The 115,343-nt window shown below is 65.8% G+C and carries 95 protein-coding genes, 3 tRNA genes and 1 pseudogene (1 of these 99 running past the window's edge); 41 read left to right on the forward strand and 58 right to left on the reverse strand.

The genetic code is table 11. The features are described from left to right. The 3 genes from AC1RLU_RS07230 to AC1RLU_RS07240 form a co-directional block, all read left to right on the forward strand. A protein-coding gene (locus AC1RLU_RS07230) for a sugar transferase (RefSeq protein ID WP_492794721.1) crosses the window boundary here: on the forward strand, positions 1-159 show its 3' portion. It extends 531 nt beyond the left edge of the window; only the last 159 of its 690 coding nucleotides appear in the window; the start codon falls outside the window, past its left edge; it ends in the stop codon at positions 157-159. A gap of 41 nt (positions 160-200) precedes the next feature. Further along, positions 201-1,208: an SDR family NAD(P)-dependent oxidoreductase gene (locus tag AC1RLU_RS07235; RefSeq protein WP_492794722.1), complete on the forward strand. Its 1,008-nt coding sequence runs from the start codon at positions 201-203 to the stop codon at positions 1,206-1,208. Between the two features lie 106 nt (positions 1,209-1,314). After that, positions 1,315-2,538, forward strand: a complete 1,224-nt coding sequence (locus AC1RLU_RS07240) for a polysaccharide biosynthesis/export family protein (protein ID WP_492794723.1) — start codon at positions 1,315-1,317, stop codon at positions 2,536-2,538. A gap of 212 nt (positions 2,539-2,750) precedes the next feature. On the opposite strand, the gene AC1RLU_RS07245 is transcribed toward AC1RLU_RS07240, so the two are convergent. Then, complete coding sequence (locus AC1RLU_RS07245) at positions 2,751-2,951, reverse strand: hypothetical protein (RefSeq protein ID WP_492794725.1); 201 nt, start codon at positions 2,949-2,951, stop codon at positions 2,751-2,753. A gap of 221 nt (positions 2,952-3,172) precedes the next feature. Between AC1RLU_RS07245 and AC1RLU_RS07250 the strand changes: the two genes are divergently transcribed. The 4 genes from AC1RLU_RS07250 to AC1RLU_RS07265 are packed head-to-tail and all read left to right on the forward strand — an operon-like array spanning position 3,173 to position 7,763. Further along, positions 3,173-3,436, forward strand: a complete 264-nt coding sequence (locus AC1RLU_RS07250) for a hypothetical protein (RefSeq protein WP_492794727.1) — start codon at positions 3,173-3,175, stop codon at positions 3,434-3,436. Further along, complete coding sequence (locus tag AC1RLU_RS07255; RefSeq protein ID WP_492794729.1) at positions 3,433-4,848, forward strand: O-antigen ligase family protein; 1,416 nt, start codon at positions 3,433-3,435, stop codon at positions 4,846-4,848. The genes AC1RLU_RS07250 and AC1RLU_RS07255 overlap by 4 nt, the downstream gene beginning before the upstream one ends. 10 nt (positions 4,849-4,858) lie before the next feature. Continuing rightward, the gene (locus AC1RLU_RS07260; RefSeq protein ID WP_492794730.1) at positions 4,859-6,409 is read left to right on the forward strand and encodes a lipopolysaccharide biosynthesis protein; all 1,551 of its coding nucleotides are present in this window, start codon (positions 4,859-4,861) and stop codon (positions 6,407-6,409) included. 13 nt (positions 6,410-6,422) lie between these two features. Continuing rightward, complete coding sequence (locus AC1RLU_RS07265) at positions 6,423-7,763, forward strand: phenylacetate--CoA ligase family protein (protein ID WP_492794731.1); 1,341 nt, start codon at positions 6,423-6,425, stop codon at positions 7,761-7,763. A 228-nt stretch (positions 7,764-7,991) separates the two neighbouring features. Here AC1RLU_RS07265 and asnB read toward each other — a convergent pair whose 3' ends face one another. Further along, positions 7,992-9,974, reverse strand: a complete 1,983-nt coding sequence (gene asnB / locus AC1RLU_RS07270) for an asparagine synthase (glutamine-hydrolyzing) (RefSeq protein ID WP_492794733.1) — start codon at positions 9,972-9,974, stop codon at positions 7,992-7,994. Positions 9,975-10,242: 268 nt separating this feature from the next. On the opposite strand from asnB, the gene AC1RLU_RS07275 reads away from it, so the two are divergent. From AC1RLU_RS07275 to AC1RLU_RS07300, 6 genes are all read left to right on the forward strand, one after another. After that, entirely contained in the window at positions 10,243-11,424 is a 1,182-nt protein-coding gene (locus tag AC1RLU_RS07275; protein WP_492794734.1) for a glycosyltransferase family 4 protein, read from the forward strand. Continuing rightward, positions 11,421-12,578, forward strand: coding sequence for a glycosyltransferase (locus tag AC1RLU_RS07280; RefSeq protein ID WP_492794736.1), 1,158 nt, complete (start codon positions 11,421-11,423; stop codon positions 12,576-12,578). Before AC1RLU_RS07275 ends, AC1RLU_RS07280 begins: the two co-directional genes overlap by 4 nt. A gap of 13 nt (positions 12,579-12,591) precedes the next feature. Continuing rightward, complete coding sequence (locus AC1RLU_RS07285) at positions 12,592-13,767, forward strand: glycosyltransferase (protein WP_492794737.1); 1,176 nt, start codon at positions 12,592-12,594, stop codon at positions 13,765-13,767. Beyond that, positions 13,739-14,815 carry a glycosyltransferase family 2 protein gene (locus AC1RLU_RS07290; RefSeq protein WP_492794738.1) on the forward strand — a complete coding sequence of 359 codons (1,077 nt, stop codon included), beginning with the start codon at positions 13,739-13,741 and terminating at the stop codon, positions 14,813-14,815. The genes AC1RLU_RS07285 and AC1RLU_RS07290 overlap by 29 nt, the downstream gene beginning before the upstream one ends. A 192-nt stretch (positions 14,816-15,007) precedes the next feature. Beyond that, entirely contained in the window at positions 15,008-15,655 is a 648-nt protein-coding gene (locus AC1RLU_RS07295; protein WP_492794740.1) for a helix-turn-helix domain-containing protein, read from the forward strand. A gap of 119 nt (positions 15,656-15,774) precedes the next feature. Next, the gene (locus tag AC1RLU_RS07300) at positions 15,775-16,431 is read left to right on the forward strand and encodes a LuxR C-terminal-related transcriptional regulator (RefSeq protein ID WP_091855379.1); all 657 of its coding nucleotides are present in this window, start codon (positions 15,775-15,777) and stop codon (positions 16,429-16,431) included. Between the two features lie 42 nt (positions 16,432-16,473). Here AC1RLU_RS07300 and AC1RLU_RS07305 read toward each other — a convergent pair whose 3' ends face one another. Continuing rightward, positions 16,474-17,097 carry an HWE histidine kinase domain-containing protein gene (locus AC1RLU_RS07305; RefSeq protein WP_492794741.1) on the reverse strand — a complete coding sequence of 208 codons (624 nt, stop codon included), beginning with the start codon at positions 17,095-17,097 and terminating at the stop codon, positions 16,474-16,476. 515 nt (positions 17,098-17,612) lie between these two features. Between AC1RLU_RS07305 and AC1RLU_RS07310 the strand changes: the two genes are divergently transcribed. From AC1RLU_RS07310 to AC1RLU_RS07325, 4 genes are all read left to right on the forward strand, one after another. Continuing rightward, a complete protein-coding gene (locus AC1RLU_RS07310) occupies positions 17,613-18,923 on the forward strand; it encodes a right-handed parallel beta-helix repeat-containing protein (protein WP_492794743.1) in 1,311 nt (436 codons plus the stop codon). A 752-nt stretch (positions 18,924-19,675) separates the two neighbouring features. Next, complete coding sequence (locus AC1RLU_RS07315; protein ID WP_492794744.1) at positions 19,676-20,863, forward strand: M14 family metallopeptidase; 1,188 nt, start codon at positions 19,676-19,678, stop codon at positions 20,861-20,863. 37 nt (positions 20,864-20,900) lie between these two features. Next, the gene (locus AC1RLU_RS07320) at positions 20,901-22,343 is read left to right on the forward strand and encodes a metal-dependent hydrolase family protein (RefSeq protein WP_091855384.1); all 1,443 of its coding nucleotides are present in this window, start codon (positions 20,901-20,903) and stop codon (positions 22,341-22,343) included. 261 nt (positions 22,344-22,604) lie between these two features. Beyond that, the gene (locus tag AC1RLU_RS07325) at positions 22,605-23,342 is read left to right on the forward strand and encodes an alpha/beta hydrolase (RefSeq protein ID WP_492794746.1); all 738 of its coding nucleotides are present in this window, start codon (positions 22,605-22,607) and stop codon (positions 23,340-23,342) included. Between the two features lie 48 nt (positions 23,343-23,390). On the opposite strand, the gene AC1RLU_RS07330 is transcribed toward AC1RLU_RS07325, so the two are convergent. From AC1RLU_RS07330 to AC1RLU_RS07370, 9 genes are all read right to left on the reverse strand, one after another. Further along, on the reverse strand, positions 23,391-25,094 hold the full coding sequence (locus tag AC1RLU_RS07330; protein WP_492794748.1) for an alpha/beta hydrolase: 1,704 nt from the start codon (positions 25,092-25,094) through the stop codon (positions 23,391-23,393). A 113-nt stretch (positions 25,095-25,207) separates the two neighbouring features. Then, positions 25,208-27,007, reverse strand: coding sequence for an SLC13 family permease (locus tag AC1RLU_RS07335; protein ID WP_492794749.1), 1,800 nt, complete (start codon positions 27,005-27,007; stop codon positions 25,208-25,210). Positions 27,008-27,029: 22 nt separating this feature from the next. Then, the gene (locus AC1RLU_RS07340; protein ID WP_492794750.1) at positions 27,030-28,670 is read right to left on the reverse strand and encodes a complex I subunit 5 family protein; all 1,641 of its coding nucleotides are present in this window, start codon (positions 28,668-28,670) and stop codon (positions 27,030-27,032) included. Continuing rightward, positions 28,667-30,190 (reverse strand): complex I subunit 5 family protein, encoded by a 1,524-nt coding sequence (locus tag AC1RLU_RS07345; protein WP_492794752.1) that lies wholly within the window; start codon positions 30,188-30,190, stop codon positions 28,667-28,669. Before AC1RLU_RS07345 ends, AC1RLU_RS07340 begins: the two co-directional genes overlap by 4 nt. After that, on the reverse strand, positions 30,187-30,522 hold the full coding sequence (locus AC1RLU_RS07350; RefSeq protein ID WP_492794753.1) for an NADH-quinone oxidoreductase subunit K: 336 nt from the start codon (positions 30,520-30,522) through the stop codon (positions 30,187-30,189). Before AC1RLU_RS07350 ends, AC1RLU_RS07345 begins: the two co-directional genes overlap by 4 nt. After that, the gene (locus AC1RLU_RS07355; protein WP_492794755.1) at positions 30,519-31,448 is read right to left on the reverse strand and encodes a hydrogenase subunit MbhD domain-containing protein; all 930 of its coding nucleotides are present in this window, start codon (positions 31,446-31,448) and stop codon (positions 30,519-30,521) included. The genes AC1RLU_RS07350 and AC1RLU_RS07355 overlap by 4 nt, the downstream gene beginning before the upstream one ends. Further along, complete coding sequence (locus tag AC1RLU_RS07360; protein WP_061963605.1) at positions 31,448-31,741, reverse strand: monovalent cation/H(+) antiporter subunit G; 294 nt, start codon at positions 31,739-31,741, stop codon at positions 31,448-31,450. Before AC1RLU_RS07360 ends, AC1RLU_RS07355 begins: the two co-directional genes overlap by 1 nt. Beyond that, a complete protein-coding gene (locus tag AC1RLU_RS07365) occupies positions 31,738-32,025 on the reverse strand; it encodes an MrpF/PhaF family protein (RefSeq protein ID WP_492794757.1) in 288 nt (95 codons plus the stop codon). Before AC1RLU_RS07365 ends, AC1RLU_RS07360 begins: the two co-directional genes overlap by 4 nt. Continuing rightward, a complete protein-coding gene (locus AC1RLU_RS07370; protein WP_492794758.1) occupies positions 32,018-32,569 on the reverse strand; it encodes a Na+/H+ antiporter subunit E in 552 nt (183 codons plus the stop codon). Before AC1RLU_RS07370 ends, AC1RLU_RS07365 begins: the two co-directional genes overlap by 8 nt. Before the next feature lie 109 nt (positions 32,570-32,678). On the opposite strand from AC1RLU_RS07370, the gene AC1RLU_RS07375 reads away from it, so the two are divergent. After that, a complete protein-coding gene (locus tag AC1RLU_RS07375; RefSeq protein WP_492794760.1) occupies positions 32,679-34,505 on the forward strand; it encodes a metallophosphoesterase family protein in 1,827 nt (608 codons plus the stop codon). Here the strand turns inward: AC1RLU_RS07375 and AC1RLU_RS07380 are convergent. From AC1RLU_RS07380 to AC1RLU_RS07430, 11 genes are all read right to left on the reverse strand, one after another. Beyond that, on the reverse strand, positions 34,495-35,553 hold the full coding sequence (locus tag AC1RLU_RS07380) for an AI-2E family transporter (RefSeq protein WP_492794761.1): 1,059 nt from the start codon (positions 35,551-35,553) through the stop codon (positions 34,495-34,497). The two genes, AC1RLU_RS07375 and AC1RLU_RS07380, sit on opposite strands and share 11 nt — an antisense overlap. Positions 35,554-35,618: 65 nt before the next feature. Further along, on the reverse strand, positions 35,619-36,686 hold the full coding sequence (locus AC1RLU_RS07385; protein WP_492794763.1) for a patatin-like phospholipase family protein: 1,068 nt from the start codon (positions 36,684-36,686) through the stop codon (positions 35,619-35,621). Positions 36,687-36,717: 31 nt separating this feature from the next. Then, the gene (locus AC1RLU_RS07390) at positions 36,718-38,448 is read right to left on the reverse strand and encodes a hypothetical protein (protein WP_492794764.1); all 1,731 of its coding nucleotides are present in this window, start codon (positions 38,446-38,448) and stop codon (positions 36,718-36,720) included. After that, positions 38,445-38,954, reverse strand: a complete 510-nt coding sequence (locus AC1RLU_RS07395) for a DUF1269 domain-containing protein (protein ID WP_061963617.1) — start codon at positions 38,952-38,954, stop codon at positions 38,445-38,447. Before AC1RLU_RS07395 ends, AC1RLU_RS07390 begins: the two co-directional genes overlap by 4 nt. Next, the gene (locus AC1RLU_RS07400) at positions 38,947-40,425 is read right to left on the reverse strand and encodes a M17 family peptidase N-terminal domain-containing protein (RefSeq protein ID WP_492794765.1); all 1,479 of its coding nucleotides are present in this window, start codon (positions 40,423-40,425) and stop codon (positions 38,947-38,949) included. Before AC1RLU_RS07400 ends, AC1RLU_RS07395 begins: the two co-directional genes overlap by 8 nt. A gap of 91 nt (positions 40,426-40,516) precedes the next feature. Beyond that, positions 40,517-41,656 carry an efflux RND transporter periplasmic adaptor subunit gene (locus tag AC1RLU_RS07405; RefSeq protein ID WP_492794767.1) on the reverse strand — a complete coding sequence of 380 codons (1,140 nt, stop codon included), beginning with the start codon at positions 41,654-41,656 and terminating at the stop codon, positions 40,517-40,519. After that, positions 41,653-44,736: an efflux RND transporter permease subunit gene (locus tag AC1RLU_RS07410; protein ID WP_492794769.1), complete on the reverse strand. Its 3,084-nt coding sequence runs from the start codon at positions 44,734-44,736 to the stop codon at positions 41,653-41,655. Before AC1RLU_RS07410 ends, AC1RLU_RS07405 begins: the two co-directional genes overlap by 4 nt. After that, a complete protein-coding gene (locus AC1RLU_RS07415; RefSeq protein ID WP_492794771.1) occupies positions 44,733-45,833 on the reverse strand; it encodes an efflux RND transporter periplasmic adaptor subunit in 1,101 nt (366 codons plus the stop codon). Before AC1RLU_RS07415 ends, AC1RLU_RS07410 begins: the two co-directional genes overlap by 4 nt. Before the next feature lie 243 nt (positions 45,834-46,076). Further along, positions 46,077-47,249, reverse strand: coding sequence for an MFS transporter (locus tag AC1RLU_RS07420; RefSeq protein WP_492794772.1), 1,173 nt, complete (start codon positions 47,247-47,249; stop codon positions 46,077-46,079). A gap of 80 nt (positions 47,250-47,329) precedes the next feature. After that, entirely contained in the window at positions 47,330-48,283 is a 954-nt protein-coding gene (locus tag AC1RLU_RS07425) for a helix-turn-helix transcriptional regulator (protein ID WP_492794774.1), read from the reverse strand. 236 nt (positions 48,284-48,519) lie between these two features. Further along, positions 48,520-49,695, reverse strand: coding sequence for an alpha/beta hydrolase (locus AC1RLU_RS07430; RefSeq protein ID WP_492794776.1), 1,176 nt, complete (start codon positions 49,693-49,695; stop codon positions 48,520-48,522). Positions 49,696-50,019: 324 nt separating this feature from the next. Between AC1RLU_RS07430 and AC1RLU_RS07435 the strand changes: the two genes are divergently transcribed. From AC1RLU_RS07435 to AC1RLU_RS07450, 4 genes are all read left to right on the forward strand, one after another. Continuing rightward, on the forward strand, positions 50,020-51,570 hold the full coding sequence (locus AC1RLU_RS07435; protein WP_492794777.1) for an AbgT family transporter: 1,551 nt from the start codon (positions 50,020-50,022) through the stop codon (positions 51,568-51,570). 50 nt (positions 51,571-51,620) lie between these two features. Then, a complete protein-coding gene (locus AC1RLU_RS07440) occupies positions 51,621-52,826 on the forward strand; it encodes a M20/M25/M40 family metallo-hydrolase (protein WP_492794779.1) in 1,206 nt (401 codons plus the stop codon). 50 nt (positions 52,827-52,876) lie between these two features. Continuing rightward, positions 52,877-54,706, forward strand: coding sequence for an SLC13 family permease (locus AC1RLU_RS07445; RefSeq protein WP_492794780.1), 1,830 nt, complete (start codon positions 52,877-52,879; stop codon positions 54,704-54,706). Between the two features lie 235 nt (positions 54,707-54,941). Continuing rightward, positions 54,942-55,229, forward strand: a complete 288-nt coding sequence (locus tag AC1RLU_RS07450) for a hypothetical protein (RefSeq protein ID WP_492794782.1) — start codon at positions 54,942-54,944, stop codon at positions 55,227-55,229. 578 nt (positions 55,230-55,807) lie between these two features. On the opposite strand, the gene AC1RLU_RS07455 is transcribed toward AC1RLU_RS07450, so the two are convergent. The 3 genes from AC1RLU_RS07455 to AC1RLU_RS07465 all read right to left on the reverse strand — a co-directional run bounded on the left by AC1RLU_RS07455 (position 55,808) and on the right by AC1RLU_RS07465 (position 57,357). Further along, positions 55,808-56,074, reverse strand: coding sequence for a YMGG-like glycine zipper-containing protein (locus AC1RLU_RS07455; protein ID WP_082616993.1), 267 nt, complete (start codon positions 56,072-56,074; stop codon positions 55,808-55,810). 637 nt (positions 56,075-56,711) lie between these two features. Then, positions 56,712-56,788: transfer RNA gene (locus AC1RLU_RS07460), tRNA-Asp, on the reverse strand. A gap of 119 nt (positions 56,789-56,907) precedes the next feature. Further along, positions 56,908-57,357, reverse strand: coding sequence for a hypothetical protein (locus AC1RLU_RS07465; RefSeq protein WP_139163461.1), 450 nt, complete (start codon positions 57,355-57,357; stop codon positions 56,908-56,910). A gap of 131 nt (positions 57,358-57,488) precedes the next feature. Here AC1RLU_RS07465 and AC1RLU_RS07470 point away from each other — a divergent pair. Then, a tRNA-Val gene (locus AC1RLU_RS07470) sits at positions 57,489-57,564 on the forward strand. 388 nt (positions 57,565-57,952) lie between these two features. Here the strand turns inward: AC1RLU_RS07470 and lon are convergent. From lon to AC1RLU_RS07495, 5 genes are all read right to left on the reverse strand, one after another. After that, entirely contained in the window at positions 57,953-60,379 is a 2,427-nt protein-coding gene (gene lon, locus AC1RLU_RS07475; RefSeq protein ID WP_091855403.1) for an endopeptidase La, read from the reverse strand. 345 nt (positions 60,380-60,724) lie between these two features. Then, positions 60,725-61,996 (reverse strand): ATP-dependent Clp protease ATP-binding subunit ClpX, encoded by a 1,272-nt coding sequence (gene clpX, locus AC1RLU_RS07480; protein WP_061963721.1) that lies wholly within the window; start codon positions 61,994-61,996, stop codon positions 60,725-60,727. A 267-nt stretch (positions 61,997-62,263) separates the two neighbouring features. Continuing rightward, positions 62,264-62,887, reverse strand: coding sequence for an ATP-dependent Clp protease proteolytic subunit (locus AC1RLU_RS07485; RefSeq protein WP_061963723.1), 624 nt, complete (start codon positions 62,885-62,887; stop codon positions 62,264-62,266). A 163-nt stretch (positions 62,888-63,050) separates the two neighbouring features. Beyond that, positions 63,051-64,481 (reverse strand): trigger factor, encoded by a 1,431-nt coding sequence (tig, locus tag AC1RLU_RS07490; protein ID WP_492794784.1) that lies wholly within the window; start codon positions 64,479-64,481, stop codon positions 63,051-63,053. A 90-nt stretch (positions 64,482-64,571) separates the two neighbouring features. Next, a tRNA-Leu gene (locus AC1RLU_RS07495) sits at positions 64,572-64,656 on the reverse strand. A 189-nt stretch (positions 64,657-64,845) separates the two neighbouring features. Here AC1RLU_RS07495 and AC1RLU_RS07500 point away from each other — a divergent pair. After that, positions 64,846-66,282 (forward strand): multicopper oxidase family protein, encoded by a 1,437-nt coding sequence (locus AC1RLU_RS07500; RefSeq protein WP_492794785.1) that lies wholly within the window; start codon positions 64,846-64,848, stop codon positions 66,280-66,282. Positions 66,283-66,291: 9 nt separating this feature from the next. Here AC1RLU_RS07500 and AC1RLU_RS07505 read toward each other — a convergent pair whose 3' ends face one another. From AC1RLU_RS07505 to AC1RLU_RS07515, 3 genes are all read right to left on the reverse strand, one after another. Continuing rightward, positions 66,292-66,816 (reverse strand): gluconokinase, encoded by a 525-nt coding sequence (locus AC1RLU_RS07505; protein ID WP_492794786.1) that lies wholly within the window; start codon positions 66,814-66,816, stop codon positions 66,292-66,294. A gap of 4 nt (positions 66,817-66,820) precedes the next feature. After that, positions 66,821-67,807, reverse strand: a complete 987-nt coding sequence (gnd, locus tag AC1RLU_RS07510; protein WP_492794787.1) for a phosphogluconate dehydrogenase (NAD(+)-dependent, decarboxylating) — start codon at positions 67,805-67,807, stop codon at positions 66,821-66,823. A 79-nt stretch (positions 67,808-67,886) separates the two neighbouring features. Further along, on the reverse strand, positions 67,887-68,756 hold the full coding sequence (locus AC1RLU_RS07515) for a helix-turn-helix domain-containing protein (protein WP_492794788.1): 870 nt from the start codon (positions 68,754-68,756) through the stop codon (positions 67,887-67,889). Between AC1RLU_RS07515 and AC1RLU_RS07520 the strand changes: the two genes are divergently transcribed. The 5 genes from AC1RLU_RS07520 to rpmG all read left to right on the forward strand — a co-directional run bounded on the left by AC1RLU_RS07520 (position 68,755) and on the right by rpmG (position 73,439). Then, positions 68,755-69,165: a DUF2000 family protein gene (locus AC1RLU_RS07520; RefSeq protein ID WP_492794790.1), complete on the forward strand. Its 411-nt coding sequence runs from the start codon at positions 68,755-68,757 to the stop codon at positions 69,163-69,165. The two genes, AC1RLU_RS07515 and AC1RLU_RS07520, sit on opposite strands and share 2 nt — an antisense overlap. 423 nt (positions 69,166-69,588) lie before the next feature. Continuing rightward, on the forward strand, positions 69,589-71,955 hold the full coding sequence (gene rnr / locus AC1RLU_RS07525) for a ribonuclease R (RefSeq protein WP_492794792.1): 2,367 nt from the start codon (positions 69,589-69,591) through the stop codon (positions 71,953-71,955). After that, a complete protein-coding gene (locus AC1RLU_RS07530) occupies positions 71,955-72,401 on the forward strand; it encodes a DUF983 domain-containing protein (protein ID WP_492794793.1) in 447 nt (148 codons plus the stop codon). Before rnr ends, AC1RLU_RS07530 begins: the two co-directional genes overlap by 1 nt. Further along, positions 72,398-73,132, forward strand: a complete 735-nt coding sequence (locus AC1RLU_RS07535; protein ID WP_061963740.1) for an NUDIX hydrolase — start codon at positions 72,398-72,400, stop codon at positions 73,130-73,132. The genes AC1RLU_RS07530 and AC1RLU_RS07535 overlap by 4 nt, the downstream gene beginning before the upstream one ends. Positions 73,133-73,271: 139 nt before the next feature. Then, a complete protein-coding gene (rpmG, locus tag AC1RLU_RS07540) occupies positions 73,272-73,439 on the forward strand; it encodes a 50S ribosomal protein L33 (RefSeq protein WP_038367996.1) in 168 nt (55 codons plus the stop codon). Between the two features lie 130 nt (positions 73,440-73,569). Here the strand turns inward: rpmG and AC1RLU_RS07545 are convergent, their stop codons facing one another. From AC1RLU_RS07545 to AC1RLU_RS07605, 13 genes are all read right to left on the reverse strand, one after another. Continuing rightward, positions 73,570-73,884, reverse strand: coding sequence for an I78 family peptidase inhibitor (locus tag AC1RLU_RS07545; RefSeq protein WP_061963742.1), 315 nt, complete (start codon positions 73,882-73,884; stop codon positions 73,570-73,572). An 88-nt stretch (positions 73,885-73,972) separates the two neighbouring features. Continuing rightward, entirely contained in the window at positions 73,973-74,659 is a 687-nt protein-coding gene (locus tag AC1RLU_RS07550; RefSeq protein ID WP_492794795.1) for a DUF2161 domain-containing phosphodiesterase, read from the reverse strand. A gap of 197 nt (positions 74,660-74,856) precedes the next feature. Next, positions 74,857-75,978 carry a mandelate racemase/muconate lactonizing enzyme family protein gene (locus AC1RLU_RS07555; RefSeq protein ID WP_492794797.1) on the reverse strand — a complete coding sequence of 374 codons (1,122 nt, stop codon included), beginning with the start codon at positions 75,976-75,978 and terminating at the stop codon, positions 74,857-74,859. A 30-nt stretch (positions 75,979-76,008) separates the two neighbouring features. Then, on the reverse strand, positions 76,009-76,368 hold the full coding sequence (locus tag AC1RLU_RS07560) for a RidA family protein (RefSeq protein ID WP_061963748.1): 360 nt from the start codon (positions 76,366-76,368) through the stop codon (positions 76,009-76,011). A gap of 67 nt (positions 76,369-76,435) precedes the next feature. Beyond that, the gene (locus tag AC1RLU_RS07565) at positions 76,436-77,800 is read right to left on the reverse strand and encodes an FAD-dependent oxidoreductase (RefSeq protein ID WP_492794798.1); all 1,365 of its coding nucleotides are present in this window, start codon (positions 77,798-77,800) and stop codon (positions 76,436-76,438) included. Beyond that, complete coding sequence (locus tag AC1RLU_RS07570) at positions 77,797-78,129, reverse strand: (2Fe-2S)-binding protein (RefSeq protein WP_492794800.1); 333 nt, start codon at positions 78,127-78,129, stop codon at positions 77,797-77,799. The genes AC1RLU_RS07565 and AC1RLU_RS07570 overlap by 4 nt, the downstream gene beginning before the upstream one ends. Then, positions 78,119-79,255, reverse strand: coding sequence for an NAD(P)/FAD-dependent oxidoreductase (locus AC1RLU_RS07575; RefSeq protein ID WP_492794801.1), 1,137 nt, complete (start codon positions 79,253-79,255; stop codon positions 78,119-78,121). Before AC1RLU_RS07575 ends, AC1RLU_RS07570 begins: the two co-directional genes overlap by 11 nt. 97 nt (positions 79,256-79,352) lie before the next feature. Next, a complete protein-coding gene (locus AC1RLU_RS07580; protein WP_142115850.1) occupies positions 79,353-80,147 on the reverse strand; it encodes an ABC transporter permease in 795 nt (264 codons plus the stop codon). Positions 80,148-80,158: 11 nt separating this feature from the next. Further along, a complete protein-coding gene (locus AC1RLU_RS07585; RefSeq protein ID WP_492794803.1) occupies positions 80,159-81,031 on the reverse strand; it encodes an ABC transporter permease in 873 nt (290 codons plus the stop codon). After that, on the reverse strand, positions 81,024-82,091 hold the full coding sequence (locus AC1RLU_RS07590; RefSeq protein ID WP_492794805.1) for an ABC transporter ATP-binding protein: 1,068 nt from the start codon (positions 82,089-82,091) through the stop codon (positions 81,024-81,026). The genes AC1RLU_RS07585 and AC1RLU_RS07590 overlap by 8 nt, the downstream gene beginning before the upstream one ends. A 49-nt stretch (positions 82,092-82,140) precedes the next feature. Next, entirely contained in the window at positions 82,141-83,223 is a 1,083-nt protein-coding gene (locus tag AC1RLU_RS07595; protein WP_492794807.1) for an ABC transporter substrate-binding protein, read from the reverse strand. Between the two features lie 159 nt (positions 83,224-83,382). After that, entirely contained in the window at positions 83,383-84,306 is a 924-nt protein-coding gene (locus tag AC1RLU_RS07600; protein ID WP_200959582.1) for a LysR substrate-binding domain-containing protein, read from the reverse strand. A gap of 37 nt (positions 84,307-84,343) precedes the next feature. Next, complete coding sequence (locus AC1RLU_RS07605; RefSeq protein WP_113587414.1) at positions 84,344-85,264, reverse strand: LysR substrate-binding domain-containing protein; 921 nt, start codon at positions 85,262-85,264, stop codon at positions 84,344-84,346. Between the two features lie 225 nt (positions 85,265-85,489). Between AC1RLU_RS07605 and AC1RLU_RS07610 the strand changes: the two genes are divergently transcribed. From AC1RLU_RS07610 to AC1RLU_RS07650, 9 genes and pseudogenes are all read left to right on the forward strand, one after another. Further along, positions 85,490-85,786: a (2Fe-2S)-binding protein gene (locus AC1RLU_RS07610; protein WP_061963765.1), complete on the forward strand. Its 297-nt coding sequence runs from the start codon at positions 85,490-85,492 to the stop codon at positions 85,784-85,786. Further along, complete coding sequence (locus tag AC1RLU_RS07615; protein ID WP_492794810.1) at positions 85,783-87,183, forward strand: FAD-dependent oxidoreductase; 1,401 nt, start codon at positions 85,783-85,785, stop codon at positions 87,181-87,183. The genes AC1RLU_RS07610 and AC1RLU_RS07615 overlap by 4 nt, the downstream gene beginning before the upstream one ends. After that, a complete protein-coding gene (locus AC1RLU_RS07620; RefSeq protein WP_492794812.1) occupies positions 87,180-88,310 on the forward strand; it encodes an NAD(P)/FAD-dependent oxidoreductase in 1,131 nt (376 codons plus the stop codon). The genes AC1RLU_RS07615 and AC1RLU_RS07620 overlap by 4 nt, the downstream gene beginning before the upstream one ends. Positions 88,311-88,340: 30 nt before the next feature. Further along, complete coding sequence (locus AC1RLU_RS07625) at positions 88,341-90,386, forward strand: hydantoinase/oxoprolinase family protein (protein ID WP_492794814.1); 2,046 nt, start codon at positions 88,341-88,343, stop codon at positions 90,384-90,386. A 10-nt stretch (positions 90,387-90,396) separates the two neighbouring features. Beyond that, positions 90,397-92,160 carry a hydantoinase B/oxoprolinase family protein gene (locus tag AC1RLU_RS07630; protein WP_492794815.1) on the forward strand — a complete coding sequence of 588 codons (1,764 nt, stop codon included), beginning with the start codon at positions 90,397-90,399 and terminating at the stop codon, positions 92,158-92,160. A gap of 393 nt (positions 92,161-92,553) precedes the next feature. Then, complete coding sequence (locus AC1RLU_RS07635) at positions 92,554-94,125, forward strand: ABC transporter substrate-binding protein (protein ID WP_492794816.1); 1,572 nt, start codon at positions 92,554-92,556, stop codon at positions 94,123-94,125. A 26-nt stretch (positions 94,126-94,151) separates the two neighbouring features. Continuing rightward, positions 94,152-95,105, forward strand: coding sequence for an ABC transporter permease (locus AC1RLU_RS07640; RefSeq protein ID WP_492794817.1), 954 nt, complete (start codon positions 94,152-94,154; stop codon positions 95,103-95,105). Next, positions 95,102-95,920: pseudogene (locus AC1RLU_RS07645) on the forward strand (ABC transporter permease); the annotation flags it as partial. The gene AC1RLU_RS07640 and the pseudogene AC1RLU_RS07645, both read left to right, overlap by 4 nt. A gap of 54 nt (positions 95,921-95,974) precedes the next feature. Then, complete coding sequence (locus AC1RLU_RS07650) at positions 95,975-97,855, forward strand: ABC transporter ATP-binding protein (RefSeq protein WP_492795236.1); 1,881 nt, start codon at positions 95,975-95,977, stop codon at positions 97,853-97,855. Positions 97,856-97,953: 98 nt separating this feature from the next. Here the strand turns inward: AC1RLU_RS07650 and guaA are convergent, their stop codons facing one another. From guaA to AC1RLU_RS07665, 3 genes are all read right to left on the reverse strand, one after another. Continuing rightward, positions 97,954-99,522 (reverse strand): glutamine-hydrolyzing GMP synthase, encoded by a 1,569-nt coding sequence (gene guaA / locus AC1RLU_RS07655; protein WP_492794818.1) that lies wholly within the window; start codon positions 99,520-99,522, stop codon positions 97,954-97,956. Between the two features lie 69 nt (positions 99,523-99,591). Beyond that, positions 99,592-100,278, reverse strand: a complete 687-nt coding sequence (locus AC1RLU_RS07660) for an alpha/beta hydrolase (protein WP_492794819.1) — start codon at positions 100,276-100,278, stop codon at positions 99,592-99,594. A 114-nt stretch (positions 100,279-100,392) separates the two neighbouring features. Continuing rightward, the gene (locus tag AC1RLU_RS07665; RefSeq protein WP_492794821.1) at positions 100,393-101,691 is read right to left on the reverse strand and encodes an RsmB/NOP family class I SAM-dependent RNA methyltransferase; all 1,299 of its coding nucleotides are present in this window, start codon (positions 101,689-101,691) and stop codon (positions 100,393-100,395) included. Positions 101,692-101,871: 180 nt separating this feature from the next. On the opposite strand from AC1RLU_RS07665, the gene AC1RLU_RS07670 reads away from it, so the two are divergent. Then, positions 101,872-102,009, forward strand: a complete 138-nt coding sequence (locus AC1RLU_RS07670) for a lipoprotein (RefSeq protein WP_170843263.1) — start codon at positions 101,872-101,874, stop codon at positions 102,007-102,009. Positions 102,010-102,229: 220 nt separating this feature from the next. Further along, positions 102,230-103,390 (forward strand): glycerophosphodiester phosphodiesterase, encoded by a 1,161-nt coding sequence (locus tag AC1RLU_RS07675; RefSeq protein WP_492794822.1) that lies wholly within the window; start codon positions 102,230-102,232, stop codon positions 103,388-103,390. 84 nt (positions 103,391-103,474) lie between these two features. Here AC1RLU_RS07675 and AC1RLU_RS07680 read toward each other — a convergent pair whose 3' ends face one another. The 6 genes from AC1RLU_RS07680 to AC1RLU_RS07705 form a co-directional block, all read right to left on the reverse strand. Beyond that, positions 103,475-103,756: a hypothetical protein gene (locus tag AC1RLU_RS07680; RefSeq protein ID WP_061963785.1), complete on the reverse strand. Its 282-nt coding sequence runs from the start codon at positions 103,754-103,756 to the stop codon at positions 103,475-103,477. A gap of 120 nt (positions 103,757-103,876) precedes the next feature. Beyond that, positions 103,877-104,671 carry an amino acid ABC transporter ATP-binding protein gene (locus AC1RLU_RS07685; RefSeq protein WP_492795237.1) on the reverse strand — a complete coding sequence of 265 codons (795 nt, stop codon included), beginning with the start codon at positions 104,669-104,671 and terminating at the stop codon, positions 103,877-103,879. A gap of 20 nt (positions 104,672-104,691) precedes the next feature. After that, positions 104,692-106,071 carry an amino acid ABC transporter permease gene (locus AC1RLU_RS07690; RefSeq protein ID WP_091855433.1) on the reverse strand — a complete coding sequence of 460 codons (1,380 nt, stop codon included), beginning with the start codon at positions 106,069-106,071 and terminating at the stop codon, positions 104,692-104,694. A 10-nt stretch (positions 106,072-106,081) separates the two neighbouring features. Next, on the reverse strand, positions 106,082-107,278 hold the full coding sequence (locus tag AC1RLU_RS07695) for an amino acid ABC transporter permease (RefSeq protein ID WP_492794824.1): 1,197 nt from the start codon (positions 107,276-107,278) through the stop codon (positions 106,082-106,084). A gap of 372 nt (positions 107,279-107,650) precedes the next feature. Continuing rightward, positions 107,651-108,667 carry an amino acid ABC transporter substrate-binding protein gene (locus AC1RLU_RS07700; protein ID WP_492795239.1) on the reverse strand — a complete coding sequence of 339 codons (1,017 nt, stop codon included), beginning with the start codon at positions 108,665-108,667 and terminating at the stop codon, positions 107,651-107,653. 168 nt (positions 108,668-108,835) lie between these two features. After that, positions 108,836-109,858, reverse strand: coding sequence for an amino acid ABC transporter substrate-binding protein (locus AC1RLU_RS07705; RefSeq protein WP_492794825.1), 1,023 nt, complete (start codon positions 109,856-109,858; stop codon positions 108,836-108,838). Between the two features lie 264 nt (positions 109,859-110,122). Here AC1RLU_RS07705 and metC point away from each other — a divergent pair, with 264 nt between their 5' ends. Continuing rightward, positions 110,123-111,313 (forward strand): cystathionine beta-lyase, encoded by a 1,191-nt coding sequence (gene metC, locus AC1RLU_RS07710; RefSeq protein ID WP_113587401.1) that lies wholly within the window; start codon positions 110,123-110,125, stop codon positions 111,311-111,313. Between the two features lie 238 nt (positions 111,314-111,551). Here metC and ppx read toward each other — a convergent pair whose 3' ends face one another. Both ppx and AC1RLU_RS07720 read right to left on the reverse strand, forming a co-directional pair. Then, positions 111,552-113,126: an exopolyphosphatase gene (gene ppx / locus AC1RLU_RS07715; protein ID WP_282568658.1), complete on the reverse strand. Its 1,575-nt coding sequence runs from the start codon at positions 113,124-113,126 to the stop codon at positions 111,552-111,554. After that, the gene (locus AC1RLU_RS07720; RefSeq protein ID WP_061965455.1) at positions 113,062-115,257 is read right to left on the reverse strand and encodes an RNA degradosome polyphosphate kinase; all 2,196 of its coding nucleotides are present in this window, start codon (positions 115,255-115,257) and stop codon (positions 113,062-113,064) included. The genes ppx and AC1RLU_RS07720 overlap by 65 nt, the downstream gene beginning before the upstream one ends. Between the last annotated feature and the right edge of the window lie 86 nt (positions 115,258-115,343).

A 115,343-nucleotide genomic window follows, 5' to 3' on the forward strand; every position in this document is an offset into this window, starting at 1 on the left:
ACCGTCGTGTTTCCGCTGAAGGCGCGCATCGACCTTGACTACTTCCGCAGCAGAAGCCTCGCATCGGATGTCGTGATCATGATCAGGAGCTTCCTGGCGATCTGCGGCTGGGCCTCGGTCGCGAGCGCAGGCCTCAGGCAAGTCGAACGCCGCGCCTGAGCCGGCGCAAGCCTAGAATATCCAGTCCAGGAGGTCATGCCATGTCCTATGATGGTGCAAAGGTGCTTGTGACGGGTGCCGACGGCTTCATCGGCTCGCATCTCACCGAGGCGCTCGTGAGTTGCGGCGCCAGGGTCACGGCTTTAACCCTCTACAACTCCTTCGACAGCCATGGCTGGCTGGACGAAATCCCGGAGGCGACCAAAGGCCGGCTCGATCTCGTCCGCGGCGATGTCCGCGACGCGGCCTTCATCTCGCGCGTCGTGCCGGGTCAAGACATCATCTTCCATCTCGCAGCGCTGATCGCCATCCCGCACTCCTACGCCGCCGCGCAGACTTATGTCGAAACGAATATCCTCGGAACCCTGAACGTCCTCGAAGCTGCCCGCCAGAGTGGGACGGAGCGGATCGTCCATACCTCGACGAGCGAGGTGTATGGAACGGCGTTGAAGATGCCGATCTCGGAAGAGCACCCGTTGCAGGGCCAATCTCCCTATTCGGCATCCAAGATCGGCGCCGACATGATGTCGGAAGCTTTTGCCCGGTCATTCGGTTTGCCTGTCGTGACGCTGCGTCCTTTCAATACATTTGGTCCGCGGCAGAGCGAGCGGGCGATCATTCCGACGCTCATCCGGCAGGCTCTGGATCCGAACTGCGACGTCATACGGGTCGGCGACACGACGCCGGTGCGCGACCTCACCTTCGTGGAAGACACCGTAGCTGCCTTTTTGATGGCGGGATCATCCCCGGATCTGGAGTTCGGCCGAGCTTACAATGCTGGAAGCCAGCACGGCGTGACAGTGGCCAACCTGATCGACCTGGTGCTCGAACTCTCCGGCACTTCCAAACCGGTGGTCCAAGAGGGCGTCCGGATGCGACCTGCCAACTCGGAAGTGCGTGCGCTTCTGGCGGACTGCAGCCGCTTCGCGGCGGTTACGGGCTGGCAGCCACGGACCGGCCTGCGCGAGGGCATCGGGCGCACCACCGAATGGTGGCGGACCCGCCTCGCGATGGGCCGGGTGCGCTCGCAGAGCAATTTCATGACCTGATCTCACCGCCCTGCCTGGACCGCCGCGCGGCGCCGGCTCCAGAACCGATACGAGGCTCTCGATGGGACATCCATCTGCGCGCAAGGGCTGGGCAGCGACACTGCTCATGGCCGGCATAGCTTTGCTCTGGACGCATGGAGCTTGCCGCGCTGAATATCTGCTCTCGCCCGGCGACGTGGTCGAAATCGCCGTCGCGCCAATGCCGGAGCTGCGGCAGCGTATGCCGGTGCAGCCCGACGGAACCATCATCATCCCAATGCTAGGGGCAGTGATGGCGGCAGGATCGGCCCCGCAGGTGCTGCAGGACCGGGTCGAGACAGCCTTCGCAGCAAAAATCCTCCGCCAGCGAATGCCCGACGGGCGCGAGCGGATCGTGTTGCTTCAGCCCGGCGATGTCACCACGGCAGTCGTCGAGTACCGGCCCATCTATGTGAGCGGCGACGTGCTCAACCCGGGGCAGTACGCCTACCGGCCACAGATGACGGCGCGCCATGCCATTGCTCTCTCAGGCGGCCCGAGCACAGTACGGGGCCGTCCCGGGCAGTCAGGCGTCGAGATCGCGGAGGCGGAGCGCGAATACCGAACGGCGACAAGCGCGCTGGCCAAGGAGCATGTTGTCTCCTGGCGGCTTGCCGCGGAACTCGATGGATCCGAAACGATCAAGGAACAGCCCCTCGGGTACCTGTCCATATCGGCCGCTTCGCTTGCCGACTTTCTGCGCGTCGAGACCCGTTATCTGCAGGTTCGCCTCAAGGAAACCAAGAGCGAGCGGGCCTATCTGGAGAGTATGGTGCGACAGGCCGGCGAGCAGATCGAGACTCTCACCACGCAGGTGCAGGGGGAGCAGAGCGGCCTCCAAGCCGACATGGCAGAGCTTGATCGCGTGAACAAACTCTTCGGCACTGGCAGCTTGCCGAGCCCGCGCGTCACGGACAGTCGCCGGGCCGTCCTGCTGTCGTCGACAAGGCGTCTTCAGACGATTGCCAACCTGACCCAGGTCAAGCAACAGCGGGATGAACTCCTTTGGCGCCTGGACAAGGTCGACACCCAGAGGCGCCTCGACGTGCTACGCGAAAGCAGGGAATCTCAGCTGCGCATGACCGAACTGAAAGCGCGGCTCGACGGCGCGACAGAGAAGCTTCGTGTGCTTGGGCAGATGGTCGTCCTCGAAACGGGCGCCAACGTCGCGCGGCCGGGCGTCACGATCATCCGTAAAGCTCGAACGAACTGGGATCGCATTCCCGCGTCCGAGGACACCGAGCTGATGCCGGGCGACACCGTCGAAGTCGTGTTCCGGCGTGAGGATGCTGCGACAGCAGCGGTGCAGTGAACCCACTCCGGAGACCTTTTCTTCACGCGAACCGGTGTCTGCTGCGCTCGAAAATGCTCTCGCGATGACATGGCCTCGGTCGCACTGATCCGTCGGTGCGGCAAAGCAAAGCTGGTCAGTCGCTGTGAACCGCCTCCGGGAACCCGGCGCGGTTCAGATCTCCTCTCAGAGGCGTGCTTGGCTGCCGGCCGCACGCACATGGGCGCCTGCCTTTACTGGATCGGGCGCTCCCTGGCGCGAGCCTCGTTCGCTATGTCGAGCATGGCCTCAAGCTGGGCGAGCGTCGCTGGCGAGAAGATCAAATTCATGATCTGGCCGCCGGACATCTCAAGGCTGATCATCGTTTCGCCTCGAGGGGTGGCCGCTATCGCGACCGCCTGGACATCGACGACATCAAGGTCGATCTCCGGCAACAAGATCTGCTTCTGCCCCATTAGTCCCCTACCGTCGTGGGGGCCCCACTGCGTCAGAGATGCGCTTTCCGATCTCGTGCCTTTCGGCGGTGCCGTCGGCTTCGAGTTGTGCTTCCCGACTTCCGGACACTATTGGCAGAACCTTTCAGCGAATTGATCCTCATCAAGACTGCGAAGCCCGGCCGACGTAGGGTTTCGATCGCAGCGAGAGGAGGCCGGCGATGAAAGCTGTCATCCAAGCAGGTACCCGGCCCAAGCGGCTGATGCCCATCCGCGCCAAGCCTGTGCTTGAGCTCCTGCTGCGCTGGCTACGACGATACAACGTCGACGCCATGAACCGGGAAGCGGGCAAGAGCACGCGCGTCTTTGTGGCCCGCCACCATGACTTGGCGGCTCACCTCGGCTACGTGCCCGTCGCCGTGGACATGCCCCGCCGCCGTGCACCGCGCGGAACCGGCGGGCCGCCTCGGGAGGTTACGCGGTGACGGCCCGAACGGCGCGGCAATCGCTCGTGCATGTCGCGTCCTGGGTCGGCGGAGCCGGTCTCCTGTCGCTCGTTGCCCTCGCGCTCCTGATCTTGAGGAACCCATCCATCCCCGTAATGCTCATCGGCTTGGCCGTCGTGGCGACGATCGGCCTGCTGCTGCTGCGAAACCCGCTTGCCGCGCTCCTGCTGGCCGCGTTCGTGCTGCTGCTGCCGCCAGGGGACCTTCGGGTGGAGGGGATCTACATGCTCGCCAGCAACGGCACGGTCGCGGCAGCTCTTGGGATCTGGCTCGTCCGGGCGCTGAGCGGGAGCGAGACGGTCAAATGGAACCCCACTTGCCTTCTCCTCGCGCTGTACATCGCATGGGGGCTCGTGACGCTGCTCTGGGCGCCGGATCTCGTCGAAGGTCGCCGCAAGCTGATCGCCTGGACGTTCAGCTTTATCCTGCTGTTTTTGATCTGCAACGAGGTGAGATCGCTGCCGGCAGTAGACCACTTCATGCGGATGCTGAGCTTGATGGGCTGGCTCATGATCCTTTGCGGGGTTTATACGGCCCTGTTCACCGATTTCGTGTTTGGAACCAGGCTGAAAAGTTTCAACATGAATGAGAATACCTTGGGCGTCATGCTGATCATGGCACTTCCCGGGGTCATCTGGCCGGTGATGCGAAGTGACGGGCCTCGCCGGAGGTCCATGCTCATCCTGGCAATAACCTACATGCTTTGCGCCGTGGCGTTGATCGCACTCAGCGGATCGCGAGGAGGCGCGATTTCGGTCGGCCTCCTGTTGCTGATGCTGCTGTTCTTCAAACCCGCGCGGAAATGGGCCGTCGGCGGCGTCGCGCTCATTCTCTGCCTGTTCCTCTTCGCCCCGTTCCTCTTCGACACCCTCATTCAAAGGGCTGTCGAAGGAGAGGGCGGCGAGCTCGGCGGACGGTCTGTCTTGTGGGAAGCAAGCCTTCTGTTCATGCGCGACCATCTGCTGATGGGAGCCGGGATCGGCAACGGCCCCTTCAGGCTGCACCCCTACATCGCGTCGCTGACCAGCGAGGTCAACCACCGCACGGATCTGCCCAGCCACCAGCCGTTTCTCGAGGTCGGTGTGGACACGGGTCTGGTCGGGCTGATTATCTACGTCTGCGTGATCGGATCCGCGATACGGAGTTTCGTGCGCTCCCGCTCCTGCTGGTTGCTCTCTCCATCCTGTCCGGACGGATACTACTTGACCGTGATCGGAGCCACGGCGGCGTACGGGTCCACATGGCTCAAGGCGGGAGGGTTGGAAAACCACGCCAGCCTCATCGTGATGCTCGCCCTGCTCCTGATCCCGTCCTTAGTGCAGGAGGCCGACGATCGAAGCGCACAGGAAGGCGGCCCCTGGCTGTCGAAGCGTCGTCATGACCGCGGCTAGCGAGGGGGCGATGAACGCGCACGCAGCCGCCCCGCCGCGTGACGAGGCCAGCGGGCGGTTCGTCGTCAACATCGGCAGCAGCCTCGTTTACGTCGTGCTGAACACCGGCATCATGTTCTGGTACATCCCTTTCCTGCTGAAGCATCTCGGGGTTGCAGCCTACGGGATGGTTCCCCTGTCGTCCTCCTTGGTCATGTTCGCGATGATCGTATGCGAGGGGGTGAACGGTGCGATCTACCGCAACCTGGCGATCGATCTGAACCGCGGAAATCTGCCCGCCGCGCAAAGGACGTTCAACAGTGCCGTGATGCTGACGATCGCGGTCAGTTGCTTCCTGCTGGTTCCGATGGTCCCGGCGGTTTGGCTCTTTCCCCAACTCTTCGAGGTGCCGCCGGACCTCGAGGGCGCGGCGCGGTTCTTGCTCGCGGGCTCCTTCTTCACCGCCCTGACATTCCTCGTCGGAAGCCCTTTCGACGCATCGAGCCTGATCACTCACCGGTTCGACGTCCGCAACGCCATTCGGTCCGCGGTTGCCTTGAGCAGGGTCGGGGTCGTGGCCCTGTGCTTCCTTGTCTGGCCGGCGAGCCTCCTGCATGTCGGCCTCGGCCTGATCGCCTCCGCCCTCCTCGGCCTGGGTAGTTGCGTGATCGCGTGGCGACGGCTGACCCCGCAGTTGCACCTGCATCTCGCAGATGTGAATCCCCACCACTTCCGGCCGCTGTTGAATTTCGGCGCCTGGTCGGCGGTGAACACGGCCGGAATGCTGCTGCTCATGCAGGTCGACCTCCTCATCGTGAACGCATTGTTCGGTTCAACCATGACCGGTCGTTACGGCGCATTGCTTGCTTTCGCGGTGCTCATGCACACGCTGGCCGAGGTGGTCATACCGATTTTCAGCCCGATGATCATGGCCCGCTACGCCATCGGCGATGTCACGGGTGTGCGCAGACTGCTGGAATCCGCCGTCGGCTTTCTCGCCTTCGGGCTGGCCCTGCCGGTCGGGCTCCTCTGCGGACTCGGCCGTCCACTCCTGTCCTTGTGGCTCGGGCCGGATTTCGCCGAACTCGACACGCTCCTGGCAGTCCTCGTGGCTCATCTGGCGGTGAATCTGGCGGGCCGGCCAATCGGTTACCTCCTCACCGCGCACAACAAGGTGAAGCAGCAGGGTTTGGTGACGCTGGTGCTCGGCGTCGTGAACATTGGGCTGGCAGTCGCGCTCGCCCTCTGGGCCAACTGGGGCGTGCTCGGCATCGCGGCGGCGGCCGCGATCGTTTGGACCTTGAAGAACACGCTCATCCTTCCGGTATACGCCGCACGCGTGCTCGGCTTGGACTGGTGGGCGTTCCTGCCCCGGCTCGCGGGAGGAGCTGCGGCGGTGCTTGGGATAGCGCTGGCTGGCAGGGCACTTGCCGCCGAATGGCCACCGCTCGATTGGATCAGTCTCGCGGCAATGGCCGGCGCGATATCGGCACTATACTTAATCATACTCATAGGTTTCATCATCCGCCCCGACGATCGCAAGCTGATCTCGCGGCTCATACTTCGGAGGGCACATGATTAACTGGCGCCGCCCCATGCTGAAGTTCTACGACGAGCGCGTCATGAACCGCCCGATCCCGCGATGCCGCACCTTGATCTCGGACTTTTATGCCCTGCCCCGCGAAGCGCGGCGAAACCTGCGGGATCAGCGTCTGACGCAGTTGCTCAGGCACGCAGCGCGACACGTGCCGCACTACCGAAAGTTGCTGGTCGATCGGGAGATCGCGCGTGGTGACGTCATTGATATCGCCAGCTTCGGGAAGGTGCCACCGCTAACGAGGAGCTTCCTGCAGAACTCCCCTGAGAGTTTGAAGAGCGACGACTTGAGCTCGAGACATTCGTACAAGAACAGTTCCGGGGGAAGTTCGGGAGAGCCCGTCGCCGTGATCCAGGACCAGGATTACAACGCGATGGGTATCGCCATGACCGAGACGTATCACGGCTGGGTCGGAAGGGACGACGGCGAGTCTCTGGTCAAGCTTTGGGGGTCCGATCGGGACGTGGTGTCCGGCACTCTCGGGTGGCGCAACAAGCTCAGCGGCTTCGTTCGCAATCAGAAATGGGCGAACTCGTTCAAGATGAGCGAGACGGCGATGTTGCGCTATCTGGATTGGATTCGGCAATACCGTCCCGTTCTCATCGAGGCCTACGCGGACAGCGCCTTCGAACTTGCTCGCTTCGCAAATGCCCGCGAGACCAGGGTCTCCGGCGTGAGACACGTCATTACCAGCGCGGGCACGCTGCACCCGTTCATGAGGGAGGAGATTTCGCGCGCGTTCGGCTGTCCGACGCTCAATAGATACGGGTGTCGCGAAGTTGGCGACATTGCCGGTGAGCGGACAGAGAACGGTGGCCTGGAGGTGTTTGACTACTGCAACCTCGTCGAGGTCGTGAAGCCTGACGGTCAGCCCTGCCAGGAAGGGGAAGAGGGCGAGATCCTCGTCACCAATCTCACGAATTTCGCGATGCCGCTCATCAGGTACAGACTCGGGGATCGCGCCGTGGTCGGCAAATTCTGCGACGGTCCCTTGCCGTTCGTCGAACGATTGCAGACGGTGTCGGGACGCCAGACGGACGCGTTTATCTTGAGGGATGGAACGGCCGTATCGGGAATCTTCTTCGTTTATTTTCTCACAGTCTTTCACGAGGCCGGTTGGCTTCTCAAGACGCAGATCGTCCAGCGCGACTACGACGACGTCGTCGTCAAGATGGTCGTGAAGACGGCTCCGGCGCAATCCGCTTTGGACGAGATCGCCACCTCGCTTCGGATTTTGCTGGGCCAATCGTGCAACATCAGTTTCGAGACGCTGCCGGAAATTCCCCCTCTGAAATCCGGAAAGCACAGCTACGTCGTTTCACTCGTAAAGCGACCATAGAAGGTGATCGCCCGGACAACCCAGATCATGCAGATCTGTATCTGGAGCCATTGAAAATGGCTGTCTTCGCGCGGTTCTCTTGATCCTGGTCGCGATTGGGGATCGGCCAGCTGGACACCGGTAAGAACCGACCGCTGTTTCACTCGCCCGGCCGCGGACTGGGCAGGCGGGCTCATGGAACAGCGGTCGGTTTTTGGGATGCCACAGCACAGTAACGCCCTGACGCACTTACGCGACAGCGCCCTGTAAACGGGACTGCGCTCGCCGATGCTGAGCTGGACCTGCCGCATAATGGCGGCACCAGGCTTCCAGCATCAGCAGGCGCCACAGCAGCAGGCCAAAATCCCGGCTCCGCCCCGAGCTGTGCAGATCAAGTATCCGCTCCACCCCATTCAGGTTCCAGAACCCCCGCTCTCTGCTGTCGCGGTCGAGAAGCCTTTCCCTGACCATGGCGCGGCCGGCCGGCTCGCGAAACCAATCGCCCAGAGGAACCCCGAAGCCTCGCTTCGGGCTTTGGCCAGTAACCTCCGGGAGAAATCGAGCGGCGAGAGCCCTTAGAGGCAGTTTCCCCCGGGAGTGATCCAGCAGGCATGCACGGGGCAGGCGCGCGGCCCACTCGACGATGCGGACATCGAGCAGCGGCGACCGAACTTCGATCGAATGGGCCATCGACGCCCGATCGACCTTCACCAACACATCGTCGGGGAGATAGAGGCTATAGTCGAGCTTCTGCTGGCGCGCCGTCAGCGGAGCGCCGCGGCTCATCCGCCATCTCTCCCATACCGGGCTGCTGGCGTTCCGCAAAAACGGCCGCAGATCCGGGTGAATGCAATCGTCCATCACCGGATCATCAGGCAGCTCGTCGAAAACCGCCGCCGCTCCCCAATCCGGCAAGCTGAGCTTGGAAAGCTGGTAGCGGGCGAGCGACGCCTGCGGCAAAAGCCGGCTCGCCGCACCCAGCGCGAGGCCGAAACGGCCGGCTGCCCGGATCAAACCTTCCCGGCGGGCGCTCTCGACATAGCGGCGATAGCCGCCGAACGCCTCGTCGCCGCCGTCTCCGGAGAGAAACACCGTCGCATGGCTCGCCGCCGCCTCGCAGAGCGTGAAGCTCGGCAAGGCGGACGGGTCGCCGAAGGGTTCGTCGAAGAGCCAAGCCAGCCGGTCGATATCGCTGAGCCCGCCGGCGCGTTGCGGGATCACGCGATGCTCAAGCCCGGCATGGGCCGCGGTTGTGCGGGCGAGCGCGCTTTCGTCCCAGTGCTCTTCCGCAAAGCCGACCGTCAGCGCGAGCGGGGCTTGTCCCGTCTTCGCCGCCATGGCTGCGACCAGGCCGCTATCGATTCCGCCCGACAGGAAAACACCGACGGGAACGTCGCTCCGGAGTCGAATGCGGACCGCGTCGAAGAGCAAACTCTCGAGCTCATCCAGTTCGGCGGGGCTGGCGCTTCGCCGAACCGGATCGTCGTTGAGGGTCAGGTCCCAATAGGGTGCCGGCGATGCCGCATGGGGCCGGTCGAGCGAGCCTGCGAGGACATGGCCCGGCGGCAGCTTCCGATATCCCTCGAAAATGCAGGTTTCGCCCGGCAGGTAGCCGAGCGCGAGGTACTGCGCCACGGCGGAACGGTCGATTTCACGAGGGGCATCAGGGCAAGCCAGCAAGCCCTTCAGTTCCGAGGCGAACCGCAGATGTCCCTCCTGCTCCATGTAGTAGAGGGGTTTTACGCCCAGCCGGTCACGGGCAAGCATGAAGCTCCGCCGCTTCGTGTCGACGAAGGCCAGTGCGAACATGCCGTTCAGAAGCGGCAACGCGCCCGCCCCGAGGCGCATGAGCAGCCGCAGCAGCACCTCCGTGTCGGATCCGCTCTGGAACGCCTCGCCTGCTCGCTCGAGCTCGCGGCGCAGCTCAAGATAATTGTAGATCTCGCCGTTGAACGCCAGCCAGCAGCTCCCGTCAGGGCTTCGCATCGGCTGATGCCCAAGGGGGCTGAGATCCAGGATGCTGAGGCGGCGGAAGCCGAGGCTCCAGCCGTCTCCCCCCTCGATTCCAAGGTCGTCGGGACCGCGATGTTGCAGGGGCACAGTCATTGCGGCGGTCAGCTCGGGGCCTGCCGCTTGTGCCGGTCCGAACCAGCCGCAAATGCCGCACATCGTTTCTGTTTCGCCTTGCTCGCCTGCACGCCGCCGGGATGGAAGCGCATCGACGCCAGCCATGGACCCGAGCGGGTCAGGCCTGTCTGGCGTCAACCGAGTAGGCGCTATCGGCAGCAAACTGAATATGACGCGCGTCAACTCGGCTCGGAGGTCATTCGTTTATCAACTGACCCGCGCAGATAGCCGCCTCGCAATCACGGAGCCGAGTGCTCCGATGCAGAGGACAGCGGGAGCGCATGAAGATGCAGGCTTAGGCCAGAGGGCGACTTCCCGCATGGCGCCGGGGGAAGCGGGCCCGGGTCCGGGACGTGGTCGGGAGACGTGCTCGATGCAACCTTCGCTCAAGGGGCAGAGCCTGCGGTGGTGCTTTTTCTCGCCTGGCCGCCGTTCGATCGACGTGCTCGGTGGCGATTCACGGACCTCTGGTGGGGCCGAGGCCCAGGTGGCCCATCTCGCAGCTGCGATGGCAGAGCTCGGCCATAAGGTGAGCCTGATCTACGGTGACGGAAGCCAACGTTGTCCGCCAACGGAACTTGCCTCCGTCACCTGCATCGACGCCGCGCCACGCTGGCTGAAACCTTCGAGCATCGCAGCGTTCTGGCGCGTGCTGAGGGACGCTTCGCCAGATGTGATCTATGCGCGGCTGCCGAGCGACTTTCTGGCGCTGCAAGGGCTGCTTGGCCGTTTCGACGGGCGAGCGCGCTTCATTTACGCGCTGGCTCACGACGACCACTGCCGACCTTGGCAGGCCTATTCCTACAGGCGTTGGCTGCACGCTCCGCTTTACGCCCTAGGCCTTCACAGTGCTGAGGCGATCCTGGCGCAGCATGAGGGGCAGCGAGCTCGACTTGCCCACGGTTTGCAGGGCCGGACGATTTGCGTACCGAATCTGGTGCGGTCCTTCGCCTCTGTCCCGAGAGATTTCGAGGGCACGTCGATCGACGCCATTTGGGTCGCTCAGATTCGCCCGGAGAAACGTCTCGAGAGATTCCTCGACCTTGCGGCTTCGACGCCGGATCTCTCATGCAGCGTCGTCGGCGGGTTCGATCCGACGTTGCCCGCAGCCTCCCGTGTCGAGCTCGAGCAACGGATTCAGTCGTTGAGCAACGTCACCTATTGGGGGCCGCAGCCGGCGGATGTCGTGATGTCGCTGCTCGCTCGCAGCAAGGTCCTCGTGAACACCTCGAGCGGAGAAGGCTTTCCGAATTCGATGCTGGAGGCGTGGAGTCTGGGAGTGCCAGTCGTTTCGCTTGCAGTGGATCCTGGCGGCATCATTGAGCAGCAAGATATCGGCCTTCTCAGCGGAGGCGATGTCGAACTGCGCAACGACGTGCGGTTGCTGACGCGGCGCGGGTCGCTGAATGATCGGATAGGCGTCCGCGCATTGGCCTATGTAAGGGGCCGGCACAGCCTCGAAGCTGTCTGCGCCGCTCTCTCGCCGGCGATCTTCGGGTCTCCCGTCACAGCCGGCGCCCATCGCGCTGAACATTCCAGAGAAGCCCTGTCATGATGCTGGGAAGCTTTCTCAGCGCGGCAGGCCGTCCCGGCACCGCTGCTGACGCACGCCCCGGTGCCCCGAGGGCGGTCGCAGTCCTCATCGGGCAGCTTTCGCAAGGCGGCAGCGAAAGGCAGCTCTACATGTTCCTTGTCCACTGCGACCGCACGCGCTGGACGCCGACCGTCTACGTCTCCGGACAACTGGGTTTCTGGGAAGGTCCCATCCGGGCACTGGGCATTCCCGTCGTACTGCTCGTCGGGGGGCGAATAGCCAAAATGACGCAATTGCGCGCCGCCTGCGTGGCGCAGCGCGTGACCTGCTTTTTCTCCTGGTCGTCGTACACCAACCCCTTCGGTCTCGCCCTCGCTGGGACGGGCATTCAGCGCGTCGGATCCTTCCGCAATGCGCTATTCGCCGATCTGCCGACGCGTCTCCGATCGGTCTGGGCTTGGGCCAGCCTCGCTGGCGTCTCCACGGCCATATGCAATTCGCGTGACACCTTCGAGCAGCTTTCGAGCCACAGAACCGTGTGTCCCAAAGCAGCTTACGTGCCGAACGGGGTCGAGACCCCAAGCCCGAGCGAGGTTGCTGCGTTGCGCGCGCAATGGCGGGGCCGGCTTGGCCTTCAAGAGGACACCGTCCTCATCGTTGGGGTCGGTCGGCTCGCGAGCCAGAAGCGCTTCGACCGCTTTCTCGACATCATCGACAAAGTCAAAACGGATGGTCCGGTGCAGGCTGTCATCGCCGGCGAGAATCTCGGCTGCCGTGGCGATCTCGAACGCCAGATCGAAGCTCTGGGCCTTCAGAACATCGTACGCCTCGTCGGCGCGGTGCCGGATGCCCGCGAACTGATCTGCGCCGCCGACATCTTTCTTCTCACGTCCGATTACGAGGGCACGCCGAATGTCGTCCTGGAGGCGATGGCAGCCGGAAAGCCCTGCGTGGCGACCCGCGTCAACGGAGTCGGCGAGTTGATCGAGGATGGCGCAACCGGGTTCACAGCGACACAGGATACGACGGAGCTGGCGCAGCACGTTTCCCGTCTTATCGCTGATCCGGAGCTGCGCCGACGCGTGGGTCAGGCAGCCTGCGCAGCCGTCGAGAAGGCGCGAAGTCCAGTCGAAATCGCACGCGAGCTTTGGTCATTCTGTGAGCAACCCACCTGAGACCTTGAAGCCAATGCATGTCGCCTTCTTTGTCGACCAAGTATTCTGGTGCGAGGGGCCTGTCCTCTCGACCGAGGAGTCGTTCATCCTCTTCCCGGCTAGCTTCGCTGGCTTCGTCGACCAGATCACTTTCATTGGACGCGAGGCGCCGACCCCTGGGCGCGCGCCCTATGTCCTGGACGGCTCCACCTTCTCTCTATGCGCGCTGCCGTTCTATCCCAGCCTGTACCGGCTCTGGCGGGCCGACCCCCGCATGTATCGTCGGATTCGCGAATCCGTGCGCGAGCAGTCCAAGAACTGGGATGTGCTCGTCATCTGCGGGCCCCACCCTATCGGCCAGTTCGTCGCCCGGATGTGCATCGCTCAAGACATCCCGGTTGTCCTGATGGTGCGCCAGAACCTCATCGAGCAAATGAGCGCCCACCGCGGGTTGGAGCGTCACGCCGCGATGCTCGCCGCCCACCTTCTCGAATGGGATTTCAAGCGGTTGGCCCGCGACCGGACGGTCTTTGCGGTCGGCGAGGAAATGACGAAGGTCTACAGCCGCTTCTGCAACCGCGCGCACAATCACTTTCCCTGCCTCGTCGACCGTGCGCAGTTCGAGATGTTCTCGCAGATGTCCGCGGGATCCGATCCCAGGCGCCTCATCAAGGTCTGCCGGTTGGCTCCGGAGAAGGGACATCGGTTCCTGTTCGAGGCCATGGCGCAGCTCAACCAGCGCGGCCTGCACTGTCATGTCGATCTCGTCGGCACAGGTGCGATGGATCAGGAGCTCCGGGAATTGGCTTCAAAACTCGGCGTTGCATCGCAGGTGACGTTTCACGGCTATGTTCCTTACGGTCGGCCGCTCTTCGACCTCTACGAGAAGGCGGGAGCCATGGTCCTGTCCTCCACAACCGAGGGCTTCCCACAGGTCATCAACGAGGCCTTGTCCATCGGCCTTCCAACGGTCGCGACGACAGTTGGGGGAATTCCCTCGTTTCTCACGGACGGAGAAACCGCTCTGCTGGTGCCTCCGCGGGACGTCTCTTCGTTGGCCGGGGCGATCGAGAAGATGGTGCGCGCGCCAGACCTTCGCGAGCGCCTGCGACGAAACGGACGGGCGCTGATGCAGGATAACATTCTTGAAGTGAATCGGGCCCGTGTTCTCGGGGGTGTTCATGACGAGATCGCTCGCCGCCGAGCATAACTATCGCTGCGCAATCGGTGACCACCCGAACACAGCTCCACCGTGTCGCCCGACGGTCAGCGTTATCGTGCCCGTCTACAACGAGATCGATTGCCTTGACCGGCTCGTGACGGATTTGCTCGCCCAGGATTACGAGCGGATTGTCGAATTCTGGTTCGCGGATGGTTGCTCGCAGGACGGGACCTACGAGACGCTGCTACGGCTCAGCGACGTGGATGACAGGGTCCGTGTGATCCGGAACCCGAAACGCGGACCGGCCGCCGGCATAAACCTGGCCCTCGAGCTGGCGACGGGAGACATCGTAAACCGGCTCGATGCGCATGCGCGCTATGACCCCGATGTCGTGACAAACAGCGTCGAGGCGTTGCTGGCAACGGGCGCCGGAGGCGTGGGCGCCATCGCACGCCCCTCTGCAGGCAGGACACTGATCGGCCGCGCCATCGTCGCCGCGCATAAGAGCCCGTTCGGAGTAGGCGTCGCGAAATTCCGCCGGGACGGCGCGGAAGGCTGGGCCGACGCGATTTGGAACGGCTGCTATTGGAAGCACATCGTGGATCGCGTGGGGCTGCTGCGGGAAGATCTGCATCGCGCCGAGGATAACGACTTCAACGCGCGCATTCAGGGTTTGGGGTATGGCCTCTACCTGTCGCCGGAAATACGGGCCTGGTACCTGCCGCGGCAAACTCTGGGGTCGCTCTGGAGGCAGTATTTCGCCAACGGCATCGGGGTGGTCAGAGCTGCCCGGGAGAGGCCAGATGCCGTTAGCTGGCGGCATTTCGCTCCGCTGGCGCTGGTCCTCACATTGAGCTGTGAAGCTATGATCACGATTGCGTGGTCGGAGGGGCTTCTTGGTCTGATTGCTTTGCTGGCTTACCTGGGCATTCTGGCTTTCGCCACCCTTCTCGCGGCGGCACGAGAACGCGGCGCGCATCTGCTCCTCCTCCCTGTAGCGCTGGCTACGCTTCACTTCAGTTATGGGTTTGGGTCCCTCTGGGCCCTTGTGGCGGGCCCCTTGGCCGCGCTCTTTAGGCGATCTCGCCCCGTTTAACACTGTGTTAAGATCTCACATGCATGATTCGCGATAGCGATTGGGCAGCGATCCCTTCATCGTCGCGCACTGACGAACTACGACGTTCGCCTTAGACCGAGGGCTTACGCCTCGACCGTAAGGTCTAATCCTTCTGCGTGATTGGCAGGGTTGAGAGAACGAATACCTTGGTTGCGATCAAGGGATCGCACCATGCTTCAGATCGCTACAGATTCTCATTCGCTGCTGGAGGAACGCTCGCCAAGCGCGAGGGATATCCGCCACAGAGTACTTGCTCGCAACGCCGTCCTTTTCTGGCAGGACGAACGACAGCCGCAAGCCATCGAGATTGTCGAGGGCACCGTTCGGGCGGCGCGTCTCTGGAGCGATGGCTCGCGCCAGATCCTGGCATTCTTTTGGCCTGGCGACATTATCCAGGCTGCGGCTCTGCAACGCTATACTGCGGAGGCCGTCACGCGCTGCGTGCTGAGGCCGCGCAGTCATGAGGACGTCGGCACGTTCGAGTCGTCCGGCACGGACCAGGCGCTTCAGGCGTCCATCTGCCTCCTGGCAGCCACAGGCAAGAAGAGCGCCACGAGCCGAATGGCGTGGTTTCTGCTTCAGATCTACGAACACCTCCCGCAGGATCCGAGGCGCGCGCAGGCGCTCCGTTTCACAATCCCCCGCAATGACGTCGCTGATTATCTCGGGATGTCGATGGAAACCGCGTGCCGTACATTGGCGGCATTCCGGGCGCGCGGTTTGATCGACCTCCCGACCCGGAAAACCATTTGCTACCGAGACATGGCGCAGCTCGCTCGGGTCGCTCAGTCACCCAAATGGGAAGATGCCGAAGCCTGAAGGCAATGGCCGTCCGCTTGCGACAGTTCCCAGAATTTGTGGTATATGAGTGTCTTAATAGGTCGAGGGGTATGTGCTGATCCGACGGCGCGGCAGACGCCAGAGAGCCAGGCACGACAATGTGGCGTATCCTGTTAGCCGACGACCATGGGATTTATCGCAAGGGCCTTCACCTGGTCCTTCAGCGCGCATTCCCCGATGCGGATCTCCTGACAGCGGACTCGCTTCCCACAATCCTGTCCACAGTCGAGAAAAATCCAGATCTCGATCTTCTTATCATTGACCTGCATATGCCGCGCCGCATTCCGATCGAGGGTCTCAGCGACCTGAGCGCGAACTGCCGGAACATCCATCTGGTCGCGCTGTCCGCGTCCGAAGCAGCTACTGACATTCTGGAATGCCTTGCTTGCGGATTTCACGGCTATATTTCGAAACTTCAGACTGACGAGGAAATCGTTGCCGGCATAGAGGACGTTCTTGCCGGGAAAATCTATGTCACGCCGCGCCTGGCTCTCACGAAGGGACTCGCTTCCTGGCGCGAGATGGTAAAGGTAACCGAGTCCAGCCGCTCGCAACTCATCCGCCTGACGAACCGCCAACGGGATGTTCTTGCCCTACTGGCGCAGGGTAAGTCCAACAAGGAGATTGCACGCGAGCTCGCCATTGCGGAGGCGACTGTCAAGATTCATGCGGCGGCGGTCATCCGTGTGCTCGGAGCCACGAACAGGGCCTCCGCAGCGCTGTTTGCTCAACAATGGCTTGAAAGGAAGGAGTGAGGGCCGTGATCGGGAGCCTCCCATTCCGACGGAGCGCCGAGCCTACAAGTCCAGAGCTGTGGTGAGGACATACTCCAGGCCCTCCGGCGAGAGTCCCAGCGTCGAGGTTCCGCCGGTGATCGCCTTGCCGTCATCACACAAAATTGAAGTCCCGAACCCGCGTTTGCAGCTCCCCGTCGTTTGAGGCCCGTCCCGTTCAAGCCATTGCAGGCACAGGCTCGCGCGGGTGCTGTCGATGGGTTGAATGCTCCAACGGACCAGCACCTTCCCTGTCGGGCAGCTCAATGCTCCATGTTTGACTGCATTTGTCGTGAGTTCGTGAATGATGATCGAGAACGACTGCGCAAGCCCACTACGGAGCCCAACCGTCGGCCCGATCACGTCGAACTGATTGGAGCGGCAATACGGAGAAAGCTCAAGGCGGACGAGTTCCTCCAGCGAGCAATGATCCACGCCCTTTCGCGTGGATACATCAGCGTTTGCGATAGCGCGAAGGCGCCCTTCCAACGCATCACATAATTCCGTCACCGTAGTACTACTCTCGGCCGTCAACTTGATGACCGACAAAACTAGCGGCACGAAATTGTCAAGCCTATGCCGAAGCTCTTTGTTATCGAGACTAAGAAAATAGAATTTATCAAATATATCTTCTGCAGAACCTGGCATGCTAGGATTAATTAAATCTCCATTACAATTGGAGATTAGTTGATATAGAACATAAAAATAATTATATAACCCTCTTGATCGCATTAAACTTGTGTTGAAGCTCGATAGTTTCAAGCTATTCCTTGCAGGTATCTGCCTTTTTCTTATTACAAATTTCGACTTATCTCTATATGGACTGGAGCCCATGCGAGATCCTCGATTGATCGATACCGCCCACATCAATAATAGCTGATTTCCGTCAATAAAACAATTCTAGGGTGCAGTTAGGTTAACTCGCCGCTGCGCGGTTGGTTTCACTCGTGACGCGCCGACGCCGGTGGATCCCGGCCTTGGACCCTGGAGGATTTCCAATGGTGTCTCGCCGCAGTTTTCTCCTCAACGCTGGTAGCCTCGCGGCCGCAGGGTTTCATGGACTAGAGGCATTCGGCCAAGCTTCGGCAGTGAGCCATGAGGCTTCAAGTGCGTCTACCCCGAGCCAGGCGAACGGAACCGGCCGGACGTTCTACGTCGCACCCATGGGCGAGGACGGCGACTATCCGGAGCGGGGCACGGTCGAACGTCCGTTCGCCACGCTTCCTCACGCCTTCGCCCACGCCTACGGCGGCGATACGATCCTGCTGCGAGGGGGAGAATACGGCTTCGACGGTGCCGCCGAAGGATGGCTTCTCGCTGGTCACGACGGAGCACCGGGACGTCCGATCGTCATCGAGAACTATCCCGGCGAGTCTCCCGTGATCGACGGAGCCGCAATGAGGCCCCCGACACAACGGGGTCAGGCGTGGCCTTCGCGCACATCAGCCGGCGGGTTTGCGCTTGTTATCATGGATGCTTCCCACCTGACGCTGCGCGGGCTCACCGTTCGCCATGGCCCGATGGGCGGGTGCTTTGTCAACGGCATCCATCACGATTTATTGATTGAGCGCTGCGTCTTCCGCGACAATGGCTGGCTCAACGACGAGTATGGCACCGGCCTGGGAATCCTGGGACAAGGCAATCACAACATCGTGCGCAATTGCGACTCCTTTGGCAATCACGGCGGAGGACCGGGCGCAACTGGCGGAAATGCCGACGGGATCTCGGTTTCGCTCAGCGACAGCACCGGAACCGTCGTCACCGGCAACCGCGTTTGGCGCAACACGGACGACGGCTTCGACTTCTTCAACCCCTCCAGGGCCAAGGACAGCCTCAACGGTTCGCCATGCCTTATCGATCAGAACTGGGCCTTCGAGAACGGATACAACTCCGACGGCTCGGTCAACCGTAACGAGAGTGGCGACGGCTGCGGTTTCAAGCTGGGAGGGCGGCGCCCAGGCGCCACCGGCATCTATGGCGGCCATACAGTGACCCGGTGCCTTGCCTGGAGCAACAAGACAAACGGCTTTGATGACAACGGCTATAATGGCGGGTTGCAGCCGCTGGCCGTCTTCAACAATGTCTCTTTCAACAATGCGCGCGGTGGGGTGGGTTACGCCTTCATCATTCAGCATAATGCGAGCACGGTGCTTCAGAACAATATAGCCCTCACACAAAGCGGAAGGCACGACTTCGACATCTCGCTTCTGTCTCAGTCGCACAATGCGAGCAACGGCGCGGCCTTAAGGTCCCTCTCGCCAACGAATTTCGACGTGTCTTTGAACGACTTTCAGTCCATCGACGATACGATTGCGCGCGGTCCCCGCCAGGCGGACGGCTCCCTGCCAATCTCGGGCTTTTTGAGACTGGCGAAGGGGAGCAGGCTGATTGGCGCAGGAAGCCCACTCGGGCTGCCACCCAACATGCCTTCGAACGGGGACGTTGTCAGTCTCGGGGCCTTCGAGGCGCCATAGCAACGGCCCAGCGCTTCCTGCTCTGCGCGGCTCGCGCCGCGAAGGGCGAGAAGCACAGTAGGGATCAGGAAAGCCACGACGACTGGCTGCGCGCCTGGAAGGGGCTCGGCCTCGCGTTCGGCGACGTCAACCCGAGGACAAAGAACAACCTCGCCGAAGACTTCCGCGACATTCGAAATCTCGTTTGCCCGGGGGGACAACGAGCGACCCCCCTGCCCTGTTGACCTTCGATCACCCGCACGCGACGGCCGATGACACCCTGTCATCGCATGTCCTGTCCAGGTTGGTGGGTCGGGCCGGATCAATTTGCGAACGCCTATGCGATTGAAATACTGACCTAATTCTCAATTACTCATCCTTGGCTATCTGATCCCTGAGCGGCTTGATGATGGGCTGGAGCGCCTCCTGCATCTTGCTGACCAATCAGGACGTGCTGGCAGTCAAGGTTTTCCTCTTCTCGCCAAACCCGTTAGGCAGCAAAACAAGCCGAACGCCTTCGCCCTCCCGTATGCCGAGCGCGTGTTGCAGGTGAAAGCCGCCCGTCAACGGCCAAGCGCGACCGCTTCACACGACCGTCATCGCCACGCGCTGTGACTGTATTTCCGCTTCTCCTTTCATAAATCGCCCCGAAACGCCGGTATCTCAAAGTCGTTCGTATCGAGATAATGAGCAGGACACCGCTATCGGGGTTGCCCTGCATCGTTGCCTGTCGCTCCTATGCATGTACTCTTGGCACACTGAGGATCGTAACGATGACGATTGAACGAGCCGAAAGCCTCGACCGTCGCGATTTTATGATCGCGGCAACGGTCGGTGCGGCCGTGGCGCTGAAGGCGGAGCAGGCACAGGCGCAATCCGCCGCGGTAGCGCCGACGGCTTCTCCCAGCGCAGGATCGGGCACCGTCTATACGGGCGATATCATCGACGGCAAGCGCGTGATCAGCGCCCTCGATGTCGCGGACCTGGCGCCCGGCAAGCACAGCTTCTACTTCCAGGGCGTGCAGATGCCGACGGGCCAGCATTGGTACGTGTCGGTGATGGTGGCCAAGGGCGCCCCCCCCGGCAAGCGGCTCGGGCTGATCAGCGGCGTTCACGGCGATGAGATGAGCCCGATGCACACCGTCCAGTCCGTGATGAGGCAGCTCGAACCGGCCGGGATGTCCGGAACGGTGCTGGCCGTGTTCGACGTCTCGCGCCCGGCGATCGAAGGGATGGAGCGGCGCTGGCCGAGTTCCGGGCGCGGGATCGACCTCATCGATATCAACCGGCTGTTTCCCGGCAACGAAAACGCCCCCGATGCACCGAGCCGCCATGCGGGCCTGGTGTTCAATCGGTTGCTGCGCGCGAATCTCGATTACGGCATCGACTTCCATACCGCCGCCACGGGAATGGACATGACCGCGTTCCATCTCGCGCGCATGGATCTGCCCGAGGTCAAGGCTATGGCCGAGCTCTACCCGATCGAGCAGATTTTCGACAATCCCGCCTACCCCGGACTCCTGGCAAATGCGCTGATCGCGGCGGGCATTCCGGCCTTCACGCCCGAGATCGGCCGGCCGCGCGTGTTCGATCACGAGATGATCGCGCTCTTCGTCGAAGGGACGATGAACGTCCTCAAGCATCACGGCATCGTCGCCGGGGCCATCGGCAGGACGGGCCAGGATTCGAACGTCTTCGTCGCCGACGGCATGCTGCCGATCGTCACGAACAGAGGCGGTTTCGTCGAGCTTCTGGTCAAGCTCAACGAGACGGTCGAAGCCGGGCAGAAGGTCGCGGTCCAGCGCAACACCTTCGGGGAGGTGGTCGCGGAATATACGGCACCGCGCAGCGGCAAGGTCGGCGCCCGCAGGACCGACGCCACGGCCGAGGCCGGTACGCCGATCGTATTCATGCTGTTCGATAGTGCTCAAGCGGTCGGCGGCGACGTGGTCGTCGAATGAATCGCCACATGCCAGGTCGACGAGCAGGAGGAAGCCAATGCTGAGACTGGGCGAGAAATACGGCCATCTGGCGCGTCGTGCCGGCTGCGGCTGCTGCAATCCCGACCTTCACAAGGCCTCCCGCCGCCTCGCGGCGTTCTCGCGGCGTGGCCTGCTCGGCGGCGCGGCCGCCGCCACGGTCGCCGGCTTGCTGCCCCGCTCCGCCGGGGCGCAGACCTCCGCGCCGCCCAGCCGGATTCTGTTCCGCGAAGCCCGGCTCTTCGACAGCGTCTCGGGCCAGGTGAAAGAGCGCGCGCAGCTCCTGGTCGAGAACAACCGGATCGCGTCCGTCGATTTCAGCAATGCTCCGCCCCCCGGCGACGCCACCGTCATCGCCTGCCGCAACGGGGTTCTCCTTCCCGGCCTCATCGACGCACACTGGCATGCGATCTTCGCCGCCGTGCCGCTGAACATCCTGCTCAACGGCGATCCGGGCATCATCTTCGCCGCCTCGACCGCCGAGGCCAACCGCACCTTGCTGCGCGGCTTCACCACGATCCGCGACCTGGGCGGCCCGGTCTTCTCCTTCAAGCAGGCGATCGACAGCGGCGTCATTCCCGGCCCGCGCATCTTCCCCTCCGGGGCGCTGATCACCACCTCCGGCGGCCATGGCGACCTGCGCTTGCCGAGCGAGATCCCGCGTGACGGCGGCCGGCTGAGCAAGGGCGAGCTGATAGGCGGGGCCGCGATCGTCGACAGTCTCGGCGATCTCAAGATGCGGGTGCGCGAGCAGCTTCTCCAGGGCGCCTCGCAGATCAAGCTCATGGGCGGCGGCGGCGTCTCCTCGCCGCGCAGCCCGCTGGACATCCTGACCTTCAGCGAGGACGAGCTTCGCACGGCCGTCGCCGTGGCGCAGGACTGGAACACCTATGTGACTGTGCATGCCTACACCTCCCGCGCCATCCAGCGCTCGCTGGCGGCCGGCGTGACCTCGATCGAGCATGCGCATCTCATGGACGAGGGCACGGCGAGGATGATCGCGGAGAAGGGCGCGTGGCTGAGCACGCAGCCCTTCCTCAGCATGGAAGACGCGGACTCGCAGAGCGGGCCGGGCGTCGAGCGCGCCCAGCAGATCTTTGTGGGAACGCCCAAGATCTACAAATTCGCTCGTAGCCTCGGCATCAAGACCGCCTGGGGCTCCGATGTCCTGTTCTCGCCGGCCCTGACCCAGCGCCAGAACATCATGCTCACCCATCTGAGCAACTGGTACACCAACGCAGAAGCCCTGCAGATGGCGACCTCGGGAAACGCTGCGCTGCTGCAGCTCTCCGGCCCCCGCAATCCTTACCCGGCGCCGATCGGCGTCCTCGCGGAGGGCGCCCTCGCCGACATCCTCGTCGTCAACGGCAACCCGCTCGACGACTTCAAGCTGCTCGAAGACCCGCACCGGAATTTCACCGTGATCATGAAGGACGGCCGGCTCCACAAGAACCTGTTGTGACGCAATCGAGTCGGCTCCGGAGCATGCGCTGTCGTGGTTTTCTCACAGGGTAGAGCCAAGACGCGCGAGCGCCATGGCGGGTTCAAACCACGCCGCTTCGAAAGGCAATGGAGGATGGGGCCGCGTGAATGAGCATGGAGCATGTTCAAGGCCCGGTTCGCACCGCCATCTTCGGCAAGCGCTCCACCAGAGCCATGGCGGCCTGATGTTCAACCCGTCGGCCCCGGGCACGGTGAAACGGAGAGCCGGGAGCGAGCCCGAGTGTCCGACACGGTACGAAACGCGAAGCAAATGACGAGAGAATCCGAAACAGTCATCCTGCTTCATGGTCTCGCACGAAGCAGATCGTCACTTCTGCTCATCGAAAAGCTGCTTTCGTCCGTTGGCTACAACGTCATCAACGAAACCTACGATTCAACGGACCACGCGATAGAAGGCCTGCTGAGCCACGTCGAGAACGCCGCCCGAAGCTGCAACGGGGAGCGGATGCATTTCGTAACCCATTCGATGGGAGGCATCCTCCTGCGTGCCTGGCTACGGCAGAACCGTCCGCGCGAGCTCGGGCGCGTCGTGATGCTGGCCCCGCCCAATCACGGCTCGGAACTGGTGGATGGGCTCGGTCGCCTGCCGGCTTTCGAGCTGATCAACGGACCCGCCGGCCGACAACTCGGAACGGACCCGGACAGCCTGCCCAACTCCCTGCCCAAGGCAGATTACGAGCTGGGCATCATTGCCGGAACACTCTCGCTCAACCCGCTCCTGTCGCATTTCTTCGCCGGCCCGAACGACGGCAAGGTCTCCGTGGAGAGCACGAAGCTCGATGGCATGACCGATCACATCGTCTTGCCGGTGACCCACACCTTCATGATGAACAATCCGCTGGTCGTCGCCCAGGCCGTGACCTTCATCAGGACCGGGCGCTTCAACCACGATCTGACGATGTCGGAGCTCGCCCAAAACGTCGCAGCCTATCTTCAGGGCGAGAAAAGCGGCTTCTGAAGCCTTCGTTCGGCGCGCTCGGGCGCGACACTCTTGCCGCCCCGGCGGTCAGCCCCCGCGATTGTCGTAGGGGCCCTCCTCTCCGTCCCCATCGTCGGTCCTGCGCTGAGCTTTTTCCAAGAGATGCCGCTTCAACGAAACCAGGCTCTCCTGCGACCAGTTCCGGATATCGGCAACCGCGACCCAGGCATCGACATAGTGCTGAGGAGCATAGACGTGTCCGTAGCCCATCGGCGTCCGCGTCGCGAAAGCCATGTCGAGCGCGAGCTGCAGACCCGTCACGATCGGATACCAGCGGAACTCCGGGGAAACATCCGGGCCGCGCACCGGCTCGAGCCAGGCGGGCCGCCGGAAGAAGGCGTTCCTGTCGAAGAAGGTGACCGCGTCGCTGGCATATTGGAGATAGACGATGCGCAGGACGCCCCAAGGCGTCTCGGGGGTCACGCGCGGACCCTCCTGGTTCATGAAGCGGACGAAGCGACCGTCACGATATTCAGGAAGCCAGGCGGGGGAGCCGGGATTGCGCCGATCCGTGATGCTGCGCCAGAAGCGGCTGCCGAAGGGAGGGCCGCTCCACAAGGCGCCGTCGACCGGGTCGCCGATCATGTCGAGCAGCTCGACCGAACGCTCCGAATTCATCGAGCCAAGGCTCAGCCCGTGCAGATAGAGCCGTGGCCTGCGGTCCTTGGGCAAGCCCGTCCAATAGCCGTACACCTCGGCGAACAATGCCTGCGCCGCCTCCGAGCCATATTCGGGCTGGGCCAGCAGCGACAGCGGGCTCGACAAATAGGAGTACTGCAGTGCCACGCTGGCGACGTTGCCGTCGCCGAGATATTCGATCGGGGCGATGGCGGAGGGGTCGACCCAGCCGGTGCCGGTCGGCGTGATCACGACGAGGATCGCGCGCTCGAAGGCGCCGGCGCGCTTTAGCTCCTCCAACGCCAACCGTGCCCGCGCCTGCGCAGATCCGGCGGCCCGCAGCCCGACATAGAGCCTGATGGGCTGCGAGGCGGGCCTCCCTGTCATCGCCGCAATCTCGGCCGTGCTTGGCCGCGAGGCTACGAATTCCCGGCCCGCACGCCCCAATTCCTGCCATTTCACAAGCGAGGCGGCACTTCCCGACTGGAGCGGGTCGATCGGTTGCGGGCTGGTCGGCTCGATCAGGGCGTCGCGCTCGCGGAAGGAGGAATCGAGCATGCGAAAGCTGATGCGGACCAGGAAACCATTCGCCAGCGTCCACAGCAGCAGCGTCGTGATCGTGAGGCCAGCGGCGAAGGCGACGCGCCGCGGCATGAAGCGCAGCGGTCGCCGCGCCAGGAACAGGGCGACAAGCCTGAACAGCCGCCCAAGAGCCAGCAGCACGGCGAAGGTCGCGAGCGCGATCAGGCTGACCTGAAGCGGATGGGCGCTGTCGATCGGCTCCATCGCCATCACATTGCGGATGGAATTCTGCCACCCCACAGCGTTGGCCAGAAAGATCACGGCCACCGGCAGGCAGACGCAGGCGATGACGATATTGCCGATGCGCCGCATGCACTCGTTCGGCTCCGGCATCTCCAGATACGCCCAAAACCAGCGCCAGGCCGTGCCGAAACCGTAGCCGATGGCAAAGCAGACGCCTCCAAGAACCCCTTGGGTCAGAGCAGTGCGCGGAACGAGCGTCGGGGTCAGCGAAGCCGCAAACAGGAACGTGCCCAGAGCCAGTCCGATGCCGGACAGGTTACGGCTCCAGCGCAGCGGAAGGAGAAGCATTCTCGTGCGATAGCCTGTCATCTTACCTGCCGAAAATGGGATTTGCTGCGTTCAACCAGCCGGTTGGGGTCCATAGCCGGCCTCGGAGAGCAAGTAGGTGAAGGCGGCGACATTCAGAAGCGCCAGACCAGCGGCACGTAGAATACGGCCATGACGAAGAACCAGAGCATCAGCGGCGCTCCGAGCTTCCAGTAGCTGGTGAAGCTGTAGCCGCCAGGCCCCATCACCATCATGTTGGTCGCGGTCGCGATCGGCGTCAGGAACGAGGCCGAGCCGGCGATACACAGGCTCATCAGCACCGGGCGCGGTGAGACGCCCAGGCCCGCGGCGGCGGCCATGGCGATCGGAATGACCAGCATCGTCGTCGCCGTATTGCTCATGACCTGGCCGAGGCTCGCGGTCAGCACGAAGAGGCCGCCGAGGAAGACGAAGGGGCCAGCTCCACCCGTCAGCGTCACCAGCTGGTCGGCCACCACCTTGGCCGCCCCCGACTGCACCATTGCCGTAGAGAGCGGCATCATCGCCGCGATCAGGATCACCGTCGTCCAGTTGATCGCGCGATAGGCCTGCTCCACCGTCATGATGCCGGCGAGGATCAGGGCACCGGCGCAGATGAGTCCGGCCACCGCGGGCGGCAGGATGCCCGTCGCGAGCATCGCGACGAGGCTGGCCAGCACGGCGAGCGTCACCCCGGCGCCGGCCCCCATCGGCACTGCCTGGCGCCGGACCAGATCGGGCGAGTTGACGACGAGCACGTCGGGGTCGTCGAGGCGCAAATCCAGCGCCTCCCAGGTCCCTTCGAGGAGCATGGTGTCGCCGGCAAGCAAGGTCTCGCCCGGCTCGACGTCGACGCCGGCTCGCTGCACGGCCAGCACGACGAGATCACCGCTATCGGTCACCATGCCCGGGAACAGCGCGCGGCCGATCAAGGCCGAGCGCGGCGGGATCACCACCTCGGCGAGGCCGGAACGGCGACTGAACAACCCCGGCTGCGCACCCTCCTCGCGCAAGGCCAGATGCTTGTCGGCAGCCAGCGTCGCGATCGCCTCTGCATCGCCGCGTACGAGCAGGTAATCGTCCTCGGAGACCGCCGGGGCCCGTAGCGGCGTCCGCGTTTCCCCCGCCTGTACGGCCATGAGGTTGAGCCGCCCGGCCGACCCGACATCGATCTCGTCGGGTGGGATGCCGACATAGGTGGAGGTCGACCGCACGCGCAGCCGGAAGACGCCGTCGCACAGCCCGTAATGCTCGACGAGGGTCTGGGCGTGCCGGCTGAAATCGGCCGGCAGCCGCGCGCTGCTCTGCTGCGGCAACAGGCGCTTGCCCAGCAGCAGGATGATCGCGATGGTCCCGACCAGAAGCGGCAACCCGACCAACGCGAACTCCGCGAAGGCGAAGCCGGAGAGCCCCGCATCCTCCAGCGCCTCCGACACCAGGATGTTCTTCGGCGCCCCGGTCAGCAACAGGTTCGCGCCGGCATGGGAGGCGAAGGCGAGCGGCATCAGGAGCTGCGCCGGCGATTGGCGCAGGCGGACCGCCGCCATGACCGCGACCGGCATCAGCGCCGCGACCGCGCCGCTGCCGCTGATGAGGGCACTCAGACAACCGGCCGCGACCATGATGATGACCAGCAGCCGTGTCAGCCCTTCAGTTCCCGCCTTCGCGATGAGGTATTGTCCGGCCCAGGCGGTGATGCCCGTTCTTTCGAGCGCAGCGCTGACAATGAAGAGACTGGCAACGAAAAGCGCGGCGCGATCGCCGAAACCGGCGAAGGCCTGGTCGAGCGTGACCACGCCCGTCGCCCACAGCGCCAGCGCCGCGCCGATCGCGACCACGACGACCGGCAGCCTGTTCCAGGTGAACAGCACGATCGCGGCCACGGTGACGAGGGCGGTGCTCTGGATCGGTGTCACGTCGAGGCCTCCTGCCGCCCTTTCAGGCCTGCAACATCAAAACGCCGCCAAGCAGGATGGCAAGAGCGATCAGGGCGAACCCGGCAACGGGCCAGCGGCGAAAATGGGCGTCGATATCCCCGATCCGATCCGAAAAGCGGCGGGCAACCGGTTGTGCGGCTTGTGCGGCTTGTGCGAGGACGATGATGTCGCCTTCCGGAATCGCACCGAGCCGTTGCGGCAATCGATGGACGAACAGCATCGCGACCGCGCCGAGCAGCATCGGCCAGGTCACCTTCCAGAGCGCCTCCGGCTGGAGCAGGCCGGAAACCGTTTCGCCGGAAACCGCCGGATAGAGCGACCACGGGATGAGGAAGGCGGCAGCCACCACGACCAGCCAGGGCAAGAGCTGCCCGAGCGCCGGCGATCCCGCCGTATTGCCCGCCGTGTCGCGGCGCAGGATCAGCAGGAAATGCAGCATCAGCGCGGTGCTGCCGGCGCCGGCCAGCGTCATCGCGCCAGCGAGCCAGCCATAGCCGAACAATGGCTTGGTCGCGAGCTTGGCCAGCGCGCCACTGGTCAGCGGCATGCCGCCGAGGCTCAGCGCGAGCACCGCGGTGAGCAGCAGCGCGAGCCTGAGGCGGCGCCCTCCTGTCGTGGCGAGGACGCCGACGCCCAGGAACAGCGCGCCCTTCACCAGCGTGTGGTGAACGGCGTAATAGGCCGTCAGGTTTGTGACGGCAGGATCGGCGGTGTCGAGGCCGACACCAAGCAACACGGCCAGCAGCCCCATCTGGCTCACGGTGGAATAGGCCAGCACCGTCTTCGCCCGCGGCTGGGTGACGCCGACGATGATGCCGTAATAGGCCGTGACGAGGCCGACCCCGACCAGCACGGAGCCCCAGAGCGGCGCCCCGGCCTCGAAGGGCAGGAAGCGGATCAGCCCGATCACGCCGGCCTTGACCACCACGCCGCTCAGCACCGCCGAAGCCGGTGTCGGCGCCGCCGGATGCGCCAAGGGCAGCCAGACATGCAGCGGCACCAGCCCCATCTTCAGCGCGAAGCCGAGAATGAACAGCGCGAGGGTGCCGTCACGCATCGGCGAGGCCGGCAATTCGGCGACGACGCTGCGGATCTGCGGATTGGCGTCGGGATGCATGGCCGACAGCATCACCAGCGCGATCAGCAGGAAGGCCTCCCCCAGTAGCGCGAGCCCGACATAGATGACACCGGCCCGGTGTGCGGAGGCGCTCTGCTCGTGGATGATCAGGCCATAGGCGGCGAGGCTCGCCAGCGTGAACAGCAGGTAGAAATTCACGACGTCGCCGACGATGAAGAGGCCGAGGCTCCCGGTGAGGGTCAGCAGCCACCAGATTGCGAAGCGCGACGCAGCCGGGTCGCGCGCCATGAGCGAGGCCGCGTAGGCGCCGGCAGCGCTCCACAGCAGCGCGGCGCCCCCGAGCAGGATCGCGCCCGGCTGGTCGAGCACCAGCGTCAGCCGGAACGGCGCCGGGAAGAAGGCGAAGCGACCTTCCGGTACGAGGACTGCCGCCGCGAGGGCCGGCAGCGGCGCGATGACGACCACGGCCAGGGCCCTCGCCCGGAACCGCGCGGACAGGCAGCAGATCGCGAGCACGAGCGGGAAGAACAGCGCTGCGGCGAGAAGCAGGCCGGCGCTGCTCATGGCGCCCATGCCATGTTCAGGCCATCGCGGCCGATCTGCAGGAAGCCGAAGGGCCGCAGCGGCACGAAACCGATCAGCACGGCTGCAATGGCCAAGGCGAGCGCCGCGCATTCGAGCCGGCGCGGCACGGCACGGCGCGCCATGATCGGAACGGTGGGGACGGCCAGCGCCTTGTCGATCACGCGGAAGACGTAGGCACCGGCCAGAACCCCGCCGGCCAGGATGGTTGCTGCCAACCAGGGATTTCCCTGGATCACGGCGGCCGTCAGCAGCAGGCATTTGGCCACGAAGCCGCCGCTCGGCGGAATACCCATCAGCGACAGGCCCGCGAGGCCAAAGGCGACCGCGCTGATCGGCAGCACCCGGCCGAAGCCGCCGAGGTCGGCGATACGGTCATGGCCGAAGGCCTCGGCGATGACGCCCGCCGCCAGGAACATCGCCGCCTTCGCCAGCGCATGGGAGACCAGCTGGAGAGCGCCGCCTGTCCAGGCGATCGTGCCCCATGGCGGCAGGTCGGCGCTGCCCGCGGCCAATGGGAAGACGATGAAGAGATAGCCGATCTGCGCCACGGTCGAATAGGCGATCATCAGCTTCAGCCGCGCCTGCCGGAGCGCCATGACGCTGCAGAACAGGATCGAGGCAGCGCCGAGGACGGCGAGCATCTGGCCTGCGATCGCGGCCGCCTGCGGGGGCGCGACGTCGAGCACCAACCGCAGGATCAGGAAAACCGGCGCCTTGATCACCAGCGCCGACAGGACAGCGCTCGCCGGAGCCGGCGCCCCGGCATGGGCCGGCGGCAGCCAGAGATGCAACGGAAACAGCGCCGCCTTGGCCAGAAGCCCGACGATCATCAGCGCCAGCGCAACCGCGAGCGCCGGGTCCTGCCGGCCAAGCTGCGCCAGCGCGAGCAGGTCGAGCGTGCCGTACTGGCCGTAGATCAGGCCGGCCCCAAGCAGATAGAGCAGCGAGCCGATCAGCGCGAACAGCAGATAGCGCAACGCCGCCGTGACGGTCTCCGCCCGGCCGTCGAGGCAGACCAGCGGCACCGCCGCGAAGGTCAGCAGCTCCAGCGCGACATAGAGGTTGAACAGATCCTCGCCGACGAAGACGGCATTCAGCGCGCTCCAGAGCGCCAGCAGCATCACCCAGAAGGTCGTCTGCGCCCGTCCGCCGTCAGCGTCAGCCTGGAGCCCGTACTGGATATGCGCAAACAGCCCGACCGCGGCCACGACCAGCGCCGTCATGACCAGCATCGCCCCCGATAGCCCGTCGGCCCGCAGAGCGATGCCAAGCGGCGGCTGCCAGGCGCCGACGACATAGGAAAGCGCTTTCCCGCTCGATATCAGCTCGGTGGCGATGGCGATGGCGACGGCGAGCCCGGCGGCGAAGGTCGCCAGCGCGATCCGGGCCGCGCTGCGCGGCCCGGAGGCGAGGATGGCGAGCACGGCGCAGACCGGCAGGATCGTGGCCAGGACCAGCAGGAAACCGCCCGGCGTGGTGGCATGGACGAGCGGCGTCACAAGCCACTCCGCGATTCATCAGGGGCCGCTCGGTCGCCGACAGTCAGTTCGGCGAGCCGCTTCAGCAAGGCGACGGCCAGTGCGCTGGCAGAGAAGGCGACGACGATGCCGGTGATCACCAGGGCCTGCGGCACCGGGTCGGCGTCGAAGCCCGGGCCGGCACTGCGCCGCGCGACGGCGCCGAAGACGAGGAAGATGCCCGCGCCGAGGATGTTGCAGCCGACGATCCGTCGCAGCAGCCCGGGATGGGTGATGACGACAAACAGGCCGATGCCGACGAGCGCTGCCCCGCCCAGGCCGAACAGGACGCCGGGCTGAAGCACCGCCATCATCGCGCCGGCGCCTTGCGGGCCGGCCCCGCGACCAGCATGGCGAGCGCCGCAGCGACGGAGAGTGTCAACGCCGCCTCGATCGCCAGGATCAGGGGTTTCGCCAGTGCCTTCGGATAGGCGAGGAAGCCGTCGGCGAAGGCGAAGCCGAGGAAGGCGATCGCCAGGAACAGGATCGGCCCGCCGGCCAGCGCCAGCCGTAGCAACCACCGGGCCGTGTCGGGGGGCGGATGAAGCCCTGCCATCATCACCAGCAGCCACATCGCCGCGAGCACTGTCCCGGCCTGGAAGGTGCCGCCCGGCGCATCCGCCCCGACCCAGAACATGTAGACGCCGATGACGACGCCGAAAGGCGGCAGGACACGCCCGAGATAGGCGAGCGGCCCCGGAACGGCGGCGGGCTTCACATCGGGAGCGCCGCCCCAGAGCGCATCGGGCGCCAGCGACCAGACCCCGATCAGGGCGAGCAGCACCACGACCTTCTCCAGCAGCGTATCGAGCGCGCGAAAGGCCAGCAGCACGGCGGTGACGGGATTGCCCAGCCCCGTCGCGGGAAGCGCCTGCGCGGCGGCCGGCGCGAGCGTCGGTGCCGGTGTGGAGAAGGTCAGCACGGCGAAGCCGAGCCCGGCGGAGATTGCGGCGCAGCCCGCAGCGACGGCGAGCTTGCCCGTGCGCGTCACCGGCTCCGCCTGCTTGCCGCGGCCGCGCAGGGCAGCTTCCGCCCGCAACAGCAGCATCCCGGTCACGCCGCCACCGATCGCGATCTCCGTCAAGGCGACGTCGGGCGCCGACAGCCGGACCCAGGCCAGCCCGAGCAGCAGGCCGAAGGCGAGGAAAGTGATGATCGCGCTGCGCTCGTCCGGCTCGGCGACGACGCGAAGCGCGAGCATCAGCAGCAAGGCGACGAGCGCGAGGTCGAACAGCGCCATCATCGCTCGGTTCGGTCGCGATGGACGGCACGGGCGAGCAACTGGCTCGCCGTCGCGGCCGAAAGCTGCGCGAGCAGCCAGATGCAGACGAGCTTCAAGCCGCCCGCGATACTCGCCGATTGCGGCAGGAGACCGAGCACGATCAGCCCGAGCCCGAGATTGTCGGCCTTGCTGATCGCATGCAACCGGCTCAACGTATCGGGAAAGCGCAGCAAGCCGAGCGCGCCGGCCAGGAAGAGCAACGCCCCCACGCTCACCAGGACGACGGTGACGGTGTCGAGAAGGGCGCTCATGGCTGCTCTCCCGACGAAGTGCGGTCCGCGTCCTGCCCAGCGGAGCCCAGGACGAAAGCCACGCAGGAGAACGCCGCGAACAAAGTGAGCAGCAGCGCGACATCGCTCGCAGCCGCAGAGCCGGATGCCGCCCCCAGCAGCAGAAGAACCGCCGCTCCGCCGGTCCCGAGCAATTGCACCGCCATCATGCGTTCGGCCGTGATCCGGGAGCGCAGCACGCGCAACAGTGCGATGGCCGTGACCGCCAGGATGAACAACGCCGCTGCGGTCAGAAAATCAGCCATCGCGCCGACCCCGTTCGAGGATTCGGCGGAAAGCGACCTCGTCGGCCGCAACCTGCTCGGCCACGGCCTCACGCAGATCGAGGCAATGGATATGCAGAGTCCCGTCGCTCTCAACGGCAACCGGCAGCTTGCCCGGCTGCAGGCTCATCACGGCACAGGCGGAATCGCGCGCCATGCCGTCGGGAATGCTGGAACGGCAGGTCGCGAAGCCCGGCCGCAAGTCGAGTTCGCGTGCAAAGGCGCGCCGCGCCACGTCAAGCCCGGCGGCCACCGATTGCAGCAGGAAGCGGATCAGGAACCGCGCGAGGCCCGCTGGCGAAAGCTTACCGCCGGGTGGCCACAGCGCCGTACTGGCCCAGACTCCGGCGGCGCTGGCGACGAGCCCGACCGGCAGGTCCATCGGTGCGGGGCCAATCAGGGTCACCCACAGCAACAGCAGGCAAAGCCCTCGGATCCAGAGCACCGAGAGCCGCACGTCGTCGGCCGCGGCCGCTCCACCCATCGTCTCGCCCGCCTCCGGTCGATACCCTGCCCAGTTCAGCATAAGGGTAGCGCCCACCTCCCCGGGCAACATCAGCCCGATGTCTCATGACTGTGCGCCACGTCCCATTCTCGGCGCGATGGCTGGCAGGCGGGCACCCGATCTGCGCAGGATGGCGGCTCGCTCTGTCCGGGGACCGCATGCCGCAGCTCAAGTTTCCTTCGACGCCGCCCGCCCGGCCGGCCGCGCCGCCATGCCGATGATCATCGAACCGCGGCACGGCGACGCGGAAGACGACGCGAGCAGCACCAAGAAGCACTCGCTGATCGCCATCGCGGGCAGCCTGCTTGGCGAGATCAGCCTGCCCAAGCTGGCGCTCGCCTGGGTTCTGGGTGCCCTGCTGCCGAGCCTCCTGCTGGGCGCGGCCCCCCTCGTCATGTCGGCCTGGGTCGCATCCGTGTCAGGCCGCGTGACGGCACTCGCCGGGGTCGGCTCGCTGGTGCTGCTCGCTTTGGTCGGCGCCGTCGGCTGGTACGGCTTCCGGCCGCTGTTCCGCCTTGCGGAGAAGAGCTTCTGGTCGCTGAACGCGCTTGTGGTGCAGCCGGGCTACGCCATCTGTCGCGAGGGGCTGCAGCACCTCGCCGAGCGCTTCATCCCCGCCGCCGCCGCTCCGGACAGGCGGGCGACCTGGCGCGCGGGCAGCGCGATCGGCGCGGGGCTGGTCGGTTGCCTCGTTGCCGGCGCGGTTGCCGCCATCGTCTGGCCGGCCACGCGCTGGTCCGGCGGCTTCGCCGACTTCGTCGATCCGGTCCGGCTCGTCCTTCCCGCCCTCGCCAATGCCGTCGTCCTGATGTCGCTCTATCTGGCAGCGGCCTCGCTGCTCTGGGGTATCGCCGACGGGTTCATGGACCAGCCGCAGGATCTCGACGGCTTCGACACCGTGCCGCCCGCGGCCCGCCGGTGGCGCGTCGCGCATCTCTCCGACGTCCATGTCGTCGGCGAGCGCTACGGCTTCAGGATCGAGAGCGGGCGCGCCGGCCCGCGCGGCAACGAACGCTTTCGCCAGGCGCTCGAGCGGCTGGCTGAAATCCATGAGGCCGAGCCGCTCGACCTGCTGCTCATCACCGGCGACATGACAGACGCCGGGCGCTCGGCCGAATGGGCCGAGTTCCTCGACGCCATGCTGCGCCACCCCGCTCTCGCCGAGCGCAGCCTGATCCTGCCCGGCAACCACGACGTCAACATCGTCGACCGCGCCAATCCTGCCCGGCTCGAATTGCCGGGCAGCCCGGGCAAGCGCCTGCGCCAGATGCGCACGCTCTCGGCCATGGCGGCTCTCCAGGGCGAGCGCGTGCAGCTTTTCGACGACAGCCGAAGCCACCTCGCCGGCAGTCTCGCCGCCACGCTGGAACCGCATCGCGACAGGATCGCCGCTTTCGCCGATTTGGGGGGCTTGCGCCTCTCAATCGGCCTCGCCGCGATCTGGGAGGATGCCTTCCCGATGGTGTTGCCACCGGCCGAGCCGGACGGACTCGGCGTCATCCTGCTGAACTCCAACGTGGAAGCGCATTTCTCCTTCACCAACGCGCTCGGCCTCGTCGCCGAGGAGGATATGCAGGCGTTGCTCGCCGCGACCCGCGCCTTTCCGCAGGCGCGCTGGATCCTGGCGCTCCATCACCATCCGGTCGAATATCCGCGGCCGGCAAAAGCGTTTTCGGAGCGCATCGGCACGGCCCTGATCAATGGCAGCCGGCTCCTGCGGCTGCTGCGACCCGTCGCTTCCCGAATGGTCGCGATGCATGGGCACCGCCATATCGACTGGATCGGCCGTTGCGGCGCGCTGAAGATCGTCTCCGCGCCGTCGCCGGTGATGGAGGCGACGGATGACGAACCGACCTGCTTCTACATCCACACGCTGGCGGCGGCGCCCGGCGGGATTGCGCTGCTGGAACCGCAGCGCATCGTGATCGAACCCGCGCCGCCCGCCGTCATGGCGTGACGGACGAGCCTTCCGCAATCTTCTCGTCCTTCTGGGGCGAGCCGAAGATTTCGGCCAGCCACAGCGTCGACGGATGCAGGGCGCAGAAGGTGAGCAGGGCGATGGTGATCGGCACGCCGATGAAGGCACCGAAGACCCCCCAGAGATAACTCCAGAAGAACACCGAGAACAGGACGGTCGCCGGCGAGATCGAAAGGGCGCTGCCGGCGACCCGCGGCTCGACATAGCTCCCGACCACGAACTGGATCAGGTTGAGGCAGGCGAAGACCGCGATCACCGCTTGCCAGGAGCCGAACTGCGTCATGGCGAACAGGGTCGGGAAGACCGTCGCGACCAGCGGGCCCAAGAACGGGATGTAGTTCAGCAAGAAGGCGATGAAGCCCCATTCCTCGGCCAGTTGCAGGCCGACAGACTTGGCGAAGACCCAGACCAGCACGCCGGTGATCACGCTCATCGCCGTCCGGACCAGCATGTAGCGGCGGATCTTGACCGCCGTCGCGATGCTGCCGCGCAGCAGCAGGTCGCCGGTGGCGCGATTGCGCATGCTCCTGAGCTTGCGGCCGAACTCATCGACTTCGAGCAGGCCTAGGAAGACATAGACCAGCACCACCAGCCAGAAGCTCATCGTGCTGTTGAGGCGCCCCGTGACGGTCTGGGCGGTGCGCAGCATCCAGCTGACACTGAACGCCTCGGACCAGGCCCCGGCGACCGCGATCCCGTGCCCTTCGAGCCAAACCGTGACCTGGTCGTAGAAGGTCTGGAAACGGGCGGCATCGCTGACGATCCAGCGGCCGACACGGCCGAAGGCCCAAGCGATCAGGGAGCCGAAGCCGACGAAGGCGACGACCATGACCACGACGCAGACCGCCAGCGCCAGAAGGCGCGGCAGGACGCCCTGCAGGGCCTTCTGCAACGGCCAGACCAGCGCGATGATGAACAGTGCGAAGGCGACCGGCGCAAAGACCGAGCTCGCGATCGACAACGCCGCCACCACGATGATGGTGGCGGCCACGACCAGACCGGCCTGATGGATATTGCCGCTCGTCATGATCCTGTCCGTCCTCGCATCGGCGGCAATATCGAGGTTGTGCGGCCGTTCAGCATGAGCACCGGTCAGACCCCCTTGGTGAGTTCGGCGAGATCGAGCGTCGAGCGCTTGCCGATCTCGTTGCGATTTGCCTGGTAGAAGGCCTCTGCCGAACGCCTGCCCTCATCGTGCAGCATCGTCAGGAACTCCCATTCGGCATTGAGCTTCGAAGAGTAGCCGAGCTCGGTCATGGCGTCGCTGGTGATGCGGTGGACCCGCATCCGCGCCCAGCGCGCACCCTCGCCGGCCCCGGAAACCGCCTCGCGTTGCAGGAGCGCCATCATGCGGAGCTCCTTCAACAGAACCGCGTTGAAGGAGACCTCGTTGAGACGGTTCAGGATGTCACGCGCCGTCCGCGGCGTTCCCGGCCGCTCCACCGGATTGATCTGGACGAGGATCGTATCGCTGGCATTGCTCTCCTCGATCAGCGGCGTCATGGTCGGGTTGCCGGAATAGCCGCCGTCCCAATAGCTCTCGCCGTCGATCTCGACCGCCTGGAACAGGGTCGGCAGGCAAGCCGAGGCGAGCAGCACTTCAGGCGTGATCTCGGCGTTGCGGAAGACGCGATTGCGGCCGGTGCGGACATTCGTCGCGGAGATGAACAGCTTGATCGGGCTTTTCGCGATGGCGTCGAAATCGATCACCTCGGCAAGGATCTCGGTCAGCGGGTTCGTGCCCGCCGGATTGAGGCTGTAGGGCGAGACGACCCGGGACATCATGTCCATCGCGACGAAAAGCGGCGAGGTGTCGAGCGTCCAGCGCCCGAGCAGCACGTCCAGCGGCGAACGCTGGAACGGGCTGAACTTCGCCGCCTCGGAGACCTTTCGCCAGAACTGGTTCAGCGCCTCGCGCGCGCCACCCCGTCCGCCGGTGACATAGCCGGAGGCCAGGACCGCCGCATTCATCGCCCCTGCCGAGGTGCCCGAGATCGCCTCGATCGTCAGCCAGTCCTCCTCGAGGATCCGGTTCAGCACGCCCCAGGTGAAGGCACCATGCGCGCCCCCACCCTGCAAAGCGAGATCGATATCGAGCGGCTTGCGCGGCGGGGCGCTCGCGCCGCCGGCTTGGCTGGAGGAAGCAGGTGTCTTGCTCACGACATCACCGTTGTTGGCGGAACCGGCCGCGTCATGACGACTTCACCAGCCCCGAGAAGCCCGCGACCGCGAGCAGGCTCAAGGCCCAGCCGACGATCGATTGAAAGTAGAAATAGCTGATGGCGACGCGCCCTCCGGGCTTCGCCGGATTCGGTCGCCAGAAACTGCGCTGGCCCATGTCCAGCACCGGCAGCAACGTGTCGAGCGAATACATCCACGGGCTGAAGGCGGGGTAGCTCGAGGCTTCCCAGCGCTGCCGGAAGCAGTCGAGCTGGGTCTGGCCCGGCACAGCCAGCCCTTGTGACGGGCCGCTGGCGACCAGCGGTCTCTGCTCCCCATGCGCGATGCCGCACAAGGTCCATTCCGGCGCGCGCAGCACGACGGCGCTGTTGGGCATCACCGCGCCCTGGCCCTCCGCATAGGCGAAGATCCCGACGCCTGCGAGCCAGAAGAACACAAGCCAGACGAGCGCGAAGAGCGGCCTGCGGCCATAGCCGAGCGTGATCCCGAGGATACCGTCGGCGACGAAGAGAAGCGCCCGCCAGACCGGACTTTCCGTCCGCGCCCGGCGGGCCCGGCGCTGCAGCCTTTCCTTGATGACGAGCACCGAGCTGGCATCCTCGCCATGCCCCATCTCGCGGAAGACCGCCGCGAGCTGCTCGTAGGGTTGCGGCCAGAAATCCTCGCCCCAGCGTGCGGGTGTCTGGCGGGCGAGCCAATCAAGGCGGCTGTCCGCATCGACCGGTCCATCGATGAAGGCGCCGTAGCGGCAGCGGTTGAGCAATAATTCGCCTGGCTTCGGCCAGGAGGCCGCCTCGTCATGGATCGTGCCGATCGAGGCACCGGTCAGCGCCAGCGTGCCGTCCAACCGAGCGTCGCGGCGCAAGAAGAAGGCGCCCTTGATAGCCGCCCGGCTGGCGTCGAGGGCGGTATCCCCGGCATGATCGACAAGCGTACCGGAACAATCGAGATCACCAGCGATAGCGGACCCGGTCAGTCGCACCTCGCCGGTGACGTGTGCGTTTCTCAGCACGATGCTGCCATGGCAGGTGATCTCGGTCGCGTCGATCGCGGTTCGCTCGAAGGCCGGAACGGTCGCGCCCGCGGCGTCGAGATCGGCCGCCAGGACCGCGCCGGCCAGATTCACGCCGCCGCGCAGGGTCGCGCCGCGCAGGAGCACGTTGCGCACCTCCAGGCTGCGGCCCAGCAGGGCATAACCGCTGCGATTGCGGATCGTCGCTCCGTCGCATTCGAGGTTGCCGCCGAGGCGCGCCTGGTCAAGGTTGATTCCGCCCTCGACATCCGCCCCCCGAAGGTAGATGCCGCCGCGCGCCTCGAGTCGCTCGGCCTGCAGGCCGGGTAGCCGAGAGCCGTCCAGAAAGAGCCGGTTGATGATGGCGGCGCGCAGGATCGGCGCTGCCTCGAAATGGCAATCGTTCAGGCCGATGTCGCGAAAGATGCGACAGGCCTCAAGGTCAAGAACCTCGGAAATCCAGGCGCCATGAACGAGTACGCCCTTCTCGTGCGGCCGGCAGCCTGCCTCGCCGCCGAGCATCAGGAAGCGCAGGAACGAGGCGCGCACGATACGCGCCGGATCAGGCTCGGCGGGCAGGACCCCGTTGCCGAGCCTGTCGAAGCTGCCGGACTGGAGCTTGGCGACGATCTCCTCCTCCGCCGGAAGCAGCGGCCGGAAATCGTCGAGGCGCACGGTCGAGGCTGCCCAGACGGCGGCCTCTGCACCCAGGCTCCAGTCGAGGGTCACGCCGGCGATGCCTCGGCACTCGCCGCGGCCGAGAGGGCTTCGCGCAGCTGGGCTTCCTTCGTTTCGTCGAAGGAGGTGCTGATCAAGGTGCCGCCGACGCCCTTGAGATCGGCCAAAACCTTGTCCGTCGTCATCTTGCGGATCAGCAGGAAGAGGCCAGCCGTGTTCGGCTGCAGCGCCGAGGCGGCATCTTTCATGAACTTGTCGTTGATGCCGATATCGGTGAACTTGCCGCTCAGCGCGCCCGAGGCGGCACCCAACGCCGTGCCGACCAGCGGCGCCAGGAAGATGAAGCCGATCAGCGTGCCCCAGAGCGCGCCCGAGGCAGCGCCCGTCGCGGTCAGGTTGATCATCTGGTTGAGCTTTACCTGACCCTTCTCGTCCTTGACCACGACGACCGCGTCGCCGAGCTCGATCAGATACTCGCGCTGGAGCGAAAGGACCTTCTGGCGAACTTCCTCAGCCTTCTGTTCCGTCGGGAAGGCGATGAAAACGAGATCACTCATGAATGGAGCTCCTGCTTGAGCGGGGAGAAAAGATCGCGTGCCCCGGCACCGCTCGTGCCCGGCCGACCAGGAATTCCGCCAATAACGGCACCGGACGCCCTGTCGATCTCCTCCGCTGTGCCGTCGATGCGGTTCCGGCGATGTCCAGATGCGCCCAGGGATAGGCGGTGGCGAAGCGGGCCAGATTGGAGGCGGCCGCGATCGCATCGGCGGGACATTCGATCTCTTGATCGGCCTCAGCGTCCTGGCCCGCGGGTAATGGCGGGTCATCTTCCCACAACGGAAGCTGCCATACACCGTCGCCTGATATCCCACCGCATTTCGACAGTTCCGATGCCAAGCCTTCGTCATTGGCGAACAAGCCGCTGGCATGGCTGCCCAGCGCGATGAAGCTTGCGCGGCTCAGCGCAGCGACGGTGATGACACAGCTCGGCGAAAAATGAGCGGCGTAGCCGAGCACGTCCTCCAGGAGCGAGGGTTCCCGCGCTCGGTGGCCGTCATCCCTGTCGATACATGATGCTCCACGCTGGCTGGCGACGATGAGACCCACGACATTCAAGGCGAGCCCCAGCCGCTCGACCGTCCGCATCGCGCCCAGCACGCTCCCGATGCCGTGCATGTCGCAGGCTGAAGGAGGCGCGAACGGCTTGTGCTTGGCAGGCGCCTGGAGCGCCGCGACATCGTCACCGATCAGGACGATCGGACGGCCAGCCGCCTTCCGATGATCGCTCCTCACGACGAAGAGCTTGCAGGCGCCGGCCACAGCGTTCTCTCTTGCCAGAAAGTGCGTCATGCCATGCTTCTCGAATTCATGCCTCCCCAGCACATCGAGGCTGAAGCCGAATTGGTTCGACATCGCCTGCAGCGTCCGCGCGATGAAAGCCGGCGTGCACAGGTCCGGTGAGAGATCCCCCAGCTCCTTGGCGAAGGAAACGCCCTCGCCGATCGCCACGCCCTGCCGCAGCGCTCCGACCAACTCCGAAGTCAGGGCCTGTGGCACGAGCAGCGTAATGGTGCATTTTTCGTCTCGGATGTTTCGATCGGGCAGCCCGAAGTCGAAGCGGCCATCGGCGAGAATCCGCGCGGCCTGCTGCATCCGCCAGCTGAGCGCCCGGCGCGGCACCTCGTTCTCCGCGAGCGTGACGACCACCTCCGCGACCGGATCGTCATTCAGGGCCACGGCCACCGCCGCGAGCGCCTGCCGATAGGCCCTGTCGGAAAACCGTCCGGCTTTGCCAAGGCCGACCAGCAGTAGGCGATGCGCCGCGACACCGGGCAGCTTTCCGATCAGGCAGGTCGCGCCGACGGTTTCCCCAAGGCCAGCCTGGTCGAGGATGGCTGCGAGCCGGCCGGCCGACCGATTGTTCACCGCCCGCGCCGAACCCATCAGCGGACCGTCGCAGAAAACCCCCAGGACGAGAAATTCCGTCCCGAGTTTCTCTGCTTCTCCGGCTGCCGGAACGATCTCCATGGATGCCCTCTGCCAAGGAAACTGCAATGTCGGTGGGCCAAATTCTGGAATGCCGCTGTTCGCCATCCGCATCGGCCTCCGCCCGCGACGGTCACGGCGACACGGCCGCCTGCTGCCGCGACGAAGGCAATTGCCCAGGCAACAGCCTGACGCGCTGGCCGGGATGCAGGGCTTGAGCGCCAGCCGATACGATGATTTCGCCGGGCGCCAGCCCCTGGGAGAGGATGATCGTGCCGGCATCGAACCGCAACACATCGATATCGCGCAGGGAAACGGTCGATTTGGCGGGGTCGACGACCCATACGGCGGGCGAACGGCCTTGCTGGGTCAGTGCGCTCGCCGGAATGGAAACGATCGCCGCGGTGGTGAGTTCGATCGTGCCGACGACCGTCGAGCCGAGGCGCATCGCCTCCGGTGGGTCTTGCAGCCCGACCCGAACGGCAAAGGTGCGCGTCACCGGATCGGCCTGCGGCGCGACTTCGCGCACCGAGCCATATGCCGTCACAGCAGGAGCATCAGCCAGCGCGACACGGATTCGGGCATCGCTGAGATGGGTGTCGAGCACCGTTGCCGGCACGTTGAACACCGCGTCGCGGCTGTCGTCGCGAGCAATTTGGACGACGACCTGACCCGGCTGGATCACCTCGCCGGGCTCGATCCGGCGCGCGGTCACGACGCCCGCAACATCCGTGCGCAACGCAGTGAACCCAAGGCGATCTTGCGCCAACTCGACCTGAGCCTCGGCATTTTCGAGCGTGGCCTGCGCCGTTTCCTGCGCCCGCCGGGCTTGATCGTAGCGCGGCCGGGTCGTGAAGCCTTGCGCCATCAGGCGTTCCTGGCGCTCGAAGGTGCTGCGCGCCGTGCTGACCTCGCCGCGCGCGGCTTCCAGTGCCGCCTTGGCAGCCGCCAGCGCATTCTGTTCGAGAGCGGGGTCAAGTCGGGCGATGACCTGCCCCGCCTTCACCTGGTCGCCGACATTGACCGGGCGTTCAAGGACACGCCCGCCGATGCGGAAGGCGAGCGAAACGTCCTTCTTGGCCTGAATCTCGCCACTGAGCTGGACGTCGTCGGAGAACTGCCCCGCCTCCACCGTGACGACGCCGACCGGCCGCCCCTCCGCCTGCGGTGCCTTCTCATCGCCGCAGGAGACGAGGATCGCCCCCAGCAACGTGACGGCGGCAATGCGTTCGATACCTCTCGCAAGCATCCGCCTCGTGATGATCGCGCTCATGATCGGGACGCTCCCACACTGGCCATCCGCTTCGTCTTGCCGTTGCGCGCGGTCGCGGCGCCGAACACGGTGACGTAAAGGACGGGGAGGAGGACGAGGGTCAGCACCGTCGCGACCAGCAGGCCGCCCATGATCGCGAAGGCCATCGGCCCCCAGAACACGGTCGGCGCGATCGGGATCATGCCGAGCACCGTCGAGATCGCGGTCAGCACGATCGGCCGGAAGCGCGTGCCGGCGGCGTCGACCGCGGCCTCGACCACGCCCTTGCCGGCCGCGCGCTCATCCTCGATCTGCCCGACCAGGATCACCGCGTTCTTGGTGATGATGCCGATCAAGGCGAGGATGCCAAGCAGCGCGACGAAGCCCAGCGGTTTGCCGGAGAGCAGCAGCGCGGCGACGACGCCGATCAGGCCGAGCGGCGCGATGCTCAGCACAATCGCGAAGAGCCGGAAGCTCCTGAGCTGCGCCATCAGCACCGTGAACATGATCAGCAGCATCACCGGGATCACCGCAATGACCGAGGCTTGCGACTTGGCGCTTTCCTCGACCGTGCCGCCGACGGCAATGTCGTACCCTGCGGGCAGTGTTTTCCTGAGCCCGTCCACCGAGGATTGCAGCGCGCCGACCACCGCGTCCGGCAATATCCCGGGCGGCACATCGGCGGAGACCGTCAGGTTGGGCACGCGATCACGGCGCCAGATCAACGGCGTGTCGAGGCCGTAGCTGAAGCTCACGAACTGCGAGACCGGCACCGAACGGCCGCTCGGCAGCGCGACTTGCATGCTGCGCAACGTGTCGAGCGAGGCCCGCTCCGCATCCTGCGCCCGCACGACGACATCGACGAGATAGATGGAATCCCGCACCTGCGTCACAACCGTCCCGGAGACCACCGTGTTGACGATGGCGGCGACAGCCGCGGAGCTGAGGCCGAGCCGGCGCGCCTCGTCCTGGTCCACGCGCAGGCGCAGTTCGCGGGCGGGCTCGATCCAGTCGAAATTGATCTGCTGTGCCTTGGGATTTGCCGCGACCACCTGCGCCAGCTTCATCGCGATGGTGCGGACCTCGGCGATATCGGGGCCGCTGACGCGGTACTGCACTGGCCAGCCGACCGGGGGGCCGAGTTCGAGCGGCGAGACACGCCCGACCACATTGGGGAAGTCCTTGGCGAGAAGGGCCTCAAGCTTGTTCTGCAGCCGCTCGCGCGCCGCCACATCCTTGGCGACGATCACGGCCTGGCTGAAGAAGTCGTTCGGCAATTGCGCATTCAGCGGCAGGTAGAAGCGGATAGCGCCGCGGCCGACATAGGTGCTCCAGCGCTCGACATCGGGATCGCCCTTCAACGAAGCCTCGAAGCGGTTGACCATGTCCTCGCTCGCATAGATCGAGGCGTTCTGCGGCAACGTGAGATCGACGAGCAGCTCCGGCCGGTCCGACGCCGGGAAGAACTGCCGCGGCACCAGCGGCAGCGCCAGGAGCGAGGCGGCGAACAGGCCGAGCGTGACCGCGATCGTGACCCAGCGCAGCTTGATCGCGCTTGAGAGAAAGCTTCGGAAGCCGCGCTCGACACGCCCCGGCTCCTTCTGCTGTGCGGAGGCGTCTGGCGCTTTCAGCATGGCGACGCCGAGCACGGGTGCGAACAGCACGGCCACGAACCAGGAGACGACCAGCGCGATCGTCACCACCGCGAAGAGCGAGAAGGTGTATTCGCCGGCCGAGCTTGCGGCAAAGCCGATCGGCACGAAGCCGGCGATCGTCACCAGCGTGCCGGCCAGCATCGCAGTGGCGTATTTCTCGAAGGCAAAGGTCGCCGCCTTCATCTTCTCCTCGCCGGCGGCGAGTCGCGTGACCATGGCGTCTGTCGTGGTCATCGCATCGTCTACGAGCAGCGCGAGCGCGATGATCAGGGCGCCGAGCGAGATGCGCTGCATGTCGATGCCGGCGACCAGCATGCAAGCGAAGACGATGGCGAGCGTCAGCGGTATCGCGAGAGCCACGACGAGGCCCGGCCGCACGCCGAGGCTGATGAAACTGACGACCAGGATGATGCCGACGGCCTGCCAGAGCGACATCATGAAATCGTCGATCGCGTGCGAGACCGTCACCGCCTGGTCGGCGACGAGATAGGGCTCGATGCCGAGAGGCAGGCCGGCGGTGACCTCGGCCATCGCCTTCTTGATGTTGTTGCCGAGCGCCAGGATGTCGCCGCCGTCGCGCATGGCGATGCCCAGCCCGATTGCGTCACGCCCGTTCACCCGGAACATCGGCGTCGGCGGATCGGCATGGCCGCGCCTGATAGTCGCGATGTCGGCCAGCCGCACCATACGGTCGCCCACCGGGAAATTGATGCCGAGCAGATCCGCCTCCGATTGGAAGGCGCCGGAGACGCGCACCGAGAACTTCTCGTCCTGCGTCTGCACCTCACCGGCCGGTCGCACGACATTTTGGGCCTGCAGAGCCCCGAGCAGCGCCGAGCGATCGAGGCCGAGATTGGCCAGTTCCCTGACCGAGAACTCGATGAAGATGCGCTCGTCCTGCGCGCCGACGATCTCGATCTTCGAGACGTCTGGCACGAGCAGCAGTCGCGAACGGATGGCCTCGACATGGTCGCGCAGGTCGCGGCTGGTGAAGCCGTCCGAGGTGAAGCCGTAAATGATGCCGAAAGTGTCGCCGAAGCGGTCGTTGAAGAACGGCCCGAGCGTGCCAGCCGGCAACGTGTGCCGCATGTCGGCAATCAGGTTGCGCACCCGGTACCAGGTGTCCTGGACCTGGCGGCCGGGAACGTCGCCCTTGAGGTTGACGAAGATCGTCGTCACGCCCGGCCTGGTGAAGCTGCGCACGCTGTCGAGCCCGGGGGTTTCCTCGAGCTGCCGTTCGAGGCGTTCGGTCACCTGGCTCAGCGTGTCTTCCATCGTGGCGCCGGGCCAGATCGCGGAGACCACCATTGTCTTGATGACGAAGGCCGGATCCTCGTTGCGGCCGAGCTTGACGAAGGCGAAGACCCCGGCAGCGACCGCGATGATCATGAGGTAGATCACGACCGAGCGGCTCTTCAGCGCCCATTCCGAGAGGTTGAAGCTCATCGCGGCTCCGCTCCGATCAAGCGTACGCGCTGGCCTTCACGTAGAAGCCCGGCACCAGCGGTGACGACGATGTCGCCTATGTCCAATCCCTTAGAGATCTTGGCGGCCGCCGGGTCCGCGCTCGCGACCTCGAGCTTGCGCAGCGAAACGGTCAGGTTCTTAGGGTCGACCACCCATACGCCGGTGGCCTGGTCGCGCCGCGCCAGCGCCGTCGCGGGGATGGTGATGGCCCCGCCTTCGGCGCCACGGATCGAGCCCGAGACGGCTGCGCCGAGACGGAAGGCCGGGGACGGGTCGGTCAGGCCGACCCTGATCCGGAAGGTCCGAGTCACGGGATCGGCCTGCGGCGCGATCTCGCGCACCCGGCCGGTCGCCTCCGCACCGGCCTCCCCGCTCAGGGCGACCCGCACCTGCATATCGGGCGTGAGCTGTCGCACCAGATCGGCCGGAATCTCGAAGACCGCGTCGCGGCCCTCCCGCCGCGCCAGCTGGACGATCATACGGCCGGCTGAAACGACTTCCGAAGGTTCCGCGCCGACGCGCGTGACGACGCCCGGCGCATCGGCCTTCAGCGTTGTGAAGCCGACGACGTCCTCCGCAGACCGGACCCGTGCCTGGGCCGCATCGACCTGGGCGCGCGCGGCGGTGAGTGCCTGTTGCGCGCTCTCGAAATCCGCCTGCGTTGTGATGTGGCGTTCGAGCAGATGGCTCTGCCGCTGGAACTGGTTTTCCGCCTTGCGCAGATTGCCCTGCGCCGCAGTCAACGCGGCCTGAACGGAGCGGAGGTCGTTCAGCTCGTTCTCGGGGTCAAGTCGCGCGACGGTCTCCCCCTCGCGGACGGTCGCGCCAAGACCGACCAGGCGTTCCGCCAGGCGACCGCCGATGCGGAAGGCCAGCGACGCCTGGTCCTGCGCCTCGATATGACCGGTGAAGGCGAGATCGGGCGCCTGGCGTGGCGGCTCGACGGTCACGGTCCGGACGAAGCGAACCGGCGCCGGAGCCTCCTTCTCCTCACGGTTGCAGGAGGCGACGGCGAGCGCGATGGCGGTCACGACCGCAAGACGGCCCAGCCGCGATGAAGCCTCGCCGTGCCTCATGACCGCTCCCTCGCAGCCTCCTGCCGCTGCAGCGGCGCACCCTGGCATCCCAAGCCTTGCCTCTGCATCGAACCCTTCCCCTGACGGCCACGCCCCCGCATGCCAACGGGCGCGTTTACGGCCCGCAAAGCCCTTTCAGGACGACACAGAGAGGCTAGCAACCCCGAAGAAAAGGCGGATCAGCTCAGAATCCCAACTCTGGGCTGGTCATCCCATTGTTGGAAAAGGCCGAGTTCCCTGGGGTCAGGGCAGGCGGTTCTCGAGCCGCGGTGCGCGCAGGGCGAAAGCGACAGGCAGCAGCAGCAGTAATCCAACGGCAGCGACCGCGGCCATCACCAGGTAGATCTGCTCCCCCCAGCTTTCGTAGAGCCGGCCGGACAGCGTCGTCAGAACGGCCATCACGCCGGCCCACCCGCCGGCGAGCCAGGCCTGGGCGCGCGCCTGCATGCTGCCCGGCGCCAGTCTCGTCAGCAGGAAGATGCTGGCAAGATGAGTGGCCCCGAACGTCAGGCCCTGCGTCACCTGAAGGCACATCAGGGTGGAGAGGTCGGGATCCCGCGACATCGCTCCCCAGCGCAGGATCGCCGTCGCGGCCGACGCCACCAACAGGCCGGCTGCGCTCGCGGCTCCGTTCATGCGGTAGCCCAGGCATGAAAACACGACGACCTCGGACAGGACGCCGAGAGCCCAGAGACCGCCCATCGCGGCGCCGGAAGTCCCGATCGTCTGCCAGTGCAGCGTGCCGAAACCGTAGAACGCCGCGTGGCTCGCCTGCACGAACGCGGCACCGGCAATCGTGCAGACGAGAAGCAGCGGATGCGCCGGCCATGCGGCGCTTTGCGCATCGTCTCGCGGGCGGTTCACGGTACCCGTTATGCAACGGGCAGCGGCAACGGCGGTGAGAATCGCCGAGACCAGCAACAGCACAACGATCGCGTCGGTCGAGAACCATTCGAGCGACCAGCCGGCCGCGAGATTGGCGGCGGCGAAGCCGAGCGATCCCCACAAACGGATACGGCCATAGGCGAGTTCCGACCGCGGCCCCCCGGCGAGGCGGCCGAGAGTCATGACATCGGCCAGCGCGATCAACGGTCCCTGCGCGAGGGCGATGGCGATGACGACGAGGAGGATCGGCCAGAAGCCGCGCGCGACGGTCAGGAGACCGGTGCCAGCCGCAACCAGCATGGCGCACAGCGTGAGCGCCACCGCAATGCGCCCGCTGCGGTCGGCGAGCGCTCCGACCACGGGATTGGCCACGACCCGGACCAGCAACGGGGTCGCCAGGATGATGCCGATCGCGTCGCTATCGAGTGACTGCGCCTGGAGCCAGAGCGGGAAGAACGGAAGATTGACCCCGAGCTCGAAAAACAGAATTGCGTAAAGAAGCGAAAGCCGCCCGGTGGGCACGCCTGTCATCAGGCCCACTCCCCGAGCGGCGGGTTTGGGCTCGGCCGGTCAGATGGCCGCGTTTTCGGGCGTGATGGAAGCCGCACCGGTCAACCCTGGCCCAGCCCTTCCCGTTCATCGGCGAAGGAGCGGACGATCCCGCGCTCGCGCGCCTCGGTCGGGCTGTAGCCGAACTCCCGCCGGAAGGCCCGGCTGAAGGTCGAGTGATCGACGAATCCAACCTCGTTTCCAATGGCGTGGATGGAGAGCGTTTCACGCTGGGAACTCAGGCGGAGATGCGCCTCGCGCAGGCGCTCTCTATTAATGAAATGAGCCACTCCGCCGCTGTTCTCGAAAAGCCGATACAGTTTCGAGCGGGACATCGCCAGCAGGCGGACCAGCCGCTCGGGACCGAAATCCGGGGCGGCCATGTTCTGGCGCACGACGGCGCGCGCCCTGTCGATGAGAGCCGCCCCCAAGGCGGAGCGCGCAGGCTCCTGATAGGTCGACAGGGGCGTGATGCAGGCCGCGATGAGGGCCCTTGTCGGCATCTCCAGGTTTGCGGCGTGCTCCGGGGTGACGTGAGGCAGATGCCGGACAAGGCCGTCCATGTAGTCGCTGAGCAGCGGTGCGAAATCCGGGCTCACCTCAACACCGTGGGCTCCATCGAGGCGCTGCTCATCGACCTGGCGCTGATCACGCGGCAGATAGAGGGTGATGACCTCACTGTCCTGCGCCTGGCCCTCATAGGGCAGCGCCAGCGAACGAAAGCTCAGCTCTCCCCGCGCCGAGCCATCGGCTGCCACCGCCCGCGCCAGCACCACACACCAATGGTCCAGATAGGATTTGGGGTGGTGCCGCCATTGCCGGCCCGGCGCGCCCGAATAGACAACACGTGTCAGAACAAGCTCCCCCAGGGTCCAGGACGAGAATGCAGCGGCAAATCCCGCCGACCGCTCCCCTGTCGGAAAAAGCTCGATCGTGTCCTTGTGCAAGGAACGCCAGGCGTCGAACTGGTCCTTCGCCTGAAGCTCCATGGTGCAAAACTGCGCCACAGAAAACATGCTGACGTCCTTCCTCACCCCACCATGAGAGAAAGCCGGCATCAGATACTCCAATTACTCTGCGGTTTTGCGCAGGCCACAGAAGCAGGATCTGATCCTAACACTGGTCGCATTTGGACGAAATTGATCTAAATCAACAGGGCAAGCCGGAAGTAGAGTTATCTAACAACAGTCTAAAATTCGAATTATCACCGAATATCCGTCAATATTGGCTTTCGCCGCCCGACCCGTCAACCCTATGGTGTCGTTGCTGCATCGAAGACTCGGATTGGCGCGGTGACCAGAAGAGTCGCGGCCGAGCTGATCGCCCCCGCCGCCGCCACGGGCGCCGGGACGTCGAAATCGGTGATCACCTGTCCCTGCAGCAGCCGGTCGCCGATGAGGCGCACTGCATCCGGGCTCGCCGCGAACAGGTCGTGATTGAGGCGGTCGCCCGCATTGATCGCGGAGAGGTCGATCACGGTGATCCCGGAGAACCCGGCGAATTGGTTGCGGTATTCCTCCTGCGTCGGGTCGATGCCGCCGAGCCGCGTCGCACCGCGCGCGATGAAGCGGGAGACCTGCAGCGCCCGGTCGTGCTGGGCCGTGAACAGCGTGATCTGCGGTCGCTTCGGCCCCATATCCTCGATCTGGCGGCGGAAGACGCCGACATCGAGATCCGGCGACGCCAGGATGAGATTGGTGATCTTGCGCGGGACGCCGCCGCTTTTGAGCGCGATCTGCCGGACCGCCTCGACGGCGGGCCAGCTTCCCATCGAATGGGCCAGGATCACGATCTCGCGGACAGAGGGGGCGGCGGCCGCGACGCCCAGCAGGTCCGCGAGGTCGGAGCGCGAATAGGACGCATTGTCGAAGTCGCGGCTGTAGTCGAGCAGGTAGCCGCGCGAGGGCCAGGAGAAGAGAACCGGCGAGGCATCGGCGTCGGCATCATGCGCCAGTTGCGCGAAGCGGAAGACGGCTCGGTCGAACGGCGTATTGAAGCCGTGCACGAACACGAAGACGCGCTTCGAGCGTCCGCTCGTCGACCTGAACCAGTCAGCGAGCTTGGCTTTCGGCAGCGCCGTGGAGGCGGTGACAGTGAAATCCGTGGCGGGATTCCCGGGAACCGATCGTGGGAGCTGGATGCTGCCGACCTCGCGGTTGCGCGGGATCGAGACGACGATATTCCGGAACGAGACGCCCTCGCCCCGCTCGCCGCTGAACAGGACGCCGGCATCGGCGGAGGGCGCGCGCGTCGTCGCCGCCAGCATGTTGACGCTGTCGGTGCCGGGAACGGGCGCCACCGGCTCCAGGAGCCCGCGCGGCGTCGATGCGCAAGCCGCCAGACCGGCGGCGAGCGCGACGAGCAGGAGCCAGGACAAACGCGCGCGAGCGGAGCGCGGGCACCGCTCCAGCCATGTCACGCCGTTCATCTCGACGCCTCGAACATCCCTTCCCCCGCATCCTGGCCCTGGTCCGGCATCGTTCCGCCCCGGTCGATCATCGGCCGACAAAGGCCCTCACCGCGGCGGACCGTAGAAAGCCACCCCGCCGGCGGCAAGCCCACACCCCGCCTACGGGCGCGACGAAGGAGACTTTGGGACAGAAGGCCCAAAGTTTGGGATTCTCTGCCGATGCTCTCCCGGCTCCCGGACTTAAGGTTCCCCCATCACGCTCGGAGCTTTGCGGGTGCCGGAGTCTTCGGCACATCGGTCACGGGTTCGCTGCTGAAAGCCTGGGCTCAAGGGGGGAATGCGATGACCACTGCCACCGTCGCGCCGAAAACGACCATGCAGAGGTTTCTCGACACCGTCGAGAAGGTGGGAAACATGGTTCCCCACCCCGTTGTCATCTTCCTGATCCTGATCGGCATCGTCATTGCCCTCTCGGCTGTGCTGGGGCTGTTCGGCACCGCCGTCACCTACGAGCGGATCAACCCCGACACCCATAAAATCGAGGCGGCGAGCACGGCGATCCAGAGCCTGCTGACCATCGACGGCATCCGCTTCATGTATTCGTCGCTGATCCCGAATTTCATGAGCTTCACGGCCGTCGGGCTGATGATCGTCGCGATGATCGGCGCCGGCGTCGCCGAGGAATCCGGGCTCGTCACCGCGCTGATCCGCAAGCTTGTGATCGTCTCGCCGCACTGGGCGCTGACCTATATCCTCGCCTTCGTCGGCATCATCGCCAGCATCGCGGCCGATGCCGGCTATCTCGTCCTGATCCCGCTCGCCGGCATTGCCTATCTCGCTGTCGGCCGCCATCCGGTCGCGGGCCTGGCGCTCGGCTTCGCAGCGGTCGCCGGTGCCTTCACCGTCAACATGCTGATCAAGCCGCTCGATGCGGTTCTGGTCGAGTTCACCAACGACGCTGCCCGCCTTGTCGACCCCAATCGCACGATCGGCCTCGCATCCAATCTCTGGTTCTCGATCGCCTCGGTGCTGTTTCTGACCGTCATCATCGCGTTCATCACCGACAAGATGATTTCGCCGCGCCTGGGCACCTACGATCCGAAGCTGGCGGCCGAGGGAACAGTCACCGAGCAAGGCGCCGTGCTGTCCGAGGCGGAGTCGCGCGGTCTTCGCTTCGCCGGTCTCGGCCTCCTCGGACTGATCGCGGTGTTCTGCCTCCTCACGCTCCCCACGGGCGCGCCCCTGCGTAATCCGACCACCGGAGAGTTGATCGGCAACTCGCCCTTCATGAACGGCCTGATCGCGCTCATCATGCTGATGTTCCTGGTCACCGGTTGGGCCTATGGCATCGGCGCCGGCACGCTGAAGACGCTGGCGGAGGTCATCGCCGCGATCGAGAAATCGATCAAAAGCATGGGCGGCACGATCTTCCTGTTCTTCGTGCTCAGCCAGTTCGTCGCCTACTTCACCTACACCAATATCGGCACGGTCATGGCGCTGAGCCTTTCGGGCGTGCTCCAGGCCGCCAATATCGGCGCCCTGCCGCTGCTGCTCGGTTTCATCGTGGTGGTCGCGATCATCGACCTGCTTCTCACTGGCGCGATCGCGAAATGGGCGATCTTCGCCCCCGTCTTCGTGCCCCTGCTGATGAAGCTCGGCGTCGAGCCGGAAGCCGTGCTCGCGGCCTATCGCATCGGCGATTCGCCGATGAACGCGATTACCCCGCTCAACGCCTATTTCGCCCTCGTGGTCGGCTTCATCCAAAGATACGACAGGAATGCCGGCGTCGGCACCGTGGTCTCGCTGATGCTGCCCTATGTCGTGTGGATGTTCGTGCTTTGGACGGCTCTGTTCGCCGTCTGGAAGCTGCTCGGCCTGCCCTGGGGGCTCTGAGCCCCATCGCAGCCCTCCCCGTCGCCAATCCAACCGTTCGGATGCAGATCATGACGACACCCGCCATTCCGCTCGACGTCGAAGCCGCCATCGCGCATCTCATGCGCTTCCTCTCGGTCGAGGGCGTGACCGGCAAGGAAGCCAATATCGGCGCTGCCGTCAGCGAGGCGCTAAAGGCCGTCGGCGTGCCGGCCTCGGCCATCCGCTTCGACGATGCCAACAAGCGCATCCCGCTGCCGACCGAGACCGGCAACCTCATCGTCGACCTGCCCGGCACCAAGGCCGGGCCGCGCTTGCTGTTCTCGACCCATCTCGACACCGTGCCGCTCTGCGCCGGGGCCAAGCCGAAGCGCGAGGGTGACCGCATCGTCTCTGACGGCACCACCGCGCTCGGCGGCGATGCCCGCACCGGCGTGGCGCTGCTCGTCGTGCTGGCCGAGACGCTGATCAAGAACAAATTGCCCCACCCGCCGATCACGCTGCTGTTCACGGTGCGCGAGGAAAGCGGGCTGCACGGCGCGCGCGAGCTGAACCCGAAGGATCTCGGCGGTGCCGTCATGTGCATCAATGTCGACGGCCAGCTCGCCTCCGAACTGCTGATCGGCGCGGTCGGCCAGGAGAACTGGGAAGTCGAGATCACCGGCAAGGCCTCCCATGCCGGCGTCGCGCCCGAAAAGGGCATCTCGGCGACGCTCGTCGGCGCGATCGCACTTGCGGAAGCTCGCCGCGAGGGCTGGTTCGGCAAGATCGTGAAGTCCGATGGCCGCGGCACCAGCAATGTCGGCATCTTCGGCGGCAAGGGCGGCACGGTCGCCGCCGGTGACGCGACCAATGTCGTCACCGACTATGCTTATATCCGCGGCGAGGCGCGCAGCCCCGAGGCCGCTTTCGCCACCAAGATCGCTGAGGCCTTCAAGACCGCCTTCGCCAAGGCTCAAGGCGAGGTGAAGGACGATGGCGGCGAGACGGCGAAGGTGACGTTCACCCACAAGCCGGCCTATCCACCCTTCGAGCTCGCCAAGGATTCGGCTGTGGTCAAGCGCGCTGCCAAGGCGCTCGGCATCCTGGGTATCGAACCGAACTACCTGTTCTCCAATGGCGGCCTCGATGCCAACTGGCTCGACAAGCACGGCGTCCCGACCATCACGATCGGCGCCGGCCAGGCCGAGATCCACACGATCAAGGAATATGTGAATCTCACCGAGTACGAAAAGGGCTGCCGTCTCGGCATCCTGATGGCGACGCTCGAAGACTGAGACCCTTCAAACGGGTCTGCTGCCGAGAACACCCCCCAAGGAGCTGATGCGTGAGTCCGATCGCCTATACCGGCATCATCGTCGCCATTACCGTGGTCCTGTTCGTCACGAACAAGGTGCCTGTCGTGCTCGTCGCGATGGGCACGGCGCTCGGCCTCTGGGCGACCGGCGTGCTCACCCTGCCTCAGGCGCTCGCCGGGCTTGGTGATCCCGCCGTCATCTTCATCGCCTCCCTGTTCGTCGTCAGCTCCGGGCTCGAGGTCACGGGCGTCACCGCCTGGGCCGGCCAGCTCCTGATCAAGGGGGCCGGAGAGGAAAGCCGGACGCGGCTCCTGCTGCTCATGATGGGGCTGGTGTCGCTTCTGGTCGCGCTGATCAGCCTGAACGGTGCGGTCGCTGCGCTGCTGCCGGTCGTCGTCGTCACCGCCGTCCGCCTGCGACGCAACTCCTCGCAATTGCTGATGCCGCTGGTCTTCGCCGGACATGCCGGCTCAATGCTCGCTTTGACCGGCACACCGGTGAACGTGCTGGTTTCCGAGGCCGGGCTCGATGCCGGCGTCGGCGGCTTCGGCTTCTTCGAGTTCGCGCTGGCCGGCATCCCGCTGCTCGCCGGCACCATGGCTATCATCATCCTGTTCGGGGAGAAGCTTCTGCCCCAGCGCAACGGCGCGACCATGCCGGCCGATTTCAGCCGCCACGCCAGGACGCTGGTCGAGCAATACGGGCTGGCGAGCGGCGTCCATCAACTACGCGTCCGCGCGACCTGCCCCTATGTCGGGAAGCGCTCCGACGAAGTCGACCTCGGCACATGGTCCGGGCTCCAGCTCGTGGCGGTCCAGGACGGCGACACGGCCGGGCCGCTGCGTCGCACGACGATCGCCGAGGGCGACCATCTGCTGCTGCGCGGCGATGCCGAGGCCGCGGCCAATTTCGCGGCGCAGATGCACCTCGCGTTCCGCGAGGAAGGCGCGGGCGATGGCGAAGAAACCCTGTTCAACCGCCGCTCGGGCCTTGCCGAGGTGGTGATCCCGCCGCGCTCCGGCCTGATCGGCCAGACCGTGTTTCCCGGCATGGTCACCGAAAGCGGGGACCTGATCATCCTGGCCGTGCAACGCGGCGCGAGCGAGGCTCCGAACGCCGGCAAAACCAAGACGGCCGGCGTCGTGCTGCAGGCTGGCGACACCATGCTGCTGCAGGGCACCTGGAAGGCGCTCGACACCCATCTCGACGATCCCGACGTCCTCGTCGTCAGCTCCCCGGAACTGGTGCGACGCCAGGCCGTGCCGATGGGTCCGGGCGCCAAGCAGGCGATCATCATCCTGTTCGCGATGGTCGTGATGCTGGCCACCGGCATCGTTCCGTCTGCCGTGGCGGGCCTGCTGGCGGCCGGTGCGATCATTCTCTGCGGCATCATGACCGTCGAGCAATCCTACCGCGCGATCAGCTGGACGACCGTGATCCTCGTCGGCGCGATGATGCCGCTCTCGACCGCGATGATCCAGACCGGCGCAGCGAAGATGCTGGCCGACCACCTCGTCTCGATGGTGGGCGACGCCGGGCCGACCGCGCTGCTCGCCGGCCTGTTCATCCTGACCGCGGTGCTGGGCCAGCTCATCAGCAACACCGCGACGGCGCTGATCGTCATCCCGATCGGCGTCGCCGCAGCCACCGCCATGGGCATCTCACCGCGGCCGGTGCTGATGAGCACGGCGGTCGCCGCAGCCGGCGCCTTCCTGACGCCGATTGCGACGCCGACCAATCTGATGGTGATGGGACCAGGCGGCTACGTCTTCAGCGATTACTGGAAACTCGGGTTGCCGCTGCTGATCTGGTTCTTCGTCGTGGCGGTCTTCATCGTGCCCCTGATCTGGCGCTTCTGAATTTCGCAAGCAACCGCAGCGATGACGGCACGCTCCTCTCGCTCTTTTAATTAGCCCTCGTCAATCAAAGGCACAGGCAGATAATCTTGCCGCTTCCACAAAAAACGAAGACACCGACTGGAGTTCGATTATCGAACTCTGCTCCGACCGGGAACGATCGCGAGCATTGGCATGGCAATGGTACCAGGAGCCATAGCTCCACCGAGCGCACATAACGATCAAGGTAATTGACGAGATGCAGATGGAACGCAGATCATTTTTGATTTCACTTGTCGGCGGCGTGCTGATTGCGGCGACAGCGAAGGCGGCGCCGGTCGAGGCACGATCCGCAGTGGCGACAAGCGCGCTCGACACGCTGGATGCCGAATTCACGCAAGGCCCGCCGCAGCCGCGGTCACCGGGCGCGGCTACCCTTCCCGCTCGGCCAGAAAATCCGCGGCCGCGCCGGAAGAACTGGCATCGCTATCGCCAGCGCAACCGCCGGCCGCTGCCCCCGCCGCCCCGGCACCGCGGGCGCCGCTGACGGCAAATCGGAACAGCCCCCATCCCGTGTGCGGGAGCCAGCCCGTCAGCCTCGTGGGCCTGCACTCGGGCGCGCCGCGCGCCACACAAGCAGGCGAGCCGATGTCAAATCCGGCTCCAATCGCGGAGACCCGTCAGGACGGCGTGGCTCGACGTGGAGGCCGCAAACGACCTCGGGAGCGGCGAAGCCGCGGGGCACGCCATTTCTGGCTACGCGGCTGCCGGGGGCGAAACTGCCGCTTCCGATTATAGTACAGTTGCGGGCGTTGGCTGAATGCCACATCGACCTGGTCCAGCGCACGCGCCGTCCCTTCTGGCAGCGCTGCCTCGCCTGTCGTGGCAGCGCCGATGGCAATGTCGAACAAAGCCGAACCGGCCAGCCCGAGAAGTCCAGACAGAACCAGCCGTCTGCTCACCATATCATGCTTCTCCTGCCACCAGCGCACCAGGCGCCAGCCCGACATATGCCCCAAGCCAATCCGGTCAGGTCTCTGCCCTCGGGCTCCCAAACTCCCGTCAGGCGAAGCAAGGGGCCGTCATTCCCGACGATCGTCGGGCCAGCGGGCTTGTTTCAGAACGTCAAGGGCAGCGCGCCTCGAACACGCGCCCATGGCGGTCACGATAAAGGCAGTTGTTCGGAGTGGTCGCCCGGCCAATCACGGCGCCCGTGACACCGCCCACAGCGGCACCGATCGCCGCTCCACGCCCACCTCCCGCAATGCCGCCAACGATGGCACCGGTCCCAGCGCCAATGGCCGCACCGCCGAGGGTCCGCTGATCGGCAGAATTGGCATTGCACCCCGCAAGAGCCAAGCCGATGACGAAGACTGCAATTTTCGCGCGCATCCCTGTCCATCCTTCTCAAAATCGAGTGGCCTTCGGCTTCGCAAGAAGCGGGTCCCACAATGATGGAACGCCATCGCAAGCGATCTTCCGAGACTGCCACAAGCCTAGGCTGCGCAACCGAAAATGCATCCGCAGAGAATCTCAGGGCCTGTACTCAACATCCCAACCTGTCCCCCCGGCCTGCTGACGGCTTCATGGACCTGGCGGTTAGGCTGATGCAGCCGATCGTCGAGTGCCTGCAAACCACGTCGTCAAGCTCGGCTTGCGAACGCCCACGGGACCGAGTTCCGAAAGGCTCTCTATCGGTATCATCTGTGGTTTGGTTGTGAGGTCGGCGTTCATGGCATCGTCAGTGCGACGGCGCGCGTTTCCGCTACGCGGTGGCCAGCATCCATGGGGTGACGCCGTTGTCGGCGACGAGTTTCTGGAACTGTCCGCTGGCGCACTGCGCTGGAGTTGACCCGGTTTCAGAAGACCTACAGCCCGGTCAACATCGCCACCGTCCGTGACGTCGATGCCAGCCGTCGCCAAGGGCGCGCCAAACTCAGAAAGAACAAAACGAGGTGAAAGGTGGAATGGGCCTGCGCCGGAAAGTGTAACGACCGGGCGGCCAAGCAAGCTAAGGCTTTGATTTATATGGCGCGGGCGACGGGGCTCGAACCCGCGACCTCCGGCGTGACAGGCCGGCACTCTAACCAACTGAGCTACGCCCGCGCAGGGCGGCTGGGGCATTCGCCGTCAGCGACGTGGTGAGTATTGCCCCCGACCGGAAGTGTCAAGCGAGTGACGCCGGCAAAATCGCATCTGGGGAAAATTATCCTCGCCCTCTCCTATCACTCGGCCGCGTCACCCTCGTTCCATGGCGATGCCAGGCAGGGATCGAGCAGGACGTGGCGGCTGTCTTGGCGGTTATATCCGCCGCGCAGGACCGCCTTGTCGCCCAGCTTCAGGTCGCCGGCGCCATAGGTCACGCACAGAACCCGGACGCCCGGTGCGGCACAGACCGCGACATACCAAAGCGCGCCGTCCGTCCGGATGAGACTCACCGTTCCCGCGATCGCCATGTCGACACGCGAATCGCGTGGCACCGAATCCGGGAGCTGCGCCGCGATGCTCTCGCAGCTCGCCGGCTTGCCGGGCTGCTCCGGATGGGAAAAGGCCGGACGATCGACGAAGAAGGAATCAGGCAGGAGCGACTGCGCCGCAGCCTGCCCTGCAGCGAGGACGAGGCCGAGGCAGGTGCCTGCCAGTACGCAGCGCAGGACGGGACGAGAACGGGTCAAGCGGCTGATCTCCATGAGCCCGGCAGGGTGACGATGAAGATGGCGGAATTCGGCCGCCCGCAAGCCTTCGCAAGGCGCTTGCCCGACAATGCTTGCGATGCGGCGGCCGAGGCCTTAAAGGCGACCGCGAGGGGCGGTTAGCTCAGTTGGTAGAGCATCTCGTTTACACCGAGAGGGTCGGCGGTTCGAGCCCGTCACCGCCCACCAGATCCGTCAGGCAGCAGCCCTCGCAGCCTGCTGGCCGCTAGCCAACTCGCTCCGCACGTCGCCTGGCGGCGGCATCGAGCCGGGCGACACGGCGGAGCGCTTCTTCGACATCGGCCGAACCGGCCAGCTTCAGCGGATTCAGCGGATGATCCGCCTCCGCCAGCGCCCGACGTACCGGCGCGGGCAGGCTATCGAATGCAGCCCATCCATCCGGTTTCGGCCTGCGTTTCGGAAGCCGTCGCAGCTTCATGGCCCTCTGATCGAACTGCCTGCGGAAAAGCAGGCTTAAAATGGTCCTGAACAGGCCTTGCGGCAATGACCGGCCTGGCGCCCAAAAGAAAGCCGCCGGCGCTTGCGCGCCGGCGGCTCGTTCTTCCTGGATCCAAGGTCAGTGGGCGACGAGGCCCGCCGCGTCGTCGTCCGCGCCCTTGGGCGGCACGGCCTTGAGATCCTCTTCCCAGACGATCGGAACCGGCTGGCGGGTCAGCGCATGCTGGAGAACCTGCTCCATGCGCGCGACCGGGATAATCTCCATGCCATCCTTCACCGACTTCGGCAGGTCGATCAGGTCCTTGGCGTTCTCCTCGGGGATCAGCACCTTCTTGATGCCGCCGCGAAGCGCCGCCAGGAGCTTCTCCTTCAGACCGCCGATCGGCAGCACCCTGCCCCGCAGCGTGACCTCGCCGGTCATGGCGACGTCCCGGTTGGTCGGGATGCCCGTCAGGATCGAGACGATGGTGGTCGCCATCGCGATGCCGGCCGACGGCCCGTCCTTCGGGGTCGCCCCCTCGGGAACGTGGACGTGGATGTCACGCCGGTCGAAGAGCGGCGGCTCGATGCCGAAATCGACGGCCCGCGAGCGGACATAGGATGCCGCCGCCGAGATCGATTCCTTCATCACGTCGCGCAGGTTGCCGGTGACGGTCATGCGGCCCTTGCCGGGCACCATGACGCCCTCGATCGTCAGCAACTCGCCGCCGACCTCGGTCCAGGCCAGACCGGTGACGACACCGACCTGATCCTCCGTCTCCGCCATGCCGTAGCGATAGCGCGGCGGGCCGAGATACTCCTCGAGCAACGGCTCGTTGACCACGACCTTGGCCTTCTTGCCGAGCACGATGTCCTTCACGCCCTTGCGGACCGTGTTGGAGAGCTCGCGCTCGAGATTGCGGACGCCGGCCTCGCGGGTATAGCGCCGCACCAGCGTCTGCACGGCCTCGTCCGTGATCGACCACTCCTTGCCGCTGAGCCCATGCTTCTTGATCGCATTCGGGATCAGGTGCTTGCGGGCGATCTCCGTCTTCTCTTCCTCGGTGTAGCCGGCGATGCGGATCACCTCCATCCGGTCCAGCAGGGCCGGCGGGATGTTCAGCGTATTCGCCGTCGTCACGAACATCACGTTCGACAGGTCGTAATCGACCTCGAGGTAATGGTCGTTGAAGGTCGAGTTCTGCTCGGGGTCGAGCACCTCCAGCAGGGCCGCCGAGGGGTCGCCACGGAAGTCCTGGCCCATCTTGTCGATCTCGTCGAGTAGGATGAGCGGGTTCGAGGTCTTGGCCTTCTTCATCGACTGGATGATCTTGCCGGGCATCGAGCCGATATAGGTGCGGCGGTGACCGCGGATCTCGGCCTCGTCACGCACGCCGCCGAGCGACATGCGCACGAACTCGCGGCCGGTCGCCTTGGCGATCGACTTGCCGAGCGAGGTCTTGCCGACGCCCGGAGGGCCGACGAGGCACAGGATCGGACCGGCGAGCTTGTTGGCGCGCTGCTGCACGGCGAGATATTCGACGATGCGGTCCTTGACCTTGTCGAGGCCGAAATGATCGTCGTCGAGCACCAGCTGGGCGGCGTTGAGATCCTTCTTGATCTTCGAGCGCTTGCCCCACGGGATGCCGAGCATCCAGTCGAGATAGTTGCGCACCACGGTCGCTTCCGCGGACATCGGCGACATCTGGCGCAGCTTCTTCAGCTCGGCCGTCGCCTTGTCGCGGGCTTCCTTGGTGAGCTTGGTCTGGGCGATGCGCTCTTCCAGCTCGGCCAGCTCGTCGCGGCCTTCATCGCCGTCGCCGAGCTCCTTCTGGATCGCCTTCATCTGCTCGTTGAGGTAGTACTCGCGCTGGGTCTTCTCCATCTGGCGCTTGACGCGCGAGCGGATGCGCTTCTCGACCTGCAGCACGGACATCTCGCTCTCCATGAGCGACAGGACCTTCTCCAGGCGATGGGCGACGTTGGTGATCTCCAGCACGCCCTGGCGATCGGCGATCTTGACCGCCAGATGCGAGGCGACGGTATCGGCGAGCTTGGTCGGCTCGTCGATCTGCGTGACCGCAGCGACGATCTCGCCCGAGATCTTCTTGTTGAGCTTCACATAGCTCTCGAACTCGCTGACGACCGAACGGGCGAGCGCCTCGACCTCGACCTTCTTGCCTTCTTCCTCGGCCAAGCCGGTGGCCTCGGCCTCGTAGAAGGATTCGCTTGCCGAATAGGACGAGGCCTTGGCACGGCCGACGCCTTCGACAAGCACCTTCACGGTGGAATCGGGCAGTTTCAGCAGCTGCAGCACGCGGGCGAGCGTGCCGATCTCGTAGATCTCGTCGGGCTGCGGATCATCGTCGCCGGCGTTCTTCTGTGTCGCCAGCAGGATCAGCCCGTCCGTCTTCACCACTTCCTCGAGCGCGCGGATGGACTTCTCGCGGCCGACGAAGAGCGGGACGATCATGTGGGGGAAAACGACGATGTCGCGCAAAGGCAGTACCGGGAAGGTGCCGGCCTCGCCTGGGACGAAGGGAGCGCGTGGCGTCGAGCCAGTCATGGCAATTCCTTTGCAGTTGCGCCCGGCGGACCCCCGAGATGGGCGGAACGATCGGACGTGTGCGGCCAAGGCGACCATTCGCCTCTCCGCCCTCGCGCATCGCACCCTCCAAGGCATGCGACTCTCGCAAGTGCACCTAAAGTGGAGACTTCCTCGCCGGCTTTCAAGCGAGGTATCCGGCCCATGCACCGCTGTCCTGCAACGGACGAGGGACGGATGCCGCGAGAAGAGGTGGTTCAATCTCGCGCAGGGCTGTTGCGATGCGAAACCGCGAGCGACCCATGCCCATCACAACGCAAAACGCGCGCCAAGGGCGCGCGTCCTGTTGTCGCATTGCAGGAAAGGTCAGGAGGCCGAGGCGGTCTTCGTCTCGTCCTCGCGCTCGGCATAGATGAAGAGCGGGCGGGCCTTGCTCTCCACCGCCTCGGGGCCGATCACCACCTGCTCGACGCCTTCGAGGCCGGGCAGTTCGTACATGGTCTCAAGCAGGATGCTCTCCATGATCGAGCGCAGGCCGCGCGCGCCGGTCTTCCGCTCGATCGCCTTGCGGGCGATCAGGCTGACGGCCTCGTCGGTGAAGGTGAGCTGGGTGTCCTCCATCTCGAACAGGCGCTGATACTGCTTGACGAGCGCGTTCTTCGGCTCGGTCAGGATGGTCTTCAGCGCCGGCTCGTCGAGATCCTCCAGCGTCGCCAGGACGGGCAGGCGGCCGACGAATTCCGGGATCAGGCCGAACTTCAGGAGATCCTCGGGCTCGACCTGACGGAAGATCTGGCCGATGCGGCGGTCGTCCGGGGCCTCGACCTTGGCGCCGAAGCCGATCGAGGTGCCCTGCCCGCGGCTCGAGATGATCTTGTCGAGACCGGCGAAGGCGCCACCGCAGATGAAGAGGATATTGGTGGTGTCGACCTGCAGGAATTCCTGCTGCGGATGCTTGCGCCCGCCCTGCGGCGGCACGGAGGCGACGGTGCCTTCCATGATCTTCAGCAGCGCCTGCTGGACGCCCTCGCCCGAGACGTCGCGGGTGATCGAAGGGTTGTCCGACTTGCGGCTGATCTTGTCGATCTCGTCGATATAGACGATGCCGCGCTGCGCCCGCTCGACATTGTAGTCGGAGGCCTGGAGCAGCTTGAGGATGATGTTCTCGACATCCTCGCCGACATAGCCGGCCTCGGTCAGCGTCGTCGCATCGGCCATGGTGAAGGGCACGTCGAGGATGCGGGCGAGCGTCTGCGCAAGCAGTGTCTTGCCCGAGCCGGTCGGCCCGATCAGCAGGATGTTCGACTTCGCCAGCTCGACGTCGTTCTGCTTCGTCGCATGCGAGAGGCGCTTGTAATGGTTGTGCACCGCCACCGAGAGCACCTTCTTGGCGTGCTCCTGGCCGATGACATAGTCGTCGAGGACCTTGCGGATCTCCTTGGGAGTCGGCACGCCGTCCTTCGACTTCACCAGCGCGGATTTGGATTCCTCGCGGATGATGTCCATGCAGAGCTCGACGCATTCATCGCAGATGAACACGGTCGGGCCCGCGATGAGCTTGCGGACCTCGTGTTGGCTCTTGCCGCAGAAAGAGCAGTAAAGCGTGCTCTTCGAGTCGCCGCCGGGCTTGTTAGCCATCGTCCATCTCCAGTTCGGGAGCCGGGAGCCGCATCGCCAGTGGCGGATGCAGCCGTCGTCTCTCCGTCATATCTAAGCGCTCAGATCACGATGATTAGGTTAACGGCCCGTTCCGGTACATTCGGATACGCAGGGCCGGCCCAAGCCGGATCAGATTGGAGCGCTCGTCCGCTCACCCCCGGCCCCATGCAAACACGGGGCCGATCCTCAATGCAATATGGGGGCTCCGGAAGGCCGGGCCAACCCACAGGATCGCGAGCGCCGCGATCAGGCCTCGGGCTCGGCGCGGCGCTCCATGACCTTGTCGATCAGGCCGAAATCGCGGGCCTGCTCGGCGGTCATGAAATTGTCGCGCTCCAGCGCGGCGACGATGTCCTCGTAGGGACGCCCGGTATGCTTCACGTAGATTTCGTTCAGCCGCTTCTTCAGGCTCTCGACTTCCCGGGCGTGGATCAGGATGTCGGTGACCTGACCCTGATAGCCGCCGGAGGGCTGGTGAACCATGATGCGGGCGTTCGGCAGGGCGAAGCGCATGTCCTTGGCACCGGCCGTCAGCAGCAGCGAGCCCATCGAGGCGGCCTGGCCGATGCAGACCGTGGTCACCGGGCAGCGGATCAGCTGCATGGTGTCGTAGATCGAGAGGCCGGACGTCACCACGCCGCCGGGCGAGTTGATGTAGAAGGAGATTTCCTTCTTGGGGTTCTCGGCCTCGAGGAACAGGAGCTGCGCCACGATCAGCGACGCCGAGTAATCCTCGACCGGGCCGGTCAGGAAGATGATGCGCTCGCGCAGCAGGCGCGAATAGATGTCGAAGGCGCGTTCACCGCGGCTCGACTGCTCGACCACCATCGGGACGAGATTGTTGTAGGTCTCGAGCGGATCGCGAAGCATGGATCTGTCCTTGAGGTGGAGCGCTGGGGAAGCCAGCGAGATGTCGAATCAGCGGTGTCTAGGCAGACACTCACTTAAGCACGGCAGTCGCGGCTGAAAAGGGAAGCGCCGCCGGTCGCGAAGGCCGGCGGCGCGATAGCTGTCGTTAAGGTTGCCGTGAGGCTCAGGCGGAGGCGTCGTCGGCCTTGGCTTCAGCCTTCTTCGCCTTCTTGGCGGCGGCCTTCTTCGGCTTGGCCTCGGCGGTGTCCTCGGCGTCCTCGTCGGCGTAGAGCGCCTCGCGCGAAACCGTCTGGTCCTCGACCTTCACCTGGCCGAGCAGATGGTCGACGACCTTCTCCTCGAAGATCGGGGCGCGGATCTCGGCGAGAGCCTGCGGGTTCTTGCGATAGAACTCCCAGACTTCCTTCTCCTGGCCGGGGAAGGAGCGGGCGCGCTCGATCAGGGCCTGGGTGACCTCGTCATCCGAGATCTGGACCTTGGCCTGCTCGCCGATCTCGGCCAGCACGAGGCCCAGACGCACGCGGCGCTCGGCGATCTTGCGGTAGTCGGCGCGGGCGGCGTCCTCGGTGGTGTCCTCGTCGGCGAAGGTCTTGTTGGCCTGCTTCATGTCGGCTTCGACCTGGCCCCAGACGCTGGTGAACTCCTGCTCGACCAGGGTCGGCGGCAGCTCGAAGGCGTATTTGCCGTCGAGCGCGTCGAGCAGGCCCTTCTTGAGCTTGCGGCGCGACTGGGCGACGAAATCACGGCCGATCTGCTCGCGCACGGCTTCCTTGAGCTTGTCGAGCGACTCCAAGCCGAAGCCCTTGGCGAGCTCGTCATCGATCTTGACGGCGTCCGGCCCCTGGACGTCGGTCACGGTGACCTCGAACTCGGCCGGCTTGCCGGCGAGGTTCTCGGCCGCATAGTTCTCGGGGAAGGTCACCTTGACGGTGCGGGTCTCGCCGGTCTTGGCGCCTTCGAGCTGCTCCTCGAAGCCCGGGATGAACTGGCCGGCGCCGAGATCGAGCGGGATGCCCTCGCCCGTGCCGCCGTCGAACTTCTCACCGTCGAGCGTGCCGACGAAGGATATGATCAGGCGGTCGCCCTTCTCAGCCTTGGCCTTCTCGCCCTTCGAGGTGTAGCTGCGGTTGCCGGCAGCCATGCGCAGAAGCGCGGCATCGACATCGGCGTCCGGAACCTCGGCGACCGGCTTCACCAGCGAAACGTCCGAGAGGTCGGCGAGCTCGATCTTCGGCAGCACTTCCAGCGCGACGGTGAAGGCGAGATCGCCCTTGGCCTCCATCGCGGCCTCGATCTCTTCCTTGTTCTCGGGGAAGCGGATCTGCGGCTCGAAGGCGAGCTTCAGGTTGTTGTCGGCGACGATCTTCTGGTTCGCCTCATTGACGGCGTTCTGCAGCACGTCGGACATGACCGAGCGGCCATAGAGGCGGCGCAGATGCGCGACCGGCACCTTGCCCGGGCGGAAGCCGTTGATCTTGGCCTTGCCCTGGAGGTCCTGGAGGCTGCCATCGAGCCTGGTCTTCAGGTCGGCGGCGTTCAGCACCACCTGGAATTCGCGCTTGAGGCCCTGGGACAGGGTTTCGGTCACGTTCATTTTTGTACCGCCAACAGCTCGTTTACGTCTCAATGTCCAAAGCGCGACGCCGGTTCGACCGCCGCCGCGCTCGCGAAAAAACTAGACCGATGGTGCGGGCGGAGGGACTCGAACCCCCACGACTTTCGCCGCTGGTACCTAAAACCAGTGCGTCTACCAATTCCGCCACGCCCGCCGGTCCGATAGCGCTGCGCGCGAGCAAACGCAGCGCGGCCATCGTCAAGTCGCAGGCCTATACGCATTTCGACCGGGCCATGCAGCAAAAAAATGACGGTTCTGCAAAACAGGCGCTGCGCCGGACATTTCGCCGGGGGACCCGAACCGGCTCTCGCCAGAGCGGGCCGCCCGGATTATGCGGTATGGCATGACGAAACCGCCCGCCGCCTCCCCGCTCCCGCTCACGCGTCGCCAATGGCTGGCGGGGCTCGGCGGAGCCTGCCTGATCGCGCCCTCAGCGGGTTTCGCGCAAGCTCCCGCCCCGACCACCAAGCCGGCAAGCGAGCCGCAGCGGCGGACGCTCGTCGCCGCGCCAGCGAAGGCAAGGCTGCGTCCGTCACCGCCGGTCGATACGGAAATCTGGACATTCGACGGCAGCACGCCGGCCCCGCCCCTGCGAATCAAGCAGGGCGAAACGCTGGCCGTGAAGCTCGAGAACAAGACGACGGCCCCGCTCGACCTGCACTGGTACGGCCTGCGCGGCGAGGCCGAACGGGATGGCGCCGCCAGCTTCACGCGCCCGCCCATCGCGCCGGGAGAGACCGGCGAGTTCCGGATCACGCCGGCGGATTCGGGCACCCTGCTCTATCGCCCGCTTCGGGCCGGCAGTTCATCCGAACCCGCTGGCCGGGGCCTGAGCGGCCTCGTCATCGTCGAGGAGAAGGAGCCGCCTCCGGTCGATCTCGACCTGCCCGTCCTCATCACCGACTGGCTCCTCGGCGACGATCAGGCGCTCCAGCCCTTCGTGCAGCAAGGGAATGCCTCGGCTTCGGCCGGGCGCCTCGGCAGTTGGCTCACCGTCAACGGCCGCTCGCCGCCGCAGCCGATCTCGGCCCGGCCCGGTGCGCGGATTCGCCTCAGGCTCGCCAATGCCTGCAATGCCCGGATCATGCGATTGCGCTTCGACGGCGGAAAGACGACCGTGATCGCGGTCGACAGCCAGCCGACCGAGAGTTTCGAGCCTGTGCGCTCGCAGCTGCCCTTCGCGCCGGGTACCCGCTACGATGTGATCCTCGACCTGCCGATCGAGGTCGGTGCCGCCGTCAATGTCAGCGCCCTGATCGGTGGCGGGCTGCCGCTGGTCCGGATCGTGACGGCGGGGCAGCCGCAGGTTCCGCCCGCAGCCATGCCCGCCCTGAAGCTCAACCCTGCCCTGCCGCTGGGCGTTCGGATGCAGGACGCGCTCCGGCCCGCGCTCGTCATCGAAGGCGGCGCCAGACTCACCGAGGACCAGAAGCTCGATTTCACAGGGCTCGATCTTGCCAGCCCCTGGCGGGTGAATGGCGGCACCGGCTCCTTCGAAGGCAAGCCCCTTTTCAGCGTCAAGCGCGGCACGCCGATCGTGATGGCGATCGACAACCGCACCGCCTTCGTCCAGCCGTTCCACGTCCACGGCCACAGCTTCCGGCTGCTGCATCCGCTCGACGACGGCTGGGAGAACTATTTCCTCGACACCGTGCAGATCCCGGAACGCAAGAAGCTGCACATCGCCTTCATCGCCGACAATCCCGGCCGCTGGCTGATCTCGTCGACGGTGCTGGAGCGCTTCGACCTCGGGCTATGGAGCTGGTTCGAGGTGACGTGAGGCCGCTCCTCAGAGGCCCAGCCGATCGACCACGTCCTGCACGATCGCGTCCTTGCTGTCCTCGACCGAGACGACCAGCGGCTTCTCGTCCGCACCCGGCTCCTCCAGCGCGGCGAACTGGCTGTCGAGCAGGGCCGGCGGCATGAAATGGTGCTGGCGGGCGGCCATGCGCCGGCCGATCAGCTCGCGCGAGCCCTTGAGATAGACCAGCGTGACATCCGGCCGGTCGCCGACGATCACCTGCCGATAGGCGCGCTTCAGCGCCGAGCAGGTGACGATGCCGTGCTCGCCCTTGGCCCGGAGATCGTCGATCCAGGCGGCGATCGCCGCGAGCCAAGGCTTGCGATCCTCGTCGTTCAGCGGCGTGCCGCCGGCCATCTTGGCGACGTTCTCGGGGGGATGGAAGGAATCGGCGTCGCGGAAGGGCCAGCCGAGGCGCTCCGCCAGACGCTCGCCGAGCGAGGTCTTACCGGAGCTCGCGACGCCCATGACGACGATGACGGCCGGGCGGCCGCCGCCTGCTGCCTCTGCCACCGTATCAGCCCTGCTTCTTGGGTTCGACATGGCCGCCGAAGCCGGCGCGCATCGCCGAGAGGATCTTCTCGCCGAAAGTGTGGTCGACGCGCGAGCGGAAGCGCGCGAACAGGGCCGAGGTCAGCACCTCGGCCGGGGTCGCGGTCTCGACGGCGGCATCGACCGTCCAGCGACCCTCGCCGGAATCCGAGACATTGCCTGTATAGGAGGAGAGCTCCTCGTCGGCAGCCAGTGCCTCGGCCGTGAGATCGAGCAGCCAGGAGGTGACGACCGAACCGCGGCGCCAGACCTCGGCGATCTCGGCGACGTCGAAATCGAAGCCGTATTCGGCCGGCAGGCCTTCCTTGGCCGAGGCATTGCGCAGGAGGTCGAAGCCCTCCGCGAAGGCCTGCATCATGCCGTATTCGATGCCGTTATGGACCATCTTGACGAAATGGCCGGAGCCGGTCGGGCCGCAATGGAGATAGCCCTGCTCGCTCGTCGGGTTGCGGCCCTCGCGATGCTTGGTCGGCTCGATCTCGCCCTTGCCTGGCGCCAGCGTCGCGAAGATCGGCTCCAGCCGGTCGAAGGCTTCCTTGTCGCCGCCGATCATCAGGCAATAGCCGCGATCGAGGCCGTGGACGCCGCCGGAGGTGCCGATATCCATGTAATGGATGCCCTTGGCCGCCAATTCCTTGCCGCGGCGGACATCGTCCTTCCAGAAGGCATTGCCGCCGTCGATCAGCGTATCGCCCTCGCCGACGAGGCCCGCGAGTTCGGCCAGGGTCGCCTCGGTGATCTTGCCCGCCGGCAGCATCACCCAGATGGCGCGCGGCGCCTTGAGCTTGGCGACCATGTCCTTGAGATCGCTGGCCAGCGTCGCGCCATCGGCGGCAAGCGCCTGACCCGGCTTCGGATCACGATCATAGACCACGCATTCATGGCCGGCGCGCATCAGGCGGCGCACGATGTTGCCACCCATCCGGCCGAGGCCGATCACTCCAAGCTGCATGTCAGATACTCCGCAAAGCCGGCTTTCGCTGCTTCAAGCATGGAGGCGGCGGGCGGGGCAAGCCGATGCGACGCAGGTCTCAACCCCGGATTTGCTGCTGCAAGGCCCGCCAACGCCCCGGCGTGACGCCATAGGCGCGGCGGAACTGGCGGGTGAAATGGCTCTGATCGGCGAAGCCACAGGCGAAGGCCAGGTCAGCCAGAGGCGTGTCCTCCGCCAGCATGCGACGGGCACGGTCGAGGCGACGCATCACGAGGTAGTTATAAGGGCTGGTCCCGAAAGCCGCGCGGAACTGGCGCGCCAAGGTGAAGCGATCGAGCCCTGTCATGGCTTCCAGGCGGCTCGAATAGACGGTCTCGGCGGTGTGCGCGTCGAGATAGTCCCGAGCGCGCTCAAGGGCCCTGTTTTCGAGCCGCGACGGACGAGCACGCGCCGCCGAGGGATCGAGCGCCAACAAGGCCTGCGCCAGCCGTTCGAGGAGATCATCGACCGCCAGAGGATCGAGCGGTTGATCGAGATCGCGCAGCGCGCGGGCGATCGCCGCGACCAAACGCGGCTCCTGTGAAACCGCTGTAGATATGAAGGGCAGTGCCCGGCCGCCCTCGCCCATCGCCTGCCGGATCAGGCGCGGCTCGACATAGAGCATGCGGTAACGGAAGCCGCTCTCGATGCCGGAGCGCCCGTTATGGACCTCGTCGGGATGCAGGACGATGGCGTGGCCACCGAGGCTGTCGCGCCTTGCGCCGCGGTAATCGAAGGATTGCACGCCCGACAGCGTCAGCCCGAAGGCATAGGTGTCGTGGCGGTGCGGATCATAGGCATAGCCCCGGAAGAACGCTTCCATGCGCTCGATGCCATCAGCGCCGGCGCCGAGCCGGACCCAGTCCTGCTCAGGCCCGCACGATCGTTCAAGACGGGCCTTGCCGGCCTCGGTTAGCGATGCGTCCATGCGTTACGATACCAAGATAGCCATCGTGGTTCGCGATGATCTCGCAACCTGGCAAAAACTCAATGTCGCCAGCTTCCTCGCCGGCGGTCTCGCTGGAGCCTCTCCGGAACTCGCGGGCGAGCCCTACCGGGATGCATCCGGCCGCTTCTACGGGCCGCTGATCCGCCAGCCGATCCTGATCTTCGCGGCAAGCGCAGCGGAGCTCACGACTATACTCCAACGGGCGCAGCAGCGCGGCGTCCGGCCGCATCTCTATACGAAGGACCTGTTCGCAACCGGCAATGACATGGACAACCGCGCCGCTGTCGCTGCGGTTGCGACGGATGCACTCGACCTCGTCGGTCTCGGCCTGCATGCCGAGCGCAAGGAGATCGACAAGATCACCAAGGGGCTGAAGCTGCACGGATAACCGCTTGCAACGCATGCTGTTCGCGCAGACTTGCCTGCCTCACCCCTGTGCAATACGCGGATCGCTCTCCGCATTCACGGTCTGGATCGCGACTTTCGTCGTGCTCATCCAGTGCATTTTTTGGCATTTACGAGTCCCCGAGAATCGCCTTAGCCTCCTTCTTGTCGGTAACAACTGAAAGGAGGTGATCCAGTGTCTCATTGTCATCAACCGCTGGTGCAAGGCGGGCGGATCTGGACCTCTTCTTGCTGGGGTTTCTATTCCGCGTGAGTTTTCGCACCTTCAGATCCGGTTCGCCGGGTCGCGGTTCGGCAATGGAAGGGCAGCTCGCAAGGGCTGCCCTTCTTGCTTTCAGGCCGCCAAAGCTGGCGCCCGGCCGCAAGCCGTGGCAGACAGGCGGCGTGTCACGCTTTTCCCTGCCCAATGCCCCGAGTACCGGCCGTGTCCGTTCCTGATCCGAGCCGCGAGGCCATTCTCGACTTCATCGAGGAAGAGCGCGCTGCCGGCCGCGAGGTCGGCCGCCGCGAGATCGCGAGGGCTTTCGGGCTCGATGGGGGCGGCAAGATCTGGCTGAAGCGCCTGCTCAAGGAGATGGCGGAGGAAGGCGAGATCGGCGGCGACGGCAAGGAGCGCCCGGTCCATCCGCGCGGCGCGCTGCCGCCCGTGCTGCTCTCCGAGATCAAGCGCCGCGACCGCGAGGGCGACCTCGTCGCCCAGCCGCTGGAATGGGACGAGGCGGAGAGCGGAGCGCCGCCGCAGATCCTGATCGAGCGCAGCCGCGAGGGACGCCGCAAGGACAAGTCGGCCGGGCCTGCGCCGGGCGTCGGCGATCAGGTCATCCTCAAGCTGACGCGGCTGCGCGGCGTCGAGGGCTTCGGCTATTCCGGCCGGGTGCTCAAGGTGATGGGCAAGGCCAAAGCGGCCGTGCTCGGCATCTTCCGCGCCCTGCCCGACGGCTCCGGCCGGCTGGTGCCGATCGACAAGAAGGCGCAGGGGCGCGAGGCGATCATTCCGAAGGGCCGCACGGCCGAGGCGCAGGACGGCGACCTCGTCTCCGTCTCCTTACGCCGCGAGAGCCGCTTCGGCCCGCCGGAGGCGCATGTCCGCGAGCGGCTGGGCTCGATCAAGTCGGAACGTGCCGTCAGCCTGATCGCAATCCATGCCCATGGCATTCCGCATGAGTTCCCGCCCGCCGCCCTTCAGGAAGCCGCGAATGCGCCGCTTGCCAGCCTGAAAGGCCGCGAGGACTGGCGCGAGCTGCCGCTCGTCACCATCGACCCAGCCGACGCCAAGGACCATGACGACGCGGTCCATGCCGTGCCGGACGACAACCCGGACAATCCCGGCGGCTTCGTCGTCACCGTCGCCATCGCCGATGTCGCGGCCTATGTCACGCCGCATTCGGCCCTCGACCGCGAGGCGCTGGAACGCGGCAACTCGGTCTATTTCCCCGACCGCGTCGTGCCGATGCTGCCGGAGCGGATCTCGAACGATCTCTGTTCCTTGCGCGAGCACGAGGACCGGCCGGCGCTCGCCGCCCGGCTCGTACTCAAGGCCGACGGCTCGAAGAAGAGCCATTCCTTCCACCGCGTGCTGATGCGCTCGGCGGCGAAGCTCTCCTATCAGCAGGCGCAAGCCGCCATCGACGGGCAGACCGACGAGAAGACCGCGCCGATCCGCGAGAGCGTGATGATGCCGCTCTGGGCGGCCTATGGCATTGCGGCCCGCGCCCGCGACCAGCGCCAGCCGCTGGAACTCGACCTGCCCGAGCGCAAGCTGATCCTGAAGCCCGACGGCTCGGTCGATCGCGTCATCGTGCCGGACCGGCTCGCCGCGCATCGCCTGATCGAGGAATTCATGATCCTCGCCAATGTCGCGGCGGCCGAGACTCTGGAAAAAGCCGGCAGCCAGTTGATCTATCGCTGCCATGACGAGCCCTCGCTGGAGAAGATGCGGGCGCTCGGCGAAGTGCTGGCCTCGATCGGCATCAAGCTGCCGCAGGATGGGGCACTCAGGCCCGTGCTGTTCAACCGCATCCTCGGCATGATCAAGGGCTCGGAGAACGAGACGCTGATCAACGAGGTCGTGCTGCGCACGCAGGCGCAGGCCGAATACGTCGCCGAGAATTATGGGCATTTCGGCCTCAATCTGCGCCGCTACGCCCATTTCACCTCGCCGATCCGGCGCTATGCCGATCTGATCGTGCACCGCGCCCTGATCACGGCGCTGAGGCTCGGCGACGACGGCCTGCCGAAGAGCACCACGCTTGCGGAGCTGCGCGAGGTTGCAACCCGCATCTCAGCGGCCGAGCGGCGCGCCATGGCGGCCGAACGCGAGACGACCGACCGGCTGATCGCGCATTTCCTCGCCGACCAGATCGGCGCGAGCTTCGACGGGCGCATCGGCGGCGTGCACAAGGCCGGCCTGTTCGTGAAGCTCGACGGCACCGGCGCCGACGGCTTCATTCCGGCCTCGACGCTGGGCGGCGACTACTACCGCTATGACGAGGCCGCGCATGCGCTGATCGGCGAGCGTACCGGAGAGAGCTGGCGCCTCGGCGACCGCGTCCATGTCAAGCTGGTCGAGGCTGCGCCGGTCGCGGGCGCCCTGCGCTTCGAACTGCTTTCGGAGGGACGCGTCGTGGCGACGGGACGCACCGGCAAGCGGCGCGGCGGCGCAGTCCCCTTCGGGACGAGCCGGCCGGCGAGCTTCGGCAAGAAGGGCAAGCCGGGCGGCAGTGGCTTCGGCAAAAGCAAGCCGGGCAAGAGCAAGCCCGGCAAGAGGCGGTGATGGGCGTCCAGATTCACAGCGCGGAGGCGCATCTCGACGCGCGCGACTGGCGCCAGGCGATCGCGCGCGGCTTGAAGGGCCGCTGCCCGCATTGCGGGAGGGGCCGGCTGTTCCGCGCCTTCCTGAAGCCGGTCGACACCTGCGAGGCCTGCGGCGAGGACCTGCATCACCAGCGGGCTGACGACCTGCCGCCCTATATCGTCATCACCATCGTCGGCCATATCATCGTCGGCGGCCTGCTGCTGGCGGAGAAATTCGGCGACTGGCCGATGTGGCTGCACATGGTCGTCTGGCCGGCGCTGACTCTGATCCTGTCCATCGCAATGATGCAGCCCGTGAAGGGCGGCGTCGTCGGCCTGCAATGGGCCGTGCGCATGCACGGCTTCGGCGGCGAGCCCGACCGGCCCGAACGCCAGCCCCTGCCTTCTTCGGAATCACGTTCATGACCGATCACACCGTCACCCTGACCCAGGCCGAGCGGGCGCGCACCACCGCCAACCAGCGTCCCAAGGACGCCGCGACCATGATGATCCTGGATCGCAGCGGTGCGCGGCCGAAGGTGCTGATGGGCAAGCGGCATGCGGGCCACAAGTTCATGCCGGGCAAATACGTCTTTCCCGGCGGGCGGGTCGATGCCGGCGACCGGCTGATGGCCGCGACCGGCGCGGTGCCGCAGATCTGCGAGGACCGGCTCGGCAAGCGCTGCCTGCGCCCCAGCGCCGCCAAGGCGCGGGCGCTGGCGCTGGCCGCCATCCGCGAGACCTTCGAGGAAACCGGGCTGCTCTTCGGCTCCGACGAGTTCGGCGCGCCGGAAACCGCGCCGGCCGGAAGCTGGAGCGACTTCGCGGCGCAGGGCGTCTTCCCCGACCTGTCGGCCGTCACCTTCGTCGCCCGCGCGATCACCCCGCCGCGCCGGCCGAAGCGCTTCGACACCCGCTTCTTCGCGATCGACGCCTCCGCCGTCGCCAAGCGGATCGACGGCATCATCGGCCCCGATTCGGAGCTGGTCGACCTGGTCTGGGTCGATTTCGACGAGGCCAAGGAGCTCGACCTGCCGACGATCACCAAGGTCATCATCCAGGAAGTCGAGGCCCGCATCGAGGGCGGCTTCGCGCCCTATCTGCCGGTCCCGTTCTATTGGGAGAAGCGCGGCAGCTTCGTGCGCGAGGAGCTTTGAGGGCCATTCGCGTCGCCAAGCTATTCTTCCTTGACTTCGCCGGCCCGTTGCGGCATTCCCCGCGCTGACGGTTTGCCGGGTTCGCCCGGCCATTTTCTTTTCCGAGGGCCTCTGGCCCGCATGGCTCGAGGATAGACCCATGGCCAAGGCCGTGACGATCAAGATCAAACTGCTTTCGACCGCCGACACCGGCTTCTTCTACGTGACGAAGAAAAACTCGCGTACGATGACCGAGAAGATGTCGAAGAAGAAGTACGACCCCGTCGCGCGCAAGCACGTCGAGTTCAAGGAAACCAAGATCAAGTGAGGCCATAGCCTCCCGATCTGATTTCGCTTTGAAAAACCGCCCTTTCGGGCGGTTTTTTCGTTTGGAGCTTCAAGGTCGCGGCGGCCGGATCAATCGCCGCCGCATCCCTAAGAACGCCGCCGCCTCGCGCCTACCCGCAATAGGCGCGGACGATCCTGCCGGTCTTCGGATCGGTCTCGATCGTCACCCGCTCCTTGCGATAGTCCATCGTCACGCCCTGCCCCGGCCGAATCTGCCGGACGATCGATGCGCCCGTGACCTGCTGGGCCTCGGCATCACTGATGCGCCCCTTGCCCGCCAGCGTCTCGGCCGCATCTTCCCGGCATAGGCCGGGCAAGCCGGGCGCAGCTCCCACAGGAGCCTGCTGCGCATCGCTCTGGCAGGCCGCGAGCATCAGTGCGGCAAGCGACAGGGTTCCAGCGGCAAGACATCTCCGACCAGACATCGAGGCAATTCCTTTCATCGCAATGGAATGACGCCGGAAGGCTCTACAAGCGCCATGCGGCGCATCCATGGCGGGCGGCCGAGCCCGTTCAGACGACCATGGCCGACCCATCCGGGCTGGCGGGAAGCTGGGGCCGCCACATCGCCAGGGCGCTGCGGCCGGCTTCGGTGAGCGCGTAGACGCCGCGCCCGGACCGCTCGAACCAGCCATAGACGTTGCGATGCAGGATCTTCTGGGCGTCCGGGCAGGAGGGCTTGAGGTCCCGCGGCCGCTTCGGCTCCCCGGCCATCGCCGCGGCACAGGCCAGCGCCTGCTGGCGATAGGCCGTCATGATCGGCCTGCGCGTGCCGCCGCCCATCGCCGGATCGCCCTGGCGGCGCTTGTGCTCATCCACCAGCCGCGAGCGCCGGCGCGGGTCCTTACGCGGCGTGGGCGCCACCGGAGACACCAGGATATCGACATGTCCGGACTTGGAGACCCCGAGCAATCCGAAGCCGAGTCGCCGGCAGAGGTTGCGATAGCGCGGATCGCTTTCGCGCCCCTTGCCCCTGGCGGAGAGCTGGGCTGCGAGCCAGATCTCGTCGCCGAGGCTCATCCGGTCGACGCCCTGCAGGATGAGCTCGAGATTGAAGCTCAGCTTCAGCTCGCCGATCACCACGACGGACGGATCATCGTCGCGCAGGCCGACGAGATCGCAATGCCCGATCTCGCCCTTCACGGCGTAGCCGAGCCCTTCGAGGAAGCGCTTGACGGGCAGATAGAGCGATGTTTCCACATCCACCTCCGGACAACAGAACGGCATAGATGCCAGACAGTCGTTTCGGAGAGGCAAACGGGCCGAGGCCGACCGGGATCTGGCCGTCACAAATCAGCAGATCGCGAGCCGCCTTTTGCCAAAGGGGGCTGCTTTCATCTCGACCGCCTGGGATCGTCTTGCGGCAAGCCGCTGAAAGGCTTTCCCTCGCCGCGTCCTCAGGCGCGCACCACCCGCGTCGCGATCGCCAGCCCTGCCAGCGCCATCTCGTCGATTTCGACGCCAAGCCCCGGCGCTTCCGGCACCTGATAGCCGTCTCCGACGATCATCGGCCCCTGCCGGACGAACTGGCTGCGCGAGGGCGGATTGTCGTTCTCGTAGGATTCGAGGATCACGAAATTGGGCACCAGCGCCGCCAGCGTCACCGATGCGGCGATCGCAACGGGTCCGTGCGGATTATGCGGCACGACGCCGATATTGTAGGTCTCGGCCGCGTTGGCGATCTTGATGGCCTCGGTCAGCCCTCCGACGCGGATGATCGAGGGTTGCACCAGCCCGACCGCCTGCCGCTCGATGATCTCCGCGAATTGCCGGCGGGAATGCAGCCTTTCTCCGAAGGCGATGCGGGTCCGCGTGGCCGATGACAGCCGTGCCAGCGCGTCCGCGCTCTGGAACTCGGTCGGCTCCTCGACGAAGACGAGGTCGCAATCGGCCACGCCGGAGCAAAACTGCGCCGCCGAGGCCCAGTCGAGCCGGCGCCAGAGATCGACCATCAACCCGATCGACGGGCCGACGGCGTCGCGAACCGCCCGCACCTCCGCCACCGCCTTTGGCACGTCGTGCTGCCGAACGCGATACTGGAGCTGATCGGCGGTCCCGAACGGATACCATTTCAGGGCGGTGGCGCCGCGCGAAACAGCGTCCTGCGCCTTCCGGATCAAGTCCTGCGTCGACCGGTATCCGGCCCACCACTGATTCAGGTAGACGCCGACGCGATCCCGCACGGCGCCGCCGAGGAGCTTGTGCACCGGCAGGCCGTAGGCCTTGCCGGTGATGTCCCACAGCGCCTGGTCGATCGCGGCGAGAGCCGCCATGCTGCTGGCGCCCTCGCCCCAATAGACCTTGTCCTTGAGCAGTGCCCAATGCTTCGCGACCGTGGTCGGATCCTGCCCCGCTATGGCCCGAAAGCCTTCCTCGATACCGGCGGCGACAGACGGCCAGCGATGGTCGAGCGTCGCCTCGCCGAAACCGACGATGCCCCGGTCGGTCTGGATGGCCGCGTAGAGGTAATGCTTGTTGGCATCCGCGAGCACATAGGTTCGCAGTTCGGCGATTTTCATGGCCCGTCCCCTACGCCCTGCTCCGTGCGATTACCGGCCGGCCGCGGCCGTCACGATGATCTCGACAAGGACGTCCGGCGCCCCCATCTCGCACTGAGCCGTCGCGCGGGTCGGCGCGGCGTTCGGTGCGGTCCAGGCATTCCAGATCTCGTTCATGCCCTCGAAATCGCGAGCGAGGTCCTTGATCCAGATCTGCGCGGTCAATACGCGGCTCTTGTCGGTTCCCGCCCTGGCGAGGAACTGCTCGATCTTTTCGAGCGTCTGCCGGGTCTGCCCCTTGATGTCCTGGCTGCGATCGTCGGCGGTCATGCCGCCGACATAGACGACGCCGTTGTAGACGACGACGCGGCTGCGGCGCGGATCGGTTTCGATGCGGACGATGTCGTTCATGGTCTTCTCCTTGTGGTGAAATGGGGGACGGGAATTCAATCGACGTGGTGAAATGGGGGACGGGAATTCAATCGACGAAGTCGCCGAGCATGACCGGCTTGATCGGCGCCCTGATGCGGTAGTAGCCCACGTCGTCAGGGGTCGCGCCGCGCGCCTCGGCGATGATCTCCGTCACCGTCAGTCCGCACAGACGCCCCTGACAGGGCCCCATTCCGCAGCGGCCGAACGCCTTCGTCTGGTTCGGGCCGCGGCAGCCGAGCTCGACATAGCCGCGGATCTGCCCAGCCGTGACCTCTTCGCACCGGCAGACGATGACCGCAGGGTCGCGCGGGATGCGGTTCGCATCGGCCGGCCGGTAGAGGCTGTTCAGGAAGCGCCGGATATGGCTTTGCCGTTCGAATAGAGCCAGCAGCGCCGCGCGCCGGCCGGAGTCGACGGCGCGGCCGGTATGCTCCGCGACGGCGAGCGCCGACAGCCTTCCCTGGGTCGCCGACGCCTGCGCACCGACGATCGCCCGGCTGTCTCCTGCAACGTAGATCGGCGTTTCGCCCAGCCGGCCCCAACGGTCCGTCTCGGGCAACCAGCACAGCTGTTCGCCGTCCCAGCGATGGGCCGCCCCCGTCGACCATGACAGTTGCGTATTCGGCACGACGCCCTGATGCAGCAGGACCAGCGAAGCAGGCAGCGTCACCCGCCGACCGCGATGGAGAAAGGAGAGGCCCTCGGCTTGCCGCTCACCCTGGATCGCGAGATCGCTCGCGGCAGAATAGAACCTGACTCCGTTCCGGCGCAGCGTCGCGACCAGCTTGAGGCCCTTGGCGAGATCGCGCCAGCCGCGCACGGCACCGACACCGTGCCGTATGGCGCCCAGATAGCCCGACCCTGCCGTCGTATCGACGATGGCCGCGATCGTCACGCCGGCACGGAGATATTGCCAGGCGAGGAGGTAGAGCAGCGGCCCGCAACCGGCTAGGACGACCGGCCCGCTGGGCAGGGCGCCGGAGCCTTTCAGCAGGATCTGTGCGGCGCCTGCCCCCAGGACGCCGGGAAGCGTCCAGCCCCTGATCGGAAACGGCCGTTCCATGGCGCCGCTGGCGAGCAGCACGGCCTTGCCGACGACCTGTCGCGATCGTCCATCCGCGACGTAGTCCACGGCACCGTTCGGCGCGACGTTCCAGACGGTCGCTCCCTGCAGATGCCCGGCACCGCTGCCGCGGAACTCGGCCGCGAGACTGCGCCCGGCCTCGTAATCCTTGCCGAGGACCGCGATGCGATCGGCGGGCGCGGCTTCGATATTGCGATAGATCTGCCCGCCGAGCGCCGGCTGTTCGTCGAGAACGATCACGGAGAGACCGAGCGCGCGCGCCTCGCAGGCCGCAGCCATGCCCGCCGGCCCGCAGCCGACGACGACGAGATCCGCCGCAGCGCTCATGGCTCTTCTCCGGGGCTGAATTCATCGAGATGGGCAGCACCGAGCTGGCGCGCGACGACCATCCCTTCGTGGACGGGAATCAGGCAGCTTTGCCGCGCCGGCACCCCGTCGATCTCGACGAGACATTCGAAGCAGACGCCCATCATGCAGTAAGGCGCGCGCGGAACACCGCCGACGACGCTCGACCGGAATTCCCTGACGCCGCCGACGAGCAGGGCCGCGGCAACCGTGATGCCGGCCGGAACCCGCAAGGGCGTGCCCTCGAAGACGATCGTGACCGAGGCGCCGGCCGGCGCGCCCGGCACGGTGAAGAGCGGTTCAATGGCCATGGGAGAAGCTCGCATCGGCGTCGAGGAAGCGATCGCCGGTGAACACCTCGAACCCGGCCGGCACCTGCGAGAGACCGGCCATCCAGGGGCCGACGACGTAGCAATGGGCCGCCGCGAGCGTGACGCCGCTATGGCTGGTGGCGAGGAAGGCCCCCGGGCAGGACGCCGATTCCTGGTAGATCGGGTAGCCGTCCGGAGTCAGCGGCCGCAGGGCGCCCCACGCCCGGACAAGGCGCGCGCGCGCCAGGGCCGGAAAGGTTTCGACCGCGCGGCGTGCCAGTACCTCGATCTTGTCGGTCGTCGTGCCGTCGTCGAGGCCGACATCCTCGGAGGTCGAACCGATCTGGACGCTGCCCTCCCGCGTCTGCCGGCACTTGTTCGTGGGGTAGTCGAGGAACGGCTTCAGCCGCTCGGTGATGAGAACCTGGCCGCGCGTGGATGCGATGGGGGCGTACAGGCCGACCTGCGCGGCCAATCCGGCGTTGCCGAGCCCTGCCGCCAGCACGATCCGGTCGCTCTTCCAGCTCTGGCGATCCTGCGAGACCGCCTCGAAGGACCCGCTGGCGGGATCGTGCCTGATCTCGGCAATGTCGACGCCAGTGATCACATCCGCCCCGCGATGGCGAAGCGCGGCATGCAGGCCGCGCAGCAACATCAGGGGATTGGCGTGGCCGTCGAGCGGGCAGAAGCTCCCGCCCACCACGGCCGGCCCGATCCCGGGGAGATATTGCCGGAGCTCGGAGGGGTCCATCATCTTGAAGGGGATGCCGCCGACCTCGCGATCGATCCGTTCCAGAAGATCGGCGCGCGCCCTGACATCGGCATGGTTGAAGCCCAGCCAGAAGCCCCCCGGCTGTTCGAGACCGGCGTCGACATCGGTCAGATCGACCAGTTCCTTCTGCAGGTTCGGCCAGAGCTTCAGCGCATCGCGGCTCCAGCTCGCGTAGCGGGGCATCTTGCCGCCCTTGCTCGAGACCCAGACCAGGCCGAAATTGCCGCGCGAGGCGCGAAACGCGGTATCTCCCTGGTCGAGAACGCGGACGCGCATTCCCGCCCGCAGTGCTCCGTAGGCAATGGCGGCCCCGACAAGCCCGCCCCCTACCACCGTCATCGTCTGGTTGCTCATGTCCGCAACTCCGGTCCAGGCCGGCTTTCGTCTCGAATTTCGGGCGCAACTGTCCTGCCGGCGCCGATCGGGCGACCGGTCGGGACGGTCGTTTCGGCTATTTCTTTCCGATGAGAACCCTGTCCAGGCCGACCATGCGGTCGAGGATGAACATGAAGGCCATCGTTCCCAGGATCAGGATGGTGGAGACCGACGTCGTCACCGGGTCCGTGAGCTGGGATATGCGGTTGTAGAGCGCGACGGGCAGCGTCGTGGTTCCGGGCGTCGCGACGAAGATCGTCATCGTGACCTCGTCGAAGCTCTGGATGAAGGCGAGCACCCATCCCGCCGCGACGCCCGGCAGGATGAGCGGCAGGAGAATGCGGCGGAAGGCGACCGCTCGCGAGGCTCCGAGCGACCGGGCGGCCGTCTCCGCATCACGTTCGAGCCCGATCACGGCGGCGAGCGTCAGCCGCAGCGAGTACGGCACGACGGTGATCGCATGAACGAGCACCAGGGCCACGAAGGAGCCGGTCCACTCCATGATCGAGAAAAAGCGCAGGAAGGCGACGCCGAGCACGACATGGGGGATCATCAGCGGCGACATCAGGAACGCCATCAACCCGTCGCGTCCGAAAAACCGATGACGGGCGATCGCGAGCGCCGCGGGCACGGCGACGATCGTCGCCAATGTCGCCGAGGCCAGACCGAGCCAGATCGACAGCCAGAACGCGCTGATGAGTTCCGGCGCGGCCAGGATTTCCCGATACCAGCGCAGCGACATGCCGTCGAAGGGCATCGACAGGTATTCCTTGTCGGAGAGCGAGACCAGCATCACCACGACCAGCGGCGCCAGGATGAACACGGTGAGCAGCGCATGGAAGACCAGCGCCAGCGGCCCGTTCCTTGAGATGTCCCGGCCGCTCATGCGAACACCTGCTTGAAACGCCGCTCGACGAGCCGGTTGCAGCCGACGATGATCAGGATGTTGGCAAACAGCAGCAGCACCGCGATCGCGGCTCCGAGCGGCCAATTCAGCGAGTTGAAGAACTCGTCGTAGAGCGTGGTGGCGACGACCTTGACCCTGCGCCCGCCGATGATCGCCGGGGTGGCATAGGCCGATGCCGCCAGGGCGAAGACGATGATGGCTCCGGACAGGATGCCGGGCATCAGTTGCGGCAGCATGATGCGGCGGAAGGTGGTGAAAGGTCCCGCTCCGAGCGAGCGGGCCGCGTGCTCGATCTGCCCGTCGAGGCGCTGCATGGCGCTCCACACGGCGATGACCATGAAGGGCAGGAAAACATGGGTCAGGACGATGATGACGCCCGTCATCGAGAACAGCAGCCGGATCGGCTCGTCCACCAGACCGAGCCCGCGAAGCACCGTGTTCACCACGCCCTGGCTGCCGAGCAGCACCGACCAGCCCAGCGTGCGCACGACGACGGAGATCAGCAGCGGCCCGAGAATCACGACGAAGAAGGTGCCGCGCCAGATCGGCTTCATCTTGGCGAGGATCAGGGTCTCGGGCACCCCGAGGACGATGCAGATCAGCGTGACGGCGAGCGCCATCCCGCCCGTCCGCAGGAAGATTTCCCGGTAGTAGCCGTCGAGCAGGACTTCGAGATAGTTGCCGAAACCATAGCTCTGCTGGATGCCGCGCATGCCGTCGAAGGCGTTGAACGACAGGATCGCAGTCAGAACCAGCGGAATGGCCAGCAAGGCGAGAAAGAGCGCGAGAGCCGGCAGCGAGAGCAGCCAGGGCAGGCCGCGGCTGGTCTGGTGGGTCGAGCTAGCCATCGGAACGCTCCGTCGCGATGACGCGCAGATCCTCGGCGTTCCAGCTCACTCCGATCGTTTCCCCCTCCTCGGCCTGCACCGTCCCGGTATTCTGCTGGGTGATACGAAGCATGCCGAGTTCGGTCTCGATTTCGTAGATCCACGACCCGCCGAGGAACAGGCGGGTATTGACACGCCCCGGGAGGGTGGCCTGGTCCGGAGAGCCGAGGCGCAGGCGCTCCGGACGGACGAACACGGCGATCTCGGGCGTCACCTGATCTTTCGCGACCTTGGTCCGGAACGAGGTCGGTCCGACCCGGACGGTCGCCTCGTCGGCGATCCGGCTTTCGATCCGTCCGCTCAGCACGTTCGTGTGCCCCAGGAAGCTCGAAGCGAATTGCGATGCCGGCCTGTCGTAGACCTCCTGCGGCGTGCCGAGCTGCGCGATCCCGCCATTCGTCATGACGGCGATCCGGTCGCTCATCGTCATCGCCTCGACCTGATCGTGGGTGACGAGGATCGCTGTGATGCCGAGCCGCCGCTGCAGGGACCGGAGCTCGACATGCATCTCGCCGCGAAGCTTGGCGTCGAGATTCGACATCGGCTCATCCAGCAGGAGAACCCGCGGACGGATGGCCAGGGCGCGGGCGATGGCGACACGCTGGCGCTGGCCACCGGACAGCTCGCTGGGATAACGCCCCTCGAGACCAGCCAGGCGGACCATCGCCAGGGCCTCTTCGACCCGTCGCTTCAGCTCACCGCGCTCGACCCGGCGCATCTCGAGGCCGAAGCCGATATTCTGGGCCACGTTCATATGCGGAAAGAGCGCATAGCTCTGGAAGACGACGCCCATGTCGCGCTTCTCCGGCGCGATGCTGGTCAGGTCCTGCCCGTCGACGACGATGCTCCCTGTCGTCGGCGGAACGAAGCCCGCCACCATCTGCAGGGTCGTCGTCTTGCCGCAGCCCGATGGGCCGAGCAGCGAGAGGAATTCGCCTTCGTTCACATCCAGGTCCACGCCGCGAACGGCCTGGACCGGGCCATAGCTCTTCGACAGGGCGCGCAGAGACAAACTGCTCATTTCGATGGGCCTTCGCTTCGACGGCTGCGGAGATCGGGCGCTTGCGCCCTTATCTCTCGATCGTGCGGTTCCAGCGATTGGTCCACTCGGCGCGGTTCTTGTTGATCTCGCTCCACTTGACCGAGATCATCCTGCCGACGCGCTCATCGCCGTAGGGGACCTGCGTAGCCAGCTTGTCATCCAGCCTGGTCTGGCGATTGGTGGGGCCGAAGCCTTCCGTGGCCAGCTTCGCCTGGATCTCGGGCGTGACGAGATATTGCAGGAAAGCCTGCGATGCTTCGGGAAGACTGTTCTGGACCACCGGGCAGGCACCGAGCACGAGCGCGGGCGTCCCCTCCTTCGGATACACGAACTCCATCGGGAAGCCGGTGCTCTTCAGTGCGATCGCGCGGCTGCTGCCCCAAACGGCTACGTCGACATCGTTGTTCTGGAACATCTCGGCGAGCTTCGCGGGCGAGGAAGACCAGCTCAGGACGTTCGGCGCCAGCGATTTCCGGATGGAGTCGAAGCCGGGCTCGATATTGCTCTCGTCGCCGCCGTTGATGCGGGCGAACATCACGAGCGTATGGACTCCGTAGGTGCCGGACAGCGAGGAAGCGGTCAGGCGCCCCTCCAGCTTCCTGTCGGTCAGGTCCTTCCAGGAGGTCGGCGCCGGCCAACCCTTCTTCTTGTAGTTCGCTGCATTGTAGGCGATGCCGGTCGCCACCAGCCCGACGCCGATGCCATTTCCGCCGAACTGGGCGAACGGATAGATATCCTTGTAGATCGGGGCGTCGCTCAGCTTGTCGCAATAGCCGAACTGGATCGCCTGATAGAGCGGCCCGTCATCGAAGATGGCGACATTGATCTCCTGCTTGCCGGCCTGAGCCTGCAGCTTCGCGACGATCTCGCTCGAAATCCCAGGAACGTAAGTAATCTTGACGTTATGCTTGGATTCGAACTCGGGAATGATCTGGCTTTGGAAGAGTTTCTGCGTGCTGCCGCCGGGGCCGGCGACATACATGGTTTGCTGAGCCAATGCGGGGGAAGCAAAAGCCAGGGTTCCCGCCAGCAACAGATTACGAAATCGATTCATGACCCCTCCGAATTTTTTATCTGATCTGAGATGCGGCGCGCGCTCCTCCCGCACCACGATCTCATGAGCAGGCAGGCTATGAACCGCCTGTCATTAGAGCAAATAGAAATACACCGGGGGTCTATGCAGTTATGATATAGGCTTCGCCTTCCGCCGCCGCGGATTTCCAGGCCCCGTTCCGGGAGCGGATTGACGCCCGTCCCGGCGCGGTTTTCGCTATTTTTTGCCGCGCTCCCGCACAGCCGAGAGGGCTGCCTTCTCCTCCATCGTCACGGCCTTGAGGATCTCGATGAAGCTGGCGACCAAACGGTTTTCCGGACGCCCCTTCGGATAGATCAGCAAGGCTTCATGCTTGATCGAGGGGCGGAAGGGGCGCATGACGACGCCCAGATGCCGGTAGTCCTGCGCCGCGAGTGGATTGACGATCGCCACGCCGAGCCCTTGTGCGACCAGCGAGCAGGTGATCGTACTGAACGGCGTTTCCAGGGTGATGCGCCGATCGATTCCGGCCTTCGAGAACACCTCGTCGACGTTCGAACGGCCGTGGTCGTTCTGCGCGAAGGAGATATAGGGCTCGTCGGCGAGATCGGCCGGGCGCACCGCCGCCTTGCCGGCCAGACGATGCTCCGCCGGCATCAGGCAGACCCCGTCGACGCTGTAGAGTTCCTCGCTGGAAAACCCGTAATTCTCGTAGAGATGCGATACGATTCCGACATCGCAGGACATTTCATCCACCCATTGCGACACCGCCGCCGAATGTCCCGCATGAATCGAAATGCCGGTTTCCGGATAGATTTCGGCAAACCGCTTGATCGAGCGCGGGATCAGGCCATGTGCCAGGGTCTGGATCGATCCGATCCGCAGAAGGCCTCCGCTGAACCGGCGAATCCGGTTTGCCGCCTCCTCCAGTCGCCGGAGGCCGTGGAAGCTGCGCTGAACCTCGTTGAAGAACGACAAGCCGTCCGTCGTCGGCACGACCTTTCCCGGCATTCGCTCGAACAGCTGTAACCCCGCGGCCTTTTCCAGTTGAGCGATCGAGCGGCTCACATTCGGCTGCGACGTGTGGAGAATCCGGGCGGCGGCCGTGGTCGATCCGGTGATCATGACCGCGCGAAAGGCCTCGATGTGAGAAAACCGCACTCCCTTGCGCTCCCTTAAGGCGATGTCGTGAACGGGTTCAGCTCCAGCTTTTCGCGAGATCGTCGACGAAGCTCGTCGCCATCATCCTGGCTTCGGTCGCGAATTCCGAGATGAGCGGGAGATTCCGCGCATCGCGCCCGAAGCAGACCAGGAAGTCCAGCGGTATGGTCGGCTCGAACGGCCTGACGACCACCTGCTTTTCCACGCCTGCGATGAAGAGCGGATGGACGAGCGACACGCCGAGGCCGGCTGCGACGAAATGGCAAAGCGTCGAATTCGAATCGGCCGTCAGGACGACATTGGATCGAACGTCATAGGCGTCGAACATCGCCGAAACCTTCTGCCCCGTATAGGTTTCCGTGTTGAAGGCGACGAACGGGACACCGTTCAGATCATCGGGGCGGACGACCTTGCGCTCGGCGAGCGGATGCCCCAGCGGCATGATGCAGAGCAGCGGGTGCTCGAACAGCGGTTCGGTGACGATGAACGGGTTCTCGACGCGGGCGGTGACGATCCCGATGTCGAGGACGCGCGTCAGGACGTATTCGGGAATCCATTGCGAGCTGGGCGACTTGATCCAGCAATAGACATTCGGATTGCGCTTGAGGAAGCTCATCGTGGTGCGCTGGATATACGCGCCGCTGAGCGCCGGGATCACGCCCACGACCAGGCGCCCCTGATCTTCGCGCTTGATCAATCCGATCGCGCTTTCGACCTGGCGCACCCCGACGAAGATCCGGGCGACCTCCTCATGCAGCCGCAAGCCCTGCGCAGTGGGAACCAGCCGGCCCTTGTAGCGATCGAAAAGCTTGAGACCGTTGTCCTTCTCCAATTGCATCAGGAGCTTACTCGCCGCCGGCTGCGAGATGTAGAGCGCCTCGGCCGCGCGACTGACCGTGCCGTGCTCGATCAGAGCCTTGAAGATCTCGATCTGCCTCAGGTTGAGCGCGCGGGGCATACTATAACTCTGGGAATAGAGTGCGGTCAGATTTCTATTGGACATAATAGTATGCCGCTCCCTACCGTCGTCAACACGGAGGGAACATTATGCGTGGGTCAAGGCTGACGAGGCATTTCGGGGCGGCAAGGCGCGCCTCGGCCGGATCCCGGGCCGGATCATGGCCCCTGGCGACCGGCCGTTAAGAGCCGCGGCCCCGCGTCAAGACATCCGGAAGGCATTTTCATGTTCAGGAAGCTGGATCAGGACACGGGCAGTTCGCTGACGGTCCATGTCGATGGACATCCCGTCCTCGCCATCGCCGGTGAAAGCGTTGCGGCCGTGCTCCTGCGGCAGGCGCCGTTCTGGGCGCGGACAACGCCGGTTTCGGGCGCGCGGCGTGCCCCCTACTGCATGATGGGCGTGTGCTTCGACTGCCTCGCGGTGGTCGACGGCGTGTCGTCGGTCCAGACCTGCCTCGCGCCGGTTCGCGAAGGCATGCGTATCGAGCGCCAGCAGGGCCGGCCGGACGTGACATCATGAGCCGGCGTGTCGATCTCCTCATCGTCGGGGCCGGCCCGGCCGGAATGTCGGCAGCCGTCGTCGCCAAGCGGCACGGTCTGGATGTGCTCGTCGTCGACGAACAGCCCTCGCCCGGCGGGCAGATCTGGCGGAATATCGAGACCGTGTCCGCAACCTCGCGGGTCGACCTTCTCGGCAAGGCCTATGCCGAAGGTGCGGCCGTGGTCCGGCAGTTTCGCGCCAGCGGTGTCGATTACGAGCCGGGCACGCAGGTCTGGCATGTCGAGGCGGGAGCCCGCGCCTTCCTGCGCCGCGGCGGCTCCGCCAGCTCCGTCGCAGCCGATCGCGTGCTGTTGGCGACGGGCGCGCAGGAACGCCCGGTTCCCTTCCCCGGCTGGACGCTGCCGGGCGTGATGACGGTCGGCGCGGCACAGATCGTCCTGAAGTCCTCGGGCCAGGTTCCCGACAAGCCGGTCTGGATCGCCGGCTCCGGTCCGCTTCCACTGCTCTATGCGGTCCAGCTGCTGCAGGCAGGGGGGCAGATCGCCGGCTTCCTCGATACCACGCCCCCCGGGCGGGCCGTGGCAGCCATGGCGGCATTGCCCGCGGCCCTGTTCGGCGCGCCGGGCGATCTCCTGAAGGGGCTGGGCTGGATCATCCGGCTCAGGCGGCAGGTGCCCTATGTCCGGCATGTCGCCGAGATCGAGGCGATCGGCGAGCACGGACTCGAAAGCATCCGCTACGTCACGGCCGACGGCCGCGCCGCGACTGTTCCGGCTGACCTTCTCCTCGTCCATGAAGGCCTCGTCCCGACGATCCATCCGACCCTCGCGCTCGGCTGCCGGCACGTCTGGAACAGCGAGCAGGACAGTTTTGCCCCCGAACTGGATGGCTGGGGGGAGACGTCGGAGCGGCATGTCTTCGTCGCGGGAGACGGGGCGGGCATCGGTGGCGCCAGGGCCGCCTGCCTGCGGGGCGAACTCGCAGCTCTCGGGATCGCGGCCAGCACGGGCCGGCTGTCCGAAGCGGCAGCGGAAGCCCTCGCGAAGCCGATCCGCTCCCGCCTGGCGCAGGCGCTGTCGCCACGCGCGTTCCTCGATCGTCATTACCGCCCGCGATCGGCCGTCTTCGTTCCACCGGACCGGACCATCGCCTGCCGCTGCGAGGAGGTTCGCGTCGCAGCGATCCGCGAGCAGGTCAGCGCCAGCCGGCCCGGGCCGAACCAGGTCAAGGCCTTCACGCGCGTTGGCATGGGCCCGTGCCAGGGCCGCCAGTGCGGCTATACGGTCGCCCATGTACTTGCGGCCGCCGAAGGGCGGGCCGTGCCCGATCTCGGGCTCTACAGGGTCCGCCCGCCGCTCAAGCCGGTCACGCTGGGCGAGCTCGCCGCGCTCGACATGATGGATTCCGAGCCATGAGCGGGACGGCCATCGACACGCTCGTCATCGGCGGCGGGCTTCACGGCCTGTCGGCCGCCCTGCATCTGGCGCGCGCAGGTCGCCGCGTCACGATCCTCGAGAAATCCTGGGTCGGGCGTCACGCGTCGGGAGCGAGCGCTGCCGGTGTCCGCACGCTCAACCGCGATCCCGCCGAGATCCCGATCTCCCTCGAAGCCATGGAGATGTGGCACGGCATCGCGGGGCTCGTTGGAGACAGCTGCGGCTTCCACGCCCATGGCCAGCTCAATATCGCCGAACACGCGCACCACCTGCCCAGGCTCGAGAGCCGTCTCGCCCGCATGCGGGAGGCCGGGTACGAGCACGAGGAGCTGATCGACCGGGCCGAGCTGCTGAAGCTCGTGCCGGCGATCTCGCCGCACTGCGTGGGAGCCCTGATCGCCCGGCGCGACGGTGCGGCGGACCCGCACCGGACGCTGCAGGCGTTCCGAAAGAGCGCCGAGGCGGCGGGCGTGACGATCCACGAGGGCGTCGGGGTCGATGTGATCGAACAGGCAGGGGACGATTGGCGCCTGCGCACGCCTGCCGGGGATTTCGTCGCGCCGACGGTGATCAATGCCGCCGGTGCCTGGGCGGGCAAGATCGCCGCGATGCTGGGCGACGACATCCCGCTCGGGCTCAAGGCCTCGATGATGATCGTCACCGAGCGCATCGCGCCGCTGCTCAAGCCCGTGATCAGCATCGTCGGGCGGCCACTCTCGTTCAAGCAGTCCGAGCAGGGAACGCTGGTCATCGGCGGCGGGCTGCAGGGCCGGGCCGATATCGAGGCCCAGAAGAGCTTCGTCGACTTCCAGGAACTCGCCAAGGGCGCGCGCGCCGCGACGGACCTGTTCCCCTCCATCAGCGCGCTGCGCATCGTCAGGACCTGGGCCGGCATGGAAGCGACAACGAAGGATCACCTGCCGGTGATCTGCGCTTCGCCGAACGCGAAGGGGGCCTTTCACGCCTTCGGCTTCTCGGGACACGGCTTCCAGCTCGTGCCGGTGGTCGGCGCGATCATGGCCGATCTCGTCATCCGCGGCAGCACAGAACGATCGATCGAGGGCTTCGGCGCCAAGCGGCTCATGCAACAGCGCGCGGCGGCGTGATGCCGGACAACCATAAGGAGTGAAGGCGAGATGTACCGGATCGGTGTGGACGTGGGCGGGACATTCACGGACTTCGTCATGGTCAATACGGAGGGCGGCCCGACAGCCTTCCACAAGGTGCCGTCGACGCCGGACGACCCGTCGCGGGCGATCGCGTCGGGCATCGTCGAGATGCTTACGCTCAACGCGGTTTCACCGGAGGATGTCGGCTATGTCGGCCATGGCACCACCGTCGCCACCAACATGGTGATCGAGCGGCGCGGCGTTCCGACCGGCCTCCTGACCACCAAGGGCTTTCGCGACGTGCTGGCGATCGGCCGCCAGACCCGGCCCTCGCTATTCGACTGGTCGGTGCGCAAGCCCGAGGAACTGGTCGAGCGGCATCGCCGGGTCGAGGTCGACGAGCGTCTTGACAAATCCGGGACGACCTTGGCGGCGCCGGACCTCGCGGCGGTGGAGAAGCTCATCGTCCAGCTACGGGACAGCGGCGTCAAGGCTGTGGCGGTCGGCTTCCTGCACTCCTACCGCAACCCGGAGCACGAGCGGGCGGTGCGCGACCTGATCAAGCGTGTCGCGCCCGAGCTCTATGTCAGCGTCTCCTCCGAGGTCGTCGCCGAATTCCGCGAGTACGAGCGGTTCTCGACCACCGTGCTCAACGCCTATGTCGGCCCGCATACCCAGAAATACCTGCACCGGCTGCGCGAGAAGATCGCGTCCTCCGGCATCAAGGTCGAGCCGCTGACCTTCCACTCAAATGGCGGGCTCCTGCCGGTGCAGACCGTCGAGGAACTGCCGGTGCTGACCTGCCTCTCGGGACCGGCGGCCGGGGTGATCGGCTCGGCCCGGATCGGCGCCGAGATCGGCGAGAGCGAGATCATCACCTTCGATGTCGGCGGCACCAGCACCGACGTGTCGCTGATCACCGGCGGGCGGGCGCAGTTCACCTCCAGCCGGCTGGTCGCGGGGCATCCGGTCAGGATGCCGATGGTCGACATCCATGTCATCGGCGCGGGCGGCGGCAGCATCGCACGGCTCGACGATGCCGGCGCGCTGAAGGTCGGCCCGACCAGCGCCGGCGCGATGCCGGGGCCGATCTCCTATCTGCGCGGCGGCACCGAGGTCACGCTGACCGACGCCAATATCGTGCTCGGCCGGCTGAACCCCGTGGCTCTGCTCGAGGGGCGGATGAAGGTCGATCGCGGTCTGGCCTATGCGGCGATCCGCAGCCAGATCGCCGATCCGCTCGGCATCTCCGTCGAGGACGCCGCGCATGGCGTCGTCAGCATCGCCACCGCCAATATGAGCCGGGCGATCCGCTCGGTCTCGATCGAGCACGGGCACGATCTCGCCGGTTTCACGCTCTTCGCCTTCGGCGGCGCCGGCCCCCTGCACGCCGCCGATGTCGCGGAAGAGTGCGGCCTCAACAAGATCGTCGTGCCGCAGGAGCCCGGCACGCTCTGCGCGCGCGGCGTCCTGCTGTCGGATCTCAGCCGCGACTACGTCCGCACGGCCCTGGTCCGCGTGAACGACGAAAGCTGGGCCGAGCTCGTCGCGCTCGGCGCCGAACTCTCCGCGGCCGGACGCACCTGGCTCGCCACGGAAGCCATTCCCGATGCGGCCAAGGAGCTGCATTTCACACTCGATGCGCGCTATCGCGGCCAGAGCCACTACATCCCGGTGCCTCTCGACACGCTGAGCGACGGCGCGCTCGACGCATTCGCGAGCAGCTTCCATCGCGCCCATGCCGACCAGTTCGGCTACAGCCTGGAGGGCCGCGACATCGAGGTCGTCAATGTCCGGCTCAAGGCAGTCTGCCACGTCAGGAAGGGCGAGAGCGTCGCTCCCGCGCAGGGTTCATCGCTCGATGCCGCCCGGATCGAGACGCGCCAGGTCTATCTCGGCCCGGAGCGCGGCTGGGTCCACACCCCGATCTATCGGCGCGCGCTCCTGCCCGCCGGCGTGCCGTTCGAGGGGCCGGCGATCGTCGAGGAGATGAGCGGCACGACCGTCGTCCTCCCGCGCCAGAGCGCCGAGGTCGACGGCTTCGGCAACATCCATATCACGCTGCAGCGTTGAGGACCCGATCATGACGATGCCCAACAGAGCTGCCGGGTCGATCGCCGGTTTCGATGCGATCGCGATGGAGGTCTTCGCCAACCGCCTGCTCTCGATCACCGAGACCATGGCGATCAACATGATGCGCTCGTCCTTCTCGGCGCAGATCAAGGAGCGCCGCGACTTCTCGGTCGGGCTGTTCGACGGCAAGGGCCGGCTGGTGGCGCAGGGAACGCATATCCCAGTTCATCTCGGTTCGCTGATGGGCGTGGTCGAAGGGTTGCTCAAGCGCTATCCGCGTGAGGATATCCGCCCCGGCGACGCCTTCATCTCCAACGACCCCTATGCCGCCGGCGGCACCCATCTGCCCGATATCGCGGTCGGCACCCCGGTGTTCCAGGGCGATGAGCTGATCGCCTTCGTGGTCAATATCGGCCATCACACCGATGTCGGCGGCGCCGTGCCGGGCTCGACCTCGCCGACGGCCCGCTCGATCTTCGAGGAGGGCCTGCGCCTCCCGGTGATGCGGGTCTGCCGCCAGGGCGAGGTCGACGAGGACCTGCTCAACCTGATCGCGCTGAATTCGCGCCTGCCGGAAGAGCGCCTGCTCGACCTGCGGGTCCAGATCGCGACCAATGCGCGGGGCTCCGATGCGGCGCTGGAACTGGTTCGCAGGATGGGCGTGGACGGCTTCAAGGCGCGCATCCATGACCTTCTCGCCTATACGAAACGCCGGCTCGACCTGCGCATCGCCGGGCTCGCAGCAGGAGCGCCCAGCCGCTTCACCGCCTGGCTCGACGATGACGGCCTGCCCGACGGCGAGATGGTGCCGCTTTGCGCCGCCGTCAGCGTCGAGGAAGGCAAGCTCGTGATCGATCTCACCGGCAGCGGGCCGGAGGCGCGGGGCGCGATCAACATTGCCGAGAACGCGCTCAGGGCCACGGCCTATTACTGCGTCAAGGCGCTGCTCGATCCCGAGCTCATGGCGAATTCCGGCATGATGGATTCGATCGTGCTCAGGGCGCCGGAAGGCACCATCGTCAATCCACGTTCGCCGGCGCCGGTGGGCTCGCGCACCATCGCCTGCCAGCGGCTCGCCGGCGCGATCTTCGGCGCCTTCCAGCCGCTGGTCGATCCGGACACGCGGATCGCCTCGGCCTATGACGTGCTGCCCTCCTTCGGCTTCTCCGGCCATCGCCCCGAGAACGGCAGCTTCTATATCTGCGGCGAAACGGTCGGCGGCGGCGGCGGCGGGCGCTGCGACGGCGACGGCATGGACGGGGTCCATGTCCATGTCACCAACTCGCTGAACCTGCCGACGGAGGCGATGGAGAACGAATTCCCGCTGCATGTGGAGGAATACACATTGGTCCGGGATTCCGCCGGCTGCGGCCGCTGGCGCGGCGGCATGGGCATCGCGCGCACGGTGCGGGCGCTGCATGACAGGACCAATCTCGAAGCGCGCTCGGACCGGCACAAGGCCGGTGCGCCCGGTGCGGAAGGCGGCGGGCATGGCGGCGTGGGCCGCGTCACCCGCAACCCCGGAACGTCGCGCGAGCAGGCGCTTCCCTCGAAGATCGCCCAGCTCCTGATCGACACCGGAGAGACGGTGCGCATCGCCACGCCGGGCGGCGGCGGCTTCGGGAATCCGGCCGAGCGGCCGGTCGCGCTGATCGCAGCCGATCTGCTCAACGACATCATGACCGAAGAGCACGCCCGGACAGGATATGGCGATGCGCTGGTCGACCAGGCTCTGACGCTTCTCCGGGAGGGGCGCAGGAAGTCGGCCGCGTAGCCGGCCGCGATCGCAGATCTCGCTGCTGCCGCAAGGCTCAGCGGGAAAGGCCGGCGTCTCCAGCGAGTCTCGACGCATGCCGCGAGCGCCCCGGTGCTCCGGCCACGGGCTTGGCTTCGCTGCGAAATCTATAACTTGAAGAATACAAGCCTAGAAATTTCGACTTGGACTTATAGACCGAAGATGGGGAGGCTGGCTCGGGCGCGGTGGGAAGCCTTGTGCAATGCCGCCGATCCAGTCGGCTCGCAGCCTCGGAGGGGCGCTTCGGGCCCACAGGCGGAAAAATGCTCCGCCGATGTCAACCGGAGCCGGACGGGCTCATCCGCAATGGAATGTTGGTCCTGCAGTTCGGCAGCCATGCAATTCCAACGAAAACAAAAAAGGGAGAGGGTTATGGCGAATAATCGAAGCACGTCGGACGGACGGCATTTCGCGACGGACCGTCGTCAATTCCTGCAGGGCAGTGCCGCGCTCGGTGCCGGCCTGCTCGTTCCCGCAGCCTTGTCGAAGGCCGCAAACGCAGCCGCCCCCGGTACGATCACCTATGCGTTGTCGGCCTATCCGCCGAACCTGCGCCCGTTCGACTGGTCCGGCCAGGCGGCGGTGACGGTCAAGGCCCTGCTGTTCCGCGGGCTCCTCTGCTTCGACGAGAAGGGGGCGGTGCAGCCCGAACTCGCCGAATCCTGGGAGCAGCCCGACTCCAGGACCTATCGCTTCAAGCTCCGCCCGAACGCGACCTTCCAGAACGGCAAGCCGGTCACCGCCGAAGACGTCAAGGCCTCGTTCGATGCCATCCGCGGCGAGAAGTCCACGGCCTATGTCCGCCAGGCCTTCCAGGCGGTCGAGACGATCGCAGTCGAGGATCCGAAGACCGTCCGCATCGTGCTCAAGCAGCCGACGCCCTCCTTCATCCTGGCGCTGGCCGGACAGATGGCGCCGATCGTCTTCGCCGGAAAGATGGACAATCCCGATGCCATGATCGGTGCCGGCCCCTACAAGCTGGAAAATTCGGAAAAGGGCGTATCGCTGACCTTCAAGGCGAGGACCGATTTCTACCGGCCCGGCCAGCCCGCGACCGAGACCGTCCGCTTCGTCGCCTATCCCGATGACAGCCTGCGCATCGCGGCCCTGAACGCCGGCGACGTCGACATCATCGAATATGTCCCGTGGCAGAGCATGAAGGGTCTCTCGCAGACCAAGGGGCTGACGCTCCAGAACTCGCTCGGCTCGTTCATGTACGTGGTCTTCAACCTGAAGGAGGGCCCATTCACCGATCCGAAGGTGCGCCGCGCCGTGGCTCACGCCGTCAAGCGCGAGGACATCGTCAAGGCGGCCTTCTTCGGCGCCGGCAAAGTCCTGGACGGCGTACCGCTGCCGGCCGGCTCTCCCTATGCCGTCCCGGAGCTCGAGCATCTCTGGCCCTATGATCCCGACCGCGCCCGGAGCCTGCTGAAGGAGGCCGGCGCCCAGAACGTGCAGGCGACGCTGCTGGCGACCAGCACCTATGGCTTCCACAAGGACATCGCCGAGATCATGCAGCAGCATCTGGCGGCTGTCGGCATGCAGGTGAAGCTCAGCCTGCCGGAATGGGGCGTCCGGGTCAGCCAGGGCAATGAAGGGCGCTATCATTTCGCCGTCAATGGCGGTGGGCCGGACCTCGGCGATCCCGACGATCTGACCGCCTTCTTCGGCTCCGGTTCCGATTCCTATCGCCGTTCCTTCGGCCTGTCGGACCCCAAGCTCGACGAATTGCTGAACAGGGGCCGCCACGAGAGCGACACCGCAACCCGCGTGAAGATCTATGCCGATCTGCAGCGTGCGGTCGCCGACAGCGTTCCCGTCACCTTCCTCAATTTCCGGGCGCAGGGCTGGGGCGTGCGCGACCGGGTCAAGGGCTTCAAGGTGCTGTCGGACCAGATGAACAATCAGGTCGGCATGGCCTTCGACACCGCCTCGGTCAGCTGAGCGGGCAGAGGGCACAGAGCCGCATCATGCTCGCTTACATTGTGAAAAGGTGCGCGGTGGCCGCCGTGATGATCTTCATGGTCGCCACCGCCGTGTTCATGATCCTGCATGTCGTGCCGGGTGATCCGGTCGAGGTCATGCTTTCGGCCGATGGCGGCAAGCCCGACCCCACCGTCGCGGCCGAACTGCGCACGCGCCTCGGCCTCGACCGCCCGCTCGCGGAGCAGTATGCGAGCTATCTGTCGCGCCTGGCGCGCGGCGATCTCGGCAGGAGCTTCCTCGACAACGAGCCGGTCCTGAAGAACATCGCGCAGCGCTTGCCGCGCACGCTCGAACTGATCGGCGCGGCGACGATCCTGTCCCTGCTCGTGGGAATCCCGCTCGGCGTGCTGGCCGCGCGCAACCGGGGTCGCGGGATCGACCGGGTGCTGGGCACCGCGACGAGCCTCGCCTTGTCGGTGCCGACCTTCGTGCTCGGCACCCTGTTCATCCTGGTGTTCGCGCTGCTGCTGCGCATCGCGCCGGCTGGCGGATTCGTGCCGTTCAGCCAATCCCCGGCGACGCATCTCACGCTGCTGTTGATGCCGGCAACAGCGGTCGCCGTCGGATTGTCGGCGATCATCATCCGCATGACGCGCTCGACCGTGCTCGACGTGCTCCAGCAGGACTGGGTGCGCACGGCGCGGGCGAAGGGCCTGCGGGAACCGCGTGTCCTGCGCCGCCATGTCGTGCGCAATGCGCTGGGGCCCGTCCTGACGGTGACAGGCCTCCAGATGGGCTCGATGCTCGGCGGCACCGTGCTCGTCGAGTTCATCTTCAACTGGCCGGGCATGAGCGGCTTCCTCGTCCGGGCCGTCGAGCACCGGGACTATCCCGAGGTCCAGGGGGTGGTGCTCGTCACAGCGACGCTCTTCATCCTGCTCAATCTCGTCGTCGACGTGCTTTATTCGGTTCTCGATCCGCAGGTGCGCGCGTCATGAACGGCTTGCTCACCCTGTGGCGGAATCCCAAGGCGCGCCATCTCGCGCCGTCGCTGATCGCGCTTTTCATCCTGATCCTGATCGCCGTCCTGGCGCCGGTGATCGCTCCCTACGACCCCCTGACCCTGGATATCGGCGGGCGGCTGGCACCACCCTCGGTCGAACATTGGCTGGGGCAGGACGAGTTCGGCCGCGACCTCCTGAGCCGGCTGCTCTACGGCGCGCAGGTCTCGCTCAGCGTTGCTCTCGCGACCGGGGCGGTGGCGGCCCTCGTCGGCGTCAGCGCCGGCATGATCGGCGGCTACTTCGGCGGCATCGCCGAGGTGCTCACCGTCCGCACGGCGGAGTTCATGCTGTCCTTCCCTCCGATCCTGCTGGCCCTGCTCGTCATCGCGCTGACCGGCCCCGGCACGGCGACGCTGATCGTCACGCTCTCGGTCTTCTATGCGCCGGAATTCGCCCGGATCGCCTATGGCGAGGTCCGCGCCGTCAGGCAGAAGGAATATGTCGAGGCGATGCGCGCCATCGGCGCGGGCCCGTCGCGGATCCTGCGGCGGACGATCCTGCCCAACATCGCCGCGCCGCTCTTCGTGCAGTTCTCGCTGGTTGTCGCCTCGGCGATCGTGGTCGAGTCCGGACTGAGCTTCCTCGGGCTCGGCATCGTGCCGCCGACGCCGTCCTGGGGCCTGATGATCCGCGGTGCGCGCGCCTATCTGGAGATCAATCCGCTCGGCCTGGTCTGGCCCTGCGCCGCGCTGGTGACGACGATCTTCATCGTCAACGCTCTCTGCGACGCCGTGCGCGACGTGTTCGATCCCCGCACGACCAAGCTGAAGGGCCTGCCCGAGGGCAAGGAAGGCACGGGCGGCCTGCAGGGTCGCAGCGACGTCCGCCTTCCCGAGGGCGTCCAGCTCTCCGTGGCGGGGTTGCGGACCGAGTTCGCCACGCCGAACGGCGCCGTGGCCGCAGTGAAGGACATCTCCTTCGATCTCAGGCGCGGCGAGACGCTGGCGGTGGTCGGCGAATCCGGCTCCGGCAAATCGGTCACCAGCCTGTCGATCATGGGGCTGCTGCCGAAGGGCGTCGCGCGCGTCACCGGCGGGCGGATCGCCTTCGCGGCGAAATCGGGCCGGACCTACGACCTGGCCGATCTCCCGGACGAGACGGCCTGCTCGCTGCGCGGCAGCGATATCGCCATGATCTTCCAGGAGCCGATGACCAGCCTCAACCCGGTCTACCGGATCGGCGACCAGATCGCCGAGGCCATCCTGGCGCATCGGGATTGCTCGCAGGCGGAAGCGCGCAAGCTCGCCCTGGAGATGCTGCGCAAGGTCCGTATCTCGGACCCGGAGCGCCGCCTCGACCAGTTCCCCTTCGAATTGTCGGGAGGGATGCGCCAGCGCGTGATGATCGCGCTCGCCTTGGCCTGCAAGCCGAAGCTCCTGATCGCCGACGAGCCGACCACGGCGCTCGACGTCACGATCCAGGCGCAGATCCTCGAACTCATCAAGGATCTCCAGAAGGAAGAGGGCATGGCGATCCTCTTCGTCACCCACGACATGGGCGTGGTTGCCGAGATCGCCGATCGGACCGTCGTCATGTTCAATGGCGAGGCGGTCGAAGCCGGGACCACCGCCGAGATCTTCCGGCGGCCGCAGCATCCCTACACCAAGGCGCTACTCGCCGCGGTGCCGAAGCTCGGCGCCATGAACGGCCGCGAACGGCCGATGCGCTTCCCGATCGTGGATCGCAGCACCGGCACGTCGGATATTCCGACGGAGGTTCCGGACACCGTCCGGGACCAGGAGCGCCCTCTCCTTCAGGTCAGCAATCTGACGACGCGCTTCCCGATCCGCTCCGCCATTCGCGGCCGGATCACAGGGCGTGTGCACGCGGTCGAGAACGTCTCCTTCGACCTCAGCGCGGGCGAGACCCTGGCGCTGGTCGGGGAATCCGGCTGCGGCAAGTCGACCACGGGCCGCTCCCTGCTGCGGCTGGTCGAGCCGGAAGCCGGCTCGATCCTGCTCGACGGCGTGGACGTGCTGAAGTTGGGCGCGGACGAACTGCGCGAACAGCGCCGGCGCATCCAGATGATCTTCCAGGACCCGTTCGGCAGCCTCAACCCGCGCGAGACGGTCGGCAGGGCGATCGCCGAGCCACTTGTCATCCACGGCCTCGCCACGCCGGCCAAGGCTCGGGACAAGGTCGCGGACCTGCTGGAGCGGGTCGGGCTGCAGGCCGACATGGCCCGCCGCTATCCTCACGAGTTCTCGGGGGGGCAACGCCAGCGCATCTGCATCGCTCGCGCATTGGCGCTCGAACCGCGCCTGATCGTCGCCGACGAATCCGTCTCGGCGCTGGACGTGTCGGTCAAGGCCCAGGTCGTCAACCTGATGCTCGACCTGCAGGCCCAGATGGGCCTGAGCTATGTGTTCATCTCGCATGACATGGCGGTGGTGGAGCGTGTCAGCCACCGTGTCGCGGTGATGTATCTCGGCGAGATCGTCGAGATCGGACCCCGTGCCGCGATCTTCGGCAATCCGCAGCATCCCTATACCAAACGGCTGCTCGCCGCGGTGCCGATCGCGGACCCGGAGCGTTGCCACCAACCGCGGCCCGTCTCCGACGCCGAGATCAGAAGCCCGATCAGGCCGGCCGATTTCGAACCTCCGATCCGCCAGTACCGGACAGTCTCGCCCGGGCACTCGGTCATGATCTGGGGAGACGAATGGGCGCGCGACGCAACATAGTTGCTCCGTTCCCGCCGGTCGCAGGAGCCATCCTGTTCGGCTTCAACGCGTTAGAGCGTGCCCCAACGCAATTTGGGGGGCGCCTGGAGTGACCCCAATCACTCCCACTCGATCGTGCCGGGCGGCTTGCTCGTCACGTCGTAGACGACGCGGTTGATGCCCTTGACCTCGTTGATGATGCGGGTTGCCGCGCGGCCGAGGAAATTCATGTCGAAGGGATAGAAATCCGCCGTCATGCCGTCGACAGAGGTCACGGCGCGCAGCGCGCAGACATGGTCGTAGGTGCGGTAATCGCCCATCACGCCGACGGTGCGCACCGGCAGCAGCACCGCGAAGGCCTGCCAGATCACGTCGTAGAGGCCGGCCTTGCGGATCTCGTCGAGATAGATCGCATCCGCCTTGCGCAGGATGTCGAGCTTCTCCCTGGTGATCTCGCCGGGGCAGCGGATGGCGAGGCCCGGCCCCGGGAAGGGATGGCGGCCGACGAAGGCCTCGGGCAGGCCGAGCTCGCGGCCGAGCACGCGAACCTCGTCCTTGAACAGCTCGCGCAGCGGCTCGACGAGCTTCATCTTCATGCGCTCGGGCAGGCCGCCGACATTGTGGTGGCTCTTGATCGTGACCGAAGGACCGCCGGAGAAGGAGACGCTCTCGATCACGTCGGGATAGAGCGTGCCCTGCGCCAGGAAATCGGCGCCGCCGAGCTTGGCCGCCTCGGCATCGAAGACGTCGATGAAGAGCCGGCCGATGGTCTTGCGCTTGGCTTCCGGATCGGCGCCGCACTTCGCAAGTTCGGAGAGGAAAAGCTCTTCGGCTTCAACATGAACCAGCGGGATGTTGTAGTGATCCCTGAACAGGCGGACGACCTCCTCGGCCTCGTTCATCCGCATCAGACCGTGGTCGACGAAAACACAGGTGAGCTGATCGCCGATCGCCTCGTGGATCAGCACCGCCGCCACGGCGGAGTCGACGCCACCGGAGAGCCCGCAGATGACGCGGCCGGTTCCGACCTGCTCCTTGATCTTCTTCTGCATCTCGGAGCGATAGGCCGACATGCTCCAGTCCGGCTTGCAGCCGCAGATCTCGACGACGAAGTTGCGCAGCAGCTTGCCGCCATCAGGGGTATGGACCACCTCGGGGTGGAACATCGTCGAGTAGAAACGGCGCGCTTCGTCGCTCGCCACGGCATAGGGGGCGTTCTCGGAGGTCGCCTTGACGGTGAAGCCGGCCGGGAGCTGCGTGACCCGGTCGCCATGGCTCATCCAGACCGGATAGCGGCCGCCCTGCTTCCAGACACCTTCGAACAGCGCCGAGGGCGTGACGATTTCGACATCGGCGCGGCCGAATTCGGCAGCATGCCCGCCCTCGACCTTGCCGCCGAGCTGATGCGCCATGGTCTGCTGGCCGTAGCAGATGCCCATCAGCGGGATATTGGCTGAGAAGACCGCTTCGGGAGCACGCGGGCTACCCTCGTCCGGCACCGAGGCCGGGCCTCCCGAGAAGATCACGCCCTTCGGCTTCATGCGGGCAAAGGCCTCGGAAGCGGACTGGAACGGGGCGATCTCGCAATAGACGCCGATCTCGCGGATGCGCCGCGCGATCAGCTGCGTCACCTGCGAGCCGAAATCGATGATGAGGATGGAGTCGTGATGGGGTTGAGCGCTCGTCATCGCGTTCCGTTAATGGATCGCGCGGGCGCGCGCAACGGGGCCGCGCCCGAACGCATGGCGGCCTTACCGCTAGGCCTTGGCGGCATCCTCGATCAGGTCAGAAATCTCGGCCGGGCGAGAGGCGAGCGAGGCGTGGCTGGCGTCGAGCGTCAGCGTCCTCTGCAGGCGCATCCGCTCCGCCATCATCTTCTGGTTTTCCGGGGCGATCATCCGGTCGGCGGTCGAGATCTGGTACCAGTTCGGCTTCTTCTTCCAGGCCGGAGCCGTAACGGCATCGCCGAAGGTCGAGCCAAGCGGCGCCTTCTGCGTGATCGCCATCACCATGGCTTCGTCGGCCGACAGGTCCTGACAGAAACTCTCCCGGAACTTGTCCGGCTTGATCCAGAGATAGCCGTCGCTATCCGGCGCGATGTTCGGGAAGGCCTGCGGCGGCCTGGCCTGGCTGATGCCGCCGGCGCTCTCCCCGGCGTCGGGCGCAAAGGCCGCGATGAAAACCAGGGCCTTGACGTTCGGCAGGTCGCCCATCTCGGTGATGACCTTGCCGCCATAGGAATGGCCGACGAGCACGACAGGGCCTGCGATCTGCCGCACCATCTTGCGGGTACGCTCGGCGTCATCCGCCAGCGAGGTCAGCGGATTCTCGACGGCGTGAAGATCGGCATGGCCGCGCCGGGAGAGCTCCAGGATGACCTTCGACCAATGGGCGGCACCGCCCCAGAAGCCATGAACCAAGACGATTGCGGGCTTGTCGGACATGCCACGATCTCCCATCGCAGCCGGTCAAGGGCTCCGGCTGAACACGTCGCCGAATGGAAACCTCGCAGAGTTTCAGCGCAGTGTCGATGCGGAAGCGCAGCTGCCTCCGAGCGCTCACGCGTTGCGCGTCAGGCAGGCCAGATAGAACCCGTCCGTTCCGGTACGGCGCGGCGAGAGCTGCAGGCCGTGGGTGGTGGCGAAGCGGGCGAGCAGGGAGAAGTCGCTTTCGGCACCCCTGAGCACGTCGATCGGCGCGATTGCGGAGAAGCTCGCATGCTTGGCGAGGAAGGCGCGGATGGCCTCGTCGTTCTCCTCCGGCAGCACCGAGCAGGTGATGTAGGCGACGCGGCCGCCCGGCTTCACCAGCCTGGCGGCGCGGGCCAGCACCTCGGCCTGGTCCTTGATGCGCTCGGCCAGTGCGCCCGGGCGCACCCGCCATTTCGCATCCGGATTGCGCCGCCAGGTGCCGGAGCCGGTGCAAGGCGCATCGACCAGGACGAGATCGACCTGTCCGGCGATATCGGCGAAGGGCTCGTGGCCGCGCGAGCGGGGAATGCGAACCTCGACGATGCCGGCGCCCGAGCGTGCGAGCCGGTCATGCAGGGGCGCGAGGCGGCGGCTGTCGAGATCGGTGGCGTAGAGGCTGCCGCGATTGGCCATCAACGCCGCGAGCGCCAGCGTCTTGCCCCCTGCCCCGGCGCAGAGATCGATCACGGTCTGGCCGGGCCGGGCACCGGCGAGCAGCGTCACCAGTTGCGAGCCCTCGTCCTGGATCTCGAAAGCGCCGGCGAAGAAGCCGGGCTCGGTCTGCAGCGAAGGGCCGCGCCCGTCATGGCCGGGCTGGAAACGCAGCGCATCCGGAGACCAGGGCCCCTGCTCCGGCTCGAGATGGGCCAGATCGTTCAACACGGCGTCCCTGCCCGCCTTCAGGCGATTGACGCGCAGATCGATCGGCGCGCGCGCGGCCAGCGCCTCGCCCTCAGCGATGGCGACCTCGCCCAATCCCGCGCGGAAAGAAGGCCAGAGCCATTCCGGCACGTCGGCCTGCACCCATTCGGGCGCGCCCTCGACCGAGAAAGCCGTGAGAAGCGCGGTCTCGTCGTCGCTCAGAGGCTCCGGCGCGTGATTCTCGCCAGAGCAGAGTTCCGCGATCTCCGCGACGCCGAGGCCGCGCAAACCCGCGAGCATGCCGAGGACGAGCGCACGCGGCGTCTCGGACGCCATCGCATAGCCGGAGGAGGCCTTGCGCCGGAGCGCGTCATAGACCAGCGAGGCGATGGCTGCGCGGTCCTTCGAGCCGGCGAAACGGCGCGACAGACCCCAGTCCTTCAGGGAATCGGAGGCCGGCCGGCGGCGCTCGACGATATCCTGGAGCACCTCGATGGCAGCACTGATCCGGGCGGCTGGGGTCATGACGTTTCAATCCTGGCGCCGGACGGCTTCCGGGCGCCGCAAACACGGTGTCGAACGAATTTCGACCGATTCAAGCATGACGCAGGGACATGAAGACCCCATTGCCACACTCTTGACGCGGTCGTTCCACAAGCGGAAAGACGATGCAACCGCATGTCGCGGCCATTGGGATACACACACATGAAAAGCGCCAGCCGCATCGTCATCCTGAGCCTCGTCGCGCTCGGCCTCGCCGCCTGCGCCACCCAACAGCCGGACTACACCCCGCCGGCCTCCAAGCGCCTCGACGCCAAGACGACCCTCGAGAACCGCCGCTGAGATTTCGCGGAGCGGCAAAGGCTGGCTGCGTCGCGGCCGACCGATCCCGCTCGCATCGGCAATCGCACCAAAACCCGCGCCGGCTTCTGCCGGGGCGGTTTTTTTGTTTCGGCCGCACGGTCGAGTCAGAGATTCCGCCGCATCCAAACATTGGCCTTCATGGCGGCGTCATATCCGCCGACCTAAGTTCGCCGGCATTTCCGCAAGACCGGGTCAGGCCATGACAAAGAACTTCCTTCTCTCGACCACGCTCCTTGCCGCGCTGTCCTTCCAGGCACCGGTCGCGCTTGCGCAGGCGGCCCCGACGCTGTCCGGCCAGAAGCCGCTCGTCATCGCCCATCGCGGCGCCAGCGGCTACCTGCCCGAGCATACGATCGAGGGCTACAAGCTCGCGATCGAGCAGGGCGCCGACTTCATCGAGCCGGACCTCGTCTCGACCAGGGACGGCGTGCTCGTCGTCCGCCACGAGCCGATGCTATCAGGCACGACCGATGTCGCCGACCGTCCGGAATTCGCCAATCGCAAGACCACCCGCAAGGTCGACGGCGTCGACACCACCGACTGGTTCGCCAACGACTTCACCGCCGCCGAGATCAAGACGCTGAGGGCCAAGCAGGCCTTCGCCGATCGCGACCCCTCGCATAACGGCAAGTACCAGATCCCGACCTTCCAGGAGGTGATCGACCTCGCCAAGGCCGAAAGCACCCGCACCGGCCGCACCATCGGCATCTATCCGGAGACCAAGCATCCGACCTATCACGCCGCGCTCGGCCTCGCCTTCGAGGACAAGCTTCTGGACATGCTCACGGCCGCCGGCTGGACCGACAAGGCTGCCCCGGTCTTCATCCAGAGCTTCGAGACCGCGAACCTGAAATACCTGCGCAAGAAGACGCAGCTGCGCCTGGTCCAGCTCGTCGACGGCGACGGCGTCGACAAGGACGGCAAGGTCACGCTCGCCGCCCCCTTCGACCGCCCTTACGATTTCGCGGTGCTGGGCGACAAGCGGACCTTCCAGGACATGCTCTCGGCCGAGGGCCTCAAGGAGATCGCGACCTATGCCGACGGCGTCGGCCCCTGGAAGCCCTATCTGATCGGCTCCAAGCAGACGATCGGCGCCGACGGCAAGCCCCAGGACCTCAATGGCGACGGCGCGATCGACGAGCGCGACCGCACGCTGATCGCACCGACCAATGTGGTGAAGGACGCCCATGCCGCCGGGCTTCTGGTCCATAGCTGGACCTTCCGCAGCGAGCCGAAGCGGCTGACCTCCGATTTCAAGGGCGATGCGGGCGCCGAGTACAAGGCGTTCTTCGCGCTCGGCCTCGACGGACTGTTCTCGGACTTCCCCGATCAGGCCGTGAAGGCGCGCGACGGCAAGTAAGCCCGATCTTGGCAGAAGGCCCGCGACGCCAGGCGTCGCGGGCCTTCTCATGGGCAGATGTCGCGCCTTCCGGCACGGCTGAACTCAATCGCAGACGCGGGTCGTCCGGCGCACGACGCCGCGCGGGGTCTCGCGCTCGGTCGTCACGGTGCGGCAGTCGCGGCGCGAATTCGCACGGCGCCATTCACGCTCGCGATGACGGTCGTACCGGTCGCGCCGCTCCTCGCGGATTTCGCGATCGATGGCCCGCTCGCGCGGCGAGCGCGTATCGACGCTGACGCCGCCGGGGCCGACATTGATCGACTGGGCATAGGCTCCGCCACTCATCAGAAGCGCGACGAGCAGGGCAGGAACAAGACGTTTCATGACGTATCCTCCGTTCCCGTCACAAACCGGTTACGCAAGGATTCGTTCCGACATCCCCTGAAACTCAAAACGCGCCGGCAGAGCCGGCGCGCTTGCGGTTTTCGATGGGAATACCCGCTCTCAGTGCAGGATCTGCGAGAGGAAGAGCTTGGTGCGCTCGTGCTGCGGGTTCTTGAAGAACTCGTTGGGGGTGTTCATCTCGACGATCTGGCCGGCATCCATGAAGATGACGCGGTCGGCGACCTGGCGGGCGAAGCCCATCTCGTGGGTGACGCAGAGCATGGTCATGCCCTCGTCGGCCAGCGAGACCATGGTGTCGAGCACCTCCTTGACCATCTCGGGATCGAGCGCCGAGGTCGGCTCGTCGAACAGCATGATCTTCGGGCTCATGCAGAGCGAGCGGGCGATCGCCACGCGCTGCTGCTGGCCGCCCGAGAGCTGGCCCGGATATTTATGGGCCTGCTCGGGGATCTTGACGCGCTTGAGATAGTGCATGCCGATCTCCTCGGCATCCCTCTTGGGCATCTTGCGCACCCAGATCGGCGCCAGCGTCAGGTTCTCCAGGATCGTCAAATGCGGGAACAGGTTGAAGTGCTGAAAGACCATGCCGACGTCGCGGCGGATCTCGTCGATCTTCTTGAGATCGTTGGTGAGCTCCGTGCCGTCGACGATGATCTGGCCCTTCTGGTGCTCTTCCAGCCGGTTGATGCAGCGGATCATCGTCGACTTGCCCGAGCCGGATGGGCCGCAGATGACCAGCTTCTCGCCGCGGCTGACCTTCAGGTTGATGTCGCGCAGCACATGGAACTCGCCGTACCACTTGTTGACGCCGATCATCTCGACCGCCGTCGCCGTGTTCAGCGAGGTCTGCTTCAGGGCCGCGGGGCGGGAGTCGGTCGTCTTGGTTTCTGCCATTGCCATGGTTGTCGTCCCTCTCAACGTTTTTGGCCGGCGGCGAGGCGCTTCTCGACCGCGATCGAGTAGCGCGACATTCCCCAGCAGCACAGGAAATAGAAGATGGCGGCGAAGGCGTAGCCTGTCGACCGTGTCGTCGGCGTCGCCCAGGTCGGATCGATCAGCGTCGCCTCGATGGTGCGCAGGAAGTCGAAGATGCCGACGATGGTGACCAGCGTCGTGTCCTTGAACAGCCCGATGAAGGTGTTGACGATGCCGGGAATGACGATCCGCAGCGCCTGCGGCAGGATGATCAGGCGCATCATCTGCCAGTAGCCGAGGCCGAGCGACATCGCGCCCTCGTACTGGCCCTTCGGCATCGCCTGCAGGCCGCCGCGCACCACCTCCGCCATATAGGCGGCGGCGAAGAGCGCGACGCCGATCAGCGGCCGCAGCAAACGGTCCGGCGAATATTCCTGCGGCACGAAGAGCGGCAGCATGGTGTTGGCCATGAACAGCACGGTGATCAGCGGCACGCCGCGCACGAACTCGATGAAGATCACCGAGAGCAGCTGGATCGCCGGCAGTTTGGAGCGGCGGCCGAGCGCCAGCAGCACGCCGAGCGGCAGCGAGAAGACGATGCCGACCGCCGAGATCAGGAAGGTCACGGTCATGCCGCCCCAGAGGCCGGTATCGACGCGCGGCAGCCCGATCCTGTCGGCGAGCACCGCCAGGAGCCCGAAGACGACGAGCGACATCAGGATCAGGCGCTTGGGCCGGTAGAAGCGCTGCCAGGCCGGCATGGCCTCCTCGACCGCGAGCTGGCCCTCGCCGATCCAGAACTTCATCAGCCCCGGTGCGAAGGAGAGCACCAGATAGAGTACCGCCAGCGCGAAGGTGACGAGGATCAGGAAGCGCAGGAAGCTCTCCGCGCGCTCGCCGCCGAGCAGCAGGATGAACGCGCTCGCCGGCATGATGACGAAGAAGAAGAAGAAGCCGACCTTCTTCAGCGGCATCTTGTTCCAGAGCAGCCAGACCACACCGAGCGCGAACATCGCGAAGACGATGTTGACCCGCCAGCGCTCCGCCACCGGATAGGAGCCGTAGATGAAGTACTGGGTGCGGTCCGCGATATAGGCCCAGCAGGCGCCGACCGGGCGCCCGACCTTGTCGGCGAGGCAGGCATCGCGGTTCGCGCCGGTCCAGACCGCATCGAGGAAGTAGAAGCGGATCATCCCCGGAACCGTGTCGATCACCAGCCAGACACAGAGCAGCGTCAGGATGATATTGAGCGGGCTCGAGAACAGGTTCGTCCTGATCCAGGCCAGCGGGCCGGCGACGGAGAGCGGTGCCGGCTCCTGTTCGAGGGTTTCCCTGCGGACGAAGGCGTAGGGCGCGTTTTCGGTTGTTGCGTCGGTCATCGCGCGGCCCTCACCGTTCCACCAGCGCCATGCGCTTGTTGTAGATGTTCATGAACAGCGATGTCACCAGCGAGATCGTCAGATAGACCGCCATCGTGATCGCCACGACCTCGACCGCCTGGCCGGTCTGGTTCAGCACCGTGCCGGTGAAGACCTGGACGAGATCGGGATAGCCGATCGCCACCGCCAGCGACGAGTTCTTGGTCAGGTTGAGGTAGTTGGAGGTCAGCGGCGGGATGATGACGCGCATCGCCTGCGGGATGACGACGAGCTTCAGCGTCGGCCCGTTGCGCAGGCCCAGCGCATGGGCGGCCTCGGTCTGCCCTTTCGACACCGCGAGGATGCCGGCGCGCACGACCTCGGCGATGAAGCCGGCCGTATAGGTTGTCAGGCCGATCAGCAGCGCGACGAATTCCGGGAAGATCTGGACACCACCGCGCAGATTGAAGCCGGCGAGTTCGGGATAGACGAAGGTGACCGGCCGGCCCAGGACGAAATAGATCAGCGTCGGCACGACCACGATCAGGGCGAGCGCGACCCAGCCGATCGGATATTGCCTGCCGGTCGCGGCCTGCTGCTTGTGCGCCCAGGAGCGGAAGATGAAGGTGGCGACGAGACCGATCAGGAACGCCCATATGATCAGGCTGCCGCCGGGACCCAGGTGCGGATCGGGAAGGTAAAGGCCGCGGTTGTTGAGCAGCGCTCCGGCCGGCAGCGCGATCGACTGGCGCGGATTCGGCAGCGGCTTCAGCACCGCGTTGTACCAGAAGAACAGCTGGAGCAGCAGCGGGATGTTACGGATGACCTCGACATAGATCATCGCCAGCTTGGAGATGACCCAGTTGTTCGACAGCCGGGCGACACCGACGAAGAAGCCGAGGAAGGTCGCAAAGATGATGCCGAGCCCGGCGACCAGCAGCGTGTTCAACAGGCCGACGATGAATGCGTCGCCATAGGTCGAGCCGCCCGCGGCCGAGAACGAGATCAGCTTCTGGTTGATGTCGAAGCCGGCGGCGTTGTGCCAGAAGCCGAAGCCGGAGGCGATCTTCTGCGCGCGCAGGTTCTCGATCGCGTTCGAAGCCGCCGACCAGATCAGGAAGACGACGATCGCCACCAGAGCAGCCTGATAGACATAGCCCCGGACCTTCGGGTCGTAGAATAACGACGCCTTGCCGGGTGATACCTGTTCGCTCGGAATGCTCGACACCTGTCACGCCCTTTTTGTTTCGCTTGTCGTGGCCGGCGATCCTGCAGCGGTGCGGTTGCGCTGCGGTCGTCTTGTTGTCCGTGCCACTCTTCTGGTTTTGCGAACGGCGCCCGGCCGGCAGGCCGCGCGCCCTTCCCTTACGTCCCGGCCCGGCGCAGCGCGTTGCGCTGCGACAGGTATCCGGCACCGGCGGCCGCCGGCGCGATGATGTTCCTCATGCGGTTCCCCTGTTCGGAGCGGGTTCGTCCCGCCCTCGGCCAGCCAGCAAGCTTCGCGCCAACCGGCGCGACCCCTGCCTCGATTCCTTCGTCTCGCACAGGGCTGCCTCGCCCTGTCCCGTCATCTTTCGAACCGGCCGCCCGCCGGTCGTCTTCAGCGGATCGGCGGAGCGTATTGCAGGCCCCCCTTGGTCCACAGCGCATTCTGGCCACGTTCGATCTTCAGAGGCGAGTCCCGACCGAGATTTCGCTCAAAAGATTCACCATAATTGCCGACATGGCGAACGATCCGATAGGCCCAGTCGCGATTCAGGCCGAGTGCCTCGCCGAAATGACCCTCCAGGCCGAGCAGCCGGCGGACGTCAGGCCGCTCCGAGGCCCGCATGGAATCGACATTGCCCTGTCCCACGCCCAGCTCTTCGGCATCGACCATGGCGAAGAGCGTCCACTTCACCAAGTCGAACCATTGGTCGTCGCCATGGCGGACGGCGGGGCCGAGCGGCTCCTTCGAGATCGTCTCGGGCAGGATGACGTGCTCCTGCGGCGCTCCCAGCTTCATCCGCTGGATCGCGAGCCCGGCCCGGTCATAGGCATAGGCGTCGCAGCGGCCGCTGGCATAGGCGTCGACGGTCTCCTCGCTGCCCTTGAAGGTGACGATCTCGTATTTCAGGCCGTGGCTGCGAAAGAAGTCGGCAACGTTGAGCTCGGTCGTGGTGCCCTGCTCGGTGCAGACGGACGAGCCCGCAAGCTGCAAGGCAGAAGTCAGACCGAGCCTGGCACGAACCATGAAGCCTTCGCCGCCATAGAAATTGATGCCGGTGAAGTTGAGACCGAGTGCGGTATCGCGCGCCATCGACCAGGTCGAGGTGCGTGACAGGAGATCGACCTCGCCCGTCTGGAGCGCGGTGAAGCGGTCCTTCGACAGGAGGGGAATGAATTTCACCTTCTCGGGATCGTCGAAGATCGCGGCCGCGACGGCCCGGCAGAGATCGACGTCGAAACCGGTCCAGCGCCCCTGCCTGTCGGGAATGGAAAACCCCGCCAGCGAGGGAGCCACGCCGCAGATGACGGCGCCGCGATGCCTGACCTGCTCCAGCAGGCCGCCTGCGGGCGCCGCTAATCCACTGTCGGGGGCGAGGGCGGCCATGGCGGCCAATGCCAGCGCAAGGATGGTCGGCATCCTGGCCTTTCCCATGACGGAATCAGACCCGGGTGACAACAGCGGCGACACCACCCGGCAATCGACGTTCAGATGATCGCGGCCGATCAACGAGGACCGCTTCGGCGAGCGCATGCGAGAACGGGGCGCCGGTCAGACAACCGGCGCCCCGCATGCCTCTCAGCGAACCGGCGGGGCGTATTGCAGGCCGCCCTTGGTCCAGAGACCGTTCTGGCCGCGGGCGATCTTGAGCAGCGAGCCCTGGCCCACGTTGCGCTCGAAGGATTCGCCGTAGTTGCCGACATGCTTGACGATGCGGACGACCCAATCCGGCGTCAGGCCGACCTGCTCGCCGAACTTGCCCTCGGTGCCGAGCAGACGCTTGATCTCGGGGTTCTCGGACTTCAGCTGCTGGTCGACATTCGCCTGGGTGACGCCGAGTTCCTCGGCGTTCAGCATGGCGAAATGGGTCCACTTCACCAGGTTGAACCACTGCGGGTCGTTGTTGCGGACGGAGGGGCCGAGCGGCTCCTTCGAGATGATCTCCGGCAGAACGAGATGCTCGTCGGGGTTCGTCAGCTTCAGGCGTTCGGCATAGAGGCCAGAGGCGTCGGTGGTGAAGGCGTCGCAGCGACCGGCATCGTAAGCCTTGACCGTCTCGTCCGAGGTCGCGAAGGCGACGACTTCGTACTTGAGGTTATTGGCGCGGAAATAGTCGGCGAGGTTGAGTTCGGTCGTAGTGCCCTGCTGGGTGCAGACCGACGCGCCCGAAAGCTGCAGCGCCGAATTCACGCCGAGCTTCTTGCGGACCAGGAAGCCCTGGCCGTCATAATAGTTCACGCCGGTGAAGAGCAGGCCGAGCGAGGCGTCGCGCGTCATCGTCCAGGTCGAGTTGCGGACGAGCACGTCGACTTCGCCCGACTGGAGCGCAGTGAAGCGGTCCTTGGCCGAGAGCGGGATGAACTTCACCTTGCTGGGATCGTTGAAGATCGTCGCGGCGATGGCACGGCAAAGATCGACGTCGAGCCCCTTCCAGTTGCCCTGCGCATCCGGCACGCCGAAGCCGGCGAGGCCGGTGTTCGAGCCGCAGTTGAGAATGCCGCGCTGCTTGACCTGCGCCAGCGTGGCCTGGGCCGAAGCCCCCGTCGCGGACATCGCCAGGCCGATGCCTGCTGCAAGGGCGGCTGCTACAAACTTCTTCATCGGTACTCTCCCGTTGGAACCCCTGTCCGGCTGATGCCGGAAGATTTGTCTGGTCCCGCCGCCGGCGGCATTTTCGCCGCTCGGTTCATCCCGCTTTCGCGCGGCGTCCCCATATCCTCGCGTCGATTGCCAGAGTGACTCATGAGCGTCAAGCAACCGCCATACGCATGAGCCGCCCCTTGTTCGCTGCATATATCACATGCGAGTTTGTGGGGAGTGGTCAAGCCCGGCCACAATTTTTCCGTTTTTTGGCCGTGCCTTTCCATGAAAAAGCTGACTTCGCCTGAATTTGCGCGCCTCGGCGAGCGCACGCGCCTCGTCCTCGCAGGCCGCGACCCCGCCGACAGCTACGGGTTTGTCAATCCGCCTATCGTACGAGGCTCGACGGTGGTCTATCCGAACACCGAGGACTTCCTGGTGCGCAAGGCGCGCTACACCTACGGCACGGACGGCAACCCGACGATCGACGCGCTGATCGCCGCCGCCAACACGATCGAGGGCGGCGCCGGCGTCGTCGTGACGCCATCGGGCCTGATGGCCTGCACGCTCGCCTTCCTCGCGATGCTCTCGGCCGGCGATCACGTTCTGGTGACGGACAGCGTCTACCGGCCGACGCGGATCTTCTGCGACACCTTCCTGAAGCGGATGGGCGTCGAGACGACCTATTACGACCCGCTGGTCGGCGCCGACATCGCCAAGCTGTTCAAGCCGAACACCAGGGCGATCTGGACAGAGGCTCCGGGCTCGCAGACCTTCGAGATGCAGGATATTCCGGCCATCGTGGCGGCTGCGCATGAGCGCGACATTCTCGTCGCGATGGACAACACCTGGGCGACGCCGCTGTTCTTCGATGCCCATGGCTTCGGCGTCGACCTCTCCGTGCAGGCCGGCACCAAATATTACGCGGCCCATTCCGACGTGCTGATCGGCACCGTCTCGGCCCGCACGCCGGAGCTGTTCAAGGCGTTGCGCGCAACCTGGGGCCAGCTCGGCCTGATCATCGCCCCGGAAGACGCCTTCCTGACGCTGCGTGGCATGCGCACGATGGCCATCCGCCTGAAGGAGCAGATGCCGGCCGGCATCGCCATGGCGGAATGGCTGCGCGAGCGGCCCGAGGTCGCTCAGGTCCTGCACCCTGCCCTGCCGGGCGCGCCCGGGCACGAGATCTGGAAGCGCGATTTCACCGGCGCCTCCTCGCTCTTCACCTTCGAATTGAAACCGGTCTCGATGAAAGCCGTCGGCGCGATGCTGGACGGGCTGACATTGTTTGGGATCGGCGCGTCCTGGGGCGGCTATGAGAGCCTCGTCCTGCCCTTCGACTGCAAGAGCTATCGCACTGCGACCGAGCCCGGCTTCAAGGGCCCGACGATCCGCATCCATATCGGGCTGGAGGACATCGAGGACCTCAAGGCCGATCTCGATGCCGGCTTCGCGCGGTTGCGGGCGGTCGGCTGAGCGTGGGCCACCCGGCCGTCATTCCCGGGCGAAGCGCAGCTTCGACCCGAGGATCTCAGGACGAGAAGGCGCCGGAACCTTCGGCGTCATTGCGAGCGCAGCGAAGCAATCCAGGGGCGGCAGCGCTCGACGTCCCCAGGATTGCTTCGTCGCTTCGCTCCTCGCAATGACGGCTGGAGCCCCTTCCGGCGATAGATGCTCGGGTCAAGCCTGAGCATGACGCCGAGTGAGGAGCGCTTCAGAGCCTGCCGATCTCGAAATCTCGGCCGAGCAGCTTCGCGAGCTGCTTGAGCCGCCCCTCGACACGCTCGCTCGCCAGCGCCGACAGATCGTCGGGAAAGCGCAGCAGCAGGCGATTGTCGACGCAGGCCGCCGGGATGCGCGGCAGGATGCCCGCCATGCCGGCCGAAAGCAGATAGGCGACGCGGAAGATCGCCGCGATCAGCAGCGCTCGCGCGAGAATGGCCGGCGGCAACAGCGTCTTCAGTCCCGCCGCGCCCGGCGAGCTTGCCTTCATCCCGGCATAGCGGTGGAAGATCGCCAGCGCCAGGAAAGCCCGCCCGACATGGTCGATGCCGGTGAAATAGGCATGGGCGATGACGTTCATGCTCTGCTCGCCGCGATAATCCGGATGGGCGCGCCAGCCGATATCGGAAAGCAGGCAGACGGTCTCGATCATCCGGCCGGAGGGCTCGTCCTGCGGCAGGCCGGCCGTTTCGAGGATGCCGCGGGTCCAATTGATCAGCTCGGCCGCATGGCGCGGATCGCGTGCGCGCAGCAGGTTGTAGTCACGCGCCGCCTGCAAGAGCGGATCGGCATTCTGCTCCTCCGGCGAGAGCTGCTCGTGCAGCAGGCCTTCGCGCACGCCCTGCGCCGAGATGATGATGCCCCGCGGCTTGCCGCGCTTGATCAGCTCATCGAGCACCAGCGCGCCGTAGGCCAGCAGCGGACGGCGGGCCGACGAGACCGAATCGATCGCATCGAGCACCGAGGCATCGGCCCGCTCGACCAGCTTGACGAAATCGGCGACGTCGCGCGTCGGCACGGCATAGCCGTGCATCACGTTGAGCGGATAGGCCATGCGGTGCTGATGAAGGGTGGCGAGCGCGCGCCAGGTCCCACCGACGGCATAGAAGTCCCGCCCCTTCATCGCAGCAAGCTGCGGCAGCTTGTCGAGTTCGTCCTTGACGATTTTCTCGGCAACTCTCAGCGAGCCCTTCGAGCGGTCGAGCAAGGCAAGGCCGCCGAGCGGCACGCTGGCGCCCTGTCCCACCGAACCGCCTTTGACCGAGATCAGCTCCAGGCTGCCGCCGCCGAGGTCGCCGACGACACCGTCCGGCACATCGAAGCCCGAGATCACGCCGAGGCCGGAGAGCACGGCTTCGCGCCCGCCTGAGATCAGTTCGATCGGCTGGCCGATCGCCTCCTCAGCACGCGCGATGAACTCGGGCCCGTTGCTGGCATAGCGCGCCGCCGCCGTCGCGATGACGCGGAGTTCCCCGACATGCATGGCTTCGCAGAGGATGCGGAAGCGGACCAGCGCGTTGATCGCCTTGGCGATGGCATCGTCGGCGAGGCGCCCGGTCGTGGCGACCTGGCGACCGAGACCCGCCATCTCCTTCTCGTTGAAGACCTGGGCGGGCGCGCGCGCCAGCATCTCGTAGACGACAAGACGGACCGAGTTCGAGCCGATATCGACGATGGCGATGGTATGCGAGAGCGCGAGCCGCCCCGGCGCGTGCCTGGGCTCAGGCCTTGCGTCCCCCTCGGCGTGCGAGGGAGCGGGGACTTGAATTGGAGAGCGATTTTCCACGTCCGGACAGACTCGGGTTCGTCATGAAGTACTTATGCGCATTGAACGGCTCTTCGTTCGGCGCGGGGACAATGCGGCGCGAGCCGCCATCGGGCAATATCGTCCAGCTCTGCTCGTTGTCGAGCAGGTTGGCCAACATGATCTGATCCAGCAACTGCTGATGCACCGTCGGATTCAGGATCGGGGTCAGCGCCTCGACGCGGCGATCGAGATTGCGCGGCATCAGATCGGCCGAGGAGATGTAGATCTTGGCCTTGGGTCCGGGCATGCCGTGGCCGGCACCGAAAGCGTAGATGCGCGTATGCTCGAGGAAGCGGCCGATGATCGACTTGACGCGGATATTCTCGGACAAGCCGGGCACGCCCGGCCGCAGGCAGCAGATGCCGCGCACGACGAAGTCGATCTCGACGCCGGCCTGGCTCGCGTCATAGAGCGCGTCGATGATCTCCGGGTCGACCAGCGAATTGCACTTGCCCCAGATCGCGCCCTTGCGGCCGGCCTTCACATGGGCGACCTCCTCGGCGATGTCGGCGAGCAGACGCTGCTTCAGACCAGTCGGCGAGACGGCCATTCGCTCCAGCCCGGCCGGCTCGGCATAGCCGGTGATGAAGTTGAAGACGCGGGCGACGTCCTGCGCGATCACCGGATCGGCGGTGAAGAAGGAGACGTCGGTATAGATGCGCGCCGTGATCGGGTGGTAGTTGCCGGTCGCGATATGGCAGTAGCTGACGAGCTGGCCGGCCTCGCGGCGCACCACCAGCGAGAGCTTGGCGTGGGTCTTGAGCTCGATGAAGCCATAGACGACCTGGACGCCGGCCCGCTCCATCTCCTTGGCCCAGCGGATATTGGCTTCCTCGTCGAAGCGGGCCTTAAGCTCGACCAGTGCCGTCACCGACTTGCCGGCCTCGGCCGCTTCCGTCAGCGCCTTGACGATCGGCGAGTTCGATGAGGTGCGGTAGAGCGTCTGCTTGATCGCGACGACATTGGGATCGCGCGCCGCCTGCTGCAGGAACTGCACGACGACGTCGAAGCTCTCATAGGGATGGTGGACGAGCAGGTCCTTCTGGCGGATCGCAGCGAAGCAATCGCCGCCATGCTCGCGGATACGCTCGGGGAAACGGGCATTGTACGGCTTGAACTTCAGGTCCGGCCGGTCGACGCCGACGAGCTGCGAGAGTTCGGTCAGGCCGATCAGGCCGTTGACCTCGACGACCTCGTCGCTGTCGACCTTGAGCTCGCGCACGATCAAACGGCGCAGATGGTCAGGCATGCCGGTCGAGAGCTCGAGCCGGATCACCACGCCGAGGCGGCGCTGCTTCAGCATGGTTTCGAAGACGCGGACGAGGTCCTCGGCCTCCTCCTCGATATCGAGATCGGAATCGCGGATGATGCGGAAGGAACCCGCCCCCTTCACCTCGTAGCCGGGGAAGAGCTTGCTGATGAACAGCGAGACCGCGTCGTCGAGCGCGATGAAGCGATGCAAACCCTCGCGCGCCAGATCCGGCAATTCGATGAAGCGGTCGATCTTGGTCGGCACGCGGATCAACGCGTCGAGCTGACGGCCATCATTCTTGCGCTCCAGCGCCAGCGCGATGGTGAAGCCCAGATTGGGAATGAAGGGGAAGGGGTGCGCCGGGTCGATCGCCAGCGGCGTCAGCACCGGGAAGATGTAATTGAGGAAGTAGTCCTCCAGCCAGATCCGGTCCTGCGCGCCGATATCGCCGGGCTGGAGCAGGTGAATGCGGTTCTCGTGCAGCTCATGGCGCAATTCGGCCCAGCGCGCCTGCTGGTCGGCGGTCAGTGCCGCGACGGCCTCGCCGATGGCGACGAGTTGGCCGGCTGGCGTCAGGCCATCCTGGCTGCGCGTGGTCACGCCGGCCTTGAGCTGCTCGCGCAGGCCGGAGACGCGGACCATGAAGAATTCGTCGAGATTGTTCGCGGAGATCGAGAGGAAGCGCAGCTGCTCCAGCAGCGGGTGGCTGCGATTGGAAGCCTCCTCCATGACGCGGCGGTTGAACTGGAGCCAGGAGAGCTCGCGGTTCATGAAACGCTCCGGCTGCTGGCGCAGGGGCGCCGCATCAGCCTCGCTGGAGAGCTTCTCCGACTCGTCGATCACCGTGTCGAGGGTCATGCGCTTCACTCGCGTCCTGGTCGTCTTGCCGCTCATGCCGCCGTTGAAGCCATTCTAGTGCGACGGTTCGATGACAAGCGACATGA

Source organism: Allobosea sp. GW822-FHT05A11 (assembly GCF_058800455.1).

Excerpts from the sequence above, each read along its gene's own strand:
- gnd (WP_492794787.1), bottom strand. The coding sequence starts at position 67,807 with ATGCAGCTTGGAGTGATCGGCCTCGGCCGGATGGGTGGCAACATCGTG.
- lon (WP_091855403.1), bottom strand. The coding sequence starts at position 60,379 with ATGACTGGCTCGACGCCACGCGCTCCCTTCGTCCCAGGCGAGGCCGGC.
- metC (WP_113587401.1), top strand. The coding sequence starts at position 110,123 with ATGAAAAAGCTGACTTCGCCTGAATTTGCGCGCCTCGGCGAGCGCACG.
- AC1RLU_RS07240 (WP_492794723.1), top strand. The coding sequence starts at position 1,315 with ATGGCCGGCATAGCTTTGCTCTGGACGCATGGAGCTTGCCGCGCTGAA.
- tig (WP_492794784.1), bottom strand. The coding sequence starts at position 64,481 with ATGAACGTGACCGAAACCCTGTCCCAGGGCCTCAAGCGCGAATTCCAG.
- AC1RLU_RS07455 (WP_082616993.1), bottom strand. The coding sequence starts at position 56,074 with ATGCGCGCGAAAATTGCAGTCTTCGTCATCGGCTTGGCTCTTGCGGGG.
- AC1RLU_RS07590 (WP_492794805.1), bottom strand. The coding sequence starts at position 82,091 with ATGAGCAGTTTGTCTCTGCGCGCCCTGTCGAAGAGCTATGGCCCGGTC.
- AC1RLU_RS07690 (WP_091855433.1), bottom strand. The coding sequence starts at position 106,071 with ATGACCGACGCAACAACCGAAAACGCGCCCTACGCCTTCGTCCGCAGG.
- AC1RLU_RS07260 (WP_492794730.1), top strand. The coding sequence starts at position 4,859 with ATGAACGCGCACGCAGCCGCCCCGCCGCGTGACGAGGCCAGCGGGCGG.
- AC1RLU_RS07315 (WP_492794744.1), top strand. The coding sequence starts at position 19,676 with ATGACGATTGAACGAGCCGAAAGCCTCGACCGTCGCGATTTTATGATC.
- AC1RLU_RS07360 (WP_061963605.1), bottom strand. The coding sequence starts at position 31,741 with ATGAGCGCCCTTCTCGACACCGTCACCGTCGTCCTGGTGAGCGTGGGG.
- AC1RLU_RS07660 (WP_492794819.1), bottom strand. The coding sequence starts at position 100,278 with ATGTCCGACAAGCCCGCAATCGTCTTGGTTCATGGCTTCTGGGGCGGT.
- AC1RLU_RS07610 (WP_061963765.1), top strand. The coding sequence starts at position 85,490 with ATGTTCAGGAAGCTGGATCAGGACACGGGCAGTTCGCTGACGGTCCAT.
- AC1RLU_RS07400 (WP_492794765.1), bottom strand. The coding sequence starts at position 40,425 with ATGGAGATCGTTCCGGCAGCCGGAGAAGCAGAGAAACTCGGGACGGAA.
- AC1RLU_RS07440 (WP_492794779.1), top strand. The coding sequence starts at position 51,621 with ATGACGACACCCGCCATTCCGCTCGACGTCGAAGCCGCCATCGCGCAT.
- AC1RLU_RS07565 (WP_492794798.1), bottom strand. The coding sequence starts at position 77,800 with ATGAGCGCTGCGGCGGATCTCGTCGTCGTCGGCTGCGGGCCGGCGGGC.
- AC1RLU_RS07675 (WP_492794822.1), top strand. The coding sequence starts at position 102,230 with ATGACAAAGAACTTCCTTCTCTCGACCACGCTCCTTGCCGCGCTGTCC.
- AC1RLU_RS07410 (WP_492794769.1), bottom strand. The coding sequence starts at position 44,736 with ATGAGCTTCAACCTCTCGGAATGGGCGCTGAAGAGCCGCTCGGTCGTG.
- AC1RLU_RS07405 (WP_492794767.1), bottom strand. The coding sequence starts at position 41,656 with ATGAGCGCGATCATCACGAGGCGGATGCTTGCGAGAGGTATCGAACGC.
- rpmG (WP_038367996.1), top strand. The coding sequence starts at position 73,272 with ATGGCCAAGGCCGTGACGATCAAGATCAAACTGCTTTCGACCGCCGAC.
- AC1RLU_RS07350 (WP_492794753.1), bottom strand. The coding sequence starts at position 30,522 with ATGATGGCGGTGCTTCAGCCCGGCGTCCTGTTCGGCCTGGGCGGGGCA.
- AC1RLU_RS07515 (WP_492794788.1), bottom strand. The coding sequence starts at position 68,756 with ATGGACGCATCGCTAACCGAGGCCGGCAAGGCCCGTCTTGAACGATCG.
- AC1RLU_RS07300 (WP_091855379.1), top strand. The coding sequence starts at position 15,775 with ATGTGGCGTATCCTGTTAGCCGACGACCATGGGATTTATCGCAAGGGC.
- AC1RLU_RS07395 (WP_061963617.1), bottom strand. The coding sequence starts at position 38,954 with ATGAGTGATCTCGTTTTCATCGCCTTCCCGACGGAACAGAAGGCTGAG.
- AC1RLU_RS07355 (WP_492794755.1), bottom strand. The coding sequence starts at position 31,448 with ATGGCGCTGTTCGACCTCGCGCTCGTCGCCTTGCTGCTGATGCTCGCG.
- AC1RLU_RS07530 (WP_492794793.1), top strand. The coding sequence starts at position 71,955 with ATGGGCGTCCAGATTCACAGCGCGGAGGCGCATCTCGACGCGCGCGAC.
- AC1RLU_RS07365 (WP_492794757.1), bottom strand. The coding sequence starts at position 32,025 with ATGGCTGATTTTCTGACCGCAGCGGCGTTGTTCATCCTGGCGGTCACG.
- AC1RLU_RS07235 (WP_492794722.1), top strand. The coding sequence starts at position 201 with ATGTCCTATGATGGTGCAAAGGTGCTTGTGACGGGTGCCGACGGCTTC.
- AC1RLU_RS07575 (WP_492794801.1), bottom strand. The coding sequence starts at position 79,255 with ATGAGCAACCAGACGATGACGGTGGTAGGGGGCGGGCTTGTCGGGGCC.
- guaA (WP_492794818.1), bottom strand. The coding sequence starts at position 99,522 with ATGACGAGCGCTCAACCCCATCACGACTCCATCCTCATCATCGATTTC.
- AC1RLU_RS07285 (WP_492794737.1), top strand. The coding sequence starts at position 12,592 with ATGCATGTCGCCTTCTTTGTCGACCAAGTATTCTGGTGCGAGGGGCCT.
- rnr (WP_492794792.1), top strand. The coding sequence starts at position 69,589 with ATGCCCCGAGTACCGGCCGTGTCCGTTCCTGATCCGAGCCGCGAGGCC.
- AC1RLU_RS07415 (WP_492794771.1), bottom strand. The coding sequence starts at position 45,833 with ATGAGGCACGGCGAGGCTTCATCGCGGCTGGGCCGTCTTGCGGTCGTG.
- AC1RLU_RS07435 (WP_492794777.1), top strand. The coding sequence starts at position 50,020 with ATGACCACTGCCACCGTCGCGCCGAAAACGACCATGCAGAGGTTTCTC.
- AC1RLU_RS07425 (WP_492794774.1), bottom strand. The coding sequence starts at position 48,283 with ATGTTTTCTGTGGCGCAGTTTTGCACCATGGAGCTTCAGGCGAAGGAC.
- AC1RLU_RS07615 (WP_492794810.1), top strand. The coding sequence starts at position 85,783 with ATGAGCCGGCGTGTCGATCTCCTCATCGTCGGGGCCGGCCCGGCCGGA.
- AC1RLU_RS07430 (WP_492794776.1), bottom strand. The coding sequence starts at position 49,695 with ATGAACGGCGTGACATGGCTGGAGCGGTGCCCGCGCTCCGCTCGCGCG.
- AC1RLU_RS07250 (WP_492794727.1), top strand. The coding sequence starts at position 3,173 with ATGAAAGCTGTCATCCAAGCAGGTACCCGGCCCAAGCGGCTGATGCCC.
- AC1RLU_RS07320 (WP_091855384.1), top strand. The coding sequence starts at position 20,901 with ATGCTGAGACTGGGCGAGAAATACGGCCATCTGGCGCGTCGTGCCGGC.
- AC1RLU_RS07535 (WP_061963740.1), top strand. The coding sequence starts at position 72,398 with ATGACCGATCACACCGTCACCCTGACCCAGGCCGAGCGGGCGCGCACC.
- AC1RLU_RS07290 (WP_492794738.1), top strand. The coding sequence starts at position 13,739 with ATGACGAGATCGCTCGCCGCCGAGCATAACTATCGCTGCGCAATCGGT.
- AC1RLU_RS07520 (WP_492794790.1), top strand. The coding sequence starts at position 68,755 with ATGCGTTACGATACCAAGATAGCCATCGTGGTTCGCGATGATCTCGCA.
- AC1RLU_RS07680 (WP_061963785.1), bottom strand. The coding sequence starts at position 103,756 with ATGAAACGTCTTGTTCCTGCCCTGCTCGTCGCGCTTCTGATGAGTGGC.
- AC1RLU_RS07625 (WP_492794814.1), top strand. The coding sequence starts at position 88,341 with ATGTACCGGATCGGTGTGGACGTGGGCGGGACATTCACGGACTTCGTC.
- AC1RLU_RS07560 (WP_061963748.1), bottom strand. The coding sequence starts at position 76,368 with ATGAACGACATCGTCCGCATCGAAACCGATCCGCGCCGCAGCCGCGTC.
- AC1RLU_RS07340 (WP_492794750.1), bottom strand. The coding sequence starts at position 28,670 with ATGAGCAGCGCCGGCCTGCTTCTCGCCGCAGCGCTGTTCTTCCCGCTC.
- AC1RLU_RS07685 (WP_492795237.1), bottom strand. The coding sequence starts at position 104,671 with ATGGCAGAAACCAAGACGACCGACTCCCGCCCCGCGGCCCTGAAGCAG.
- AC1RLU_RS07310 (WP_492794743.1), top strand. The coding sequence starts at position 17,613 with ATGGGCGAGGACGGCGACTATCCGGAGCGGGGCACGGTCGAACGTCCG.
- AC1RLU_RS07330 (WP_492794748.1), bottom strand. The coding sequence starts at position 25,094 with ATGCTTCTCCTTCCGCTGCGCTGGAGCCGTAACCTGTCCGGCATCGGA.
- AC1RLU_RS07670 (WP_170843263.1), top strand. The coding sequence starts at position 101,872 with ATGAAAAGCGCCAGCCGCATCGTCATCCTGAGCCTCGTCGCGCTCGGC.
- AC1RLU_RS07375 (WP_492794760.1), top strand. The coding sequence starts at position 32,679 with ATGGCGGCTCGCTCTGTCCGGGGACCGCATGCCGCAGCTCAAGTTTCC.
- AC1RLU_RS07620 (WP_492794812.1), top strand. The coding sequence starts at position 87,180 with ATGAGCGGGACGGCCATCGACACGCTCGTCATCGGCGGCGGGCTTCAC.
- AC1RLU_RS07720 (WP_061965455.1), bottom strand. The coding sequence starts at position 115,257 with ATGACCCTCGACACGGTGATCGACGAGTCGGAGAAGCTCTCCAGCGAG.
- AC1RLU_RS07545 (WP_061963742.1), bottom strand. The coding sequence starts at position 73,884 with ATGTCTGGTCGGAGATGTCTTGCCGCTGGAACCCTGTCGCTTGCCGCA.
- AC1RLU_RS07500 (WP_492794785.1), top strand. The coding sequence starts at position 64,846 with ATGACGAAACCGCCCGCCGCCTCCCCGCTCCCGCTCACGCGTCGCCAA.
- AC1RLU_RS07295 (WP_492794740.1), top strand. The coding sequence starts at position 15,008 with ATGCTTCAGATCGCTACAGATTCTCATTCGCTGCTGGAGGAACGCTCG.
- AC1RLU_RS07640 (WP_492794817.1), top strand. The coding sequence starts at position 94,152 with ATGCTCGCTTACATTGTGAAAAGGTGCGCGGTGGCCGCCGTGATGATC.
- AC1RLU_RS07280 (WP_492794736.1), top strand. The coding sequence starts at position 11,421 with ATGATGCTGGGAAGCTTTCTCAGCGCGGCAGGCCGTCCCGGCACCGCT.
- AC1RLU_RS07370 (WP_492794758.1), bottom strand. The coding sequence starts at position 32,569 with ATGCTGAACTGGGCAGGGTATCGACCGGAGGCGGGCGAGACGATGGGT.
- AC1RLU_RS07275 (WP_492794734.1), top strand. The coding sequence starts at position 10,243 with ATGCAACCTTCGCTCAAGGGGCAGAGCCTGCGGTGGTGCTTTTTCTCG.
- AC1RLU_RS07635 (WP_492794816.1), top strand. The coding sequence starts at position 92,554 with ATGGCGAATAATCGAAGCACGTCGGACGGACGGCATTTCGCGACGGAC.
- AC1RLU_RS07605 (WP_113587414.1), bottom strand. The coding sequence starts at position 85,264 with ATGCCCCGCGCGCTCAACCTGAGGCAGATCGAGATCTTCAAGGCTCTG.
- AC1RLU_RS07555 (WP_492794797.1), bottom strand. The coding sequence starts at position 75,978 with ATGAAAATCGCCGAACTGCGAACCTATGTGCTCGCGGATGCCAACAAG.
- AC1RLU_RS07485 (WP_061963723.1), bottom strand. The coding sequence starts at position 62,887 with ATGCTTCGCGATCCGCTCGAGACCTACAACAATCTCGTCCCGATGGTG.
- AC1RLU_RS07265 (WP_492794731.1), top strand. The coding sequence starts at position 6,423 with ATGCTGAAGTTCTACGACGAGCGCGTCATGAACCGCCCGATCCCGCGA.
- AC1RLU_RS07570 (WP_492794800.1), bottom strand. The coding sequence starts at position 78,129 with ATGGCCATTGAACCGCTCTTCACCGTGCCGGGCGCGCCGGCCGGCGCC.
- AC1RLU_RS07450 (WP_492794782.1), top strand. The coding sequence starts at position 54,942 with ATGCAGATGGAACGCAGATCATTTTTGATTTCACTTGTCGGCGGCGTG.
- asnB (WP_492794733.1), bottom strand. The coding sequence starts at position 9,974 with ATGGCTGGCGTCGATGCGCTTCCATCCCGGCGGCGTGCAGGCGAGCAA.
- AC1RLU_RS07630 (WP_492794815.1), top strand. The coding sequence starts at position 90,397 with ATGACGATGCCCAACAGAGCTGCCGGGTCGATCGCCGGTTTCGATGCG.
- AC1RLU_RS07665 (WP_492794821.1), bottom strand. The coding sequence starts at position 101,691 with ATGACCCCAGCCGCCCGGATCAGTGCTGCCATCGAGGTGCTCCAGGAT.
- AC1RLU_RS07305 (WP_492794741.1), bottom strand. The coding sequence starts at position 17,097 with ATGCCAGGTTCTGCAGAAGATATATTTGATAAATTCTATTTTCTTAGT.
- AC1RLU_RS07705 (WP_492794825.1), bottom strand. The coding sequence starts at position 109,858 with ATGAAGAAGTTTGTAGCAGCCGCCCTTGCAGCAGGCATCGGCCTGGCG.
- AC1RLU_RS07585 (WP_492794803.1), bottom strand. The coding sequence starts at position 81,031 with ATGGCTAGCTCGACCCACCAGACCAGCCGCGGCCTGCCCTGGCTGCTC.
- clpX (WP_061963721.1), bottom strand. The coding sequence starts at position 61,996 with ATGGCTAACAAGCCCGGCGGCGACTCGAAGAGCACGCTTTACTGCTCT.
- AC1RLU_RS07380 (WP_492794761.1), bottom strand. The coding sequence starts at position 35,553 with ATGACGAGCGGCAATATCCATCAGGCCGGTCTGGTCGTGGCCGCCACC.
- AC1RLU_RS07420 (WP_492794772.1), bottom strand. The coding sequence starts at position 47,249 with ATGACAGGCGTGCCCACCGGGCGGCTTTCGCTTCTTTACGCAATTCTG.